Source organism: Streptomyces shenzhenensis, assembly GCF_003688995.1.
Lineage (GTDB): Bacteria > Actinomycetota > Actinomycetes > Streptomycetales > Streptomycetaceae > Streptomyces > Streptomyces shenzhenensis_A.
On record NZ_PENI01000016.1, the window covers coordinates 1 to 115,343 of the forward strand.

The 115,343-nt window shown below is 69.9% G+C and carries 89 protein-coding genes, 5 pseudogenes and 1 riboswitch; of the genes and pseudogenes, 27 read left to right on the forward strand and 67 right to left on the reverse strand.

Annotation, left to right across the window (positions count from 1 at the left end; all coding sequences use genetic code 11):
- The 5 genes and pseudogenes from CTZ28_RS23800 to CTZ28_RS23820 all read left to right on the forward strand — a co-directional run.
- Positions 1-379 (forward strand): annotated as a pseudogene (locus CTZ28_RS23800) (flavodoxin-dependent (E)-4-hydroxy-3-methylbut-2-enyl-diphosphate synthase); the annotation flags it as partial.
- 28 nt (positions 380-407) lie between these two features.
- Entirely contained in the window at positions 408-2,312 is a 1,905-nt protein-coding gene (gene dxs, locus CTZ28_RS23805; RefSeq protein ID WP_121891719.1) for a 1-deoxy-D-xylulose-5-phosphate synthase, read from the forward strand.
- On the forward strand, positions 2,309-3,694 hold the full coding sequence (locus CTZ28_RS23810; protein ID WP_121891720.1) for an aspartate aminotransferase family protein: 1,386 nt from the start codon (positions 2,309-2,311) through the stop codon (positions 3,692-3,694). The genes dxs and CTZ28_RS23810 overlap by 4 nt, the downstream gene beginning before the upstream one ends.
- 71 nt (positions 3,695-3,765) lie before the next feature.
- Entirely contained in the window at positions 3,766-4,365 is a 600-nt protein-coding gene (locus CTZ28_RS23815) for a helix-turn-helix domain-containing protein (protein WP_121891721.1), read from the forward strand.
- Positions 4,362-4,484: a DUF6126 family protein gene (locus CTZ28_RS23820; RefSeq protein ID WP_121891722.1), complete on the forward strand. Its 123-nt coding sequence runs from the start codon at positions 4,362-4,364 to the stop codon at positions 4,482-4,484. Before CTZ28_RS23815 ends, CTZ28_RS23820 begins: the two co-directional genes overlap by 4 nt.
- Positions 4,485-4,531: 47 nt before the next feature.
- Here the strand turns inward: CTZ28_RS23820 and CTZ28_RS23825 are convergent, their stop codons facing one another.
- Positions 4,532-5,329 carry a tyrosine-protein phosphatase gene (locus CTZ28_RS23825; RefSeq protein WP_121891723.1) on the reverse strand — a complete coding sequence of 266 codons (798 nt, stop codon included), beginning with the start codon at positions 5,327-5,329 and terminating at the stop codon, positions 4,532-4,534.
- 171 nt (positions 5,330-5,500) lie between these two features.
- Between CTZ28_RS23825 and CTZ28_RS23830 the strand changes: the two genes are divergently transcribed.
- From CTZ28_RS23830 to CTZ28_RS23840, 3 genes are all read left to right on the forward strand, one after another.
- On the forward strand, positions 5,501-7,573 hold the full coding sequence (locus CTZ28_RS23830; protein ID WP_121891724.1) for an alpha-galactosidase: 2,073 nt from the start codon (positions 5,501-5,503) through the stop codon (positions 7,571-7,573).
- A 280-nt stretch (positions 7,574-7,853) separates the two neighbouring features.
- A riboswitch (cyclic di-AMP (ydaO/yuaA leader) is annotated at positions 7,854-8,011 on the forward strand.
- Between the two features lie 4 nt (positions 8,012-8,015).
- The gene (locus CTZ28_RS23835; protein ID WP_121891725.1) at positions 8,016-8,981 is read left to right on the forward strand and encodes a M23 family metallopeptidase; all 966 of its coding nucleotides are present in this window, start codon (positions 8,016-8,018) and stop codon (positions 8,979-8,981) included.
- 251 nt (positions 8,982-9,232) lie between these two features.
- Positions 9,233-10,018: an SGNH/GDSL hydrolase family protein gene (locus tag CTZ28_RS23840; RefSeq protein WP_121891726.1), complete on the forward strand. Its 786-nt coding sequence runs from the start codon at positions 9,233-9,235 to the stop codon at positions 10,016-10,018.
- Here CTZ28_RS23840 and CTZ28_RS47170 read toward each other — a convergent pair.
- A complete protein-coding gene (locus CTZ28_RS47170; protein ID WP_183154550.1) occupies positions 10,002-10,160 on the reverse strand; it encodes a hypothetical protein in 159 nt (52 codons plus the stop codon). The two genes, CTZ28_RS23840 and CTZ28_RS47170, sit on opposite strands and share 17 nt — an antisense overlap.
- A gap of 184 nt (positions 10,161-10,344) precedes the next feature.
- Between CTZ28_RS47170 and CTZ28_RS23845 the strand changes: the two genes are divergently transcribed.
- Positions 10,345-11,529: an MBL fold metallo-hydrolase gene (locus tag CTZ28_RS23845; RefSeq protein ID WP_121891727.1), complete on the forward strand. Its 1,185-nt coding sequence runs from the start codon at positions 10,345-10,347 to the stop codon at positions 11,527-11,529.
- Between the two features lie 181 nt (positions 11,530-11,710).
- Here CTZ28_RS23845 and CTZ28_RS23850 read toward each other — a convergent pair whose 3' ends face one another.
- Together CTZ28_RS23850 and CTZ28_RS48560 are read right to left on the reverse strand one after the other, a co-directional pair.
- Complete coding sequence (locus CTZ28_RS23850; protein WP_121891728.1) at positions 11,711-12,142, reverse strand: hypothetical protein; 432 nt, start codon at positions 12,140-12,142, stop codon at positions 11,711-11,713.
- A gap of 359 nt (positions 12,143-12,501) precedes the next feature.
- Positions 12,502-13,272, reverse strand: coding sequence for a TetR/AcrR family transcriptional regulator (locus CTZ28_RS48560; protein WP_121891853.1), 771 nt, complete (start codon positions 13,270-13,272; stop codon positions 12,502-12,504).
- Positions 13,273-13,367: 95 nt separating this feature from the next.
- Between CTZ28_RS48560 and CTZ28_RS23860 the strand changes: the two genes are divergently transcribed.
- A complete protein-coding gene (locus CTZ28_RS23860; protein ID WP_121891729.1) occupies positions 13,368-13,847 on the forward strand; it encodes an SRPBCC family protein in 480 nt (159 codons plus the stop codon).
- Positions 13,848-14,136: 289 nt separating this feature from the next.
- Here the strand turns inward: CTZ28_RS23860 and CTZ28_RS23865 are convergent, their stop codons facing one another.
- The 10 genes from CTZ28_RS23865 to CTZ28_RS23915 form a co-directional block, all read right to left on the reverse strand.
- Positions 14,137-15,198: a LacI family DNA-binding transcriptional regulator gene (locus CTZ28_RS23865; protein ID WP_121891730.1), complete on the reverse strand. Its 1,062-nt coding sequence runs from the start codon at positions 15,196-15,198 to the stop codon at positions 14,137-14,139.
- A gap of 44 nt (positions 15,199-15,242) precedes the next feature.
- The gene (locus CTZ28_RS23870) at positions 15,243-16,019 is read right to left on the reverse strand and encodes a glycerophosphodiester phosphodiesterase (protein WP_121891731.1); all 777 of its coding nucleotides are present in this window, start codon (positions 16,017-16,019) and stop codon (positions 15,243-15,245) included.
- 55 nt (positions 16,020-16,074) lie between these two features.
- Positions 16,075-16,869, reverse strand: a complete 795-nt coding sequence (locus CTZ28_RS23875) for an inositol monophosphatase family protein (RefSeq protein ID WP_220795392.1) — start codon at positions 16,867-16,869, stop codon at positions 16,075-16,077.
- Positions 16,870-16,948: 79 nt separating this feature from the next.
- Positions 16,949-17,770 (reverse strand): carbohydrate ABC transporter permease, encoded by an 822-nt coding sequence (locus CTZ28_RS23880; RefSeq protein ID WP_121891732.1) that lies wholly within the window; start codon positions 17,768-17,770, stop codon positions 16,949-16,951.
- Entirely contained in the window at positions 17,770-18,738 is a 969-nt protein-coding gene (locus CTZ28_RS23885) for a carbohydrate ABC transporter permease (protein ID WP_121891733.1), read from the reverse strand. The genes CTZ28_RS23880 and CTZ28_RS23885 overlap by 1 nt, the downstream gene beginning before the upstream one ends.
- Positions 18,735-20,021 carry an ABC transporter substrate-binding protein gene (locus CTZ28_RS23890; protein WP_183154551.1) on the reverse strand — a complete coding sequence of 429 codons (1,287 nt, stop codon included), beginning with the start codon at positions 20,019-20,021 and terminating at the stop codon, positions 18,735-18,737. The genes CTZ28_RS23885 and CTZ28_RS23890 overlap by 4 nt, the downstream gene beginning before the upstream one ends.
- A 625-nt stretch (positions 20,022-20,646) precedes the next feature.
- Positions 20,647-21,867, reverse strand: coding sequence for a metallophosphoesterase (locus tag CTZ28_RS23895; RefSeq protein ID WP_121891735.1), 1,221 nt, complete (start codon positions 21,865-21,867; stop codon positions 20,647-20,649).
- A gap of 138 nt (positions 21,868-22,005) precedes the next feature.
- The gene (locus CTZ28_RS23900; protein ID WP_121891736.1) at positions 22,006-22,923 is read right to left on the reverse strand and encodes an endo-beta-N-acetylglucosaminidase H; all 918 of its coding nucleotides are present in this window, start codon (positions 22,921-22,923) and stop codon (positions 22,006-22,008) included.
- 269 nt (positions 22,924-23,192) lie between these two features.
- Positions 23,193-23,708, reverse strand: coding sequence for a hypothetical protein (locus CTZ28_RS23905; RefSeq protein WP_147481191.1), 516 nt, complete (start codon positions 23,706-23,708; stop codon positions 23,193-23,195).
- 133 nt (positions 23,709-23,841) lie between these two features.
- Positions 23,842-25,380, reverse strand: a complete 1,539-nt coding sequence (locus CTZ28_RS23915; RefSeq protein ID WP_220795393.1) for an acyltransferase family protein — start codon at positions 25,378-25,380, stop codon at positions 23,842-23,844.
- A 241-nt stretch (positions 25,381-25,621) separates the two neighbouring features.
- Between CTZ28_RS23915 and CTZ28_RS23920 the strand changes: the two genes are divergently transcribed.
- Positions 25,622-28,594: an AMP-binding protein gene (locus tag CTZ28_RS23920; protein ID WP_220795394.1), complete on the forward strand. Its 2,973-nt coding sequence runs from the start codon at positions 25,622-25,624 to the stop codon at positions 28,592-28,594.
- A 285-nt stretch (positions 28,595-28,879) separates the two neighbouring features.
- Here the strand turns inward: CTZ28_RS23920 and CTZ28_RS23925 are convergent, their stop codons facing one another.
- The 5 genes from CTZ28_RS23925 to CTZ28_RS23945 all read right to left on the reverse strand — a co-directional run bounded on the left by CTZ28_RS23925 (position 28,880) and on the right by CTZ28_RS23945 (position 33,908).
- The gene (locus tag CTZ28_RS23925; protein ID WP_183154552.1) at positions 28,880-29,662 is read right to left on the reverse strand and encodes an SDR family NAD(P)-dependent oxidoreductase; all 783 of its coding nucleotides are present in this window, start codon (positions 29,660-29,662) and stop codon (positions 28,880-28,882) included.
- A gap of 61 nt (positions 29,663-29,723) precedes the next feature.
- Complete coding sequence (locus tag CTZ28_RS23930) at positions 29,724-30,800, reverse strand: hypothetical protein (protein ID WP_121891739.1); 1,077 nt, start codon at positions 30,798-30,800, stop codon at positions 29,724-29,726.
- 268 nt (positions 30,801-31,068) lie between these two features.
- Positions 31,069-31,563 (reverse strand): VOC family protein, encoded by a 495-nt coding sequence (locus CTZ28_RS23935; RefSeq protein ID WP_121891740.1) that lies wholly within the window; start codon positions 31,561-31,563, stop codon positions 31,069-31,071.
- A 28-nt stretch (positions 31,564-31,591) separates the two neighbouring features.
- Positions 31,592-32,362 (reverse strand): GntR family transcriptional regulator, encoded by a 771-nt coding sequence (locus tag CTZ28_RS23940; RefSeq protein WP_310887622.1) that lies wholly within the window; start codon positions 32,360-32,362, stop codon positions 31,592-31,594.
- A 412-nt stretch (positions 32,363-32,774) separates the two neighbouring features.
- Positions 32,775-33,908, reverse strand: a complete 1,134-nt coding sequence (locus CTZ28_RS23945) for a hypothetical protein (protein ID WP_220795395.1) — start codon at positions 33,906-33,908, stop codon at positions 32,775-32,777.
- A 709-nt stretch (positions 33,909-34,617) separates the two neighbouring features.
- Here CTZ28_RS23945 and CTZ28_RS23950 point away from each other — a divergent pair.
- Complete coding sequence (locus CTZ28_RS23950) at positions 34,618-36,681, forward strand: glycoside hydrolase family 2 protein (RefSeq protein WP_147481193.1); 2,064 nt, start codon at positions 34,618-34,620, stop codon at positions 36,679-36,681.
- A gap of 165 nt (positions 36,682-36,846) precedes the next feature.
- On the opposite strand, the gene CTZ28_RS23955 is transcribed toward CTZ28_RS23950, so the two are convergent.
- The 23 genes and pseudogenes from CTZ28_RS23955 to CTZ28_RS24060 all read right to left on the reverse strand — a co-directional run.
- On the reverse strand, positions 36,847-37,914 hold the full coding sequence (locus tag CTZ28_RS23955) for an alpha/beta hydrolase fold domain-containing protein (protein ID WP_121891743.1): 1,068 nt from the start codon (positions 37,912-37,914) through the stop codon (positions 36,847-36,849).
- On the reverse strand, positions 37,911-38,981 hold the full coding sequence (locus CTZ28_RS23960) for a hypothetical protein (protein ID WP_121891744.1): 1,071 nt from the start codon (positions 38,979-38,981) through the stop codon (positions 37,911-37,913). The genes CTZ28_RS23955 and CTZ28_RS23960 overlap by 4 nt, the downstream gene beginning before the upstream one ends.
- Before the next feature lie 61 nt (positions 38,982-39,042).
- Complete coding sequence (locus CTZ28_RS23965; RefSeq protein ID WP_147481194.1) at positions 39,043-39,930, reverse strand: SMP-30/gluconolactonase/LRE family protein; 888 nt, start codon at positions 39,928-39,930, stop codon at positions 39,043-39,045.
- Positions 39,931-39,935: 5 nt separating this feature from the next.
- A complete protein-coding gene (locus tag CTZ28_RS23970; RefSeq protein WP_183154553.1) occupies positions 39,936-40,715 on the reverse strand; it encodes an SDR family NAD(P)-dependent oxidoreductase in 780 nt (259 codons plus the stop codon).
- Positions 40,716-40,875: 160 nt separating this feature from the next.
- A complete protein-coding gene (locus CTZ28_RS23975) occupies positions 40,876-42,387 on the reverse strand; it encodes an ABC transporter substrate-binding protein (protein WP_121891747.1) in 1,512 nt (503 codons plus the stop codon).
- Positions 42,388-42,504: 117 nt separating this feature from the next.
- Positions 42,505-43,350: an ATP-binding cassette domain-containing protein gene (locus CTZ28_RS23980; RefSeq protein ID WP_121891748.1), complete on the reverse strand. Its 846-nt coding sequence runs from the start codon at positions 43,348-43,350 to the stop codon at positions 42,505-42,507.
- Positions 43,347-45,146 (reverse strand): dipeptide/oligopeptide/nickel ABC transporter permease/ATP-binding protein, encoded by a 1,800-nt coding sequence (locus CTZ28_RS23985; RefSeq protein ID WP_121891749.1) that lies wholly within the window; start codon positions 45,144-45,146, stop codon positions 43,347-43,349. Before CTZ28_RS23985 ends, CTZ28_RS23980 begins: the two co-directional genes overlap by 4 nt.
- Complete coding sequence (locus CTZ28_RS23990; protein ID WP_121891750.1) at positions 45,146-46,084, reverse strand: ABC transporter permease; 939 nt, start codon at positions 46,082-46,084, stop codon at positions 45,146-45,148. The genes CTZ28_RS23985 and CTZ28_RS23990 overlap by 1 nt, the downstream gene beginning before the upstream one ends.
- A gap of 316 nt (positions 46,085-46,400) precedes the next feature.
- On the reverse strand, positions 46,401-47,741 hold the full coding sequence (locus CTZ28_RS23995; protein ID WP_183154554.1) for an MFS transporter: 1,341 nt from the start codon (positions 47,739-47,741) through the stop codon (positions 46,401-46,403).
- Positions 47,742-47,969: 228 nt separating this feature from the next.
- Positions 47,970-48,488 (reverse strand): VOC family protein, encoded by a 519-nt coding sequence (locus tag CTZ28_RS24000; protein WP_121891752.1) that lies wholly within the window; start codon positions 48,486-48,488, stop codon positions 47,970-47,972.
- On the reverse strand, positions 48,485-49,276 hold the full coding sequence (locus CTZ28_RS24005) for an SDR family NAD(P)-dependent oxidoreductase (RefSeq protein ID WP_147481195.1): 792 nt from the start codon (positions 49,274-49,276) through the stop codon (positions 48,485-48,487). The genes CTZ28_RS24000 and CTZ28_RS24005 overlap by 4 nt, the downstream gene beginning before the upstream one ends.
- A gap of 50 nt (positions 49,277-49,326) precedes the next feature.
- Positions 49,327-50,295 carry a muconolactone Delta-isomerase family protein gene (locus CTZ28_RS24010; protein WP_259471772.1) on the reverse strand — a complete coding sequence of 323 codons (969 nt, stop codon included), beginning with the start codon at positions 50,293-50,295 and terminating at the stop codon, positions 49,327-49,329.
- Positions 50,292-52,244 carry an alpha-ketoacid dehydrogenase subunit alpha/beta gene (locus CTZ28_RS24015; protein WP_220795396.1) on the reverse strand — a complete coding sequence of 651 codons (1,953 nt, stop codon included), beginning with the start codon at positions 52,242-52,244 and terminating at the stop codon, positions 50,292-50,294. Before CTZ28_RS24015 ends, CTZ28_RS24010 begins: the two co-directional genes overlap by 4 nt.
- Before the next feature lie 231 nt (positions 52,245-52,475).
- On the reverse strand, positions 52,476-54,686 hold the full coding sequence (locus CTZ28_RS24020; protein ID WP_121891754.1) for a glycoside hydrolase family 2 TIM barrel-domain containing protein: 2,211 nt from the start codon (positions 54,684-54,686) through the stop codon (positions 52,476-52,478).
- Entirely contained in the window at positions 54,643-54,876 is a 234-nt protein-coding gene (locus CTZ28_RS46630; RefSeq protein ID WP_147481196.1) for a hypothetical protein, read from the reverse strand. The genes CTZ28_RS24020 and CTZ28_RS46630 overlap by 44 nt, the downstream gene beginning before the upstream one ends.
- 288 nt (positions 54,877-55,164) lie before the next feature.
- Entirely contained in the window at positions 55,165-55,929 is a 765-nt protein-coding gene (locus tag CTZ28_RS24025; protein ID WP_121891755.1) for an IclR family transcriptional regulator, read from the reverse strand.
- A 102-nt stretch (positions 55,930-56,031) separates the two neighbouring features.
- Entirely contained in the window at positions 56,032-56,487 is a 456-nt protein-coding gene (locus tag CTZ28_RS24030; RefSeq protein WP_121891756.1) for a VOC family protein, read from the reverse strand.
- 22 nt (positions 56,488-56,509) lie between these two features.
- Complete coding sequence (locus tag CTZ28_RS24035) at positions 56,510-57,661, reverse strand: mandelate racemase/muconate lactonizing enzyme family protein (protein ID WP_121891757.1); 1,152 nt, start codon at positions 57,659-57,661, stop codon at positions 56,510-56,512.
- Between the two features lie 164 nt (positions 57,662-57,825).
- Positions 57,826-58,896: a hypothetical protein gene (locus tag CTZ28_RS24040; RefSeq protein ID WP_121891758.1), complete on the reverse strand. Its 1,071-nt coding sequence runs from the start codon at positions 58,894-58,896 to the stop codon at positions 57,826-57,828.
- Positions 58,897-58,927: 31 nt separating this feature from the next.
- On the reverse strand, positions 58,928-59,737 hold the full coding sequence (locus CTZ28_RS24045; protein WP_121891759.1) for an SDR family NAD(P)-dependent oxidoreductase: 810 nt from the start codon (positions 59,735-59,737) through the stop codon (positions 58,928-58,930).
- A gap of 47 nt (positions 59,738-59,784) precedes the next feature.
- Positions 59,785-60,642, reverse strand: a complete 858-nt coding sequence (locus CTZ28_RS24050) for an SMP-30/gluconolactonase/LRE family protein (RefSeq protein WP_183154555.1) — start codon at positions 60,640-60,642, stop codon at positions 59,785-59,787.
- A 282-nt stretch (positions 60,643-60,924) separates the two neighbouring features.
- Positions 60,925-61,785 (reverse strand): fumarylacetoacetate hydrolase family protein, encoded by an 861-nt coding sequence (locus tag CTZ28_RS24055; protein ID WP_121891761.1) that lies wholly within the window; start codon positions 61,783-61,785, stop codon positions 60,925-60,927.
- A gap of 203 nt (positions 61,786-61,988) precedes the next feature.
- Positions 61,989-62,804, reverse strand: a pseudogene (locus CTZ28_RS24060) (IclR family transcriptional regulator); the annotation flags it as partial.
- 614 nt (positions 62,805-63,418) lie between these two features.
- On the opposite strand from CTZ28_RS24060, the gene CTZ28_RS24065 reads away from it, so the two are divergent.
- Entirely contained in the window at positions 63,419-64,099 is a 681-nt protein-coding gene (locus CTZ28_RS24065) for an SDR family NAD(P)-dependent oxidoreductase (RefSeq protein ID WP_121891762.1), read from the forward strand.
- Positions 64,100-64,453: 354 nt separating this feature from the next.
- On the opposite strand, the gene CTZ28_RS24070 is transcribed toward CTZ28_RS24065, so the two are convergent.
- Entirely contained in the window at positions 64,454-65,185 is a 732-nt protein-coding gene (locus CTZ28_RS24070; protein WP_121891763.1) for a FadR/GntR family transcriptional regulator, read from the reverse strand.
- A 345-nt stretch (positions 65,186-65,530) separates the two neighbouring features.
- Between CTZ28_RS24070 and dgoD the strand changes: the two genes are divergently transcribed.
- The 4 genes and pseudogenes from dgoD to CTZ28_RS24085 all read left to right on the forward strand — a co-directional run bounded on the left by dgoD (position 65,531) and on the right by CTZ28_RS24085 (position 70,103).
- Entirely contained in the window at positions 65,531-66,697 is a 1,167-nt protein-coding gene (dgoD, locus tag CTZ28_RS24075; protein WP_220795397.1) for a galactonate dehydratase, read from the forward strand.
- A gap of 222 nt (positions 66,698-66,919) precedes the next feature.
- Positions 66,920-67,273 (forward strand): annotated as a pseudogene (locus CTZ28_RS49615) (SDR family NAD(P)-dependent oxidoreductase); the annotation flags it as partial.
- A complete protein-coding gene (locus CTZ28_RS48575) occupies positions 67,243-67,551 on the forward strand; it encodes an SDR family oxidoreductase (RefSeq protein ID WP_259471773.1) in 309 nt (102 codons plus the stop codon). The pseudogene CTZ28_RS49615 and the gene CTZ28_RS48575, both read left to right, overlap by 31 nt.
- A gap of 140 nt (positions 67,552-67,691) precedes the next feature.
- Positions 67,692-70,103: a glycoside hydrolase family 2 protein gene (locus CTZ28_RS24085; RefSeq protein ID WP_121891764.1), complete on the forward strand. Its 2,412-nt coding sequence runs from the start codon at positions 67,692-67,694 to the stop codon at positions 70,101-70,103.
- A gap of 111 nt (positions 70,104-70,214) precedes the next feature.
- Here CTZ28_RS24085 and CTZ28_RS24090 read toward each other — a convergent pair whose 3' ends face one another.
- The 5 genes from CTZ28_RS24090 to CTZ28_RS24110 all read right to left on the reverse strand — a co-directional run bounded on the left by CTZ28_RS24090 (position 70,215) and on the right by CTZ28_RS24110 (position 74,647).
- Positions 70,215-71,147 carry an AraC family transcriptional regulator gene (locus CTZ28_RS24090; protein WP_121891765.1) on the reverse strand — a complete coding sequence of 311 codons (933 nt, stop codon included), beginning with the start codon at positions 71,145-71,147 and terminating at the stop codon, positions 70,215-70,217.
- 165 nt (positions 71,148-71,312) lie between these two features.
- Positions 71,313-71,759, reverse strand: a complete 447-nt coding sequence (locus CTZ28_RS24095) for an acyl-CoA thioesterase (protein ID WP_121891766.1) — start codon at positions 71,757-71,759, stop codon at positions 71,313-71,315.
- Positions 71,760-71,944: 185 nt separating this feature from the next.
- A complete protein-coding gene (locus CTZ28_RS24100; protein ID WP_121891767.1) occupies positions 71,945-72,853 on the reverse strand; it encodes an LLM class flavin-dependent oxidoreductase in 909 nt (302 codons plus the stop codon).
- A complete protein-coding gene (locus CTZ28_RS24105) occupies positions 72,850-73,536 on the reverse strand; it encodes a hemerythrin domain-containing protein (protein ID WP_121891768.1) in 687 nt (228 codons plus the stop codon). Before CTZ28_RS24105 ends, CTZ28_RS24100 begins: the two co-directional genes overlap by 4 nt.
- A 166-nt stretch (positions 73,537-73,702) precedes the next feature.
- Complete coding sequence (locus tag CTZ28_RS24110) at positions 73,703-74,647, reverse strand: AraC family transcriptional regulator (RefSeq protein WP_121891769.1); 945 nt, start codon at positions 74,645-74,647, stop codon at positions 73,703-73,705.
- A gap of 174 nt (positions 74,648-74,821) precedes the next feature.
- Here CTZ28_RS24110 and CTZ28_RS24115 point away from each other — a divergent pair, with 174 nt between their 5' ends.
- The 3 genes and pseudogenes from CTZ28_RS24115 to CTZ28_RS47175 all read left to right on the forward strand — a co-directional run.
- A complete protein-coding gene (locus tag CTZ28_RS24115; protein ID WP_121891770.1) occupies positions 74,822-75,667 on the forward strand; it encodes an SDR family oxidoreductase in 846 nt (281 codons plus the stop codon).
- 496 nt (positions 75,668-76,163) lie between these two features.
- Positions 76,164-76,316 (forward strand): annotated as a pseudogene (locus tag CTZ28_RS49620) (transposase family protein); the annotation flags it as partial.
- Positions 76,310-76,573 (forward strand): annotated as a pseudogene (locus CTZ28_RS47175) (transposase family protein); the annotation flags it as partial. The pseudogenes CTZ28_RS49620 and CTZ28_RS47175, both read left to right, overlap by 7 nt.
- Positions 76,574-76,694: 121 nt before the next feature.
- On the opposite strand, the gene CTZ28_RS24125 reads toward CTZ28_RS47175, so the two are convergent.
- The gene (locus tag CTZ28_RS24125) at positions 76,695-77,804 is read right to left on the reverse strand and encodes an FAD-dependent monooxygenase (protein WP_121891771.1); all 1,110 of its coding nucleotides are present in this window, start codon (positions 77,802-77,804) and stop codon (positions 76,695-76,697) included.
- 65 nt (positions 77,805-77,869) lie between these two features.
- Here CTZ28_RS24125 and CTZ28_RS24130 point away from each other — a divergent pair, with 65 nt between their 5' ends.
- Positions 77,870-78,454, forward strand: a complete 585-nt coding sequence (locus CTZ28_RS24130; protein ID WP_121891772.1) for a TetR/AcrR family transcriptional regulator — start codon at positions 77,870-77,872, stop codon at positions 78,452-78,454.
- 381 nt (positions 78,455-78,835) lie between these two features.
- Positions 78,836-80,113 (forward strand): methyltransferase domain-containing protein, encoded by a 1,278-nt coding sequence (locus CTZ28_RS24140; RefSeq protein WP_121891774.1) that lies wholly within the window; start codon positions 78,836-78,838, stop codon positions 80,111-80,113.
- Positions 80,114-80,609: 496 nt separating this feature from the next.
- Here the strand turns inward: CTZ28_RS24140 and CTZ28_RS24145 are convergent, their stop codons facing one another.
- Positions 80,610-81,134 carry a hypothetical protein gene (locus tag CTZ28_RS24145; protein ID WP_259471774.1) on the reverse strand — a complete coding sequence of 175 codons (525 nt, stop codon included), beginning with the start codon at positions 81,132-81,134 and terminating at the stop codon, positions 80,610-80,612.
- Between the two features lie 256 nt (positions 81,135-81,390).
- Positions 81,391-82,365, reverse strand: a complete 975-nt coding sequence (locus CTZ28_RS24150) for a DMT family transporter (RefSeq protein WP_121891775.1) — start codon at positions 82,363-82,365, stop codon at positions 81,391-81,393.
- A gap of 34 nt (positions 82,366-82,399) precedes the next feature.
- On the opposite strand from CTZ28_RS24150, the gene CTZ28_RS24155 reads away from it, so the two are divergent.
- Positions 82,400-82,975 (forward strand): CGNR zinc finger domain-containing protein, encoded by a 576-nt coding sequence (locus CTZ28_RS24155; RefSeq protein WP_259471775.1) that lies wholly within the window; start codon positions 82,400-82,402, stop codon positions 82,973-82,975.
- Here the strand turns inward: CTZ28_RS24155 and CTZ28_RS24160 are convergent.
- From CTZ28_RS24160 to CTZ28_RS24205, 10 genes are all read right to left on the reverse strand, one after another.
- Positions 82,966-83,562: a flavin reductase family protein gene (locus CTZ28_RS24160; protein ID WP_121891777.1), complete on the reverse strand. Its 597-nt coding sequence runs from the start codon at positions 83,560-83,562 to the stop codon at positions 82,966-82,968. The two genes, CTZ28_RS24155 and CTZ28_RS24160, sit on opposite strands and share 10 nt — an antisense overlap.
- A 31-nt stretch (positions 83,563-83,593) precedes the next feature.
- Positions 83,594-85,126 (reverse strand): AMP-binding protein, encoded by a 1,533-nt coding sequence (locus CTZ28_RS24165; protein WP_121891778.1) that lies wholly within the window; start codon positions 85,124-85,126, stop codon positions 83,594-83,596.
- Positions 85,123-85,797 (reverse strand): 4'-phosphopantetheinyl transferase family protein, encoded by a 675-nt coding sequence (locus CTZ28_RS24170; protein WP_259471776.1) that lies wholly within the window; start codon positions 85,795-85,797, stop codon positions 85,123-85,125. The genes CTZ28_RS24165 and CTZ28_RS24170 overlap by 4 nt, the downstream gene beginning before the upstream one ends.
- Positions 85,794-87,002, reverse strand: a complete 1,209-nt coding sequence (locus tag CTZ28_RS24175; protein WP_220795399.1) for an acyl-CoA dehydrogenase family protein — start codon at positions 87,000-87,002, stop codon at positions 85,794-85,796. Before CTZ28_RS24175 ends, CTZ28_RS24170 begins: the two co-directional genes overlap by 4 nt.
- Positions 86,995-88,167, reverse strand: coding sequence for an acyl-CoA dehydrogenase family protein (locus tag CTZ28_RS24180; RefSeq protein ID WP_220795400.1), 1,173 nt, complete (start codon positions 88,165-88,167; stop codon positions 86,995-86,997). Before CTZ28_RS24180 ends, CTZ28_RS24175 begins: the two co-directional genes overlap by 8 nt.
- Complete coding sequence (locus tag CTZ28_RS24185; protein WP_121891780.1) at positions 88,164-88,436, reverse strand: acyl carrier protein; 273 nt, start codon at positions 88,434-88,436, stop codon at positions 88,164-88,166. Before CTZ28_RS24185 ends, CTZ28_RS24180 begins: the two co-directional genes overlap by 4 nt.
- Before the next feature lie 58 nt (positions 88,437-88,494).
- Positions 88,495-89,772, reverse strand: coding sequence for a type III PLP-dependent enzyme domain-containing protein (locus CTZ28_RS24190; protein WP_121891781.1), 1,278 nt, complete (start codon positions 89,770-89,772; stop codon positions 88,495-88,497).
- Positions 89,759-91,282 (reverse strand): class I adenylate-forming enzyme family protein, encoded by a 1,524-nt coding sequence (locus CTZ28_RS24195; RefSeq protein WP_121891782.1) that lies wholly within the window; start codon positions 91,280-91,282, stop codon positions 89,759-89,761. Before CTZ28_RS24195 ends, CTZ28_RS24190 begins: the two co-directional genes overlap by 14 nt.
- Entirely contained in the window at positions 91,282-92,454 is a 1,173-nt protein-coding gene (locus tag CTZ28_RS24200; protein WP_121891783.1) for an acyl carrier protein, read from the reverse strand. Before CTZ28_RS24200 ends, CTZ28_RS24195 begins: the two co-directional genes overlap by 1 nt.
- 75 nt (positions 92,455-92,529) lie before the next feature.
- Positions 92,530-93,282 carry a thioesterase domain-containing protein gene (locus tag CTZ28_RS24205; RefSeq protein ID WP_121891784.1) on the reverse strand — a complete coding sequence of 251 codons (753 nt, stop codon included), beginning with the start codon at positions 93,280-93,282 and terminating at the stop codon, positions 92,530-92,532.
- A gap of 562 nt (positions 93,283-93,844) precedes the next feature.
- On the opposite strand from CTZ28_RS24205, the gene CTZ28_RS24210 reads away from it, so the two are divergent.
- Positions 93,845-94,594, forward strand: coding sequence for a thioesterase II family protein (locus tag CTZ28_RS24210; RefSeq protein WP_121891785.1), 750 nt, complete (start codon positions 93,845-93,847; stop codon positions 94,592-94,594).
- 27 nt (positions 94,595-94,621) lie between these two features.
- Here CTZ28_RS24210 and CTZ28_RS24215 read toward each other — a convergent pair whose 3' ends face one another.
- From CTZ28_RS24215 to CTZ28_RS24225, 3 genes are read right to left on the reverse strand one after another with little or no spacing between them, the layout of a single operon-like run.
- The gene (locus CTZ28_RS24215) at positions 94,622-95,539 is read right to left on the reverse strand and encodes an RICIN domain-containing protein (RefSeq protein ID WP_121891786.1); all 918 of its coding nucleotides are present in this window, start codon (positions 95,537-95,539) and stop codon (positions 94,622-94,624) included.
- A gap of 29 nt (positions 95,540-95,568) precedes the next feature.
- Positions 95,569-98,175, reverse strand: coding sequence for a right-handed parallel beta-helix repeat-containing protein (locus tag CTZ28_RS24220; protein ID WP_121891787.1), 2,607 nt, complete (start codon positions 98,173-98,175; stop codon positions 95,569-95,571).
- Positions 98,172-106,481, reverse strand: a complete 8,310-nt coding sequence (locus CTZ28_RS24225; protein ID WP_121891788.1) for a hypothetical protein — start codon at positions 106,479-106,481, stop codon at positions 98,172-98,174. The genes CTZ28_RS24220 and CTZ28_RS24225 overlap by 4 nt, the downstream gene beginning before the upstream one ends.
- Positions 106,482-106,695: 214 nt before the next feature.
- On the opposite strand from CTZ28_RS24225, the gene CTZ28_RS24230 reads away from it, so the two are divergent.
- From CTZ28_RS24230 to CTZ28_RS24240, 3 genes are read left to right on the forward strand one after another with little or no spacing between them, the layout of a single operon-like run.
- Positions 106,696-107,625, forward strand: a complete 930-nt coding sequence (locus tag CTZ28_RS24230) for a serine/arginine repetitive matrix protein 2 (RefSeq protein WP_121891789.1) — start codon at positions 106,696-106,698, stop codon at positions 107,623-107,625.
- Between the two features lie 38 nt (positions 107,626-107,663).
- A complete protein-coding gene (locus CTZ28_RS24235; RefSeq protein WP_121891790.1) occupies positions 107,664-107,975 on the forward strand; it encodes a hypothetical protein in 312 nt (103 codons plus the stop codon).
- Positions 107,976-108,022: 47 nt separating this feature from the next.
- Positions 108,023-108,349, forward strand: a complete 327-nt coding sequence (locus tag CTZ28_RS24240) for a WXG100 family type VII secretion target (RefSeq protein WP_259471777.1) — start codon at positions 108,023-108,025, stop codon at positions 108,347-108,349.
- 514 nt (positions 108,350-108,863) lie between these two features.
- Here the strand turns inward: CTZ28_RS24240 and CTZ28_RS24245 are convergent.
- The 3 genes from CTZ28_RS24245 to CTZ28_RS24255 are packed head-to-tail and all read right to left on the reverse strand — an operon-like array spanning position 108,864 to position 115,148.
- The gene (locus CTZ28_RS24245; protein WP_121891791.1) at positions 108,864-113,447 is read right to left on the reverse strand and encodes an FtsK/SpoIIIE domain-containing protein; all 4,584 of its coding nucleotides are present in this window, start codon (positions 113,445-113,447) and stop codon (positions 108,864-108,866) included.
- A complete protein-coding gene (locus CTZ28_RS24250; RefSeq protein WP_121891792.1) occupies positions 113,444-114,616 on the reverse strand; it encodes a hypothetical protein in 1,173 nt (390 codons plus the stop codon). Before CTZ28_RS24250 ends, CTZ28_RS24245 begins: the two co-directional genes overlap by 4 nt.
- Before the next feature lie 16 nt (positions 114,617-114,632).
- Positions 114,633-115,148 carry a sigma-70 family RNA polymerase sigma factor gene (locus CTZ28_RS24255; protein WP_121891793.1) on the reverse strand — a complete coding sequence of 172 codons (516 nt, stop codon included), beginning with the start codon at positions 115,146-115,148 and terminating at the stop codon, positions 114,633-114,635.
- Positions 115,149-115,343: the final 195 nt, after the last annotated feature.

A 115,343-nucleotide genomic window follows, 5' to 3' on the forward strand; every position in this document is an offset into this window, starting at 1 on the left:
GGAGTCGCTGAACCTGCGCCAGCGCCGTCTGGAGATCGTCTCGTGCCCGTCGTGCGGGCGCGCCCAGGTCGATGTGTACAAGCTGGCGGACGAGGTCACGGCCGGCCTGGAGGGCATGGAAGTGCCGCTCCGGGTCGCCGTCATGGGCTGTGTGGTCAATGGTCCCGGTGAGGCCCGGGAGGCCGATCTCGGTGTCGCCTCGGGCAATGGCAAGGGGCAGATCTTCGTGAAGGGTGAGGTCATCAAGACCGTTCCCGAGTCGAAGATCGTCGAGACGCTCATCGAGGAGGCCATGAAGATCGCCGAGCAGATGGAGGCGGACGGCGCCGCATCGGGTGCCCCGGCCGTCACGGGGACACCTGCAGTGACAGTGAGTTGACCAAGCGCGAACCGAGAGGGGGCCGAGCGTGCCGATTCTGGAGAGCATCCGGGGACCACGCGACCTGAAGGGGCTGTCCGAGGCGGAACTCGGTGAACTGTCCGCAGAAATACGCGAGTTCCTGGTGACCGCGGTGGCCAGGACCGGCGGTCATCTGGGGCCCAACCTGGGCGTGGTGGAGCTCACCGTCGCGCTGCACCGGGTCTTCGAGTCACCGGTCGACCGCATCCTGTGGGACACCGGCCACCAGAGTTATGTGCACAAGCTGTTGACGGGGCGTCAGGACTTCTCGAAGCTGCGCGGCAAGGGCGGCCTGTCCGGCTATCCCTCCCGCGAGGAGTCCGCGCACGACGTCATCGAGAACAGCCACGCCTCCACCGCGCTCGGCTGGGCCGACGGGCTCGCCAAGGCCCGTCAGGTGCAGGGCGAGAAGGGCCATGTGGTCGCGGTCATCGGCGACGGTGCCCTCACCGGCGGCATGGCCTGGGAGGCGCTGAACAACATCGCCGCCGCGAAGGACCGCCCGCTGATCATCGTGGTCAACGACAACGAGCGGTCGTACGCCCCGACCATCGGCGGACTCGCCAACCACCTGGCCACCCTGCGCACGACCGACTCCTACGAGAAGGTCCTCGCCTGGGGCAAGGACGTCCTGCTGCGCACCCCGGTCGTCGGCGGCACCCTCTACGAGTCGCTGCACGGCGCGAAGAAGGGCTTCAAGGACGCCTTCGCCCCGCAGGGCATGTTCGAGGACCTGGGCCTGAAGTACGTCGGCCCGATCGACGGCCACGACATCAAGGCCGTCGAGTCCGCGCTGCGCCGCGCGAAACGCTTCCACGGGCCGGTCCTCGTGCACTGCCTCACCGAGAAGGGGCGCGGCTACGAACCCGCCCTGGCCCACGAGGAGGACCACTTCCACACCGTCGGCGTGATGGACCCGCTCACCTGCGAGCCGCTCGCGCCGTCGGGCGGGCCGTCCTGGACGTCCGTGTTCGGCGACGAGATCGTCCGTATCGGCCAGGAGCGGGACGATGTCGTGGCCATCACGGCGGCCATGCTGCACCCGGTGGGCCTCGGCGCGTTCGCCGAGCGCTTCCCCGACCGGGTCTGGGACGTCGGCATCGCCGAGCAGCACGCGGCCGTGTCGGCGGCGGGCCTCGCGACCGGCGGGCTGCACCCCGTCGTCGCCGTCTACGCCACCTTCCTCAACCGTGCCTTCGACCAGCTCCTGATGGACGTCGCGCTGCACCGCTGCGGTGTGACCTTCGTCCTCGACCGGGCCGGCGTCACCGGCGTCGACGGGGCCTCCCACAACGGCATGTGGGACATGTCGGTCCTCCAGGTCGTGCCCGGCCTCAGAATCGCCGCGCCGCGCGACGCCGACCAGTTGCGCGCCCAGCTGCGGGAGGCGGTCGCCGTCGACGACGCGCCCACGCTGGTCCGCTTCCCGAAAGAGTCGGTGGGGCCGCGGATCCCGGCGGTCGACCGCGTCGGCGGCATGGACGTACTGCACCGGGCCGAGCGGCCCGAGGCGCTGCTGGTGGCCGTCGGCGTCATGGCACCGGTGTGTCTGCAGGCCGCCGAGCTGCTGGAGGCGCGCGGCATCGGCTGCACGGTGGTCGACCCGCGCTGGGTCAAGCCCGTCGACCCGGATCTGCCCGGACTCGCCGCCGGCCACCGGCTGGTGGCCGTCGTGGAGGACAACAGCCGGGCCGGCGGGGTGGGTTCCGCCGTGGCGCTGGCGCTCGGCGACGCGGACGTCGACGTGCCGGTGCGCCGGTTCGGCATCCCGGAGCAGTTCCTCGCGCACGCCAAGCGCGGGGAGGTGCTGGCCGACATCGGTCTCACCCCCGTCGAGATCGCCGGACGGATCGGCGCGAGCCTCGCCGTCAGGGAGCACGACGACGGCACAGTCAAGGAGAAGGCTGAATGACCAAGGAGTTCGACCTCGGCGCCCTCCTGGCCGAGCGCGGAGCCGAGCGGTACGAGCTGCACACCAAGTACCTGAACCACCAGCTGCCGCGCATGCTGCACACCATCGGCTTCGACAAGGTCTACGAGCGGGCCGAGGGCGCCTACTTCTGGGACGCGGACGGCAACGACTACCTGGACATGCTGGCCGGGTTCGGGGTGATGGGCCTGGGGCGCCACCACCCCGTCGTCCGCAAGGCGCTGCACGACGTCCTCGACGCCCAGCTCGCCGACCTGACCCGGTTCGACTGCCAGCCGCTGCCCGGACTGCTGGCCGAGAAGCTCCTCGCGCACAGCCCGCACCTGGACCGGGTGTTCTTCGGCAACAGCGGCACGGAGGCGGTGGAGACCGCGCTGAAGTTCGCCCGGTTCGCCACCGGCAGGCCGCGGATCCTCTACTGCGACCACGCGTTCCACGGCCTGACCACCGGATCCCTGTCGGTCAACGGTGAGAAGGGCTTCCGGGACGGCTTCGCCCCGCTGCTGCCCGACACGGCCGTACCCCTCGGCGATCTCGACGCCCTGGCCCGGGAGCTGGCGAAGGGCGATGTCGCCGCGCTGGTCGTCGAGCCGATCCAGGGCAAGGGCGTGCACGAGGCCCCGCCCGGCTATCTGCGCGCGGCGCAGGACCTGCTGCACCGGCACAAGGCCCTGCTCATCGCCGACGAGGTGCAGACGGGACTCGGCAGGACCGGGGACTTCTACGCGTACCAGCACGAGGACGGCGTCGAGCCGGACCTGGTGTGTGTGGCCAAGGCGCTGTCCGGCGGCTATGTGCCGGTCGGCGCCACCCTCGGCCGGGACTGGATCTTCAAGAAGGTCTACTCGTCCATGGACCGTGTGCTCGTGCACTCGGCGAGCTTCGGCTCGAACGCGCAGGCGATGGCCGCCGGGCTGGCCGTGCTGTCGGTGATGGAGAACGAGCAGACCGTCGCCAACGCCCGGGCGACGGGAGACCAGCTGCGGTCCCGGCTGGCCGCACTCGTCGACAAGTACGAACTGCTCGCCGACGTCCGCGGCCGGGGCCTGATGATCGGCATCGAGTTCGGCAGGCCCAGCTCGCTCAAGCTGCGCAGCCGCTGGACCATGCTGCAGACCGCGCGCAAGGGCCTGTTCGCGCAGATGGTGGTGGTCCCGCTGCTCCAGCGGCACCGGATCCTGACCCAGGTCTCCGGCGACCACCTGGAAGTGATCAAGCTGATCCCGCCGCTGGTCATCGGCGAGGCCGAGGTGGACCGGTTCGTGGACGCCTTCACCGCCGTGATGGACGACGCGCACAGCGGCGGCGGTCTGATGTGGGACTTCGGCAAGACACTGATCAAGCAGGCGGTGGCCAACCGGTGACGGCCCCGCCGGGGGTTTGCCTCTGAGGCAAGAAATTTGCCCCAGGGGCAAACCTGCGGCTCAATGGAGGCATGAGCTCCTCCGAAGCCGAGCTGCCCGCGGTGGCACCCCAGCTCCGCTCGTTGCGCCGCCGGGCCGGCCTCACGCTGGAGGCGGCGGCGCGCTCCGCCGGGCTGTCGCCCGCCCATCTCTCCCGGCTGGAGACCGGGCGACGCCAGCCCTCCCTGCCGATGCTGCTCGCACTGGCCCGTATCTACGGTACGACCGTCTCCGAGCTGCTCGGGGAGACCGTCACCGACCCGGATGCGATCGTACGCGCCGCCGACATGGAACCGACCGGTGCGGGCGGCTGGACCTACTGGCAGGCCGGTGCGCCCGGCGGCGGTATGCAGGCGCTGCGCGTCCGCGTGCCGTACGGCTCGCAGGGCGACATCGTGCGCGTGCACCCCGGCGAGGAGTGGCTGTACGTCCTCAAGGGGCGGCTCGGACTGCGCCTCGGGGACACCGCCCACGTCCTCGCGCCCGGCGACAGCGCGCACTTCGACTCGCTGACCCCGCACCGCCTCGCCGCCGAGGACCAGGACGGGGTGGAGCTCCTGTTCGTCCACACCCTGCTGCAGAGTCCCACGGCCGCACTGTGCCTGGGCCCCATCACTGGAGAGCTGCCATGAGCGACATGGAGGAGAAGTTCCCTCGTGCCCTGTGGATCCGACTGATCATCTACATCGCCGTCGGCCATATCGTGGCCGGCTTCATCTATCTGCTGTTCGAGGTGGGTGCCAAGGGGTGAGCGGCGACGGGACGACGGCGAGGTGAGCGGCCCCGGGTGAGCGTCCGTCAGTCCAGCAGCCGCTCGCGCAGCCGCTCCCGGGTCCCCGGCGCCAGCCCAAGCCCCTGTTCCAGATAGGCGTCGGTATCGCCCCAGGTCTGCTCGACGGTCTCCACGGCGGCCGCCAGATACTCGGCGCGGGCGTCGAAGAGCGGGCTGAGCAGTTCCATGACCTCGGGCGTGTACGCGGTGTCCGCGCTGCCGCTGCGGTGCACCCGGTAGCGGCGGTGCTTGGCGTTCGACTCCAGATAGTCGGCCAGGATCGCGTCGCGCTCCACACCCAGGGCCAGCAGCGTCACGGCGATGGACAGGCCCGCGCGGTCCTTGCCCGCCGCGCAGTGCAGCAGGGCCGGGACGCTGTCCTCGGCCAGCGCGTGCAGCACCCGGGAGTGCTCTGTGGTGCGCTCGGTGATGATCGAGCGGTACGAGACGATCATCCGGTTCGCGGCCTTGCCGTCGCCGAGGAGCTGCCGCAGCTGGCCGATGTCGCCGTCGCGGACCATCGTCCAGAACTCGGCGCCGTCCGCCGGGTCGGTCAGCGGCAGGTTGACGTTCCGCACGCCGGGCAGTGCGACGTCAGGACCCTCCAGCTTCTGGTCGGCCGCGTTGCGGAAATCGAAGACCGTGTGCAGGCCCAGGGAGGAGAGGAACGCGGCGTCGGTCTCGGTCGCGTGGGCCAGATGACCGCTGCGGAACAGCACTCCGCGGCGCACGCGCCGGCCGTCCGCGGTCGGCAGTCCGCCCACGTCACGGAAGTTGCGCACACCGGCCAGTTCGGGTTCGGTCGACGGGACCTGCTGTGTCACGGAGGCTCCTTGGCGTCGGACCCCGCGACGCGGTTCGCCGGCGGGCACGCTGTCGACCATACGACATGGTTTTCCCCCGGCGACGAGTTGTCCACAGGCGTTGCACCGAGGCCCGCCGCCGCTTGATGATGTTGCGGCGTGAGCGGATCCGCGGGCACTTGTGAGGTCTTGATGACGGACATCGCCGAGGACGGTCGTACCTGGCTGCTGAGCGGGCCGGGCAGCAGTTACGCGCTGCACCTCACGGACGCCGGTGAACTGCTCCATCTGCACTGGGGTCCCCGTATCGCGCTCGCCGACGCCGAGGCGCTCGCCGTACGTCCGCTGCCCGGCCACCGGGCCTTCGAGTCGCCGCTCGACGGGCGCGAGGAGTACCCGGTCGAGGGCGGCCCCCGCTTCGTCCGGCCCGCGCTGTCGGTCCGCACCCCCGAACGCCGCGGCACCGAGTGGGCCTTCGAGGCGTACGACACCGAGGGCGCGGAGCTGCGGCTGCGCTTCCGGGACGCCGGGCTGGTCATCACCCTCCACTACCGGATGCGCGGCGACGTGGTGGAGCGCTGGGTGCGCCTCGACAACCGGGGCGAGGCGCATGTGGAACTGCTCCGCGCCGACGCGGCCACCTGGACGCTGCCCGACCGGGAGGGCTGGCGGCTCTCCCAGCTGCACGGCCGGTGGGCCGCCGAGTCCCGGCTGACGAGCGCTCCGCTCACCTACGGCGACAAGGTCATCGGCAGCCGCCGCGGCCACACCGGGCACCAGCACCTGCCCTGGGTGGCGCTGGACTCCGACGCCACCGAGGAGCGCGGCGAGGTGTACGGCTGCGCGCTCGGCTGGTCGGGGTCCTGGCGCATCGCGGTCGCCCAACTCCCGGACGCGCGCGTGCAGATCACCGGCGGGGCCGGGTACGACGACTCGGGCCTGCTGATGCTGGCGCCGGGGGAGTCGTACACCAGCCCCGTCTTCGCGGGGCTGTGGAACGACGGCGGTTTCGGCGGTGCAAGCCGTGCCTGGCACGCCTACCAGCGGGCGTACGTCATCCCGGACGCGGACCGCGACCGGCCGGTGCTCTTCAACTCCTGGGAGGCCACGCACTTCGACATCGCGCAGGAGCGGCAGACCGCGCTCGCCCGGCGGGCTGCGGCGATCGGCGTGGAGCTGTTCGTGGTCGACGACGGCTGGTTCGGCGCCCGCACCAGCGACCGGGCCGGACTCGGCGACTGGACGCCCAACCCCGACCGCTTCCCGCAGGGACTTAAGCCGCTCGCCGACCAGGTGCACGCCCTCGGCATGCAGTTCGGCATCTGGGTCGAGCCCGAGATGGTCAACCCCGACAGCGAGCTGTACCGCGCGCATCCCGACTGGGTGCAGTACCAGACGGGACGAAAGCGGACAGAAATGCGTCATCAGCTCGTTCTCAACCTCGCCCGCGAGGACGTCCAGGAGTATCTGTGGGAGCGGCTCGACGCGCTGCTCGCCGGCGCGCCCATCGACTATGTGAAGTGGGACTTCAACCGCTGCTTCACGGATGCGGGCTGGCCCGGCGAACCGTACCCGCAGCGGCTGTGGGTCGACCACGTCCGCGCCCTGTACGCCCTGGTGGACCGGTTGCGGGCGGCCCATCCGGGCGTGGCCTTCGAGTCCTGCTCGGGCGGCGGCGGCCGGATCGACCTCGGGATCGTGAGCCGCACCGACCAGGTGTGGACCTCCGACAACACCGACCCGCTCGACCGGCTCGCCATCCAGCACGGCTTCAGCCAGATCCATCCGGCGCGGATCATGGCCGCCTGGGTCACCGACAGTCCGAACACTCAGCTCAACGGGCGGGCCACCAGCCTGCGCTTCCGCTTCGTCAGCTCCATGGCGGGCGTCCTCGGGGTCGGCGGCGATCTGACCGAGTGGAGCGAGGAGGAACTCGCCGAGGCCCGGCGCTGGGTGGACCTGTACAAGGAGATCCGGCCCGTGGTGCAGCACGGCGAGCTGTACCGGCTGCGGCCCCCCGAGGGCGGGTTGAGTGCCGTGCAGTATCTGCGCGGGGACGAGACCGTCGTCCTCGCCTGGCTCCAGGCCCAGCGGTTCGGCGAGCCCGTTCCCGCGCTGCGGCTGCGCGGGCTCGACCCGTCGGCATCGTACGAATGCCGCGAAACGGGCGAAATCCATCGCGGTGCCGTGCTGTTGCACCACGGACTGCATGCCGGACTCCGCGGCGACCTGGACGCGACGGTCCTTCGGCTGCGTCGCATCTGAACCTTCTGTCGGAATTGCTTACTTATGTGGCGAGGGGGGTGAGGAGCGTCATAGCCGTGACGGTGCGTTGCCCGTCATGTTCACGTAATGCCCGTTCTCCGCGCGGGAATTGAGAAAGCGCACCGCGTCGGAATGCACGGACGGTGACCGGGAATCCTCGCAGCGGATCAAGCGAAACGCGCACCGGGTGAACCCGCTCCTTGTCCGTTTGCGTCCTGCTCGCTTACGTTCGCCACCAATCCGGACGGAACGCCGAATCCTGCCGCCGCCCGGATCCCCGACACACCACTCACCCGTGTACGGCAGGAGCGGGGGACCCACCAGGCACGACCGCCTGTCCCGGTCTCCGGGACGGCTAGGGGTGAAGCCGCGCCACGCGCGGCCGGGCAGCTCCAGCCCGAACCCGACAGCTCACCTCGCAGGCGCCGGAGAGGAATTCGTCATGCCCGCGAAGGGTAAGCACCGCCGCCCCAGGTCTCAGCGCCTCGCCCGCTCCATCGCCGCCGCCGGAACCGGCGGCGCCGCGCTGGCCCTGCCGCTCATCGGCGCCGCCGGGGCGCACGCCGCCACCCCCGAGACGGCGCCCCGCGCCGTCGCGCAGCAGACCGTCCAGTCCGCCGCCGGTGGCTCCGAGAAGAAGACGGCCGCCGAGGGCTCCGGCACCCGGACGTACTCGGTGCGATCGGGTGACTGGCTTGCCAAGATCGCCGAGGAACAGGACATCAGCGGCGGCTGGCAGCGGATCTATCAGGACAACCGCGCGGCCATCGGCGGCAACCCGTCGCTGATCCACCCGGGCCTGAAGCTCACGCTCGGCAAGCAGGCCGCGGCGGGGACCGACTCCTCGGCCACCGAGCGCTCCTCCAGCGAGCACTCGTCCGCGAAGTCCTCGTCCGCCGAGTCCGCGCGGCCTTCGACGCAGTCGTCGCCGTCGTCGTCGGACACGTCGATCGAGAGCGCCCCGGTCGCCCAGGACACCGGTACCACCGAGACCGCCACCACCGGTTATAGCCTGCCGGTCGACGGCGCCCGGATCGGGACCAGCTACCGCGCGTCGGGCAGCATGTGGTCCAGCGGCTACCACACCGGTGTCGACTTCGTCGCCCCGACCGGCACCTCGCTCAAGGCGGTCGGCGCGGGCACGGTCGTCTCCGCGGGCTGGGGCGGCGCGTACGGCAACCAGGTGGTCGTCAAGCTCGCCGACGGCCACTACGCGCAGTACGCCCACCTGTCGCAGCTGTCCGTCTCGGCCGGCCAGACCGTGGCCGCGGGCCAGCAGGTCGGCCTGTCCGGCGCGACCGGCAATGTGACGGGCCCGCACCTGCACTTCGAGATCCGCACCACGCCGAACTACGGCTCGGACGTGGACCCGCTCGCCTACCTCCGCTCGCACGGCGTCACCGTCTGACGACGGCGGCACCCCGCACACCCCGAAGGCCGGACCCCGATCCCCGGGTCCGGCCTTCGGCGTCCCCGCCCGGCGGGCACGGTGATCCACTGCGCAACACCCCCGTTCTCCGGACTATTCCCGCGTTGGGAAACTCTTGGCGAGTGTCATATCTCACCGTTCGTCAACCCCTTCCTACGATCGCGTAGGTCACATCGGAAGGGGAATCATGGGCCGACGTGGCAGACGATTCGAAGAGTGACAACACAGCTGTGATCGGGTCGTACGTGGCGGTGGGGGACAGCTTCACCGAGGGCGTGGGCGACCCCGGCCCCGACGGGGCGTTCGTCGGCTGGGCCGACCGGTTCGCGGTCCTGCTCGCGGACCGCAGGCCCGAGGGCGACTTCCGATACACCAATCTCGCCGTGCGCGGGCGGCTGCTCGACCAGATCGTGGCCGAGCAGATCCCGCGGGCGGCCGAACTCGCGCCGGACCTCGTCTCCGTCTGTGCGGGCGGCAACGACATCCTGCGTCCCGGCACGGACCCGGACGAGGTGGCCGAGCGCCTCGAACGGGCCGTGGCCCAACTCGCCGCGGCGGCCGGCACCGTGATGGTGACGACCGGCTTCGACACCCGTGGCGTGCCGCTGTTCAAGCATCTGCGCGGCAGGATCGCCACCTACAACGGGCATGTCCGGGCCATCGCCGACCGGTACGGCTGTCCCGTGCTCGACCTGTGGTCCCTGAAGGCTGTGCAGGACCGCAGGGCCTGGGACGACGACCGGCTCCACCTCTCACCCGAGGGGCACACCCGCGTCGCGCTGCGGGCCGGCCAGGCCCTCGGCGTCGAGGTCCCGGCCGACCCGGAACAGCCCTGGCCCCCGGCCCCGCCGCGCGGCACCCTCGAAGTGCGCCGCGACGACGTCCACTGGGCCCGTGAGTATCTGGTTCCGTGGATCGGCCGCCGGCTGCGCGGCGAGTCCTCGGGCGACCATGTGACGGCGAAGGGCGCGCTGTCCCCCGACGACATCAGGACGCGCATCACCTCCGTGGCCTGAACCGCCGGGGCGGGGCCGCACCGGGTTCCGCCCCGGCACACCGGCCGCTCGCCGCCAGCGCCTCCCGGTCCAGGCCCAGTTCACGGGTGAGCGCCGCGGTGAGGTGATCGGTACGGGCGAGCTGCCGCAGAGGAGCGGTCATGGGGTCTCCTCGCGGCGGTTTCCGCCTCATCAGTGACTGAATCACCGGCCGGTGCCGGCCGGTGCCCGTCGGTGTCTGCCGTTGTCGGCCCGCCGGTGTCGGCCGGTATCGGCCGGTGTCGGTCCCGGACTGTCGGAGGGGCCGACCATAATGGAGGACTCCACCCACTCCACCAGGAGGTACCGTGTCCGGTTCGCGTTCCCTGAGCTCCGGGCTCCGCGCGCTGCAGCCCGCGGCCTTCGGCGCTGACCCGGGCGGTGCCCGCCTGGCGCGCATCCGCAGCTCGCCCCACTTCAAGGACGGGGTCTTCCAGAACCCCGGAGGCCCCGCTCGGACCCGGCCCTCCGGGTCGATGCTGGACTTCGCGAAGGTCTTCCTCGACCGCGACCAGCGGCCCCGCCGCGCCCCGCGGGGCACGGTCCCGGTGCACGCCACCACCCTCGCCGACCTGTCCCGGCCGCCCGCCACCGGGCTCCGGCTCACCTGGATGGGCCACTCCAGCGTGCTCGCGGAGATCGACGGGCACCGGGTGCTCTTCGATCCCGTCTGGGGCGAGCGCTGCTCCCCGTTCGCGTTCGCCGGGCCCAAGCGGCTGCACCCGGTGCCGCTGCCGCTCGCCGCGCTCGGCCCCGTGGACGTCGTGGTCATCTCGCACGACCACTACGACCACCTGGACCTGCCCACGATCAAGGCGCTGGCCGGCACGGACACCCTGTTCGCGGTGCCCCTCGGCGTCGGCGCCCACCTCGAACACTGGGGCGTGTCCGCGGACCGGCTGCGGGAGCTGGACTGGCACGAGTCGACGCGGGTCGGCGGACTCACACTCACCGCCACCCCCGCCCGGCACTTCTGCGGCCGCGGCCTGCGCAACACCCAGCACACCCTCTGGGCTTCCTGGGCCGTCACCGGCGACGAGCACCGGATCTACCACAGCGGCGACACCGGCTACTTCGACGGCTTCAAGGACATAGGGGCCGAGCACGGCCCGTTCGACGCCACAATGATCCAGATCGGTGCCTACAGCGAGTTCTGGCCCGACATCCACATGACCCCCGAGGAGGGTGTGCGCGCCCATCTCGACCTTCAGGGCGGCCGGGCGCACGGCGCGCTGCTGCCGATCCACTGGGGCACCTTCAACCTGGCCACCCACGCGTGGGCCGAGCCGGGGGAGTGGACGCTGGCCGCGGCCGAGGCGGTCGGACAGGGCGTCGCCGTCCCCGTTCCGGGCCAGCCCTTCGAGCCCACCGGAGACCTTCCTACCCGTCCTTGGTGGCAGGACGTGTCCCTACCGCTGAACCGCAAGTGGCCCGTCCCGGAGATCACCCCGGAGACGTCCCGCGACGGCCTCGACCTCGTGGGCGAGGGCTGAGCGAGGTTGAGCTGCCGGCGTGACCGTGAATGGCGCGCAGCGCCGCGGCAGAGACAATCGTGCCGCGTCAGGCCGGCCACTCTCTCGACTGGCTGCGTTCGCTCTTAGCAGCGGCGTTTGTCCGGCACTTTGGGCAGCAGATGGCGGTCGGCGGGGACCACGCCCCCGACCGGCAGCCCCCTCATGGTGGCCGACACGCCGCCTCGAAGGGCCCGTCACTCGTCGGCCGCCAGCCGGGGCGTCCGGCGAGCCCTTCGTCGAGGAGCGCCCATTCGTCGGGCATGCCGTAGCCGATGCACAGGGTTTCGGCGAAGCGGGTGTAGTGGGTGGGGTCGACGCTCCCGAAACGGAGATCGGTGGAGGGCGGCGGGGCCGGCTCGGCGCCACGTCGCAAGATGATCCATTCGCCCTGGGGCTCCAGTCCCTCCTCGCCCAGCCAGTTCGGGAGTTCGGTACGGGCGGCCACCTCGGGCACGTGCACCATGAATCGCGTCTCGGCATCGCGGAAGAAGCCCGCGACGTCGTGCACGAGGGAGCGGCTTGGCTGCTGAAGCAGCGCGGTGATCTCGTTGGCATCGGTTTCCCGCGCCTGGACGCGCAGTGTCTCGTTCATAGCTGACCGCCCTTCCGGGAAGGGGCTGGGCCTGGGCGTGGCAGACGTCGTATCGAGGACTCGTGCGTCGTTCCCGCGATCGTTCGCCGAACGGATTCGGCGAACTCGCAGAGTTCCGGGGCCTTCAGCAACTGCCGAAGCGTAGTAACCCTCCAGGTACGTCTGCGCCGTTGGGCCGGTGTGCGCGACGACGGCTCCGGCCGAGATGCCGGGATGGCTCAGCAGGGCGGCGGAGGGCCGCCACCTGCGGACTGAAGCCGGAGAACGTCCGCAGGCGCTTCAAGCCCTCGGCGGAGGCCATAAACGAGGTGACCACGTCAGGGCGGGGAGGGCGGTGGGGTAGGCGAGGTCGTCTTCGGTCAGCCGGGCGGGCAGCGCACCGGTGGGGGAGCGGTCGCGCCGCCGGCCGCCGCGGGCGACGAAGTGCGGGTCGGGGCGGCGTCTTTGAACGAGGTCAGGCCGGTGTCGATGAGCTTGGCTGCGCGGCGGACGTCGGCAGTCACTGCCTCATGGATCTGTGTCGGTGTGCGGGTGCCGTCCAGGTGTTTCCCAAGGCTTTGGAACTGGATCGACCACAGTCCGAGCAGGGCGGTTGCCGCGATCTGCGGTTCCGGGTCGTCCGGGCTTGTGCGGGTGCGCCGGGCCAGCGCCTCGGCTGCGACGGTGATGAGCCGGTCGGTCATGTCCCGGTGGTAGGCCCTCAGCGAGGGCGCGGACCTGGTCAGCGCGCCGAAGCGCCTGATCATGGCGGTGGCGTGGCTGGGGTCGTCCTGCGCGGCGATCCAGGAGGTCAGGGCGCGCAACTCGGCGGAGAGGATCCGTAGCGCCGCCTCGACCGGAGAGTGGTCTGCGTCGGCCAAGCCGGTGCGCAGGGCGGCCATCGTGGTCTCGCCTTGGTCCAGGATGAGCGATTCCTTGGTGGGGAAGTGGTTGAAGACCGTCTTCTCCGAGACTCCGCATGCCTGGGCGATCTCTGATACGCGGACGGCGTCGAAGCCGCGCTCCAGGAACATCTCGGTGGCGATGTCGGACAGGCGTTGCCGCAATCGGCGCTTCTTCTGCTCCCGCAGCCCTTCCGCTCCGGGCTCCGCGGCCTGCGCACGCCATGCCGTCCAGTCCACCGTGTTCATGGCGACAGGGTAGTACAGCAGCAGCATAATTACTGCTACTGTAAATTTTCAGTGACTGTACTTTCTGTCGTTCGTCCGATCGCTTCGGGAGTCCCATGAGCGCCATCCACATCGTCCGCGACTACCCGCACTCTCCCGCCAAGGTCTGGCATGCCGTCACCGACCCCGGGCTCATACCGCTGTGGACCGCGACCGGGGCCGGGGCACGCCCGGAAGGGTTCACCACCACCGTCGGCGCCCGGTTCCAGTTCATCGCCAAGCCCAAGCCCGGCTGGAGCGGCATCGTCGACTGCGTCGTACTGGAGGTCGACAAGCCCCGGCTGCTGCGCTATTCGTGGACCGACCATGGCGGCGGCGAGACCACCGAGGTCGCCTACCGCATCGAACCTCACGGCACAGGAACGCGCTTCACCTACGACCACACGGGCTTCACGGGTGCGGGCGGGCTCCTGATGACCCAGATCCTGGGTCACGTCCGGAGGAAGATGCTGCGCGTCGGCCTGCCCGCCGTGCTGAACGATCTGGACGAGGCAGGCAAACTCCGCTCCGAAAGCACTCTCAGTCCCAAGACCTGACTCTCTCGTCGAGCCCAGGGTCCATGCCCAAAGCCGCGATCCGCGCTGGAAGAGCGCGGAGTCGGCTACGCGCCCGCCGTCGCCTGCTCCCCTGAAGTCACTATCGATGCCGGGGAGTTCCGCGCGGACGCCCCGGCCATGAAGGTGCCGAAGCGGACCTGGGCCGTCATCGGCCTGGCCGAACTCCGCCCCGGCAGCGAGCAGGCCCCCTTCTACCGGCAGGAACGTGCCGGACGATCCGTTGCAGGAAGTGGGTGTCGCTGGAGGTCGTTCCGGGGACGGTGGCCGGTCAGGAGGCGTCGGTTGTGTCCGGCCCGGCCGGGGGTGGGCCAACGGTCCGGCCGGAGATCAGCTCTCCGCGCAGCAGGATGCCGCCGGCGTCGACATGGTTGTCGTGGACCAGGTCGTCGATGAGTTTGACGGCGGCCTCCGCCATGGCCTCGACCGGGATGCGGTACGTCGTCAGACCGAAGACCTCGTGGTCGAACGGCGGGACACCGTCGTAGCCGGCGATCGACAGGTCGCCCGGGACGGAGAGGCCCTGGCGGGCTGCGGCGGCGAGGGCGTCGAAGGCGACCGAGTCGTGGGGACACAGGATCGCGGTGGCACCCGCCCGGTGGAGTTCGCCGACCACGTCCGTGAGGTCCTGGTCGGGCTCGATCCGCTTCAAGCCGGCGAGCAGGCCCCGGTGTTCGAGTTCGTCCCGCATCCAGGAGATCCGCGCCCACTGCGTCGGGGACTGTTCGGGCGAGAAGGACAGCAGCGCGATCGAGCGGTGCCCGAGGCCGGCGACGTGGTCGATGAGCGTGCCGCCCTCGCGCGGATCCGGGGCGACGTACGGCACGCCCGGGTTGGACGGCTGGCCCATCTGGCTGACGAGCACCAGGGGAATTCGTGACGCGACCTGGCGGATCGTGCGCGGGTCGACGTTCGGCGCCGCGACGACGATCCCGGCGGTGCGCATGTCGGCCATGAGCATCAGCGAGCGGTAGTTGGCGTCGTCGGGCTGATCGCCGGAGGCCAGGGACATGACCTCGTATCCCTCGACAGCCGCATGTTCCTCGAACGCGCTGGCGAGGTGGGCGTAGAACGGGGAGCGGGTGTGGCGCAGGAACAGGCCGAGCACGGCCGAGGAGCTGGCGTTGAGGCTGCGCGCGATCTGGTTGGGGACGTAGTCGAGCTGCTCGACCGCGCGCCGGACCTTCTCCATGTTCTCGGGACTGACGCCGCCCTGGCCCATGATGGCCCGGGACGCTGTCGATTTCGAGACACCGGCCAGGGTGGCGACGTCCCGGATGGTGCTGGGCCGGCGGCTTCGCCGGTTGTCCGGGCCGGGTGGCTCATGGGTCATGCTGCTGCCCCTCTTGTCTGCGGTGCGGAGACCTGCATCATGCTCTACACCGTCTTCGCGAGGTCCGCCGGGAACGAGGGGAACCGTGCGACGAATTCCTCGTTGGACTCCAGGAGTTGCCGGGCGTAGGCCGGAGAGTTGGAGGCGGTGGCGTCCACGTTCGTCTCGACGATCCGCCGGACGTCGTCGGGGCCTTCGATCAGCGAGGCCGCGACGCGTCGCCCGCTGTCGTGCTGCTCCGCGACGAGGGCGGGGGTGAGCTGCGGCACGGGGATGTAGACCGTCGAGAGCTCGAGCCGGTCCGCGTGATCGCGCCAGTTGTCGGTGACGTCCGGGATGTGCAGTGCGAGCCCCCGGGCCCCTCCGGTCCACTCGTCCCGGAAGTCCGCCAGGGAGAGCGGGTCGAAGCTCGTGATCAGGCACCTGTCCCGGTCCGCCGCGGGGCGCTGCTCAAGGAACCGGGCCAGTGGGCGGGCCGCGTTCGGTGCCTTGATCTCGACCTGAAGGAGGACGCTGGTCGATTCGAGGGTCTCCGCGAAGGTCGGGATCTGCTGGCCGGTTCCCATGTCGATGCCGCGTACCTGTGCGAAGGTGAGCCGCTCGATCGGCACGTCGAGGAACGGTGTCCGCACGGCTGCCGTGCGCCGCACGGTGCGGTCGTGCAGGATCACCAACTCGCCGTCGACGGTCGTGCGCACGTCCAGCTCGATCTCGTCGACGCCGACGCCCTCGGCGCTGGCAAAGCCCGACAGCGTGTTCTCCGGGGCGTCGGCCATGTTTCCGCGGTGTCCGCAGAGGATGAAGGAGCGGGGGGTGGTCATCAGGGTCCTTTGTGGTGGGTCAGTGGGAGTGGGAGAACAGCCGCGCGGTCGGCAGTCACACCAGGTGTGGTTCGAGGGTGTCCGCGAGGTCCTTGCCGGCGACGATGAGCAGCGGGGAGGAAGGTGCACCGCCGCCGAGCCCACGGACGTCGGCGCCTGCTTGGGCGGCGATCAGGGTGGCCGCGGCGTAGTCCCAGACCGGCAGTCCGCGCTGGAAGCAGCCGTCGATGCGGCCCTCCGCCACTGCGCAGATGTCGAGTGCCGCCGCCCCGCCGATGCGGAAGTCGCGGATGCGTGACGAGAGGGCGGTGATGTCCTTGAGGACGCGGGGCCGCGTAGCCAGGTCGTACATGAATCCGGTGGAGAGGAGTGCCTTGTCCTGGGGCACGTTGTCGTTGACTCGCAGCCGCGTCCCGTTGCGGTGTGCCGGGTGGCCGGCGGCCGCGGTGAACTCGGCGCCGAGCGCTGGTGCGTAGACGCAGGCGGCGACCGAGATCCTGGTGCCGTCGGGTCCTGGTGCGGTCGCGGCGAGGGAGACGGCCCAGTACGGGGAGCCGTAGAGGTAGTTCACCGTCCCGTCGATCGGGTCGACGGCCCAGACGATGCCGCTGCTGCCGCCGGCTTCGCCGCTTTCCTCGCCGAAGAATCCGTCATCGGGGCGCAGTTCGTGAAGGCGGCCGCGGATGCGGGCTTCGACCGCGGTGTCGGCCTGTGTGACGATGTCGAGCCGGCCGGACTTCGTGGACACCACGCCGATGCCGTCGTCGCGCATGGCTGCGGCCGGCGTTCCGGCTTCGGCGGCGATCGTGCGGGCGATGCCCAGCAGCGCGAGCGGGTCGGTGTCGGTCAACGTGGTGCTGTCCTTGTCGTTGTGCGCGCGGTTCCCCGAAGGCACGGGGCGGCGGGGTGTGGGCGGTGGGGCCGGTCGGCTACTTCAGTCCGGTCCGCGCGACGCTGGCGATGAACTGCTTCTGCAGCAGCAGGAAGATGATCACCATCGGGAGCACGGCGAGGACGCCGGCCGACATCAGGACGTTGTAGTCCGTGGTGTAGGTGCCCTGGAGCAGCGCGAGCCCTGGTCCGAGGGGGAGCTTGTCGACCGACCGGTTGATGACGAGCGGCCAGAGCAGATCCTTCCACTCCGACAGCACGGTCAGCAGGGCCACGGTGACGATGCCGCTGCGGGCGATGGGCAGCACGATCATCACGAGGATGCGCAGGTGGGACAGGCCGTCGATGCGTGCTGCCTCGATGAGTTCGCGGGGGATGGCGCGGAAGAACTGGTACATCAGGAACACCGCGAACACGTCGAAGATGTTCGGCAGGAACAGCGCGACGATCGTGTTGGTGAGGTGGAGCGAGGAGATGATGGCGTAGTTCGGGATGATGAAGATGTCGCCGGGGACCATGATCAGCGTCAGGATGGTGACAAGGATGATCCGTGCGCCGGGGACCTTGATCACGGCCAGGGCGTAGGCCGCGAGCATCGCGATGACGAGCGTTCCGACGACGCGTCCCGCCGAGGCGAGCACGGTGTTCAGCAATAGGGTGCCGAAGGGGAGACGCTCGAAGACCTCCCTGGTCCCCTGCAGCGTCGCGGGGGACGGCAGGAGGTTCGGCGGGATCTGCAGGGTCTGACCGGTGCTCCTGAGCGCCGTGGAGATCATCCAGGCGAACGGGGCGAGGACCAGGAGTCCGACCATCGCGATCAGGAGGTAGGTCCACCAGCGGGGACGGTTCAGGGTCGGCATCAGCTGTCCTCTCCGTAGTGCACGAAGCGTCGCTGCAGGCGGAAGAGAACAAGTGACACCGCGAGGATGATCACGAACAGCAGGATGGACACCGCGGACGCGTAACCACGCTGTCCGACGCCGTAGAAGGCGAGTTGGTAGTAGTAGTACACGGCGGTGATTCCGTACTTCGCCGCGGCGGGCTGATCCGGTGGCAGCAGGAGGTAGACGACGTCGAAAAGCTTGAGAGTGCTGATGATGGTGGTGAGGACGACGAAGAACAGCGACGGGCTCAACAGCGGCAGCGTGATCGAGAAGAATCGGCGGACCGGGCCCGCGCCGTCGAGGGAGGCGGCCTCGTAGACATCCTGGGGGATGTCCTGCATGCCGGCGTAGAGAACGATCGTCGGGACGCTGAAGGACAGGAAGACGACGACCACCGTCACGACGACCGTGACGCCGGTCGCGCTCCCGAACCAGCTGACCGGGGACCCCCCGGCCGCCTTGATGGCGGCGTTGGCGATTCCGTACTGGGTCTGGAAGATCCAGCCGAAGAGGAACACCATGGCCGTCGGAAGTGCGACAGCGGGCAGGAAGATCACGGCACGGAACACGGACTGCCCGGGGAACCGGTAGGTCATGAGCGTCGCGCACAGCAGCGACACCACCACCACACCGGGCACGATGAAGGCGCAGTACTTGAACGTGTTGACCAGAGCGACACCGAGCAGTTCGTCGGTGAACATCTCCCTGAAGTTGTCCAGCCCGATCCACCGCGGCGGACCGAACGCACCGGCCTTGGTGAACGACAGCCAGACGTTGTAGCCGAACGCGTAGAACCGGAAGACGAGGAGACCGGCGAACAGCGGCAGCAGGAACAGCAGCCCGAGGCCGGTGTCCCGCCGACCGAGCCGGCGCCGCCGCACAGAGCGGCTGCGCGGGCTCGGCTCGGCGGCCACGGGAGACCGCGAGAGTATGGCGCGGTTCACTTGAGCGCGTCCGTGAGGATCGAGTCGATCTTCTTCTCGACGGCGGACGCGGAGATCCTGCCGGCGTAGTAGTCACCCACGGCGCTCTCGATCCGGGGGAAGTTCGGGCGCGTCGCCGGGTACTGCGTCGTGGTGCGCAGGTAGTTGTCCTTGAGCATCGGCTGGTACGCCTCCTTCAGGCCGGCGATCGTGTCGTTCGCCTTGTAGTAGGCGTCCTTCACCTCGCTGGAGGTGTTGGCGGCAAAGCCCGACCCGCCCTCGACATGGGCCTTGGCGCCCTCGGTCGAGGTGAGGTACTGGATGAGCTCGAAGGCGGCGTCCTTGTGCGAGGAGTTCGCGTTCATGGTGTACGAGAGCCCGTTGGTGTCCTTGGCGTGCGAGCCGTTGATCGAGGGCACCGGGACCGCGTGCAGCGTGCCGTTGGGCACGTCGGCCTTTGTCAGGTCCGACAGGAAGTACGAGGGGAACTCCGTCATGGCGATGGTGCCGGAGATCAGCGCCGAGGAAGTCTGGAAGTCGGTGGAGTCCGCGACCGGCGGGATCAACTTGTCGTCCTGGAGCTCCTTGATCCGCTCCAGCGCCTCGGTGACCTCGGACGACGACGCCGTTCCCTTGCCGTCCTTGACGACGGTGCCGCCGAGTTGGTGCGCGATGCCCGCCACGCCGCCGTTGAACGTGGTCATCTTGAACATCGGGTAGTCGGAGCCGGAGGTCTGCTTCGCCCGGAGCTCCTTGGCGATCCGGACCATGTCGTCCCAGGTCCAGTCGGCCGTCGGAACGTCCGTCACGCCCAGCTTCTTGAACACCTCGGTGTTGTAGACGAAGCTCCAGACGTCTTCGTCCTTCGGGATGCCGTACTGCTTCCCGTCGAACTTGTACAGGTCGACAAGCTTGGACGGGTAGTCCGACAGGTTCAGCCCGGACTCCTTGATGTACTTGTCGAGCGGCTCCAGCGCACCGCCCTCGACGTACTGCGACGCGAGCGAGCTCTGCCACATCACGTCAGGGCCCTCACCGGCGCCGAGGGAGGCGTCGAGCTTCGTGTAGTACTGCGCCTCCGGAACCTGCTCGACCTCAACGGTGATCCCCGGGTTGGCCTTCTCGAAGTCGTCGACAGCCTTCTGAACACCTGCCTGCTGCTCCGGGTCCCACATGGCGAGGGTGAGCTTGACGGAACCGTCGGACTGCGACGAAGAGGTGGAGCAGCCGGTGACCGCGACGGTCAAGGCGATCGCGGCGGCTGTCCCGCCGGCGACGCGCCTGAAGCGGAGAGGGGAACGCATGGTGCGACCTTTCGGATGAACCAAGGAAGGGACCGGTCCCGTCATGTGGCGACTCACATGGGACTACCGTCCTTGGGACCGGTCCCACTGTACGAATCGTCACGGCAATTGTTGGGGTCAGAAGGTGAAATCCATCTGTCGCTTCGAGTAACGGGACCGGTCCCAGTCGGTGTTGCGATGCGCGACGCCGCCGCGCCGAGCCGGGGGAGTGGACGCTGGTCGCGGCCGAGGTGGTGGGACAGGGCGTCGCCGTCCCCGTCCCGGGCCAGTCATTCGAGCCTGCCGGGAACCTTCCTACGCGTCCGTGGTGGCGGGACGTGTCCCTGTCGCTGAACCGCAAGTGGCCCGTTCCGGAGATCACCCCGGAGACGTCTCGCGACGGCCTCGACCTTGTGGGCGAGAGCAGATGCTGCGGCTTATCGATGGGCCGGCGTGAACAGGCGTTGGAGTTCCCGGTGTTGCCTCCGCCTGTCGTAGGGGCGCGAGGGTGCGCGTGACCGCGGATGGCGCGTAGCGCCGGGACATGCCCGGGTCTTGTCCTCGGCGAGACGGGCCCGGTTATGTGCCGACGCCGCACCCCTCACCTCACGGACACCTCCGGGCGGATGTGTCGGCCCGCCCAGTGCTACGGCGAGGTGGGCAGGTGCGGGCTGCGGAGCACCAGCAGGGTGATCTCGCTGGGGGCGAAGACGCGGAACGGCGGGCCCCAGAAGCCGGTGCCGCGGCTGGTGTAGAGGAGGGTGCGGGGGCCGTGACGGCTGAGGCCGGCGAGGGCGGGCTGGTCGATGCGGACGAGGTGGTGGAAGGGCCAGATCTGGCCGCCGTGGGTGTGGCCGGAGAGCTGGAGGTCGATGCCGTCGGCTGCCGCCCGGTCGATGAACTTGGGCTGGTGTGCCAGGAGCAGGACGGGTAGGTCGGGGTCGGCGCCGTTCAGGGCTCCGGCGAGGTTGGCGCGGTGGCCTGCCAGGCCGGAGGACTCGGCGGTGACGTCATCCACGCCGGCGACCACGAGGGTGTCGCCTCCGCGTTCGAGCAGCACATGGCGGTTGCGCAGCGGCTCCCAGCCCAGCTCGTCCATCAGGTCGACCCAGCCCTGGGCCTCGCTGTAGTACTCGTGGTTGCCGGTGACGTACACACGGGCCCGGGTGGCCCGCACGGTACCGAGTGGGGCGGCCTGGGCGCGACGGCGTTCGGCCGTGCCGTCCGCGATGTCGCCGGTGTGGCAGACCACGTCGGCTTCCAGAGCGTTCACGCTCTCGCACACCCGTGCCGACCAGCGCGCGCGATCGAGTGGGCCGTAGTGGGTGTCGGTGATGAGGACGACACGGAGGCCGTCCAACCCGGCACCCAGCCGCGGGAGTTGCACGTCGAGTCGGCGCACGCGTGGCACGCGGCGGGCCTCGGCGTACCCCCAGGCGAGCAGTACGGCGGATACGCCGAGGACGGCCCACGTGACGATTCGGGCGCGGTCCTGACTCTCGCTGACGCCGGCCACGGTCAGGGCGAGCCGCAAGAGGACGCCCAGCAGAACGGACCAGGTGAACAGGACCCAGCTGGTGCCCAGCAGGGTGTCACCGACGATCGCCGCCCGGTCCTGCTGGCGCCGGCCGTGGCCGCGTGCCATCGCGAGCGGCATACATATGAGGCCGAGGGCGAACAGGGCGGTGCCGACCAGCGTGACGGGCAGCGGCCAGTGCTGGCCGGCGTACAGGAGCACCCAGCAGGGCACGGCCCACAGCAGGAAGGGGGCGATCAGCGGGATGTAGCGCACCAGGCGGTGCAGTCGGCTCCGCCGCGGCGCTTGCGCTTCACCCTCGGCGGGCCGGGTGTTGCTGGTGTCGGTCACGCTTCCCCTCTCCGGCCAGGCTGTCGTCTCGCGCACTGTATCCGGTCGTCCTCGGGCCGGTATTCAAGTGCCGGCGGACCGCCCGAGGGTGACCGCGCCGCTGACATCGTTGTCGACGGCGCGGTCCGTGCGGGGGCCTTACGGGGTGCGGACGGCGGCACTGCCGTACAGCTCCCTGGTGAACGCGGAGATGTCGGCGCTGCGATCGGCGCCGTCGAGGTTGTACGTCAGATAGACGCCGTATCCCTCGCTGACGGTGCGACGGGCGAGACTGGCGGCCGTGCTCTGTGAGGTCCGGCCGATCTCGACGGCCGCCGGTGACAGCTTCGACTTGGGCAGTGCGATGCCGGGGACCTGCCAGGTGCCGTAGTACGGGTTCCAGGCGTAGTCGAACTTGGTGGAGACGTCGACGCCGCCGTAGGACAGGCGGGAGGCGGCCGGGCCGATGTTGTAGAGGCTGATGATCTTGTCCGGCATGTTCGCGCGCAGTGCCGTCACCAGGTGCACGAACGAGCTGTCGTTGGGCTGGGTGGTGCCGTTGTTGCCGTACTCGGCGTATTCGTCGTCGAAGTCGATGCCGTCGAGACCGTACTTGTCCACGGCGTCCGACATCTGCTTCGCGAATGCCGAAGCCGCCTGCTGAGACGTGAAGTTGGCGAATCCCGCGCCCTGGTGGTTGCCGAGGACCGAGAGCACGACCTTGATGCCCTGCTGCTGCAACGGCCGTATCTGTGTGGCGGCGTTGTCGAGGACGCGCTGCACGTTCTCGTTGAAGTACAGATACGCCGCCTTCGTGCTCGTGTCGTAGTTGATGTTCGCCGCGAAGATCACGGCGACGTCGAAGACGTTGCCGCCACCGTCCGCAAGGGTGTACTGGCCGGCGTTGAGCATGCTGTTGCTGTTCACCTCGATGTAGACCACCGAGGTCGGCCCCTGCTTGGCGAGAGCGGGGGCCGCCACCGCGCCGGTCGTGGCAGTCGTGCCGAGGGCGAGGGCCGCGACGGCCGAGAGCGCGAGCGCGGCGGTCCGCACTCTGCTCCGTACCAGAGTGAACATCGTTGGTCGTCTCCCATCGTATGGCTGGCGCCCGACTTGTTCGGAAGCGCCGAGTGAGCTCTCCGAGTTTTCCGCCGCCGCGACCGAATACCGAGAAGCGTGGGCGAACTCTTCACGACTTCCCCACGCGGCTCATCGCCACTCCGGGTCGTCGCAACTCCGTGTCATTGCATACGAGTTGAGGCATGTGGATCGACGGTCGGTGGCCCCTTTGCCGAGGACGTCGCGCAGGACACCGTGGACACACGTCCGACGGCGCGTCGAGCGGTTCATTGCTCGTCGTCGAGGCCCTCGACGTCGACAGGCCGCGTTCCGTCGAACGTCACGAGGATTCCGTAAGGGTCCGCCAGTCGGAGCCTGCTCTCCGCGAAGCGGATGGCCCAGGTTCGGTCGGCCCATACGGTTGCGTCGGGAACGGCCAGCGGTAGCTCCGGAAGGTCCAGCCAGCTCAGTTCCTCGGGTGTGAGTCCGAAGTGCGATTCCCGGAGCCGGGTGCGGCAGTACTCCAGAGCTTGGTCGACGAGGACATCGAAACGGCTCACGACCTCGTGGGCGAAATGGAGGGTGGCCTCTTCCGGCGGGGCGGCCGGCTCGGTCACCAGACTCATCCCGGTCTCGACCGCGCCTGCCGGCTCCGGGAAGCAGCCGGTCCAACAGGCCAGCGAGGGAGGACTCTCCACCCTTCTCAACACAACCTTGCCGATACTCACGGTCGCGGGCAGTTCCGCGTCAACGTCAGGCTCTTCAGCGTCCGAGCCGTTCGGTGGTGCGCCGTTGTCGGACATCGGCTCAGCGTAGGGCAAGCCTGGCGCGATGCTGACCGACAGCCGAGGCACATGGCCATCAGCGTGGCCACTTGTGCTTGTCGCCGTTCAGGACGTCAGCAGGTCGACCGGTGTTCGTCGCGGCCGGACTCTGTCACTCGTGGCGCCTAGGGCCTCTCGTTTGGATCATGCCGGGCTCGCGGGCCCTGGCACCGCGCCTCGCGGCGTTGTCGTCGGTTGTCAGGGCTCCGCCCTGCCGCCCTCCTCCGCCTTGCGATCCACGGCACCAGACCCCGCTCCCTGATCCGGCCTGATCCAAACAAAAGACCCTAGCGGCGTCGGGCGCAGGGAGCGATGTCCGTACGCGGCGCGCCGCCCAGAATGCGACCAGCCCCGTCAGGTAGATCATCAGGGCCGTCAGGGGGACACCCGCGGGCCCCGCGTCCTGGAAGCCGCCGACGGTGAGCCGGATGATGCCGGCGCTGGTCGCGGCCGTGCCGACCAGCACCAGGACGACGGCGAGCCGCCTCGCAGCTCTGCCGGCGCCGAGGACCGCCCGGGCGGCGGAACGGGTGGCCGGCGACTCCCTGCGACGCGGACGTTCGAAACGTGCGAACACCGCTACGAGGACCCCGAGCACCAGTGCGCAGATCGCCACCCACACCGGCCGCCAGGCGAACCAGCTCGCCGATCCGATCTCCGGTCGGGGCATGATGCCGGTCGGGTAGAGCGCCAGCGCGGCCACGAGCACAGGGACCATGTGCCACAGGAACAGCGTCATGATCCCCCCGTTGACGGCGATCACCGCCATCCAGACCCGCTGTCGACGCAGCCAGGCGCGCAATGGCCCGGCGAGCAGCAGGGCCAGACCGGTCTGGGCCACGGACAGGGAGAGCAGCGCGACCGTCGGCGGCGAGGTGTTCTGCACCTCGGCCCCGGGCACGCCGACCATACTGACCGGATACGGCCCGATCGTCGTCAGCGCGACCAGCGCGGCCGACCCGCCGAGGAACAGCAGCCAGGGGCGGGCCGGAGGACGGGTCAGGGTGCCGTCGCGCCAGGCGAAGCCGAGTTGGGGAAGGATCAGCCAGACGACCAGGAAGTTGGCGGCACCGAGGTAGTCGATGCCCGTACTCAGCCGTAGGGCATCGAAGCCGGCCGCGGCCACCGTGAGGGCCGCCGGGACGGCCAGGCCCCAGCGTCGGTGGGCGTCCAGCATCGCGGGGGTCAGGGCGACGACCACCGGATAGACGGCGAGGAACCACAGCGAGATGGCCACCACCCAGGCGGCCAGCCGCACCAATCCCGGATCAACGCCTGCCAGCCGGGCAGTCGCGGCGACCGCAACCCCGACCACGATGAATACCGTCGTCGGCCGCAGCAGCCGGTCCGCACGCGACCCCAGCCAGTCGGCGTAACTGTCCCCGCGGCCACGGGCCGAGGTCCAGGATGCGGAGTTGGCGTAGCCGCCGACCAGGAAGAAGATCCCCATCACCTGGAACAGCCAGGTGAGCCAGTGCGTCCACGGCAGAACAGCGAGCACGTGCTCCCCGCCCAGCCGACCGTCCCGAAATGTGATCATCACGGCCAGCCAGTGACCGAGCACCACCATGACGATGGCGAACGCCCGCAGGAAGTCGACATAGCGGTCACGGCGCGCGGGGGTGGCGTCGGCGAGGTCCCGAACCCGCACCCGGTGCTCCTTCCTCGCGCGTCCTGTGAGCCCGCCCCCTCGGGCCTCTGCGCCGAACCTGAAGGACAGGTCGGACTGACTGTCCTCGAAAAGCGAATGTATCGTGATGTCTCGTCGCAATCCGGAAATGCGTCCTGGCGCACACCGTGAACGCGTGTCGGCGTTCTCAAGGGGCGAGAAGGCCGTGCGTATTCGGCTGTACCGAATGGTGCACGTTCCGATATGCGCAGAAACTGGGGCTGTGCGCGAGTACGAGAGCCCGTCCGCGATCCGGATTCCGCCGCAGGACCAGCTGGCCGACGCGGTGTTCCGAGGCGACCGGCCCGGGCTTGTCCTGTTCGACCGGCCGACGGGACGTGGCTGGGAGCACGTCACCGCCGCGCGGTTCGCGAGCGATGTGCACGCCCTCGCGGCGGGCTTCCTCGCTGCCGGGATCCAGCCCGGGGACCGGGTCGCTCTGCTGGGCGCGACCAGCTACGAGTGGACTCTGACCGACTACGCCCTGTGGACGATCGGTGCGGTGTCGGTGCCGATCTACGACACCTCCTCGGCCGAGCAGATCCGGTGGGTGCTGCAGGACTCCGAGGCCGTCGCGACGGTGGTCGAGACGTCGGATCACCGCCACCGGCTTGAGGACATCCAGGTGGACCTTCCCAGGCTGGAGCAGGTCTGGCAGATCGACGCCGGTGACCTCTCCCGGTTGCGGCAGGAGGGTGCCGAAGTACCCGACTCCCAGGTCGACGAGCGCCGCGGCGCGGTCCGCGCGGACGACATCGCCACCATCATCTATACCTCCGGCACCACCGGCCGGCCCAAGGGGTGCGTACTCACCCATGCCAACCTGCTCCATGACGCCCGAGCCGCGATCGCGGCACTACGGGAGATCTTCGGCCACGACGCCTCGACGGTGCTGTTCCTGCCGTTGGCGCACGTGTTCGCCCGGGTGATTCAGGTGGCCTGTGTCGAACACGGCGTTCGGCTGGCCCACACCGCCGACCTCGCCCGCCTGCCCGACCACCTGGCCGCGCTGCGGCCGACGTTCATCCTGGCGGTGCCCAGGGTGTTCGAGAAGATTCACGCCCGAGCGCGGCAGCGCGCCGCGGCGCGGCACCGCGGCGCCCTCTTCGAGCGCGCTGAGCGGGTCGCTGTCCGCTACAGCCAGGCAGGGGAACAAGGGACCCCCGGCCGGCGGCTCACCCTGGCCCACCGCCTGTTCGACAGACTGGTCTACCGCAAGCTGCGGGCGGCTCTCGGCGGGCGGGTCACCTACGCCATCAGCGGCGGCGCTCCGCTCGGCACCCGTCTCGGCCACTTCTACCGAGGCATCGGCGTGACCGTGCTCGAGGGCTACGGGCTGACCGAGACCAGCGCCGCCGCCACCGTCAACACGCCCTCCGCGGTCAAGATCGGTTCAGTCGGGCAGCCGTTGCCCGGCGTCACGGTCCGGATCGCCGACGACGGTGAGATCCTGCTCCGAGGCCCCGTGGTGTTCCCGGGCTACTGGCGAAACGAACCGGTCACGAAGGAGACGCTGAGCGCCGATGGCTGGCTGTACACCGGAGATGTCGGCACCCTGGACGACGACGGATTCCTGACCGTCTCGGGCCGCAAGAAGGAGATCATCGTCACTGTCGGCGGGAAGAACGTCCTCCCCGCGGAGCTGGAGGACCGGCTGCGCACCCACCCTCTGATCAGCCAGGTGGTGGCCGTCGGCGATCAGCGCCCGTTCATCGCTGGCCTGATCACTCTCGACGAGGAGGGGCTGGCGGCCTGGAAGAGGAACGCCGGCAAGCCGGCGGCCGCCACCCCCGCGCAGCTCCGCGACGACCCCGACCTGCTTGCCCGGCTGCAGACGGCGATCGACGAGGTCAATGCGACCGTCAGCCGGGCCGAGCGGATGCGCAGGTTCAGCGTCCTGCCCGGCGACCTCACCGAGGCTCACGGCTATCTCACGCCGACCCTGAAAGTACGGCGCAGTCGGGTGCTGCGGGACTTCGCGGCGGATGTCGACGCGCTGTACCGGACGTGCCCCCCCCGCCGGCGCCGGTGGTCTCGTGCCCCCGGGACCCCTGGGGCGTTGGACCGGTTGGTGAGCGCCACACCGGAGACCCGGGACCGTGTCGTCGACGCCGCCCGAGCGCTCAGCATCGTGGTCGTCACCCTGTGGCACTGGACGCTGCCGGTCACCCATCGCACCGCTGCCGGCGACCTCGCCATGCCCAACCCGATCGATGCTGTTCCCGGCGGGTGGCTGGCCACCTGGGTACTGCAGATCATGCCGGTGTTCTTTCTGGTCGGCGGCTACGCGAACTGGGCCGGCTGGCAACGCACACAGGCGAACAAGGATCCCGCCGGACGGTTCGTCGCCGACCGGCTCCGCAGGCTGTCGGTGCCCACCGCCGTATGGGTGGGGGTGTGGCTGGCCGGCGAGCTGATCGCCGCGACCCTGCCAGGACCCCACCGCTGGATGTGGCAGTGGTTCCCCGGTTACCTGACGCCCTTGTGGTTCCTCGCGGTGTACAGCCTGTTGATCGTCACCGTGCCGGTGACCGCGACCCTGCATGCCCGCCATGGCGCCGGCACCCTCGCCGTGCTCGCAGGGCTGATCGCCGCGGGCAGCGTGCTCGGCCGCGGCGTCGGGCTGGCCTGGGCCGCATGGGCGACCCTCGCGCTGGTGTGGCTGTTCTGCCACCAGCTCGGCTACGCCTGGCGCACCTGGCAGCTCGGCCGACGGCCGTCGGCCCAGCGGCTGGCGGTCACCGGGGCCGGCCTGCTGACCCTGGTCGTGCTGACGGTGTTCGCCGGTTACCCCCGTTCAATGGTCGGGACGGTCGGCGACGCCGAGTCGAACATCTTCCCCACCAACGCGGCCATCGCGGTGCTCGCCGTCTTCCAGCTCGGGCTGCTGGCGCTGATCACGCCGACCGCGGCGCGCCTCCTGCACCGCCCCCGTGTGTGGAAGCCTGTGGTGGCACTGAACGTGGTGGCGATCACGGTGTTCCTGTGGCACATGACCGCCTACCTCATCGCGTTGTGGATCTACGAACGTCTGGGCCATACGCTCCTGGCCGAGCCGACCGCCCATTGGTGGGCGCAACGCTGGTTCTGGCTGCTGGTCCCCATGGTCGTCCTCCTCGTATTGGTCGCGGTGTTCGCCCGGGTCGAGATCATGGTCCGCCGGCCCCGCCGAAGAGGCGCCACGGTCGGTGAATGACGATCACCGTTGACGCCTACCTCACCGACGGCCTGTCGCTGCGAACGCCACCCATGTCAACGCCACGGCGGCCCGCCTCCAGGAGGGCCTGAAGGCGAAACCCGAGGTCGGGGATGTCGATCAACTCCTTGAGGCCGTCGGCCGACACGCGGCGTGAATGCCCGACGGCCTTCCCCGACCGGCCGACTCCGCCGTCACCGACGCACCGCTGCCCAAGCCCGGGCCCGGGGAAGTGCGACACCCTGTTCGGCGCGGCCGTGGGCGAGGTGGCCGCCAGGTGCACTCCTATGTGGACTCAAGGACGGACTGCGCACCCGTGACCTCCAGGGCGTATCGTCCGGCTGTCCAACCCCCGTCGACGGTGATCTCCGTCCCGGTGATGTAGGACGCGCGATCCGAGGCGGCGAACGCGATGGCGTCCGCGACCTCGGAGGCTTGGCCGATGCGTCCGAGGGCGAGGACGCGGTGGAAGGGGTCGTCCGCCGTGTCCGGGCCGCTCATGGGTGTGGCGATCGTGCCGGGGCGGATGACGCACACGCGGACGCCCTTCGGACCCAGTTCCATCGCGGCGGCCTTCGTCAAGGCAGCGATGCCGCCCTTGGTCGCGGCGTAAACGCCGAGTGTTTCCACCGGTGTCGTCGCCACGACCGAGCCGACGTTGACGATGACCCCGCCACCGGTGGCGGTCATCTCGCGTCCTGCCGTGCGAATACCGAGAAACGGTCCGCGGAAGTTCACGCTGATGAGACGGTCGAACTGTTCATCGGTTGTGTCGACGACCGAAGCCGTCTCCATCACACCGGCGTTGTTGACCAGGACGTCCACCGGGCCGAAGGCGCCGCGCGCGGCTGCGAAGGCGCCCTTCCACTGCGGTTCCTTCGACACGTCGAGGCTCACCGCGATCGCCGCATCGCCGATCTCCGAGGCGACTGTGGCGGCCTCCTCGAAGAGCACGTCGGCGCAGACGACCATTGCGCCCAGCTCGGCCATCCGGCGCGCAGTGGCTGCACCGATGCCTCTTGCCGCACCGGTGATGAGTGCGACCCTGCCTTCCAGCTCACCGTCCACGACTATCGCTCTCTTTCCCTGATCTGCTTCTCGAAGGCCGCCCGGTGGGCCGTCGGCGTGGTCACCGGTCCGATGTATCGGCTGCGGCATGACGCCGGTAGAACTCGGCGACACGGTGGAACGCCTCCTTGGGCTCCCAGGGCGGCATCGCCGTCGACCTCGGGTCTTCGTGCCCGAAGGTCTTGACGAGCGAGAAGCAAGCCATGTCGAGGTCCTTGGCTCCCTCGCCCGTCCGCATGGCGGGAAAGGAGAAGACAAAGACGAAAACGGCGAGCACGTCAGCGTCGGAGAGGATCTCGAGTTGCTCTCCGACATAGTCGGCCTGTTCCCGCTCGCTTCGGTTCGGGACGACGCCGTCCTGCCAAATGCCAGTGCCGTCGGGGTTCGTGCCCTGCAGCACCATGAAGCCGCCGTCGCCGAGGGCGGCCGCCCCCTCGTAGGCACAGCATCCGACCTCCATCACGGCGAGTGGCTTGCCGTGGCGGTGCGTCTCCAGGCCGGCGCGGTACTCCTCTTCGCTCTCGCCGCGGCGGTAGTGGTCGATGCCGACGACATCGAAGATGCTCCAGTCGACGTCCTCCCACATCCCCGCGGAGTACGTCAGAGGCCCGTTGAAGGTTTCACGGACCGTCTGTGCAAAGGACCTGAGCGCCTTGTTGAGTGTCGCTGCCTTCTCGGGCAGGGGGTCGGGAAGGTCCGACGGCTGACTGGACAGGCGCATGCCGCCCAGCTGGGTGCCGAGCCACATCCCTCGCTCGGCGTACGACGCCCCGGGGTAGATCCCCTCGCTGAAGATGGTGTACTCGCAGCCGGTGACGAAGACGATGTCGACGCCCTCGCTTCTGAGCTGCTCGGCGGCCGCTGCGGCCTCGGCCAGGTAGCTCCGCGTCTCATCGCTGTCGGCGTTCATCTTCCACGGGTTGAAGAAGACGGTGAGGCCGTTCGCATGGGCGGCACGCGAGGCCGTGAGGAGTCGCGCTATCTCTTCTCCCTCGATGCGCACGGCGTTGGCGTGCAGTCCGTCGGCGATCACACGCATGTCGTGATCCACCAGCGCAGGGTCGAAAGGATCGACCGAGAACGCTTCATCCTTCGTGAACTTCAATCCGACGTCGTAGACGACTCCGCGATACTTCATGACTCACTCCTTCACTCAACGGGAACCGGACCGGGCTACGCCCTGAAGAGCCTGAACCGGCTTCGCACTCGGGGGCGTTGCGTCAGAGCGGGACGTTGTGCCTCGTCAGGTCGGACATCTCCGGGAGACCCTTTCCATCCACGCGCGCGGGCCTGGCCGGTATGTGGCGCAGTGTGCCGAGTCCGGCCGCGAAAATGTGGTTGGGCTAGGGCGTGAGCCGGCCCGGTACCTCTTACGCCCGCCACCGGCGCTTGGTCCAGGAACTCCGTCACGCCTCACCCCGCAGAGCGGCGGCTCGCTCGGCTCCGTATTCCATGAGTTCGAGGGTGTGTCCGTCCGGATCGTGCAGGTAGCAGGCACGACCGCCGCGGTTGATACCGGCTGTCACCGTCACAGGCGGGTTCCGCAAAGCCGCACCGGATGAGATGACACGCGCGCAGACGGCCTCGATGTCGTCGACGACGAAGGCGAGGTGACTGGCGCCGACATCGTTGGGGGGTGATGCGATGTGGCCGCCTGGCTCGCGGATGTATTCGATGAGTTCGACAGTGTGGCTGGAGGGCCAGACGGGCCCTTGTCCAGGCAGCGCCAGTTGGGCCACACGCAGTGCCGCGCCAGGCACACCTACCAATGTGCGGGTGTAGTCGTTGTCGCCCGTCTGCCGGTGCACTTCCTTCAGGCCGAGCACGCGGCAGTACCAATCGACCGCCCGGTCCAGGTCGGAAACCGTGAGACCGACATGCAACATGCCGAGCACTGCCATCGCTTACCGCTCCATGAGACGTAGGGGTTCAGACGAAGACCGACGTGCGGCCGTCGGTCTGGAGGTGCGGAAGCCGGAAGCGCCCCCGGCCCGATTCGATCGCAGCGGTCAACTGGTCCCCGCGGTGGGTCACATGAGCCACCACGGCGCTCGCGGCCCGCTCCCCGTCGCGCGTGCGGAGGATGTTCAGCAGCAGCCGACGATCGCGGTACGAGTCCGCGATCTCGCGCTCATTGGGGTATGTGCCGGCCAACTGCACCTGATTGAGCAACGCCCAGGTCTTGAGCCACACGTGTACCAGGAAGGCGTGCAATTGTGGCATCTGCGCCGCCTCTGCGACGATCTCGTGAAAGCGAAAGTCGGGCGCGGCGTCGTACTCCCCGGGGTCCGGTGCGCCGAGCCGCAGCCGGCTCTCCAGATCGGTCTGCACCTGCTCCAGGTCGGCGAGCTGCTGATCCGTGATCAGAGCACACGCCGCGCGGAAACTCACCGCCTCAAGCGCCGCACGGATCGTGTAGAGCTCCGTGATGTGGCGCTGCTCGAACACCACAACGGCCCGAGCACCATTCCCCGCCGCCTCTTCGATGAGGCCATCGGCCTCAAGCTGTCGCATGGCTTCCCGGGTCGGCTGCCGGCTGACCCCGAGCCGCTCGGCCAGCTCGGTCTCCGACAGCGGCACTCCCGGCTCCAGTTCACCGTTGAAGATCCACTCGTACAGTCGGCGCAACACCCAGTCCCGTGTCGCGCGCCGGTCGCGCGGCGCTGAGGAACTGGTACCAACCTGCCGGAGCAGGTTCACTGCGACTGACATCATGCTCCTGTGGATAAGTCTGGATCCGGGATCCGGATGTTCGGGTAAGCGTGTATATGTTTCCGGCGGAAGTCAAGGGTCCGCACGCGCATTGCGCATCCGTCTCGCGAGGGGGAGGGCGATCGGACGCGGTGCCGACTCGGAATCCTTCACGAGGCGCCGGCTCGGCGTCGCAGACAGGGGCCGTGGCGTACGAGGCGAGCCGGGCCGTTGCATACGATTGCCTCGGCGGTCGGCCGGTCGGACAGGTTCTCCGCGTGCTGCGGCGCCGACACCATCAGCCGGGAGGGCCGGCGACAGGACCCGCCGCCCGGCGGACGGGTGCCCGTCGGCGAAGTCCTGACGGCGAGATCACCCGCCCCGACCCCGAACTCCCGAAAGTGAGACAGGGTCGCCAGCTTTACAGGCCTCCGCCGGCGAACCCGGCGAAGATCTCGGATACGCGCCAGAATCCCTCCGTCCGCTTCCACGGCGGCATCTGCCGGGACCGCGGGTCCTCGGTGGGGAAGGTGCTCACGATCGCGAAGGAGGCCATGTCCAGGTCCTTCGCTCCTTCGCCGGTCGGCAAGGCCGGCTTCGAGAACTCGAACACAAAGAGAGCGTCGACTCCAGCGGCCGTCATCAGGCCGGCCTGTGTGTCGATGTAATCGGCCTGCTCTGTTTCACTGCGCGTCGGGACAACGCCGCCTTCCCAGATGCCCGTGCCGTCTGGGTTGGCGCCCTGCAGGACAGCGAATCCGCCCCCGCCGAGCGCGCCGGCACCTTCGTACTTGCACGCACCGAATTCCGTGGCGGCGACCGGCTTACCGCGCACGTGATGACGCTCGAAGATCTCGATGTACTCTTCTTCGGTCTGGCGGTCACGATAGGCGTCGAGTCCGACAACGTCGAAGGCGCTCCAGTCGACGTCCTCCCAAAGCCCAGATGCGTACGTCACGAGGCCGCCGAAGTGCGCCCGGACGGTCTCGACGTAGCAGCGCAGCGTCTCGTTCAGGAGCTCGGCCTTCTCCGCCAGGAGCTTCAACGCCTCGGGTGACCCGGGCGGGGTGTGCGCGAGTCGCAACTGCTCCGCGAGCCATGTCCCCCGCTCCATGTACGAAGAACCGGGGTAGATGCCGTCGGTGAAGATCGTGAGCTCGCACCCGATGACGAAGACGATGTCCACGCCCTCGAGCCGTAGTCCCTCGGCGACTTGCGCCGCCTGCGCGACGTACTGCCTGGTCCTATTGATGCTCGCATTCATCTTCCACGGGCTGAAGTAGACGGTCAGCCCGGCCGCGTGGGCCAGTCTCGTTGTGACCGAGAGTCGATCGATCACCTCACCCTCGATACGGACCGCGTTGGCATGGAGCTCGTTCGCGATCGTGTTGATGTCGTACTCGGCGATCGCCGCGTCGAAGGGGTCGACGGACAGGCTCTCCGGGCTGAATCTCAGGCCGACGTCGTAGACGACGCCGTAGTGCCTTGGGACTCGCGGAGTCGGCGGGGACGCGTCGGCATCACCACGCTCCTCGGCGTCGAAGGAGCCGGGCACGGTGCGTGTAAGGGCAAGGCCTCCGACGGCCGAGTACCGCAGGAGGTCCCGTCGATCAATCTGGTGTGAAGTCATCATTGTCTCCGCTTCTGACTGCGCGGGCGATGCGCGGAGTCCTGAAGCCGCGCGACCAGCCGCCGGCGCCAGCATTCCAAGCCGACGTGGATAGCGCAAGATGATGCAATGTTATTTCAAATAATGGCATCTACTTCGGCAGAACTCGTCCGAGGGGGTCGGAGCGGCGGCCAGGCAACCGCCATGACCATGTCGCGGCGACGTACCGGGGGGCGCGCCCCGGTGGCTCAGGCGACGGGTACGTGTGCGTCGAGACATCCCAGGCGTCACGATCGATACTCGGCACGGCGTGATCCCGGGGGCTTCAGAACCGTAATCGCGGCACGGACAGCCACGTCGTTCGGCCTTGCCGCTCCCGAAGTTCGGGTCGGGACCCCCGACGTGCCGATGTCGGCATCGCCCATGAGCGGGCCCCTCGCGCGCGGCGGCCCGCCTGAGTTACGGATCGTACAGAGGACAAAACGGAAAGAGCGACAGGGAGGCACACGTGAGCGAGCTTCGACGAGTCGTATCGCTCGATGGCTTGTGGGACGTCGCTGAGGGCAGTTTCAAAGACCGGCCCGAGGGATTCTCGAGTACAGTCCCTGTTCCGGGAGTGCTCGACCTGGCAACCCCCGCCTTCGATGAGGTGGGTGTGCAGAGTGAGCGTCGCGAGGCGTTCTGGTACCGCAGGACGTTCACCGTGGACGGTGATGTGCCGGAGGTCGCCGTCCTGCGCATCGGCAAGGCCATGCACGGGTCCAAGGTGTTCCTCAACGGACGCGAGATCGGGGAGCACCAGCCGAACTTCACGGCGGGTCACTTCGATCTCGCCGGCCATGTTCGTGCCGAGGGGGCTCCGAACGAACTGGTCGTCCGCGTCGGAGCGTGGCGCGACGCGACGCCCCCGTCCGTCGCCAACGGATTCGACTTGGAGCGCTACCGGTCGATCCCCGGCATCTACGACTCAGTCGAGCTGACCCTCACGGCCTATCCGTACATCCAGCTTGTACGGACCAGGCCGAACTTGGCCGAAGGCGGTGTGACGGTGTTCGCCACGATCGCCAACGGTGCCGATCCGGTGACGACGGCCGTCGAGTGCGCGGTGACCGAGGCGGAATCGGGCCGCGGCCGAGGACACGGTGCCATCAAGCTGCTTGAACTGCGCCCCTTCGAGGTCCGCGAAGTCGAGGTGACGGTGGGCATCGACGACGTCCGGCTGTGGTCACCGGACAATCCGTTCCTCTACCGGCTCGTCGTGCGCACGAGCGGCGACGAGACGAGCGTACGGTTCGGCATGCGCTCGTTCACGTTCGACCGGGACCTCGGCAAGGCGATACTCAACGGCGAGCCGTACCCCTTGCGCGGTAGCAACAGCGCCTTCTTCCGCTTCCTCGAGGATCCCACTCGATCGGATCACCCGTGGCGGGAGGAGTGGGTGCGCAAGCTTCACCGCCAGTTCAAGGCCATGCACTGGAACATGATTCGCTACTCGATCGGTTTCCCACCCGAGCTGTGGTACAAGATCGCCGACGAGGAAGGACTGCTCATCCTCGACGAGTTCCCCTTGTTCTACCCGTTGCCCGAGTCGGCCGTGACTCCGCAGCAGGACGCGCCCGCGCTCGACACACCCGAACTCATGGCGGAGCTCAACGCCAGTTCCCCGGAATGGGCCTCGGCCATCGCGACCGGAACCCCGTGGCCGAAGGAGCTGACCGCCGAGCGACTTGAGGTGGAGTACCGGGAGTGGGTGGAGGAACGGGCCAACCACGCCTGCGTGGTGGCCTGGAGCGCGCAGTGCGAGTGCGCCACGGACGCGACCGGCAAGGCGGTTACCGCGGTCCGCGACCGCGACCCGCAGCAGCGCCCCTGGGGCAACGGGTGGGGCGGTGTACTCAAGCCTGATGACTACTTCGACGCGCACTGGTACCCGGAGCCCTCCTGGCACATGCGAGGGGCTCCGCTCGGCACCGCGGGACTTGCCATGACGTTCAAGACCCCGCTCGGGTTCTCGCACAACGACATGACGGCACTCGCGGACCCCAGGTCGGTGATGTCGGTCAACGACCACCCCAACACCGAGGGGCACGCGATCCTCACGGCGGAGTACGGCTGGAGCTGGCTCAACAGGGACGGATCGCCCACTATTCTCTCGGCGCCGATCTACCGCCGCCTCACTGACGCCGGGTGGCCGACGAAGACAGCCGAAGACCGCCGTTACACCCGCGCCCGCATCCTCGCCGCGCAGACAGAGTTCCTGCGGGCCAACCGGACCGTCGCCGGGGTCATGCACTTCTGCGGTCTGGCCTCCTCCCACCCGCGCGCGTTCACCTCGGACAACTTCGTCGATCTCGAATCGCTGGAGTTCGAGCCGAACTATGCGCGCTACGTGCGCGACGCGTTCAGCCCGCTGGGGGTGATGGTCGACTTCGCGAACACCGAAGTGCCGGCCGGCAGCACTCAGGAGGTGCCGGTCACCGTCATCAACGACACAGCCGAAGTGTGGCGGGGCCGGGTGCACGCCCGGCTCCTGCGCGGAGACCGGACCGTGTGGACGTCGACCAAGGCTGTGCGGCTCGGGGCCGTCGGCCAGGACCGCGTCTACTTCTACGTGGCCATCCCGAGGACCGAAGAGACGTACCAGATCGAGGCCGAGCTGACGGACGAGTCAGGTCGCGTGGTTCGCAGCCTGCGGGACTTCCGCACCCGCGCAGAGTGACGGGAGCCAGCGTGTCCGAGCCGATGGCCTTCGACGCGCCCGCAGACTCACCCTGCTGGACGTCTCGCCCCGAGACGGACGCGAATACCCGACCGCCGCCGAAGGCCGTGGCGACTTCCTTCACCGTCGAGCTCACGCCCGCTCGTTGTGGCTGGATCCAGGGTGTCAGCGAGCCGTCGAGAAGCTCGGGCGGAGGGCGCGTTCGAGATAGTCGGTCCGCACCCCCAGCGCCTGCTTCGCGATGCTGCTCTGCGGGTTGACGAGTTCGAAAGCGTGCAGACCACCGGCCCAGACATGGACCTCGGTCGGCACGCCCGACTCGCCGAGCCGCGCGGCGTAGTCGAGCGTCTCGTCCCGGAATACGTCGGCCGACCCGACCTCCAGGTAGGACGCCGGCAGGCCCGCCAGCTCGGTAGCACGGCCCGCGGCGGCGTATGCGCTCACGTCCGGCCCACCTGCCGCTTCACCCAGAATCGCCCGCCAGCCCGTCCGGTTGGACCGCCGATCCCAGAGCACCCCCTCGAACCGACTCGAGACATGGCGCTCACGATCGTCGAGCATGGGGTAGATGAGCAGCTGGTGGCGCGCGGCCGGCCCACCGTGATCGCGGCTGTAGAGCGCGGTCGCGGCTGCTACCCCACCTCCACCACTCTTGCCGTAGAGCACCAGGCGGTCGAGATCGAGACCGAGTTCGACGGCGCGCTCAGCCATCCATGTCAGTCCGGCGTAGCTGTCCTCGACCTGAGCAGGATGCGGGTGCTCCGGGCCTGCCCGACCGGAGACGATGAACATGGCAACCTTGAGGCGTTCCACCCAGTCCAACTCAGTGCCGCTCATCCCGACCGCGACCGACTGGATGACCTTGCCGCCGTTCGCCGTGGCGAATATCACCGGCAGCGGCCCGTCGGTGCCCGCCGGCCGAAGCAGCACCGCGGGGGCGGTGCCGGCTGCGACGGGGACGTCGAACTCGACGGCCTCGATCCTTCCGCCCCGACGCATGTCGTCGATCGACGGCAGTGTCGCGAGGTACGAGGTACGCAGCTCACGGATGGCCTCGAACTCCGCGCCCGTGGTCACCGGCGTGGCGACCGGGCGTTCGGCCTCCGCCTGCCGGATCGCGAAGCGCAAGTCAGGATCGATCCACGGCAGCCCCGAACCAGTATCGGGAGTCCGAGGCCGGGCATGCACATCGCGCGGTGACGGCATCAGCCCTGCCGCATCCTGATCCGTCATTTCGCCGTCTCGCGCAGCTCGCGGAATAGCTTCGCCGCGCGGTGGTAGACCTTCTTCGGCTCCCACGGCGGCGTCTGCCGCCACCTGGCGTCGCCGTGCGGCGGGAACTTCACCATGCCGTACGAACCGAGGTCGGCGTCACGTGCGCCCTCGTCGTGCACGTAGCCGGGGGCGTTGTACTGGAAAATGAACGCGGCCTCGACGCCCTGGTCCTGGAAGAACCGGAGCTGGCGCTCGGCATAGTCCGCCTGCTCGGTCTCCGACCGCACCGGCACGTCGTCGTTCTGCCACTTGACGGACCCGTCGGGAAACTTCTCCTGGAGCAGGCGCCAGCCGCGTGCTCCACGATCGGCGGCGCCGGCATACGTGCAGCAGCCGAACTCCGGGATCGCGATCGGCTTGCCGAAGGTGCGGAAGTACTCGAATCCGGCCGCGTACTCCTCGTCGCTCTGGGTCTCGCGGTAGTAGTTCGGACCGGCGTAGTCGAACAGCGTCCAGTCCACATCTTCGAAGATGGCGGCCGAGTAGGTCACAGGCCCTGAAAAGTGCCCCCGCACGGTGTCCCGGAACGACTTGAGGTACTGATTGAGGATCTCCGCCTTCTGCGGGAGCGGATCGGGTAGACCCGCCGGAACGTTCGGCCAGTCGATCGCCCCGAAGTGCTGCTTCACCCACGCGCTGCGCTCGAAGATGTTGTTCCCCGGGTACACGCCGTCGGAGAAGATGCTGTACTCGCACGACACGATGAAAACGACGTCACCGCCGTCCCGTACCAGACGTTCCGCGATCTTCGCCGCCTCGACCAGGTATTCCGTCGTGGCATCGAAGCCGACGTTCATCTTCCACGGCGAGAACCAGATCGCGAGTCCCGCGTCGAGCGCGGCGCGACTGGCGATCTCGAGTCGCGCCAGGTCTTCGCCCTCGATCCGCACCGCGTTCGCCTGCAGGTCGTCCGCGATGACGTTCATGTCGTAGCGCACGAGGTCGGGGTCGAACGGCTCGACCGACGAGCCGCCTTCACCGAACACCCGGTAGCCGATGTCGTAGACGACGCCGAAGTACTTCATGTTGCCGATGTTCCTCTCTGTGTTCGCGCCGAGACGACGCACGTATTGCGGGAGTGCGGTCTCATGCCCCCGGCACGTCGACGCGACACGCGGCGAGGCTGCCGGCCCTTGCGGCATCCGGGTCGTCGCTGCCCATCACGGGACCGATGCACAGGAACAGGGTGTCGCCCGCGTCACCGCCGAGCGCGACGGCGAACACCGCACGCCCTTCCGGCGCGGGGACCCGGTCGAGGATCTCGCCGCCCTGTTTCACCCGTACCGCGTCCTGGCCGCCGGCGTCGGCGATCCACAGTGCCCCGTCCCGGTCGATGCAGATGCCGTCCGGAAGGATCGAACCGCTGCCGAGCGCTTCCGCGAGGTCGTGCTCGGTCTGCATCTCATGAAATACAGCCCAGTCGCGACGATTGCCGAGCGTGCCGTCATCCGCGATGTCGAACGCGAGGATCCGGCAGTTGAAGGTCTCGGCGACCAGGAGCGTCGCGCCGCCGTCGGTGACCACCGATCCGTTGGGGAACATGATCGGGTCTCCTACCTGAGCGGCGTCACCGTCGGCGCTCACATGCACCAGGCGCGTCGGGGCCATCACCCCGTCAGGTGATTCGGAATCGAACCCGAAGTTGCCCACGTAGACGCCGCCGCGGCCGTCGCCGGTCATGTCGTTGACCGGACCGGGGCACAGCTCCCGCAGGTCGGCAAACGTCTCTGGCTCACCGTCGCGGAAACGGACGATCCGCCGGTCCAGCATCGACGAGACGAGCAGGTCGCCGTTCGCGGCCCGGGCGAGGCCGGAGGGCCGTTCGGGCACGGTGCCCACCGACTCCACGCCGAGGCCATCTCGATACCGGAACACTTCCCGCCCGTACATGTCCGAGAGGTACAGGTAGCCGTCGTACCAGCGCGGGCCTTCCGGGAAGGCCAGGCCGGTCATGATCACTGTGAGCTCACGCATGCCGGTCACGCCAGATTCGCGAGCATGCCCGCGTCCACGCCGTAGCACGATCCCGTGACCGCGCTCGCTTCATCGCTGAGCAGGAAGGCCACGACCCGCGCGACCTCCTCGGCCTCGATGATCCGACGCATGGGATGCCCTTGCCCGAAGGAGTCGACGACGGCGTCGATGTTGTCGGGGGCGCCCTGCATCTGCGCCAGCTCACGTGCCATGGGTGTGCGCACCGTGCCGGGAGCGAAGCAGTTGACCCGGATGTTCTCGGTGGCCAACTCGACCGCGAGCGAGTTGGTCATCGCGACGATCGCACCCTTCGATGCCGAGTACAGCGCGGCTTCCGGGTTACTCGCGAAGGCCATCGCCGAGCCGGCGAGCACGATCGAGCCGCTGCCGGCCGCACGCAGGTGCGGCACGACCGCTCGGACGAACTGGAACGGTCCCAGCACGTTGGTCTCGACGACGTCGCGCCACTGGGAGTCGGGAACCTCCGCGATCGGTGCGAGACGCAGCACACCTGCGATGGCCGCGAGTCCGTTGATCTGCCCGTACTTCCTGACGACCGCCGCGACCGCGGACCGCACCGCCGTGTCGTCACGCGCATCGCCCTGGAGGGCGAGCGCACGACCGCCGGCGGCGAGGATCTGGGCCACCTTCTCGGTCGCCGCATCGCCGTCGATGTCGAACACGGCGACGGTGCCGCCGCCCGCCGCGACCTCGTCGGCCACGGCGGCGCCGATGCCCTTGCCGCCACCGGTGATCAGATAGGTCCTGCCGTCGAACCGGCCCATAGCACGTCCTCGTTTCTCTGTTTGTCTCTTGCAGGGGTGGAGCGGACCGTTGGTCCGCCCCGACGGGGTGCGCGGCCCACACGCCGGGGGGGCTTCGCACCGGGCCCTTCTGCCGCCGCCCTCTCGGCGGCGGCAGAGCGGTGCCATCTATGACTGATCGTCAGTCTTCTGCCACGGTCCACGGCAGCACCGAGTAGCCCCAGAGCGCCGGTGGCGTGTAGTCGACCGACTTGCTGTGCGCCCAGAGGAACGTGTTCGCCATCACGGGTGCGAACCACGCCTCCTCGGTGAAGTACCGGTTCAGGCCGGCGAATGCGTTCGGCTCACCGGATGCGTTCGCCGCGTCGAGCAGTTTGGTCTCCTCCGGAGTGGAGGTCCCGAACGGGTTGAACACGGGCCCGAGCGCCGACTCGGTATCGAGCGCGTCCGAGCCCGAGTACGTGCTCGGGAAGTAGAACATCGCGAACTTCTTCGACGAGAGGTTGGCCACGATGTCCTGCAGCGAGGTGGTCTCCCATTTCACGGTGATACCGATCTCGGCGAGCGACTGGGTGATGAACGGCTCGAATTCGGTCGAGGCGATCGTGCTGGGCATGGTCACCGAGAATCCGTCGGAGTAGCCCGCCTCGGCCGTCAGTTCACGTGCGGCTTCGACGTCATGCGGGTAGTGCCCCTTGAGCTTGGGCAGGTAGGCCCCGCCGTTGGCGCTGAAGATCTGGTCGACACCGTGGCGCTGCCCGGGGGCGAGCTTCTTGAGGGCGGAACGGTCCAGCGCCATATTGATGGCCCGGCGCACACGGACGTCGGCGAGCGCGGGCACCAGTTCACCCTCTCGGTCGGCGATCCAGATGTTGCCCCAGGTGGTCGGGTTGTCGACTCCGGTGACGAACTGGCCCTTCAGAGTCTTGGATTGGTCGAGGCTGACTCCGACCACATGGTCGAGCTGACCGCTCTGCAGGCCGTTGACCGCCGCGGTGATGTCGGGGATCACGGAGATCTCGATGCGGTCGAACGGGTAGTCGTCCGCCCGCCAGTGGTCCTTGACCTTGTCGAGCACGTACTTCTCGCCGATCTGGGTCTCGGCGAGGTTCAGGGTGTACGGACCGGAGCCGACCGGCCGGGTGGCCTCAGCCTTGGTCCCGATCGTCGACGGTGCCTCGACGAAGCCGCCGACGCCGGCCAGGTTCGGTACGAGCGAGGCGTTGGGTTCCGACAGGGTGACCACGACCGTGTGCTTGTCGGTCGCTTTGATCGTCTTGACGTCCACGAGGCCGGCGGTGCCTTGCGCCTTCTTGGCGGCCGTGAGGTTGTCGACCACCGCTTGGGCGTCGACGGCCTCGCCGTTGGAGAACGTGGCGTCGTCCCGGATGGCCAGCGTGAGGATCGTGCGGTCCTTGTTGTACTCGAACTTCTTCGCCAGGTTCGGAACGATCTTCCCGTCCTGGTCGAAGGCGAGGACCGTGTCGAAGATCGAGGTCTGGATCATGATCTCGCCGCCGCCGTAGGCGCCGATGGCGAAGCTCGCCGGTGCCTGGCGGGCGGAGAGACTGAGGACGTGTTGGTTCTCGTTGTCCGGGGATGCGTAGCCCGAGCAACCGCTCAGAGAGAGTGTGGCGATGGCAGCGACGGCGGCAACCAGGCCGATCCCGCGATGCCGAAGTGAATCGCGCACGTGTGACCCCTTTGTCTTGTGCAGGCATGCCGTCGCGACATCAAATGATGTCAGCGACGTTCGTTCATTTGAAAGTCAAGAAACCGCTACGGTCGTGAGGACCATCCGGTCGAGGACTCAGGAGGCCGTTGGAACCTCGGCCCGGCCGCGAAGCGCCTGCCGGGCGGCCCGGCGCTCGGCCTGCGCGTCCGGGTCAGCGGTGGGAGCCGCAAGCAGCAAACGCTTGGTGTAGTCGTTCTGGGGATGCCTGGTGACCGTGGCCGCAGGGCCCGTCTCCACGATCTCGCCTTGATACATCACCGCCACCCGATGGCTGATATGGCGCACGACGGCCAGGTCGTGTGTGATGAAGAGGTAGGCGACGCCGGTGTTGCGCTGCAGCTCGATCAGCAGATCCAGAACACGCGCCTGCGTCGTCAGGTCGAGCGCCGAGACCGGCTCGTCGCACACGATGAGTCGAGGTTCGAGCGCGAGGGCTCGGGCGATCGCGATGCGCTGGCGCTGGCCCCCGGAGAACTCCCGCGCGAACCGGTCTGCGCTGTCCTTCGGCAGTCCGACGCGATCCAGCAGCGACGACACCCGCCGCTCCGCGTCGGACCGCGCGATTCCCTGTGCGATCAGAGGCTCGGAGAGGATGCCGCGCACCTGCAGCGCCGGGGTGAGCGAGGTGTAGGGGTCCTGGAAGACCACCTGGATCTCTCGCGCGTCTCCCCGGTTCCGGCCGGCCGGCAGGTGGGTGATGTCCTGCCCTTCGAAGGTGATCGTCCCTCCCGTCGCCTGTGCGAGACCCAGTACGGCGCGGCCGACGGTCGTTTTCCCCGACCCCGATTCCCCTACCAGGCCGAGGGTCTCACCGGCTTCAATGTGCAGGGACACACCCTTGAGCACCTCGGGCAGCCGGCGGCGGAACCCGCCACCGGGATAGCGCAGCCGCAGGTCGTCGATCTGCAGGAGGGGGTTCATCTCGCACCTTCCTTCGCCTTGGACACCGGCGCGTCGGTGCGGAGGGTTTCCTCGTCGAGGATCGAGTCGATCAACGACTTCGTGTACTCGTGCGCGGGACGGCTGAAGATCTGCCGCACTTCCCCGGTCTCCACGTCGCGGCCGTCCCGCATCACCACCACCCGGTCGCACAGGTCGGCGACGACGCCGAAGTTGTGCGTGACCAGGAGTACGGCCATCTTCAGCTCGCGCTGCAACTCGCGGAGCAGGTCGAGGATCTCGGCCTGGACCGTCACGTCGAGCGCGGTGGTCGGCTCGTCGGCGATGAGCACCTTCGGATGCGTGGCGACGGCTCCGGCGATCAGCACCCGCTGTGCCATGCCGCCCGAGATCTGGTGCGGATACGAATCGAACGTGCGCTCGGGGTCGGGGATGCCCACGCGCGCCAGCAATTCGAGCACCCGCTGCCTGGCCTGCACGCGCGGCATCGTGCGCCGCAGCGCCTCGACGAGCTGGCTGCCGACGGTGAACGAAGGATCGAGGTTCGACATCGGCTCCTGGGGGATGTATGCCACGCCGGGACCGCGCAGCTTGCGGAGCTCTGCCGGAGTCATCGCGAGCAGAGGCCGGCCGTCGAGTGACGCCTCCTTCGCGGTGACGACCGCCTCGTGGGGAAGCAGACCCAGGATCGCGAATGCTGTCTGGGTCTTGCCGGAGCCCGACTCGCCGACAAGGCCGACGACTTCGCCGCTGTCAACGGTCAGCGAGACCTTGTGCACGACCTCGTTGAGCGACCCGTCGGGACGCGGATAGGCGATGCTGAGATCCTGCACGGTCAGCAACGCCTTCCCGGTCGGCTTCTCCGCCGCGGGAGCTGCCTCGTCCGCGTGCCTGGTCACATCCGCGATCGCACGACGGCTTCGCCGCCGCGCGGCAGTGGTCGTGCCGGCGAGGGCATCCCGGTAGGCGTTCGCGAACAGGATCAGGGAACCGGTGAGCGCGACCAGTCCGAGTGTCGGCCACAGCAGCTGGACCGGATGCCCGTACAAGTTCGTGAACGCCTGGGAGATCATCGAACCGAAGCTCGGCGTATTCGCGCCGACGCCGAGAAACGCGAGGCCGGCCTGTACGTTGATGCAGATTGTGGCGATGAACGCGGCCTGGATGACGATCGGGCCGCGCACGACGAAGAAGACGTGGCGTGTCAGGATCCGCCAGGTCGACAGCCCCGCCACCTTCGCGGCGTCGATGTACAGCTCGCGCCGGACGCCGATCACCATGTTCCGCACGAGGCGGTAGACGCCGGGCGAGAGCATGACACCGAGCAGCAGCATCGTCAGCTGATACGACCCACGGGTCACGGGCAGCAGCACGATGAGGATGAGCAGGGTGGGCAGCGCCAGGACGAGGTTGAACACCCACGACGCGATCGAGTCGATGGCGCGGCCGACGTAACCGGCGATGAGGCCGAAGACGACACCGATGACGATCGAGACCCCGGTACCGATGAGTGCCGCCGTCAGAGAGACGCCGATCGAGGCGAGCAGGCGGGACCACATGTCGCGGCCCTGGGCGTCGCCGCCGAGCCACCATCCCTCCGTGCCGGTCGGCGCATTGACGTGTTCGACCGAGCTGTACATGGGATCGTGGCTGGTGATGACCGGTGCCAGCAGGCACAGCAGCGTCATGGCGGCCAGGGTGACAACCGACCCGACTGCCATCGGGTTGCGCAGGAGCGCACGCGTGACGCGCCGCTTCCGCTTTGCCGGCGCGGCGGCTGTCCGATCGGGCCCAGGGGGTGCGAGCTGCTGGGACATCAGGTTCTCACTTTCGGGTTCAGCCAACCCTGCGCGACATCCACGATCAGGTTCACGGTGACGACGAGCACGACGCTCACGAGCGTGACCCCCAGCAGCACCGGGAAGTCGCCCTGCACGGTGGCGTTCATCGCGTAGGCGCCGTAGCCGGGCAGTGCGAAGATCCGCTCGATGAACAGTGAGGCCCCGAAGATGCCGATGAATTGGAGCGAGAAGACGGTGAGGGCCGGTCCGGCGGCGTTGCGCAGGGCGTGCTTGCCCAGGATCGCTCGCTCGGAGACGCCGCGGCTGCGGAGCGTGCGGATGTAGTCGAGCCCGAGTTCGTCGACGAGCGAGCCGCGGATCTGCGCGGCGAGACCGGCGATACCACCGACGGCCAGAGTGACGGAGGGCAGGATGATCGACGCCAGCCAGTGGCCGGGTGAGCGAGTGATCGGTACGAACCCGATCGAAGGTACCCATCGCAGCACGATGGCGAACAGGTAGACCAGGCCGATCGCGATGATGATGACCGGGAAGACGTACGAAATGGTGCCGATCGACTGCAGCACGCGGTCGACGACGCCGCCCCGCGCGGCGGCCGTGATGCCCAGTGCGAGGCTCGCGATCAGAGTGATCAGCACCGCGACGATCACCATCGAGAACGTGACCGGGAGGCGGTTGGACAGAGCCGCAGCGACGGGCTCGGAGGTGAAGTACGACACGCCCAGGTCGCCATGGACCGCGCTCGTGATCCAGTCGAAGTATTGCTCGAACAGCGGTCGGTCCAGCCCGAGATTCTCGTTGAGGATCGCGACCTGCTCGTCGGACGCGGAGGGCCCGAGGATGTTGCGGGCGATCTGGATGCTCGTGCCGTAGGTCAGGAAGAACACAAGAGACGTGACGACGACGATCACGATGATCCCGCTCACGAGTCTGCGTAGGAGAAAGAGGATCATGCGCTGACCTCGCGGCGCGCGGAGGCCTCGTTGGGGGCGCTCGGTATGGGCATCGACAACTCCACGTCATTGTGTCGCTGACGGATGTGTCAGCAGTTCAGCTATGTGATGCGGCACGTAATGATGTGCAGGCGGGTTGTGCGCGAGCGGGAATTGGCCGCTCAGGAAGACGGCGGTAACGCGATCCCCCGGCGTTGCGCTCGTTGCGGAGCGAACTGCATGAGTTCGAGCACGAGCAGTTGGCTGCACTTGGTGTGGATGTCGGCCACGACGAAGCCGAGATTCTCACCATTCCTTCGGGTGAGCTGATGTGGCATCAGTCGGCTCGGCCGGTTGCTGTCGTTCTAGCCCGGGCCGCATGCTCTGCTGGCCGGCTTCCTCCGCGAAGCTCGTCGATGGTGAGCGCTTCGAGCTTGCGCCCCCGTGTCTCGGGGCCGAGCGCCAGGACCACACCACCGAAGACGCACGCAGCCACAACATATACCGAGAGCAGCCAGGGCTTGCCATCGCCGGCGGCGACGAGCGCTGCCGCAATCAGCGGCGTGAGCCCTCCAGCGGTAGCACCGGCGACCTCCCTGCTGAAAGCCAACGAAGCGTACCTTGCGCGCGCGGTGAACAGCTCCGAGAAGAACGCCGCCTGCGGGCCCGAGATCGCAGAAACACCTATCGCGAAAATCGCGACCAGAGCGACCGTGATCCAGAGCGGAGAACGCGTACCGTCCACGATCCAGAAGAACGGATATATGGAGAGAGCGCAAAAAGCGACGCCTCCGAGAACTACCGGTCTGCGGCCGATCCTGTCCGACAGAGCACCGAACAGAGGCAGGGTCACGATGGTGGCGGCGGACGCGACGACACCCGCGGTAGGAGCCACGGACGGCGCCAGATTGACCGTCCCCGTCAGGTAGGCGGGCAAGAAGACGTTCAGGTACACGACCGTATTCGAAGCGACCATGGTGCCGAAGAGGACGAACATCCCCTTCTTCTCGTGCCGGAACGCGCTCGACAACGGTGCGACGGTGCGCTTCTGCTGGTCGGGCTTCGCCTCCACGAACGCCGGTGACTCCGGGATCCGAAGACGGATCCACAGCGCGAAAGCGATGATCAACGCACTGGCCGCGAACGGGATCCGCCAGCCCCAGGACAGGAACTGTTCCTCCGGAAGGCTGGCGACCAATGCGAACGCACCCGATCCCATGACGCCGCCCAGAAAAATGCCCACCATCGGCCACGAACCCCACATGCCGCGACGGCGAGCGGCCGCATGCTCCACCGACATGATCGCCGCGCCACCGAATTCGGCGCCCGCACCGATACTCTGAACGACGCGAAGAAGTACCAGGATCACCGGGGACCAGATGCCCGCTTGTGCATAGGTCGGCACGAATGCCATCAGCGTGGTGGAGATGCCCATGACGAGCAAGGTGACGACGAGGATCTTCCTGCGCCCCATGATGTCACCGAGCCGCCCGAAGATCAGCCCGCCCAATGGACGAATGAAATACGCCACACCGAACGTGGCGAAGGCGAGAAGTGTCGCGACGGTTGGGTCGCTGTTGACGAAGATGACTTTGTTGAATACCAGTCCTGCGGCCAGGCCGTACAAACCGAAGTCGTACCACTCGAGTGCGGAACCGACCAGGGCAGCCGCTGCCACCCTGAACGTTCCTTGCTGTGCGTCCTCTGTTGAAGACATCATCGTCCTCTGCGAGTTCGTATCGTGCGGGAGTGAAAGGATTTGCGGGACAAATGCCGACGCGATGTTCCTCGGTCGACCGGGCGAGGAACGTGATCTGTCCGCTGAAGACGGTGATCACGATGATCCCGCTCACGAGTCTGCGCAGCAGGAAGCAGATTATGCTGGGTGCCGGACTGGATCGGCAGTTCAGGAAGACGGCGGTAACGCGATCCCCAGGCGTTGCGCTCGTTGCGGAGCGAACTGCATGAGTTCGAGCACGATGCCGTCGGGGTCGCGGAAGTAGCACGCGTAGCCGCCGGCGTTCGCACCCTCGGTCACCAGCACGGGCAGGTTCACGAAGTCGACTCCCTCCGCGAGCAGTTGGCTGCACTTGGTGTGGATGTCGGCGACGACGAAGCCGAGGTGGGCGGCGCCCGCCTGGTTCACCCCGAGCCCCACAGCATGCTCGCCCTGGCCCTCGACGTACTGGATCAGCTCCAGGACATGCGTGGAGAAGCGCGGGGGCGATCCGGGCAGGGCGAACTGCGCGACCTCGAGCACGGCGTCCGAAACGCCGACGAGGGCGCGGATGTAGGCGTTGTCGCTGTGCTGGCGATGGATCAGCTCAAGGCCGAGCACCCGTCCGTACCAGTCGACCGAACGCTCGATGTCGGTGACCGTGAAGCCGACGTGGAGCACATCGGCGAACATCCCGTTGGCGTTCATCTGCGCAGCCACCCGCCGTCGACGTCGAGGGTGACACCAGTGATGAAGCTTGCCGCGTCAGAGAGCAGGAACATGGATGCGCGGGCGATCTCGACGGGGTCGGCGGTGCGGCGCAGGGGAACGCTCGTGTTGATCAGGTCGTCGACCTCTTTGCTCCGCACACCGCCGCGCACCATGGGCGTCTCGACGAGCCCCGGGGCGACCGCGTTGACCCGGATACCGTGCGAACCGAACGTCTTCGCGAACCCCTTGGTCATCGACGAGACGCCGGCTTTCGTGGACGCGTACACCCACGAACCGGACATGAGCCCGAGGTGTCCGGAGATGGACGACACGAGCACGACGGAGCCGGCGCGGTCGCGGGCGATCAGTTGCCGGCAGAACCCGCGCGTCAAGAACCAGGATGCGCGCTGGTTGACCGAAACCTGGAGGTCCCAGTCGTCGAGGGTGACGTCGTTGATGTCGTCGCGGCGGATGATCAGCCCGGCGGCGTGGAACAGATGGTCGGGTTCGTACTGCGCGAGCTTCGCGATCGCCGATTCGACCGCGGCGTGATCGGCCAGATCGGCGACGAGTTCACCGATGGGCGCCGCTCCACCGGCCTGTTCGATCAACCCGCGGGTCTCCTTGAGACCCTCCGCGTTCCGATCGACGGTGACGACCTGGGCTCCGGCCAGCGCGCACTCCTCGGCGGTGGCGCGGCCGATGCCTGATGCGGCGCCGGTGACGACGATCACCTGGTCAGTGAGACTGGTGGCCGAGTTCCACGACGGGTGCTGCCGTCTCATGGGGTTCTCCTCTTCGCTGAGCGGTATGTGCGGTGGGTGTTCCGTGGGTGTCACGCGGGCGCCGACGGCCGCCGAACGCTGGCTGCCCACCCGTCGATTCGTGATCTCATGTCGCGCAGGAACGACGCGATCTGGTCCCCGGACAGCCGCGCTGTCCGGGCGGTCGCGTCGATCGTGACGAGGCGACGGATCTGCATGACGTCGTCGCCACCGTCGAAAGCCCTGGCGACGACGCGTGGGGTGAGCGGGCCGATATGGATGTCGAGGTCGTGGTCGGCGTGCTCGTGGCGGATCTCGACGCCGTCGACGCCCTCCGAGTGCCACAAGCCGATCACGATCGCCGCGTCAGCCGACGCGACTGGGACCGGGGCCGGACCGGTACTGCCGGTGAGACCGGAGTATTCGATGCGGGCCTTGGGCAGGGCACGGGCCGCGGCCTCGATACTTCGCGCGATCGCCGAGACGGCGTCCGCAGAATCGGCCGCCAGCGTGACGTCCACGTCGACGCGGGCGGAGATCCGATCGGCCGTGTCGGTGTGGTGGCGGGACGCAGCCACCGCCGACGCGTCCGGCTGCCGATCGCTCCGCCTGCGGATCGTCACTCCGGGCAGCTCCGGCAGTTCGATGACGCCGCGCCGCACGCCGGTGGCGCGTTCCCGCGTCCTCAGCGGCGGCAGCGGGTCGAGTGTGATCCGGCTGCGCGGGTTTCTCGCCGGTGCGTCGCAGCGCGCGAGCCGGGGATCGCTCGGATGCTCGGTGAGCCGGGCCCACTCGATCCGCATGTACGGCCGTAGCGGGAGGCTGTCGAGGATTCCCCGCAGTGCCTCCTCACCGGGAGCGCGCCAGATGCCCGCGTTCGCCCACCGTCCCTCGACCCGCCACAGGGCGACGACGCTGCCGTCGGCCGCAAGTTCGCGGGCCCGCCGGGCCTCCGCGGCGCGGAGCCGGTCCACAGCGGCGGCATCGAGGCCGCCGGTGTCGATCTCGATGTTGACGAGGAACTCGACGAGATCGCTCACTGTTTCACGGCTTCCCGAACGGCCGCTGCGATCGAGTCGGCGCTGGGCAGGAGGAGCTCTTGCAGGGCGGGGGCGGACGGCATCCGCACATCCGGCGTGCCCACCCGCACCACCGGGTGCCGCAGTTGATCGAAGTGGCTTTCCGTGATCACAGCGGAGACCTCGGCGCCGAACCCACCGTGGAGGAAAGCCTCGTGCGCCACCACGACCCGGCCACCGGACTGCGCCACGGCGCGGGCGATCGCCGCCTCGTCGAGCGGACGCACCCAGCGTAGATCGAGGACCGTCGCGCTCACACCCTCCGCCTGCAACCGGTCGGCGGCCTGGAGCGCCGGCGCCACCATCGAGCCCCAGGTGATGATGGCGACGTCACCGCCGTCGCGGTGGAACTTCGCGCCCGCAGCGATCTCCGACGGGCCCTCGAACCGTACGAGTCCGGCGTCCTGGTACATCGAGCGGTGCTCGATGAGCACGACCGGGTCCGGATCCTCGATCGCCGCCAGCGTCATCGCGTACGCGTCCTGCGGCGTGGCCGGGAGGCCGACCTTGATGCCGGGCACATGAGCGAGGACCGCCTCGATGCTCTGGGAATGCTGAGCACACGAACCGGAGGTGACGCCCTGCTGCATCCGGATCACCAACGGCGCCGACACCTTGCCGCGGTTGATGTACCGCACGTTCGATGCCTGGTTCACGATCTGGTCGAGCGCGACGAACACGAAGTCCGCCCACATGATCTCGACCACCGGGCGCATCCCCTCCATCGCGGCGCCCACCGCAGAGCCGAGGATCGCTGCCTCGGAGATCGGCGTGTCGAAGACCCGCTCAGAGCCGAACTCCTTCTGCAACGTGCGGGTCACGCCGAAGATACCGCCGGCGAAACCGACGTCCTCGCCGTAGACCAGAACCTCGGGGCGGCGGGTCATCGCGTCCTTCAACGCCTCGTTGACCGCACGGAAGTACGGGACTTCCTTGGGCTCGACCGACGCGGCCACGGTGGGCGCCGGGAGGTCGGGCGCGTAGAGGTGGTCGAGGACGCCCTCGCTCGACGGTGCCGGCGCCTGCCGGGTGCGCTCGGCGAGCGCGGCGATCTGCTGGGCCACCTCGGCGTCGACCCGCGCGACCTCGGCCTCCGGGAGCCCTTCGAGCTCGCGGAACCGCGTCAGCGGGTCGACCGCCTGTGCCGCCTCGATGTCCTGGGCGGGACGGTAGTGCTGAATGTCCTTGTTGTAGTGACCGGACAGTCGCGCCGTCTTGAACTCGATGAACACCGGGCCGCGTCCCTCGCGGCACGTCTGCGCGGCCTCGCCCACGACCTCATACACGGCGACCGGGTCGTTGCCGTCGACGACGTGGGCCTCGATGCCAAGTCCCTGAGCCCGGACCGCGAGGTGCTCGCCGCGCGTCGTGGCCGTGATCGGAGTCATCTCCGACCATCCGTTGTTCTCACAGACGAAGATCACCGGGAGGTTCTTCGCCGCCGCGAACACCATCGCCTCGGTGGTCCCACCCTGGTTCATGGCTCCGTCGCCGAACGACGCGAGCACGGCTCTGCCGTCGCCGCGGAACTGGGAGGCCATCGCCACACCGTCGGCTATGGGCAGGCCGGCGCCGATGATGGAGTTCTCGCCGAGGAACCCGACCTCGGGCGCGCTGAGCAGCGGCGAACCCGAGCGACCGCCGTTGGTGCCCTCCGCCCGCTGAGCGATCTCGGCCATGACCGCGAACGGGTCGGCGCCCGCCGCAAGCGCCCAGCCGTGTCCACGGTAGGTCGACAGCACACGGTCACCCGGCCGCAGCGCCGCCATGGCGCCGACCGGGATCGCCTCCTGTCCCAGGCACAGGTGGATGGATCCGGCGACATGGCCTTCCCGTCCCAGTTCGAGGACCTGCTCCTCGAATCCCCGGATGAAGGCCATACGCCGATACATCTCAAGCCGTTCGATCACCGTTGCTCCCTTTCCTCACTCGCCCGTGACCGTGCTGGGCCGGCGCACACGGCACACCTGGATTTCAACACTATGAATGACGATTTCATTCTGTTCAAGTCTTGTGATCTCGATGCGCAGTGTCACCGGCCCGGGACCGGGGACACAACGGCGCAGTGACCAGACGGCGTTGGGCACAACCAGGTCCATCCGCTCGGACGGCTCCCGCAGTCGGGCGTCGAGTGACCCGGATCAGCCCGACACGACCCGGACATCGCGCAGGCTGCGCACCGAGTAGCCGTCGCCGTCGGTGAGTTCAGCGACGATCTGGTGCTCGCCGTCGGGTATCACGGTTGTCAGGCCGAAGTACACGCGCTCCTGGCCGAGCGCCGGGATGCGGATGGCGCGCCGTTGCTCGCTGATCACCGTGCCCGTGCCGGCATCTCGCACGCGCACGGCCAGCTCACCGCTCCAGTCGTCGGGCAGGTCGTTGATGGCGGTGACCGGGACCTCGTGGAACACACCGCCGGCCAGTTCGCGATTCCAGACGTCGACCATCAGGGCGACCGGGGCGAACGCGTCGCGCACGTACTCCAGGAAGTGCGGCTCGTAGTCCAGTGAGTCGAGATCGGTGAAGGCGTCCGCGGTCGAGACCCGATCATGGGAACTCGTCAGCGCACAGAAGAGCAGCAGCCCCGCCAGCGTGCGGTTGCACCGGAAGAACTCGGTCTCCGCGGCTGTCAGGCGTGCGCGTGTGTAGCGCCGCTGGTCGGCGGTTGCCACCGGCCAGCCCTCCAGGGACTCGTAGACCGGCTCGGTGAGCCGTGTGGGCTTGCCGTCGCGGGTGAGCCACAGCCAGCCGTACTCTTCGAGGAACACGGCGTTGCCACCGGTGTTGACCGGCACGCCGTCGAAGTCCTTGTTCGGGGTGCGCAGATGCGGCAGCAACTCCTCCGGTGCACCGCCGAGCGGATAGCCGATCGCGCTCTTACGCATCCCGGACAACATCCCGAGTCCCGTGGGCTCCCCGCGCATCGCCGCGTTCCACTGGAGGTACCAGTGCGCCACGTACGGGTCGGAGTCGGTCGGGGGAGGGTTCCAGCCGTCGCCCCACGGCCGGCGCTGCGGGTCGAGCTTCCGGATCCGTTCGACGAGCACCCCGGTCTCGGGCGACCGCCCCTCGCAGTTGCTGCTCCACATCACCACCGACGGATGGTTGCAGTGCCCCTCGACCCACTCGGAGAACTCGGTTTCCAGCGCGTCGGCCGTCAGCGCGGCCGGCCATTCCGTCCTCGCCGGTTCGGTCGTGCGCGCCTGTCCGGCGGTGATGCTGCGCAGGCCGTAGCTGCGCACGCTCGGGTCGAGCGCGAGCGCGGCTTCGACGGCGGGGGCGTCGTCGGCGAGGTAGATGTAGAAGAGGGGGAACTCGTCGATGACGAGCAGGCCCTCCTCGTCGGCGATGTCGTACCAGAAGGCGGGCGGGAACCCGATGGCGTAGCGGATGGTGTTCCAGTGCATCGCCTTGAACCGGCGATGCAGTTTGCGCACCCACGCGGGATCCCACGGGCGGTCTCCCCGGTCGGGATCTTCGAAGAACCGGAAGATCGCCGACGCCGAGCCGCGCATGGGATACCGCCGTCCGTTCAGCAGGGCATGTCCCGATGCCTTGTCGAAGGTGAACGAGCGCATGCCGAACCTGACGGTCCGCGAATCGGCGGGGGTGTCGAGCCGCAGCACGTAGAGGAAAGGATCCTCCGGGCTCCATGGCCGAGGTGACCCCAGCGTCACCTCGAACTCGACCTCCCGGGTCTCGTGCGGGGCGAGGGCGAGCTGACCGCTGCTCGCGGTGCCGCGCTCAACACCGGAGGACACTTCGCTGACCACCGCGTCCAGCGTGAACACGGCCGGTTCCGCCCCCGCGCGGAGCCGGGCGGACACACGCACCGACCCGGCGTCCAGATCGGGCGCGGTCTTGACCACGTCGATGTACGGATAGTCGGCGAGCACCAACTCGACCGAGTCGTAGATCCCGGGCACGGCGAGGTAGCTCTCGATGTCGCGCCCGTCGGGCACCGAAGTCGGTTCGTCGTCGCGCCACGGTCCGAGTCGCACAAGCAGCTCGTTGCGACCACGCCTGAGCGCACCGCCGAGGTCGAACTCGCCCACGGTGTGATTGGGACGGTGCTCGCCGATCTCCACACCGTTGAGGATCACCTTCGTGCCGTAGCGAGCCTTGCCGATCCGCAGGAGGCTCAGTGGCGCGGGCTCGCGATCGAGATCGAACTCACGGCGCACCCAGAATGCCTCGCGCAGCGTGCTCTGCAGTCCGATCTCCGCGAAGGCGGGCGACGCCATGTCGAGCAGGCCTGGCACCGGCACACTGTGGGCGAAGTCCGAAGGAACCTCCTTGAGGGTTCCTTCAGCCGCATTCCAGACGCCGTCGAGATTGATGATGCTGCGCATGTCTCACGCGTTCCTTCCTGCCGCGCCTGCGGCGGAAGTCACATGTGAACGCCAGTTTGACACCACTCAACACCGCCTCATCGCGCATGGTCACTTTCAGCGTCGGCAGCATAACCCCGGCAGGCAAGATGGTGATAGCCCTTTTCAGATAAATAAAGTATGCAGGGTTGTCAGTGTCGATGGGCAGCATGCAGACATGTCACCGCCCCATCGAGGGTTGGTGATCGTGATGGATGGAGGTTGCCCGAGTGCGGAGTACGGGCAGGCGCCGGCAAGGTTGTGGTGAGCGTTGGCCGGCGAAACGTGTGTCTGTGCCTGGCGAGTCGACGGCTGCGTCGGCCGCCCGGCCGGGCCACTGCACGGCGGCGGGGCGGCTCACACGGGCTCGCGTCGCCGGGGTACGGGATCCGGCGGACGGCGAGCCCGGTCAGGTGTTCGGTGGCGGCGGTGTCCCCGGCCGCGCCGTGGCCATGGCCCGCTACAGGGCGGAGACGGCTTCCCGCATCGCTGCGATCACGGCCTCCTCAGTGGCGTCGAACCGCTGACTCGGCGCTGACACGGTGATGCATGCGGCGACCTCGCCCGCGCGCCACAACGGGATGCTGACGCACGTGACCCCGATCTGGAACTCCTCGCGGTCGTACGCGAGACCCGTCTCGCGGATGGTCGCGAACTCCGCGAGCAGGTCGGCCTTCTTCGTGATCGTGTGTGCGGTCACCGGCCGGAGGCGGGACCGGTTGAGCACCGCGGTGCGGAGTTCTTCCGGCGCGTACGCGAGCAGAAGCTTGCCGCTCGCGCGGGCATGCACGTCTTCGGTGAACCCGACGTCCAGTCCGACGACGCGTACGGCATGGGCGCCCTCGACCTTGTCGACCACCTGCACCCCGCCGTTGCGCCAGACGCCCAGGTACACGGTCTCACCGGTCTTGCGTGCCACCGCGTGCAGCGCTGTGCGGTACTCGGCCGGCACCCAGGCGAGCCGCTGGTAGGTGTCGGCGATGACCATGGCCTTGGGGCCGAGGCGGAACACACGTGCCTCGTCCTTGGTCAGCATGCCGTCGGCCCACAGCGTCGTCAGGAGGTGATGGGTCGTGGCCAGTGACAGGCCGGCCCGGTCGGCGAGCCGCTTGGCCGTCTCGCCGTCGGGGCTCTCGGCGACCGCCAACAACAGCCCGATCGCCCGGCTGACGGACTGGATCCGGGTCTGACTCCGAGGCTCCTCGAGCGGTCCTTGTTTGTGCATACTCTCAAATGTAGCGTTCATCATTTGACGCCGTAGGCGATTTCCGGCCCGACTGAATCGGATCGCGTGACGGCGGCCGCATCTTCCCCGGGACGAGCCGACTCAGCCCATGCGAGCGGGTGGCTGCACAAGCTCGACGATGTGCTCATCGGGGTCACGGAGATAGACCACGAGGGCGCCGGCGTTGATGCCGCGATCGAGTGCGACAGGGTCGGCGAACCGCCGGCCGCCGGCCGCTTCGAGCCGTGCGAGCAGCATCGGCAGGTCGTCGCAGGTCACCGCCACATGTCCGCCGCCCGGGTCGCGCGGCAGCACTCTCCTGGGCTCGCCCTGCGGGGCGACGTACTGCAGCAGCTCGATGAAGTCGTCGCTGCCGGGGAACCGCAGATGTGCCTGATGCACGTGCGCGCCGGGTTCCTGCGTGATGACCTCGATGTAACCGCGCTCCTGTGACTGCCGGGCGACGAGTTCGAGCCCGAGAGCGTCGTGCCAGAACTCGAGCGACCGGTCGATGTCGGACACGGTGAGCCCGCAGTGACGGAAAGCCGGTGAACTCATGACGCTGTTCCCCCTTCGCGGCTCATGCCGCGTCGATTCGGACGACGGCGACGGCGTCGCGACGCAGTCGCTCCCAGTCCAGATGGATGCCGACACCGGGCCTGCGGTCCACGATCACCTCGCCGGCTTCGATCGTGAGCTCGCCGTCGAAGTAGCGGTCGATCGGGTCGGATCCGCTCGCCGCCGGGATGTGCTCGACGCTCGTGACGGCCGGGAAGGCGCCGGCCAGCTGTGCGGCGATGGCGGTGAACACGTGCGGGATGACGCCGACACCGCGATGGCCCGCCGCCTCGATCCCGCTGAGCGCCGCGCGGATACCGCCGCATGTCGTCGGGTCGACCCGGAGCACCGAGACGCTCTCCAAGAGGTCGAGGTACTGCACCGGATCGACGACATCCTCACCGGCGGCCAACTCGATCCGCGCTTCCCGGCGCAGTTCGCGGAGCTTGCGCCACTCCGTGGGCAGGAACGGATCCTCAAGCAGGTCGACCCCGGCATCTTCAAGCGTCCGGGCGGCGCGGACGGCCTCGGGCACGGTCGTAAAGGAGTAGTGGGCATCCACCGCCAGCCGGGTCTCCGGCGCGAGGGCGTCACGGGCCCGGCCGAGGAACGCGAGCGCCTGCGGGGAGCCCACGGCGCCGACCATGAGCTTGATCCGGCGGTGGCCGCGCCGCTCCAAGTCCGTGATCTCCGCGATGACGGCGTCGTCCCCGCGGACATCGCGGAAGTATCCGGCGACCGGCATCACGGGCACACGGTCGCGTGCTGCACCGAGCAGGTCGGCGAGCGGGGCTCCGGCGCACTTCGCGGCGAGATCCCAGAGCGCGATGTCAGCGAGACTCGCCGCGCGGATGAGCAGTGGCCGCACCGCCGGACTCGCCGACAGGATCCGCTGGACCGTTCCCGCCCGGGCGCCGACCCTCGTCGCGACCACGGAACGCAGGATCGACTCGAGAGTGGCCGCGAGGGGCGTGCCCCGCGAGTATCCGAACGCGAAACCCTCGATGCCCGCGTCGTCGACGAGTCGCACGGCGACGTAGTCGCGGGTGGGATAGAACGCGTCACCGAGCCGCACGGGTGCCGGGAGTTCGAGCGAACAGACCGCGATCTCGGCGAACATCACGCGGTGATCCCTGCACTGACCGGCATGCCCCATGTCGCTACTGTCAGTCATGAGCCCAGCTCACCAAATATGTCACGGGTGGAGCCTATCAGCAGATCCTGCAAATAGTCGATCATCATTTCAAATGGTGGCCGTCGATGCTGTCATTCGTGACGCCGAAGGTGGACCGGAATTGATGAGCCTGGTCCACCTTCCGCGAGTCCGCAGCGGGTGCGTCAGCCGCTCGCGGTGCCCAGCTTCTGGAACACCTCGGCCACCCGGTGGAAGGACTCCTTGCGCTCCCACGGCTGGATCTCCCTCGACCGCGGATCCTCGGGCGGATGGAACCGCACGAGCGAGTACGCACCCAGGTCGAGATCCCGCGGCCCTTCGCCGCCGGGCCGGGTGATCTGCGAGAAGATGAACACGAACGCCGCATGGACGTCGTGTTTCTCGAAGAAGGTGAGCTGGCGCTCAAGATAGTCGGCCTGTTCGCGCTCGCTGCGCGCCGGCACCGTGTCGTCCACCCACACACCGGTGCCGTCGGGAAGCACGTCCTTCACGACCCGCCAGCCTCGGGCGCCCAGATCCGCCGCGCCGAGGTAGGTGCAGCACCCGAACTCCGGCACGATCACCGGATTGCCGAACGAGCGGTAGTACTCGAGCCCGGCGAGATACTCCTCGTCGTTCTGGCGCTCACGGTAGAAGTTCGGGCCGGTGAGATCGAAGAGGGACCAGTCGACGTCCTCGAACGAGGCGGCGGAGTAGGTGACCGGGCCCTGGAAGGATTCCCGCACAGTGCGGGCGAGTTCGCCGAGTGCTTCGTTCAGCCGCCGGTGCGGGGCGTCGAGATCGGCGTGCAGTCCCTCCGGTGTCAGCGGCAGTGCCCCGCCCTCGAAGTAGTTCTTCGCCCAGGCGCTGCGCTCGAAGATGTTCGAGCCGGGGTACACACCGTCGCAGAAGATCGAGTACTCGCAGTTGGTGATGAACACGATGTCCGCACCGTCCTGGCGCAGTTGCTCAGCCGCCATGGCCGCCTCGGCGATGTACTGCTTGGAGGTCACGAGGTCGGCGTTCATCTTCCACGGCGAGAAGAAGATCGCGAGTCCCGCGTCCAGCGCGGCCCGGCTCGCGATCAGCAGCCGCTCCAGGCTCTCACCCTCGATGCGCACCGCATTGGCGTGCAACTCTTCGGCGATGACACGCATGTCGTTGCGGACCACCTCCGGCACGAAGGGTTCGACCGACGACGGATCTTCTCCGAACACGCGATAGCCGACGTCGTAGACGACTCCGTAGTACTTCATCGTTGCTGCCTTCCTCGGGTGGATGCTCTGATCAGTTCTCGCGGCGGCGGACGGGTGGTGGCACGACGCCTTGCGGCCACGGCCCGCGCACGGTGAGTGCTCCGTCCACGAGGAGCGTGGTACCGCTCACATAGCTGGCGGCGGGCGAGGCCAGGAAGGCGATCGCCCCTGCGATCTCCACAGGCTCGGCAAGCCGCTCGAACGGGCTCAGCGCTTCCAGCGTGCCGGCGTCGAGGCGGCCCTCGTCGATCGCCTGGGTGATCATCGGTGTCTTGACCCATCCCGGGGCGACCGCGTTGATCCGGATTCCGTGAGGAGCCCACTCCACCGCCAGCGTGCGCACGACCGCCTCGATGCCGCCCTTGGCCGCCGTGTACGAGAGGCGGTGCGGTGTGCCGATGTGGGCCGCCACCGAGGAGATGGCGACGATCGCCGGCTCGGCCGCCTCGCACAGATAGGGGAAAGCCGCCCGCACACAGCGGATGGTCCCGACGAGGTGGATGTCGAGCATCCGCAGCAGTGAGGCGTCCTCAAGTGTGTCGGACGGCGATGGGTCGATGACGCCGGCGCACGGGATCACTGCATCCAGCCGGCCCCAGCGTTCTGCGGCGTCGCGCGTCGCGGCCACCACCGACGAGGTGTCGGTGACGTCTGCCGTGACCGCATGGGCCGCACCTCCCGATGCGGTGATCCGGGAAGCGACACGCTCGGCACCCTCGGCGTCGCGGTCGGCCACGACCACCCGCCATCCCCGCCGCACCAACTCGTCAACGGTCGCCTCACCGATCCCGCTCGCACCGCCCACCACCAGGGCGACGCGTCCTTCACCGACTCCGACCATGGAACTTCGTCCTTTCCGGTACGTTCCGCTGTACGTGTGCAGGGGGATCAGGAGATGTCCGCGACCCGCAGTTCGCTGCTGCGCAGCTTGCTCCAGTCGACCGTGTGGTTCCGCGGAGAGCAGCACAGGTACAGGCGTTGGCCGACGGCAAGGGCCGCGAAAACACTCAGGTCGTCGGTGTCGACGTACTCCTGGACCGCGCCGCCCTTCGTGACCCGCGCGATGCCGTGTCCGTTGGCGTCGGCCACCCAGAGCGTGCCGTCCCGCCCGAGCGAGAGGCCGTCGGGCTCGACATCGAGCACCGCGTGCGCCCGCTTGACATCGAAATAGTCGATCTCGGGACCCCAGTGCGCCCACACGCTGCTGGCGACCGGCACGCCGTGATCGTCCAGACGCAGCTCGCGCACCGTGCCCGCGTACGTCTCGGCCACGAGCAGACTGCCGGCATCCGGCTTGACGATTCCGTTGGGGAAGTTGAGGTCCCCGATCGTCTCGTGCACCTCGCCGTCGGGCTGCACCACGAGCAGCGAGGTGGGGCCGAAGTCGCTCTCGTCACCGGTGGAATGGCCTACGCCGCCGATGTAGCAGCGTCCTTCGGCGTCGACGAGCATGTCGTTGAGATTGCCCGGCACGCGACCGCTGAGGTCGGCGTACGGCACGAGGCCGGACGGGGTGTTGCGATAGACGGTCTGGTCGTCCATCGACACGATGAGCAAGTCGCCGTCGGGGAGGAACCCGAGACCGGAGGGTATGCCGGGGACCGTCGCCACGATCTCCGGTTCGCCCTCGCCGCCCGGGAAGCGCAGCACCTGGTTGACGAAGAAGTCGGAGACGTACAGGTCCCCGTTGTGCCAGCGCGGGCTCTCCAGGAAGGTGTGCCCGGTCGAGATCGTGCGAACTGCCACGTCGTCAGCTCCTGTTGTCCGGTACCGACGGACGTCGCCGGTACGTCTTGGTGCGGCGGAAGGGCGTGGACGTGAGCGGCCACTCCCGGCCGACCGGAATGACGGCAGCGCTCGCAGCGGCGTCGGTGGAGACCCGACACCGTCGCCCGGAGCCCGGAACTGGCTCCGGACGGACTTGCACTGCACGAAGACCTTACCCATGAACACTCATATTATGAAAGTGCTCGAACACATAATGAAAGGAGAGGGGTGGGTCGGTCGAGGTGCGCGTTGAGGTGTGGTTCAGCGTGGCCCGAGGACGTTCTGGCGCTGGCTGCCGAGGTGGTGGATGCCAAGCTCCATGACGTCGCCGGGCTCCAGCCACACCGGCGGGTTGAAGCCCATGCCGACACCCGGCGGGGTGCCGGTGTTGATCAGATCACCGGGCTCCAGGACGAGGAACTGGCTGAGGTGGTGGACGATGAAGTACGGGTCGAAGATCATCGTCTTCGTGTTGCCGTCCTGCCGTCGGGTGCCGTTGACGTCGAGCCACATGCCGAGGTCGAGAACGTCGTCGATCTCGTCGGTCGTGGCGAGCCAGGGACCGGCGGGGTTGAAGGTCTCGGCGGACTTGCCCTTGGCCCACTGGCCGCCGCGTTCCATCTGGAAGGCGCGTTCGCTGACGTCGTTGACGACCAGGTAGCCGGCGATGGCGCCACGTGCTTCGTCCACGGAGTCCAGGTAGCTGGTGCGCCGTCCGATGACGATACCCAGTTCGACTTCCCAGTCGGGCTTGGTGGCTCCACGCGGGATGCGCACGTCGTCGTTGGGCCCGACCAGTGTGTTGGGGGACTTGGTGAACAGGATCGGCTCGTCGGGGACGGCCTGCCCGGTCTCAGCAGCGTGGTCGCTGTAGTTGAGCCCGATGCAGAGGATCTGGTGGGGACGGGCGATCGGGGCGCCGATGCGCTCGCCGGCGAAGCGGGACACCCGGCCGGTGGCGGCGCGTTCGGCGACCAGCGGGCGGATGCGGTCGACGCCGCCGGAGCCGAAGAATGTCTCGTCGAAGTCGGAGACGGTGTCCGAGAGGTCGACATAGGTGTCGTCATCGATGCGGGCGACGGGCTTTTCGGCGCCTGTGGCACCGATGCGCATGAGATACATGGTCGAGTCTCCTGAGATGTGCAGGCTGGTCGCCAGGCGGGGGTGGAGTCCGGGAGACACCCGGATGTCGAGGACGTCGGCGAGGGCTGCCGGGATCTGCACGACGACGGAGCAGCCGTGGACGGTCTCCAGGAGCGCCTTCCGCAGTGACTCCCGTCGAGCCGGTGCGTCCGGCGGTCGCGGCGTCGTGGGCCTTGCTGCTGCGGCCTTCCGAGGGGGCCGAGCGCATCGCGGATCTCGTCGACCGTGTCGATGAGCACGGTGAGTGGTGTGCGGTAGGTCAGCGCGCTGACGCTCAGCGCGCCGGAGGGTGCGGAGGGCGCGAGGGCGTAGACGGGCAGAGCGACGCAGCTGACACCGACCTCGCTCTCCTCGTCGTCCACCGCGTAACCGCGTTCCCTGGTCGCCTCAAAGGCTTGGTGCAGTTCCTCGGCCGTACAGAGACTCCGAGGGGTTCGACGCACCAGGGGCTTGTCGCCGACCCGCTGCTGCACTGCTTCCAGCGTGGGCAACTCCTGGGCGAGCAGCAGCTTTCCCACTCCCGTGAGGTGGGCCGGGTTGCGGCCTCCGACAGTTGACGTGAGGCGGACGGATCCAGCGGGCGGGTCGACCTTGGCTCGGTAGACGACCTCGCTGCCGTCGAGGACCGCGCAGTGGGCGGTCTCGCCGAATCGGGCGGCCAATGTCTGAAGCACCGGGTTCAGTCGGACATGCTCCGGCCGCTCCTCATGGTGAGCGAAGGCCATGCGCAGGAACTCGTCCCCGAGAAGGTAGTGCCCTCGCGTGTCCTGATCGGCCAGACCTGCCCGGCGCAGCGCGCCGAGCGCCCGGTGCACGGTGGGCTTCGGGCTGCCGATCACACGGGTCAGTTCTTCCAGGCCCACGCCTTCGGGGTAGCGGGCCAGTTCTTTCAGTACGGCGAGTACACGGTCGGAGCCGACGAGGCGGCCGGTGCCGTCGCCTTCGGATTCTTCGCCGCCGGGTGTTCTCGAACCGTCGTGTGTGTGCGTATGCTCCATCGTGAACTTAGACCGTCGTACCGATAATTGGAAGAGGGTCGAGTTGTTCCACCCATCGCAATGGCATGCGGACCTGTGCGAGGGCCACGGCCACGCCGATCGGATCCAACGGCTCGGGGGTAAGTCATGGATCCCGCTGACCGGCGTCAATGACCGGCCGCCCACCGTCACGGCGGCCCTCTACCAGCGGCGGACGAACTGCTGCTTGCGCAACTGGAACAGGCCGAGCCAGGCGGGGCCGCTGCTCGTGCCACCGACCGGCTGTCTTCCGCCCACGACGCCTCGCACTATCTGCTAGTTCCCCGGGCCGCGTTCGCCCCGTGCGGCACGGAGCAGAGACCTGACGCGGTGGCTGCGCGCTCAGCAGATCCGGCCGATCGAGCAGAAAGCGTGGGCCTTGGCCGCCCGGCACGTGGACGGCGCCACTCGCTCGGCCTCCCGTGCACTGACCCCCGCCCGTGCCACCCCGGCCGTCGTGTCCGGCGCCGGCACTGCCACCGGGCGAGCCCTCCTCGGCGCCGACCGGACCATCCTGCCCGGCCCACCTCTGGCCCGGCACATCTCTTCCCTGGCCTGCGGCACCACTGTTCACCCCTCCCATGACAGGAGAAACAATGACGCACACCAAGGCAGCCCTCGTCACCGGCGGTGCGAGCGGACTCGGCGCGGCCACCGCCCGACGTCTGCGAGACGAGGGTCTGGAGGTGACCACCCTCGACCTTCAGGGCGCCGACGTCTGCGCGGACGTCAGCGACGAGAAGGCCCTGCTGCGCGCGGCCGAGGACATCGGTCCTGTCGATGTCCTGATCAACTCCGCCGGAGTCGTGGGTCCCAACCAGCCCCTGCTGGAGACCACAGCCGAGCAATGGCGCCGGATCCTGGACGTCAACGTCGTCGGCACGGTCAATACCATGCGCACCTTCGTACCCGGCATGTGCGAGCGCGGCTGGGGGCGTGTCGTCAACTTCGCGAGCATGGCCGGCAAGGACGGGAACCCCAACCTTGCCGCGTACTCCGCCTCCAAGGGGGCCGTGATCGCCCTGACGAAGTCCGTGGGCAAGGAACTGGCCACCTCCGGTGTGCTGGTCAATGTCATCGCGCCCGCTGTCTTCGACACCGCCATGAACGCCACCACGACAGTCGACGTACTCGCCCACATCACCAGCCTCATCCCCATGCAGCGCACAGGCCGGCCCGAAGAGGTGGCGGAACTCGTCGCGTTCCTCTCCTCCGACCGGGTCAGCTTCTCCACCGGCGCGGTCTACGACATCAGCGGCGGCAGGGCCACCTACTGACCGCCCGGCCCAGGACCGGAACAACGTCGGTTTCGCCAAGCTCCAGATGAGCCACGAGGCGGGCCTGACCGCCACTGCCTACGGCTTCGGGGAGGGGATCTTCTTCATCGCATGCTTCCTCTTCGAACTGCCCAGCAACGCCGGCACGTACCGGTTCGGCGTCCGGATCTTGCACCTTCCTCGCCGGCGCCGTTTCAGGTCTGGCCGCGGCCGACTTCCTGGGCAGCCTGGCCGAATCTGGTACGGACGGCGCGGCCACGTGGGCCGGGGGAGCGGTGACCAAGCGGTGGCTGCCAAGACGGTCTCCGCAGCCGGCCGCCCGGGGCTTCTCGGTCCCGCCGGGAGCCGGCCTGTCTACCCGCGGTCGACGACACGTTTCTCCCCGCTCGCTTCGAGCAGCCGCTCGGCGTCTTCCGTCGCCTTGGCCAGCAGAGCACGGGCCGCGTTCGCTGCGGCCTCGGCGTCACCTGCACGGACGGCGTCGACGACGCGGGCATGGCTGGGTACGGGATCCTCGTGACGTCCGTGCTGGTGGACGAGGCCGTCGCGCAGGCGGAGTGCCGGCTCGATGAACACATCCATCCGGGCGAACATCTCGTTATGGGTGGCTCGGAGCAGCGTGCGATGGAAGCGAAGGTCTGCTGCCACGGCCTCCGGCGCTTCGCGGCCCACCGCCTCGCGCATCGCGTCGAGCGCCGCATCGAGTTCGGTGAGTTCGGCTTCGGTGCGGCGCAGCGCGGCCAGTGACGCGGCTTCGGGCTCGATCGCTGCCCGAACTTCGGCGAGGTCGCGCAGCACCTCCAGGGTCTCCCCGGCCTCGTTCCGCCAGCGGATGACATCGGCGTCGAGCAGGTTCCACCGCTCGCGGGGCAGCACCAGCGTTCCGCGCCGCTGCCGTGCCTCAAGCAGGCCCTTCGCGGCCAGCACCTTGAGTGCCTCGCGCAGGGCGGTCATGCTCAAGTCAAGGTCCTCGCCCAGGGCCTGCAGATCGATGGGCTGGCCCTGGGGCAGCGCTCCCGACACGATCCACATGCCGAGCTCGGTCACCGTGTGGCCGTGCACGCCCCGCCCGTTGTAGCCGTTCACCGTGGTCTTCCCCTGAGTCGTCACGTCGCTGGTGGCCCGCAAGCGGACCAGGTGTCAGCGGATGCGCTTGTCAGTGTGACTTTACTCGTAATTTATGAAAAGTGCCGACCGGGTGGAGGCGGGGGAGGGGTGCCTCCCCGTGCGAGACACCTTGTTTCTCCATACTTATTAATTTATTATTCCTGCCGACGGTGAGGTGCCTGATCACGGCACCCCGTCAGGCGGCGGTGCCCGGACGCGCACTCCGGCCGCCATGAAAAGGAGCGTTATGGCCCAGACCATGCATTCAGCCGTCTCCCGAACCGAGAGCCCACCCTGGAACGCGTTCTTGCCGGGAGGCGCCCGATGATCCGCATCACGGCTGTCGAGACCCACGTGGTCCATGCCGGGCTCCGTAACTGGGTCTTCGTCAAAGTCGTCACCGACGAGCCTGGCCTCGTCGGCTGGGGCGAGGCGACCTTGGAGTGGAAGACCCGCGCCGTCGTGGGGGCCGTCGGGGACCTCAGTGGCCTGCTGATCGGCCGGGACGCTCTCGCCATCGAGCGACTGTGGCAGACCATGCACCGCGGCCAGTTCTTCCAGGGCGGCGCGGTGACGATGAGCGCGATATCCGGCATCGACCAGGCCCTGTGGGACATCAAGGCCCGACACCTGGGCGTACCTTGCTGGCAGCTCCTCGGCGGGCTGGTCCGCGACAGGGTCCCCATGTACGACCATCTCGGTGGTGGTGACTCCTCAGTGGTCTACGGCGCCGCAGACGGGAAGAACTTCGCCGAGGCCGCGCTCCGGAGCGTGGCGGAGGGTTTCACCGCCCTGAAGATCCTCGCTGTCCCCATGGGACCCGCGCTGCCTGGTGCCGCCGCTGTCCGCCGCGCCGCCGAGGTCATGGGCGCGGTCCGGGACGCCGTCGGGCCCGATGTCGCGATCATGGTGGACCTGCACGGCCGCACGACGGCCGCAGGGGCCCTGATGTACGGACGGGCGCTGGCCGAGTTCGATCCGTGGTTCTTCGAGGAGCCCTGCCAGCCCGGCAACCCGGAGGTGCTGGCCGAAGTCGCGCGGGCGCTGCCCTTCCCGGTGGCGACCGGGGAGCGACTGATTTCCCTCCAAGACTTCCGCGACCACCTCGCCGCACACGCCTGCGCCGTTCTGCAACCGGACGTCTGCCACGTCGGCGGTCCCACCGCGCTACGCAAGATCGCCGCCATGGCCGAGACATGGAACGTTCCTCTGGCTCCGCACAACCCGTTGGGCCCGATCGCCACCGTCGTCAACCAGCACCTCGGCTTCGGCACCCCGAACTTCCTCGTCCAGGAGGTCATGCGCGCCGACGTCCCGTGGCGTGACGAGGTCGTGCAGGGCGGCCTGCCCATCGTGGACGGGCACGTCCACCCTCCCACGGCACCCGGCTGGGGCCTCGACATCGACGAGCGGGCCGCTGCCGCACACCCCTACAAGGCCGAGCCCCTGCTTGAGCTGGAGGGGTCCGACGGAGCACTTCTCGACTGGTGAAGCCACATGTCACCCATGAACGGACGTCACGATGACTGAAAAACCGGGGGATTGCCTGGGCCCGACGAAGCCGGCCGTGAACCCCCGTGTCACCCATACGCGCGTCGGCGTCCGCAGCACGACTGCCCGTGCAGGCGCCCCAGCTGTGTCGCGGGCAGGCACGGCACCCGAGACCGACCTCGAAGTACCGGAACGCACCGCGACCGCTCCCCGGAGCGTCCGATGACGACCGACGGGCGGCTCGCCGGAGAAGTCGTCCTTGTCACCGGTGCGGCGCGCGGCATCGGCGCGGCAATAGCCGCGGTGGCCGCCAGGGAGAACGCCGCCGTCGCGATACTCGACATCGACCCGGCGGGCCAGGCAGTCGCCGACACGCTGTCCGCCACGGGCGCGCGAGCGGTCTTTGTCCGGGCGGACGTCACAGACCCACGCGAGGTGGAAGCCGCGGTCCCGGCTGTCTCCGAACGCATCTGCGCGCCGACGGTGCTGGTCAACAATGCGGGCAGGAACTCGTACGCAGACCCCGTCGCCATGACCGTTCCTGAGTGGGACGCGGTGTTCGCGCTGGACCTCAAGAGCGCCTGGCTGCTCAGCCGGGCGGTGCTGCCAGAAATTCGGTCAGCCCGGGCTGGATCCGCACGCGGCTGGTCGACGAGTGGCTGGCCGACAACCCGGATCCCGCGATGGCACACACCGTGGCCGACGCACATCCTCTGGGCCGCATCGGCACACCGGAGGAGGTGGCCGAGGTGGTGTGCTTCCTGGCCTCGCCGGCAGCGTCTTTCGTCACCGGTGCGGATTGGCTGGTGGACGGCGGCCTCACAGCGCGCTACGCCGTACCCCCCGTGTCCTGAGCAACGGGCCGAGCCGCTCAGTCGGCCGGCCAGGCACGCACCGGCAGCAGATCGAACAGCCCCGCCACTCACCGCGAGGAGAATCCCTCTTGATCCGAGAACCATTCAACGACGGGTGGAACATCTCAGCCCGCCGGTCCATGTTCGACAAACTGAACGCGCCTGAACCGACTCCGGTGACGCTGCCCCACGACGCCTTGCTGGCTGCCGGAAGGTCAGCGGATGCCGGCAGTGCTCGCCTCGGATACTTCCGACAGGGTTCGTGGCGGTACTCGAAGAGCTTCGACGTCCACGCGGACTGGTCGTCGCGCCGCGTGACTCTGGAGTTCGAAGGCGCCTACCGGGACGCCATGATCTACGTCAACGGCACCTTCGCAGCTCAATGGGCCAACGGGTACTCCACCTTCCACGTGCCGCTCGACCCCTTCCTCCAGTACGGGCAGACGAATACGGTCCAGGTCGAAGTACAAGTCCACGACGACTCACGGTGGTACAGCGGCGCCGGCCTGTACCGTCCCGTCCACCTGCTCCTCGGCGACCTTGTCCACGTCACATCCACCGGGCTCAAGGTGACAACCCCCGAGGTGGACGGAGACATCGCGGTCATCGCGGTCGCGACGGAGGTGGCCAACGAGGACATCACCACACGCACCGTCCAAGCGCTGCTGGAGGTACGCGACCAGGCAGGCAAGGTCGTGGCCGTCGATCAAGCGCCGCTCACCTTGCTGGCGGGCGAGCGACTGACCGTGCGGCACCGCGGTTACGTGCGTCGGCCTGCACTGTGGAGCGTCGATACGCCGAACCTCTACACGGCAACCGTGCGGCTGAGTGACAACGGTCGTCAGCTCGACGAGGCGACCACCACCTTCGGTATCCGCACCCTGTCGCTGGACCCCGTCCGTGGCCTGCGTATCAACGGGCAGCCGGTCAAGCTGCGCGGCGCCAGCCTGCACCACGACAACGGCGTTCTGGGTGCCGCCGAATTCGCTCGCGCGGCAGAGCGACGGGTGGCAGTGCTCAAGGCAGCGGGTTTCAACGCCATCCGCTCGGCGGCCAAACCCGCCAGTGCCGACCTTCTCGACGCGTGCGACCGCCTCGGCATGCTCGTGCTCGACGAGACGTTCGACGTATGGGCGCACTCCAAGACCGACGACGACTACGCACGTCGCTTCGCCGGCTGGTGGGAACGCGACATCGACGCGCTGGTCTCCAAAGACTTCAACCACCCGAGCGTGATCTTGTACACCATCGGCAACGAGATCATCGAAATAGGCAGTCCACACGGTGCGCGGCAGGGACGCCTCATCGCGGAACGCGTCCGTGCCCTGGACCCGACGCGTTATGTCACCAACGCGATCAACGGGATGATGGTCCTCGCGAGCGGGCAGCCTGACTCGGCGGAGACAGCCGAGCTGGGCGAGCTGGGCTTCGACTATAACCAGGGCGACTTCAACAGCGTGCTCGCACAGATCTTCGAAGAAGTCATGGCGGTGCCCAAGGTGGGCGAGCGCATTGCCGAGTCGGCGTCTGTTCTGGACGTCGCCGGCTACAACTACGGCGATGTCCGCTACGAGATCGACAAGGTCGATCACCCGAACCGCGTCCTGCTGGGGACGGAGACCTTCCCGAGCCGGATCGCGCTCCTGTGGCAGTCGGTCCTCGCCAACGACCACGTCATCGGCGACTTCACCTGGGCCGGTTGGGACTACCTCGGCGAGCCGGGTGTCGGCCGCCCGTTGTACCCCGGCGAGCCGACGTCGTTCACGGCGCCCTACCCCTGGCTCACCGGCAGTTGCGCCGACATCGACCTGATCGGCCGGCGGCTTCCGGTCTCTTTCTACCGAGAGATTGTTTTCGGCTTGAGGAAGGAACCGTATCTGGCTGTCCAGCGCCCTGAGTATCACGACCATCCCGTAAGGCCGGTCGCCTGGACATGGTCGGACTCCGTCGCGAGCTGGACCTGGGCCGTGCCGGAGGGGACACCGGTGACCGTGGAGGCATACGCGGACGCCGACGAGATCGCTTTCGTCGTCAATGGCACCGAAGCCGCGAGGGCCTCGGTCGGAAGCCCTCTCCCGTTCGTCGCCACAGCGGACGTGCCGTACTCACCCGGTGTCATCGAGGCGGTCGCCTACACCAAGGGAGTCGCGACAGGGCGATTCGCTGTTCGGACCGCGGCACCCGCGACCCGCATCGAGCTGACGACCGATCGCGATTTTCTGCACTGCGACAGCCAGGACATCGCCTTCGTCGACATCACCCTGGTCGATGAGGACGGCACGACTCAGCCATTGGCCGAGGAGGAGATCACCGTGGAGGTCGAGGGCCCGGCCGTCCTCCAAGGGCTCGGGACCGCACGCCCGGCAACCGAGGAGTCTTTCCTCGCCACGAGCTGCACGACCTATCAAGGGCGGGCGCTGGCTGTTCTGCGCTATGCGCCTGTGGAGCACGGAGCGGGGGCCGGGAGCGACTCGGTGAGGGTCATGGTGAGTGCTCGGAAGCTGGCTCCTGCGGCCGTCACACTGGAGGTACGGCCTGAGCAAGCCACGTGACAGGTGGTACCGGGATTGCGAGCGGTTGACCAGCGAAATCGCTCGTGATCGCATCGCCGTCTGCCGGCTCCCTTCCTGCTCGCCTGAGCACAATCTCAGTAGTGTGTGACCTCATTCACGGATGAGCGTTCTGAGTGGTGTCTCCCCGTACATGGACCGGTAGGAAGCGGCAAACCGTCCCAGGTGGGCGAAACCCCAGCGCTTGGCTATATCCGCGACGGTGGTGGTGAAACGATTGGAGGCGCGTAGGTCCTCGTGGGCCCTGCGAAGTCTTACGGTGCGCAGGTACGTCATGGGACTCGCGTCGAGATGTTTGCGGAAGGCCTCCTGGAGGCTGCGTACACTCGCCCCGCTGTGTTCGGCAAGACTTGAGACGGTCCACGGTCTGCCGGGTTCACTTTCCATGATGTCCATGGCGGCGCGTACGATGTTCGGTCGGGCTGGGCCGGTCGACTTGTTCAGTGAATCGGATAGTTCATGTCGGGCCGCAAACAGAAAACCATTGACGATACTCTCCGCGAGGGGACGGTATATTAAGGGATTGCTTAACATTTCGGGCGCTGGTTTGAGTTTCTCTATCGATGAGATCAGGCCGACCCAGGCTCGACTTTTGGGGTGGCTCATGGGAAGGGTCAGCTCCGTGCGGAGGGCTTCGTACGGCACGTGACTACCCGTAATTTCCTGGGCGGCTTCATGAACGATATCCGCACTGAGCCTCACGCAGAGTACTCGGCTCCCGGCCTTCCAGTGGCCGAGGAAGGCTCCGCTCATCGGGCGATAGACGCCTGCGACTTCCGGGGTGAGCGTCACCGCGGCACCGCTGTAGCTGGAGTACATGGCGCCTCTGAGGGGCAGATGAACGTAATAGTGAGATCCAACGTCATCAGATTTGATCGCGGAGTCGGAGAGGAATGTGTAGGCCCCCAGCGTGACGCGATCATCCCCTAGGGCCACATAGCGCTGGTTGCTGCTGAGGTGGACTGCTGCGCTTCCGGTCTCCTCCAGGGTGGAGGTATGGACAAACCTTTCCCCAGCCTCTGGCACGGCTTCAATCTCCCTTGAAAGGGTATCTATTGGGCGCCAATGAACACATTGGCGCCCATCGCCGCTTCACGCCGGGTGGAGGTGTTCGTGCCGGTGGGGCGGCGGATCATCATGGACCGGGCGCCGGTGCGGTAGGTGACCGTCATCGGCATTGCACTGGGACCTTCAGGACCGGGTGCCGATGACCTCGCAATCATCCGATCGAGCGGCCTCAAGAGCAGCCCGGAGTCCAGGCGGCGGTGCGCTGATTTTCCGGGCGCGAACGTCAATCCACGCGCCGAGGGAACGTACGACAGCGGCTTCGTCCCCGTTCTCCCGGGACACCGAGTGTTGGATTCGCCACCGCGCACTGTCCGTACTCAACCCGACGACTTGGCATGACACGCTGACCCGCTCTGCAAGGAAAACCTCACGCAGGTAATCGACTTCCTCTCTGAGCAGGACAGCAGCAAGGCCCTCCTTCTGCAGCGCGCGGATGTCCCACCCCGCCTCCGTGAGGAAGCTCAGGCGGGCGGTGCTCGCGTACTCCGAGTACCTCGTGCTGCGTAGATGACCGTTGAGGTCGACGTCGTCCCAGCGGACCTCGAAAGACTTCCTGAAGATCTTGGACATGTCAGAAGAGTGAACCCCATGGAATCAAGGTGGTTGAGAGCCTCCGCGCGGAGCCGCCACGTGGCCGAGATATGGGCCGGTATCCGCGCAAGCAGGACCCGCCACTGCGGCGTAATCGACGGCAGCGGCCGTCGGCTGCTGTTGCAGCGAGGGGGAAACGCGGTCATCCAGCACGCCGGGGCAGTTCACATGCTTGGAGCGGCCCGTGAGCGCTCGATCGCCACCATGTCGCGGACCGCAGGGGCGACTTCGGCGGCGAACCGACGGATGGTGTCGGCGTCCGCCGCCCGGTAAAGGATGAATGTACTGATTCCCTGATCGAGGACGAGTTCGGTCAGTTGCTCGGCCCATACCTTCGCAGGGCCCTCCAGGAAGCCTGAGCCGGAAGAGAACTGCCCTTCAATGTTGTATCCCCGCCGCACAGCGCTCGGCGACCGTCCGGCTCCCTCTGCGGCAGCATCGATGAGACTGTTGGCTGTCGGGAGATATTCGGGGGGCATAAAGGGAGAACTCGGCACCCAGCCGTCGGCTCGTCGACCCACCACTCGAAGCATCCGGGGCTGATAGGCGCCCAACCAGATGCCCATCTTGTGGACGGGGGCGGGACCAGGTGTGACGCCCTCGACATGGTAGTGCGTTCCGGCGAAGCTCACTGGCGTCTGTGACGTCCAGAGCGCGCGAATGATCTGGACCGCCTCTTCGAGTGCCTCAACGGACTGGCCGGCATTCCTGCGCGGGCCGCCATCACCCTCGATCTGGTCCCACATCTGTTGCGCACCCGTTGCGAGGCCCAGCTCGAAACGCCCGCCGCCGAGGATGTCCAGTGTCGCCGCAGTGCGCGCGAGAGTGGTCGGGGGACGCAGCGGAAGATTCGCCATGTTGGACATGACCGTGACCCGGGACGTCCTGACCGTCATGGCGGACAGAAGCGCCAGAGTGTCGAGCCGGTCGGGCCAGTACGGGTGGTCGGCGAGCGACACCACGTCCAGCCCCACGTGTTCCGCCAGTTCGGCAAGTGCCACGGCGTCCTGTGCTCTGTCGACGGGCGGTTCCAGGAGCACCCCGAATGCCACATCATGGCCGTAGTCACTCACAGGCGTGCCCCGATCCGCTTCGGGGTGGGCGTTCCGTGGACCCGTTCCGCGTACCGGGCGAAGGCTTGGGCGGCCATGCCGCCGATGACCTCCCGGATCTCGGCAGGCATCTTCTCGATCACCTCGGCCACGGTCTCGAGAGGGGCTTCGTACGCCATCATTCCAAAGGTCAGCGGCATTTTGTCCGGCGGAGTACCTGCTCCACTTCTGGTGAGCATCTGCCCCCACTCTGCGGCGGTGATGTGCTTCTCGATCAGCGGGAGGGCCAGATCTTCTTCGACTCCGAGGTGCTCGGTGAGCACTGGCAGCAGCCGCTCCAGGGCGGCAGCGAGTTCATCGCCCTGACGCGGATCGGTGCCGGTCCTCCACTCCAGCAAAGAAGTCCGCACGTCGGACAGGCACTTGCCGATGGCTTCGTGCTGCTCGTCCATGACGCGCACGGCTGCGGCGGCTTCCGCGCCACCCCGGTCAACCAGCCGGGGCCACAGATGTACGTCCTCACCTTCGTGATGGTGGTGAAGCATGGTGCCTACAAGCTCGATGTGTTCCGAGACCACCTTCACGCTCTCCGCGTCACCGGGCTTGACGCTCCGCACGAGATCTGCGGCGAGCCCGAACTCCCGACGGAACACAGTGTGGGCCATGTGCATGTCGCGCACGTCAGCACGAGGTTCGATTGTCATGGGTCGCTTCCGACTGATCGGTTCGTTTCTTTCCTTGGCTGGAAGGTAGTGACTCCTGATCTTTCGGGCATGGAACTATCCGCAGAACGAAGCCTGCTGGCCATGTGACGTAGGCGTGCTGTCCGTTCGCGGACCGGGTCCGCGCCCCTACGCCGCAACGCGGTGATCAGCTTGTTCTGCCACGCGCGAGGCGGGCCTGGTGGGCGCGGCGGTGGGCACCGGGTGACTGGCCGAGGGCACGGCGGAAGGCCTTGCTGAAGGCGTATTCGGAACCGTATCCGACCCGGGTGGCGACGGAAGCGAGAGGGAGGTCGCTCTCGCGCAGGAGTCGCCCGGCGAGGGTCATGCGCCATCGGGTCAGGTACGTCAGCGGTGGTTCACCGACCAGGTCGGCGAATCGGCGCGCGAAGGCAGTGCGGGACAACCCGACTTCGGCCGCCAGGCGGGCCACCGTCCAGGGCGAGGCCGGTGTGTTGTGCATGTGGCGGAGAGCGGCGCTGACGGACGGGTCATGCAAGGCCCGCGCCCATCCCGAGGCTCCCTGCGCGGCCTGTCGGTCGAACCAGGCGCGCAGGCTGTGGATCAGCAGCAGGTCCAGTAGGGCAGGCACTGCCGCGCTGATTCCCAGCCGGTCGTGGTCCAGTTCCGTTCCCAGCAAGTCCACGACGGAGCGCAGCGGGTCACCGGTCACCGCGCGAGCGGGGAGATGGATGACCGGGGGCAGATGGGCGATGAGAGGGTGGGGCCGTGCACGGTCCAGGGCCCACATGCCGCACATCATGACCGTGGCGGGCTCGGCTCCCGGCGGAGGGGCGGGCAGCGGCCAGGTCTCCTCCGGGTCGGTGACGCAGACGTTCGACAGCGGAGTTCCGGACCGGTCTGCCAGGGCGTAACCATCGCCGTTGGCGGCGAAGACGACATCCCCCACGCCCAGTTCCACCTGGTTGCCGCCGTGCGACCCCGCCAACCAGGCTGTGCCTTGAAGAACCACATGGAACCCGGCTCCGGGATCGCCGATGAACCGCAGGCCCCACGGAGCGTAAAGAGCGGCCCGTCGTGCGATCGGTGTGCCCGTCCGCATGGACATGATGACGTCGCCCACGATGTCCACCGCGTCAGCCTAGTGCAGCGGTACTCGCCCTTTTGCGTGACTGTCCCCCGTCACCGCCGCCACCTCCGCCGCCCGGACGATCGGACAACTTTCTGGGTGGTCCGGATATTCACTGTCTCGATGCTCCCCGCGATGGTCATGGAGAGAGACCTTTCCAGACCTGGGAGCAGTGCAATGACCGCGGTGATCTCTTCGAACGACCGGACAGCCGGCGAGTCCCTTGACGGCAGGCGTGTCCTGGTCACTGGCGGAACCCAGGGGCTGGGCGCGCACATCGTCGCGCGACTGGCCCGGGCCGGCGCCACGGTGATGACCACGGCGCGGACCGAGCCGGACGAGCTCCGGAACCCTGAACTGTTCGTCGCCGCCGACCTGTCCACCGCGGCCGGTATCGAGACGGTCGTGTCCCACGTGGTTGAGCACCTCGGTGGCGTGGACGTGCTGATCAACAACGTGGGCGCGGGCCTGACCGAGGGCGGGTTCGCCGACATCGACGACAGTCAGTGGGCCCGAACCCTGGACACCGCCCTGCTGGCGGCCGTGCGTCTGGACCGCGCCCTGGTGCCGGGCATGATCGCGGCAGGCCGCGGTGTGGTCGTGCACGTGACGACGATCCAGCGCCGTATGCCGCTGACGAACGTACGCCTGGGGGGTCTGGACGACAGTCCACAGAACAGCATCGCCCTGACCGCGGCGAAGGCCGCCCTGACCGCCTACAGCAAGGGGCTGGCCACCGAAGTCGCTCCTAGGGGCGTACGGGTCAACACCGTGGCTCCGGGTTTTATCCAGAAGCCCGCGATCGAGCAGGTCGCCGATCAGGTGGCTGCCGCCACCGACTCCGATCGGACCACCGTGCTCCGGCAGTTCGCGCACGCCCTGGTGCCGGGCGGTATTCCCCTGGGCCGGCCGGTGACCACGGAGGAGATCGCCGAACTCATAGCCTTTCTCGTCTCGGACCGGGCGCCTTCCATCATCGGCTCCGAGTACGTGATCGACGGCGGGACCCTCCCGGTCATCTGATCGTGTGCCGGCTGCGATGGGCCGGCGTCGTGGGCGCCCAGGGCCCTGGCACGATGAAGAGGAAGTTGCCCGACTTCCACATGACTCCCGAGGAGGGCACATCTCGACTTTCAGGGCGGCCGTGCGCATGGGGCGCTGCTGCCGATCCGCTGGGGGCACAGGGCGTCGCAGTTCTCATCTCGGGCCGGAGACCTCCTTACGCGTTCCTGGTGGCAGGACGTGTCCCTGCGGCTGACCCGCAAGTGGGAAGCAGATCCTGCGGCTCGTCGATGGGTCGCGGCGCCGGCAGAACCGGGGACGGGCACCGGAGTGCCGGCAGTTGCCGTCCGCTTTCCGTAGGGGCGTGAGTGTGTGCGTGACAGTGAATGGCGCGCTGCGCCGCGTCGATGGGCGCGACAGGTTTCGAGCAGGCGTGCACTGAGCCATTTTCATCGTGACGATGCAGGTCGCGGCCGGGGCAGGAAGCCGGTGTCAATAGAGGAACTCGCAGCCTGAACACCTCGCCGGCCTCATCCGGGCCCACCGCGCCCGGCGCCGGTCCCGGTGGCGGCGCCTCGCCCCCGGCCAGCAAGCCGTACTTGCCCTCGCCCACCTGCGCAACGGCGACACCCTCTCCCGCCTGGCCTGCGATTTCACCATCGGCAACGCCAGGGTGTCCCCGTCCTCGCAGACATGGCCTACATCGGCGTGGGCGAGTGGGTCACCACCCCCAGACGTCGGCCGCCCCAGGGCGAACTCACCCCGACCGAGCGGACGGTCAACCGGGCCTTGTCCGCCGCCCGCGCACCCGTCGAACGAGGAATCGCCCGCCTGAAATCCTGGCGAATCTTCCGTCACGCCCGCTGCAGCCCGAACCGCATGACGTCATTCACCAAGGCCGTCCTCACTCTGGAGCGGCACCGCTGACTGGCCGTCACCGTCAGCGGGCGCCGGGGGTCTTGCCCGGCATGGCATCGACGACCGCGACAAGCTGGTCCGACGATGATCTCGCCGCTCTGCTTGGCGAGCCGTGGACGGGCAGGCCGGCTCAGCCTCTGGTCATTGCACGAAGTCGTTCGTTACGGGCGTCCAGCGCCTGCTGGGTAGCGGGCATGATGAGGTCGCCGCCGGGTCCGGCGCTGTCCTGGGCGCGCGTGGCGTACGGACGCTGGTTGGTCTCGTACTCGTCGAAGGCCGTTTCAAGGTCTCCTTGGTGCTTGTGCAGCGCCTGGGCCAGTAGCCAGGTGCCGGTGATGGCCAGGGATGCGCCGCGGCCGGACAGGTTGGAGGCGCAGTGCGCGGCGTCGCCGACCAGCACGACCCGGCCCTTGTGCCAGGTCGGCAGGTGAATCTGGCTGACGGAGTCGAAATACAGTTCTGGATCATTGCGTACGGCGTCGAGGATCTCGGGAACCCGCCATTCGTCGTGGCCGGCGAACGCGTCGAGCAGGATCCGCCGTTGGGCGTCGAGGTCGCGGTAGTCGTAGTCGATCCAGTCGGAGCGGAAGTTCAGCACGCCGAGCGCGGTGTCGTGGTAACGGGCGATGCCGATCAGGTGACCGGGCCAGTTCAGGAACGAGCTCTCCCGGTCGCCGCCGCGCTGCGCGGGCAGGTCGGTGAGGGCGACGTAGAAGCCGAGGTGTTTGAGGTAGTCGCCCTCGGGCCCGAACGTGAGCCGGCGGGTCAGCGAGTGCATTCCGTCGGCCCCGACGACCAGGTCGAAGCGGTCCTGCCGGCCGGAGGCGAACGCGACGTCGACGCCGGCACCGTCGTCGTGGAGGTGGGCAATGGATTCCCCGAAGACCAGCGAGGTCGTGGGGGTCAGCGCCCCGTGCAGGACGTGCGCGAGGTCCTCGCGGGGAATCTCGATGTCGTCTTCGGAGTCGCTTATCTCGCTGACGGGAAGTTCGGCGACCACGGTGCCGTCGGCGTCGATGAATTGGGACCGCTCGGTCATGGTGACCCGGCGGGCATGGATCTGGTCGAGGACGTTCATCGAGCGGGCGGCGTCGAGGGCGTCGCCACGCACGTCGACGGGTGAGCCGTTGACCCGCAGATGGTCGGCGCGTTCGACGATGGTGACGTCGTTGCCGGTGACGCCGAGGTTGATACCGGCGGCGAGGCCGGCCATGCCGGCTCCGGAGACGAGAATGCGCATGTCCTACTCCAATAAGAAACGAGAAGTATCGTGTCTGTGAGGCAGCATGATGCGGAGGGTTTGTCATGGAGACCACGACGGGGAGGCGTCGGCGTGGGGCCGCGCTCGAAGGTGCGCTGCTCGACGCGGCCTGGGACGAGCTGACCGAACGCGGCTACGAGCTGCTCAGCCTGGAGACCGTCGCCGAGCGGGCGAATACCAGCAAGCCCGTCCTCTACCGTCGCTGGCCGAACAAAGCCGATTTGGTACGGGCGGCGCTGCGGCATGTCGTCGAGCGGGACCCGATCGCCGTGCCCGACACCGGCAAGCTGCGCGACGACGTCATCGCACTGCTGCGGCAGGTCAACGAGCGTCGCGTCGGGCTCGCCTCCGCCCTGGTCGCCCAGCTCGCCGACCTCTACCGGGCGACGGGCACGAGCATCGATGATCTGCGTGCGACCCTGGCGGCAGGCCAACGGTCCGCAATGGAGGAGATCGTCGAGCGAGCCGTCGAGCGCGGCGAGATCGACCCGGCGAGACTCACCCCGCGCGTCATCCGGCTTCCGGAGGATCTCTTCCGGCACGAACTGCTCATGACCTCACGGGCCGTACCCGACGCGGACGTCGTCGAGATCGTCGACACCATCTTCCTCCCCTTGGTCACCCGCTGACGCCTAAGAAACCATCCGTATCTAAAGCCACGGTAGCGGGCGTCCTTAAGATACGCAACGTTTCTTAGTTGCCTGCCGTCATCGCAACGCTGCGTAACACCGTGATCGGCTGGCGCGGCGCCACCGGCGCGACCGGCATCGCCCGCGCCCCCCGACAGGCCAACCGCCGCGGCAAGATCGAGACGGCTGTTCAAATCAGCAGCGTGTTGGCATGCAGCAGAGCGGGTTCGTGTCCGCATCCCGCCATGCGTTGGCGTGTGCGCAGTTGCAGGGCTCTGTGCGGAATGTGTTGGCAGATGCGGCACAGGTGGGGATACCTGTCTTGTATTTGCGTTTGGTGGTGGCTGCTGGCCGGGTACGGTCCTGCGGGAGGTGGTGCCCGTGATCCAGATCGTGGAGCATGCACCGCAGGAAGAGCCGTACGCCATCCGGACCGCGCTGGAGGCGGCCGGGCTGTCGGTGCGTGTCTGTCGCACCTGGGCCGGTGACCGGGTGCCGGACACGGCGGATGACCTGGTGGGCCTGGTGGTGATGGGTGGGCCGATGGCCGCCTACGAGGACTTCACGAGCCGTACGGCGGAGCTCGCGCTGCTGCGGGCCGCGCTGGAGGCCGAGGTGCCGGTGCTCGGCGTGTGCCTGGGCGCACAGCTGCTGGCGGTCGCGGCGGGCGGCGTCGCCCGGCCCGGCACCGGGGCGCAGATCGGCTGGGGCGACGTACGGATGGCAGCGGCCGCGCCCGCCGACCCGCTGTTCGCCGCCGCCCCCGACCGGCTGCGGGTATTGCACTGGCACCACGACACGATGGACCTGCCGGCCGAGGCGACGCTTCTCGCTTCCTGCGACCGCTACCCGGTGCAGGCGTTCCGGGTCGGCGGCTCGGCGTGGGGCCTCCAGTTCCACCTGGAGGTGGACGAGGCGGCGGTCACCGCCTTTGCCGCGGCCTTTCCTGAGGACGCGGCCACCGCGCCCGGGCTGCCGGAGTCCGCGCCCGTCGAACTGGCCGCCCTTGCCCGCTGCCGTGACGACGTCTTCGAACGCTTTGCCGCCTTCGTCGCGGGACGGGCCGAACAGACCAGGACCCGGGCCTTCTTCACCCGGCGGGCGGCCACTTGGGAGGAGCGCTTCGCCGACGACGGTCCCCGCTACGCGGTGGCGGTCGACCGGATGGGGCTGCGTCCCGGGCACCGCGTCCTCGACCTGGGCTGCGGCACCGGCAGGGCGCTCCCCGCACTGCGCGCTCAGGTCGGTGCCGAGGGCGTGGTCGCCGGCGTCGACCTCACACCCGCGATGCTGACGGCCGGGGTCCGCGAAGGCCGCGACAAGGACGGGCAGTTGCTGCTGGCCGACGCCTGCCGGCTGCCGTTGCCGGCCGGGGCGGTGGACGGTGTCTTCAGCGCCGGTCTGATCAACCACGTCCCCGACCCCGCGACGGCCCTGCGGGAATGGGCCAGAGTGACCGCCTCCGAAGGCGTCCTCCTCCTCTTCCACCCCTCGGGCCGCGCCGAACGCGCCGCCCGCCACGGCCGCCCCCTCGACCCGGACGACCCGATGGCCGAGGAGCACCTCCGCCCCGTACTGCGGGCCGCCGGATGGGAACTGGACTGCTACGAGGACGCCTCGCACCACTTCCTGGCACGCGCGGTCCGCGTCGACGGATGAGCCGGGAAGGATCCCCGGGGATACGCTGCCGCTGACCCCGCCGCCCCGGCGTGGCTGGTCATGTGGGTCGGCCGGCTCGAGCGAGGTGGCCATCAGCGCGAGCGAGGCGATCCGTTCCGGGTGGCGCGGGGCCGGTTCCGTACCGATCACGCCACCGCCCAGGACGTCGGCCGTAGCGCCCCAGGCCCGTGTTCCGGAACACGGGCCTGGGGAGACGGTGGTGGCGCACGGCGCTCGGTTCGCGCCGTGGGCATCTGATTCGGGTGTGCCGGGGCATGCCGGTGGCCGTGGTGGGGGACAGGCACCAACGGGCGGCGCCTCGGCGGGAGTCGGCCGCCGGGTGGGCCGTAAGGGGAGGGGGCCGCCCGGCGGGGTGCGCGCGACGAGCGCGTTGTCACAGAATGATGCTGCCCGGAGGGGAGCCCCGGCCCGATTCCAGCGGGCCGGGGGTTCCCGTCGTGCAGCCGGTTCAGTCTGTTCAGCCGGTTCAGTCGGTTCAGTACTTGAACTCGTGGTGCTTGATGACCCGGAAGCTGGCCAGCACTCCCTTCTTGACGTGGACGCCTTCGGTGTGGTGCGGCTTCACACCGTTGCTGGAGCTGTGCGGTCCGACGGTGGCGATGGGGGCGCCGTTGTCGCAGACGGCCCCGCGGAAGACCTCGACGGTCCGGCGGCTGTCGTTGCGGATGTTCAGGCTCTCGGCGCCGAGGCCGCTGACCACGGTGATGCAGCCGTCCGGGTGGGAGGAGTACGTCCGCTCGTTGATGTGGATCCGGCCCTCTTCGAACCTCTTGCCCTTGCCCTTGCCCCCCTTCTCGCCCTTCTCTTCGTTCTCCTCGTTGTTGCCCTTGCCGACGTTGCCGCCGAAGGGTTCCTGGGCAGGGGCGGGCGCCGCCTGCAGGGCCACCGGGGCCGCCTGGACCGGGGCGGAGGAGGCCGAGGCGTAGGTGATGCCGGTCGCGGTCAAGGCCGCGGCGGCCGCGATACCGGCGGTGACCGCCGTGGAGCGGGTCATCAACATGCAACTTCTCCTGTCTGCGAGAGACCGGCTGAGCAGCCGGCGCATGACGAACGTACAAACAGCTCCCGTGACTTTCATCTCGAGCGTCTCCAGAGGCCGAAGTCAGGGAGCCGAACGGGGGACCCGTCACACCCGTACGCCACTTCGCCGACAGGCGGCGGCTTGTCAAATGCCTTGGAAAACAAGGAGATTGACAGCGAGTTAGCCCCTTGAGGTGATTGTCTGACCGACGGTCACCCCATCGACCGTGGGGGTCTCACCGTCGTGTCGTCAGCACCGTGCTCAGGGCGACCGGCAGCACCGCCAGCGCCTCCAGGGCCGTGACCGGCTCTCCCAGCAGCGCGGCGCTCAGCGCGATGCTGAACAGCGGGGGCATGAACTGGGCGATGCTGGCCCGGCTCGGGCCGACCCGGCGGATCAGCAGCAGCCACAGCGTCATCCCGAGAATCGAGGCGCCCAGCGCCAGGTACAGCAGCAGGCCGATCAGCCGCGCGCCCAGGCCGGCCGGCACCGACTGGCCGGTGAACGCGGTGACCAGCAGCAGCGGGACGGCGCCGGTGAGGGACTGCCAGCCGGTCGCGAGGAACAGGTCCGTGCCCGGCCGCACCAGATACGGCGTCAGGAACGTGCCCACGGCCAGGCAGCAGACCGCGCAGCAGCCGAGGACGATGCCGCCGACGGTGACCACGCCCATGTTCAGCCGGTCCACGGCCGACATCACGATGCCGAGGACGCCCAGCACCAGTCCCGCCGCGTGCACCGGACGCAGCCGGTCCCGGCCGCTCGCCGCGCTCAGCGTCACGACCAGCAGGGGCGTGCCGGAGGACAGCACCGCCGCCATCCCGGCCGACAGATGAGGCAGGGCGAACCCGATGACGCCGAGGTAGCCGGTGGTGGTGAGCAGCCCCGCGAGGGTGAGGCGGCCGAGTTCGCCACGGGCGGCAGGCAAATGGCGCATGCGCAGCGCGACCAGGACGGCGCCGGCCAGGAGACAGCGCACCCCGACCACCCAGCCGGGCGCGGCGTCCTGGAGCGCGAGCTTCGTGGTGATGAAGGCGAGGGCCCAGAGCAGGGCCCACAGCACGGCCAGGCCGACGGTCGTGAGAGTGCCGACGGCGGCGGGTTCACGGGCGGCGAGGGCCGGTCCCGCGGGCGGGCGCGCCGAAGCCGCCGCCGAGGTGCCGGAGCCGGGGCGGTGGTGGGGGACATCGTTCCGGTCGTCCATCGTCATCGGTTAAGGGTATGACGGTCCGAGGTGGCGCACCATGCGGAAAACGGCCGAGACTGGAGGCGTGGACTTCGACTTCGTCAGCGATCACCTCGCCCTCGACTTCGCCGGAACGCTGTCCTGGCGCACCACCGACCGGGTGGACCTCCTGACGGCTCCGGCCGACCTGGCACGGTGGGTGCACCGATCGGGGCTGTCGGAGGAACCGCCGAAGGTCACCGCCGCCATGTTCCGCACCGCCGTGGAGCTGCGCGAGGCCGTCTACCGGGCCGCGGCGAGCGTGCCGGACGGGACCCGCGCCGACCCCGCCGACCTCGCGCTGATCCGGCGCACCGCGCAGCATCCCGGCGTGGTGCCGCAGCTGTGGGCGATCGGCGAGGTCCGCCGCAGCGGTGACCTGACACAGGTACTGGCGAGCCTGGCCGTCGCCGCGAGCGATCTGCTGGGCACCGCCGAACGCCACCACATCCGGGTGTGCGCCCGCCCGAACTGCACCCGGCTCTTCCTCGACCGCTCCCGGGCCGCAAGCCGCCGCTGGTGCGACAAGCTCCGCTGCGGCAGCTCCGCCAACTCCGCCGCGTACCGGCGCCGTCGGCAGACCCGTCAGCCCTGACCCGGCGGGCCCTCGGCGACGGCGGGCCCGGACACGCGCGCACCGCCGTCGGCCGGGCCGTGCGCGGGACGGGGCACAAGCGCGTGGTGGGCACGCCGGTAGAGCACGGCGGGGTCGGACGTGCCCGTCCCGGTCCAGGTCGCCACGCCCGCCACCAGGGTGTGGTCGAAGAGTTCCACGCTCTCCCGCACCTCGCACACCACACCCGCCGTGCACCGGTCCAGGACCGGCGCTCCGTTGATCTGCCGGACGTCCACCCCGGCGAAGCGGGTGTCTGCGGGGGCGGTGGCGAACTGGTGGGCCAGGGCGTGGTCCTGCCAGGACAGGACGTTGACGGCGAAGCAGCGCGCCGTCAGCAGACCGGCCAGGGTCCGGCTCCGGGAGGCGAGCGACACCAGCAGGCTGGGCGGATCGAGGGACAGCGACAGCACCGCGGTCACCGTGCAGCCGACCGGGCCGTCCGGGCCATGGGCGGTGACCACCGCAAGGCCGGTGGGCAGGTGGGAGATGGCGGCGCGGTAGGTGGCGGCCGGCACGGCCGGATGACGGGGGCGGGGAGTCATGGGCGAGGAGACCCGTGCGTTCATGAGGCAGGTCCAATGCTGGTGGGGACGATGGTCAGGGCCGCAGGTCCGCGACGATCCCCGCGACGGCCGTGCGGTCCAGCTTTCCGTTGGCGTTGAGCGGCAGCCGGTCCAGGACGGTGACGCTGCGCGGCACCATGTACGAGGGCAGGCGGGTGCGCAGCTCGGCGAGCAGCGCGTCGGCGTCGGCGGCGACCGCCGAGCAGGCCGCGCGCAGCACGGTGTCCCCGCCGGGCTGGGACAGGGCCACGACGACGGCGTCGGTGACTCCGGGCCGGGCCCGTAACGCGGCCTCGACCTCGCCGAGTTCGACCCGGTAGCCGTTGACCTTCACCTGCTGGTCGAGGCGTCCGAGGTGGACCAGCCGCCCGTCCTCGCGGGTGACCCGGTCACCGGTGCGGTACCAGTGCCCCTCGGTCAGGTCCGGGCCGCCCGCCCCGCCGACGGCACCGTCCGCCGGGTCCGGCGCCACGAACCGGCCGGAGTTCTCGGCCCGGTCCAGATAGCCGGCGAACCGCTGGGCCCCCCTGACCACCAGCTCGCCGGTCGTGGCCGGCCGCCCCCGTTCGTCCAGGACCAGATGTTCGAGGCCGGGGTGCAGTTCGCCGATGGGTACCGTGTCGTTGCCGGTCAGGGGCCACAGTCCGGGGTCCGCGGGCAGCACGTACGCGGTGCAGCTGATGGTCAGTTCGGTGGGCCCGTACAGGTTGGCCAAGGTGCTCGCCGGCGCGGCCCGGGCCCACCACTCGGCCTGCTGCCGGGTCAGCGGCTCCCCGCAGAACAGGCTCCAGCGCAGCGTCGGCAGCCGGCCCGGCCGCAGCTCCCGCATCCGGTGCGCGAGGGAGACCACGGACGGCACGGAGAACCAGTGGGTGAGGTCCCGCCCGGCCGCCCAGCGCACCGGCGTCAGCAGATCACGCGCGGCCGGCACCACCAGCGCCGCCCCGCTGCCCCAGGCGGTGAACATGTCGAACACCGACAGGTCGAAGGTGAGGTCGAAGGTCCCGGACAGCCGGCTGTCCGGGCCGGTGCCGAACGCGCCGGTCACATGGCCGAGGTAGGCCGACACGTTGCGATGCGAGACCGGCACCCCCTTGGGTACTCCGGTCGAACCGGACGTGAACAGGAGGTACGCGGGGTCGTCAGGGCCGCCGGCCGGCTCCTTCGGCAGCGCGGTCACCGGGCCGCCGCCCGGCGCGGGCACATGCCACGGCACCCCCGCGACCTCCGCCGGCCCGGGCGGCCCGACCACGACGTCAAGGCCGGCCGTCTCGGCGATCCGCCGGTTGCGCTCGGACGGCGCGCCCGGCGACAGCGGGACGACCGTGCTGCCGAGCCGTTGCAGCGCCAGATAGGAGGCGTAGGCGAGGACGCCCCGACCGGTCATGAGCCCGGCCCGGCGCGGCACCGCTCCCAGGTCGGCGAGGAGCCCCGCGGCGATGCCCTCGCACAGCGCGCGCAGCTCCGTGTACGTGAGGTGCTCCGCGCCCGTTTCCAGCGCGCGGCGGTCGCCGAAGCGGGCCGCGGAGTCGGCGAACCAGGTGTACAGGTGCTGACTGCTCGTCATCCTCGTTTCTCCCGCCTGCTGTCCACGGCGCTCAGGCCGTCGGTCGGATCGTGGAAGGCACAGCTCAGGGGGACGGCGGACCGGTCGCGCAGGGAGACCCAGCGCAGGTCCCGCCACCGTCCGCCGGTCGCGTGCGGTGGCACCGCGATGGTCCAGGGCCGGCCGCGCAGCCCCGTCCCCGCCGCCTTCACACAGGCTTCCTGGGCCGTCCACACCCAGGCCAGTTCGCGGCGCCGCTCCTCCCGCGGCCAGCGTGCCGCCTCGGCGGCCCAGGGCCCCAGACAGCGGCGGAGCAGCCGGTCGTGGTCGCGGTCCGGCACCTGCTGGACGTCCACCCCGACCGGTCCGTCCAGTGCGACGGCTGCCGCGACCGCGTCCCCGTCGTGCGAGACGCTGACGGCCATGCCGGGCGCGCCCGTCAGCCGGGGCGGCCGGCCGGGGGCGGCGACGACCTCGGCGTCCGCGAGCTGGGGGCGGACCCGCGCCAGCAGCTCGCGCAGCGCCGCCCGGCCCGCCAGCCGCTCGGCCGCCCGCCACGGGGGCAGCCCCGCGGCGGCGGCCAGATCGCGCGGATCAGGCGCGGCCCGCGGCCACCGCCGGCGCGGCCCGCTGATCACCCAGACCCGCTCGGCCACCTGCCCGCACAGCACGGGTGTGCTCCCAGCCGTCACGGGTGTGCTCCCAGTACGTCGAGGAATGTCTCGGCGCGGTCCGCGACCTGGGCGAGCATGAGGTCGGTGGCGCCGCCGCCGATGCCGAGGACCGCCGCCTCGGCCCGGATCCGATGGGCGCCGTCCGCCGCCATGCCGTCCGCGCCCTGAAGCTCGGCGCACCGGCTGAGGACGGCGTCCGCCTCCAGCCCGACGGCCGCCTTCAGCAGCCCCGCCCAGGCGAGATCCCGGTCGGCCGTGACCCGCCGCGTCACGGTGTCGAGCAGCGCCCGCAGTTGTGTCACCCGTACCAGACAGGCCGCGAAGTCCCGGCGGACCACCGGGTTCTGCCACAGCGGCCGGCCGTCCGCCACACGGTGTGCCAGCCGGTCCTGGGTGGCGCGCAGCACGCGCGAGGTCAGTGCGACCGCCCAGTACGCCCCGGCGATCCGCTCCGTCGCCATGTGCCGGGCGAAGTCGGCCAGGGCGCGGCCGGGACGGCCGACCATGTGGTCCGGGGTCAGCCGCACCCCGTCGAACCGGAGGTGACCGGTGCCGGACCGGGCGAGCAGGGAGGTGTCGGCCGGGGTGACCGTCACGCCGGGGGTGTCGGCGGGCACCAGCACCCAGCTGAAGCCGGTGAAGTGCCGGCCGGGGCGCTGCCGGGCCAGCACCAGCAGATACCCGGCGCCGAGGGCGTTGGTGATCCAGCGTTTGCCGCCGTCCAGGGCGAGTTGGCCGCCGCGGACCGCCACCCGGGTGGTCAGCGCGGTGAGATCGGAGCCGGGGGCACCCTCGTCCGTCGCCGCCAGCGCCACCCGCGCATCGCCGGCGAGCACGCGTGCGCGGGCGGTGGCGCACCGCTCGCCGGGCGCGTTCGCCAGCAGCGGCAGCGCGCTGGCCGTCTGGACGAGCACGCTGAGAGTGACGCCGTTGTCGCCGCGGGCGTCCAGCGCGGCCAGCAGGGCGCCGAGCCGGTCCAGCTCGACCGGACCGGCCGGGTGCCCGGACGCGTACAGCGCGGCGGTGATGCCGCCGCGGCCGAGGGCCCGCCACACGTCGGCCGCGCCGGCGTCGTCGGGCAGCGGTTCCAGGGCCCGCCGCAGCCGCCCGGCGAAACCGGTGCCGGGGGCGTCCGGCGCGTCGGGTACGGGCGTGGTGTTCGCGTCGCCGGGGCGGGCCTGTGTGTCGGGCCCGGGCGGTGGGGCGTACCGGGTGTCAGACAAAGTGCACCTCGGGATCGAGCAGGGCCAGTTTCCCGTCGACCAGGTGCAACCGGTCGTTGCTGTAGTTCAGCGAGGCCGAGCGCAGGTCGCGCAGGGCCCGCTCCAGACCGGTCGGCGAGTCCTTGAGATAGCCGTGGCGCATGCCGACGGCGTCGACCAGGTCGTCGACGGCGCGATGGCACTCCTCGGCGGCGGTGATCTTCAGTGCGTTGATCTGCAGCTGGAGCGGTGGGCGGCTGAGGTCGTCGGCCGTGGTGACCGTCTCCAGGGTGCGGGCCAGCAGCGCGTGCACCACGTCCAGGCGCTGCCGGGCCCGGGACAGCCGGGTCAGCAGCAGTTCCGATGAGGTCCGGGTCCGCTCCCGGCCGGGGGCGCGCAGCATCGCCAGCACCCGGGCGAGCGCTCCGGTGGCCGTGCCCAGCCAGGCCGCGGACCAGCCCAGGTGCGCGGCCGGTCCGAAGGTGCGGGTGACGATGGCACGGAAGTCGCCGTCCTGCCCGATGATCTGGGCGCGCGGGATCCGACCGCTCAGCCGCAGCGGTGGGCTGTGACTGGCGCGCATCCCCATGGGCCGCCACGCACCGGCGGCCTCCACGGTCAGCTGGTCGCGGTCGGCGAACAGCAGGCTGACCGCGGTCGGCGACTCCGCGTCGGCCGCTCGGACGGTCATCAGGAAGCCGTCGGCGTGCAGCCCGCCGGTGACGACCGGCGCGAAGCGCTCCACCATCAGGTGGTCGCCGTCCCTGCGCACCCCGGTCTCCGAGGTCAGCAGGTGTCCGCCGGTCGACTCCCCGGTGGTGACGGACGCCAGGTAGCGGCCCTCGGCGACCCAGGGGAGGAGCCGCTCGCGCAGGTCCGGGCCGGCGTGCCGGGCGATGGCCCACACCTGCTGGCAGTGCATCGCGAAGATCATCGCCAGCGACATGTCGGTGCGTCCGAGCCGCAGCGTGACCCGCACCATGTCCGCCAGGCCGCCGTCCAGTCCGCCGTGACGCCCCTCGACGAGCAGCGCGAGCAGCCCGGTACGGCGCAGCTCCGCCAGCGCCTCGGTGGGGAACACCGCCGTCTCGTCCGCGTGGTCCGCATGGCGGGCGGCGACCGCGCACACCTGATCCGCCAGCGCCTCCAGGGTCCGCTCCGGCCCCGTCGTGACCGGCGCGCTCACGCGGCACCCGTTCCCGGGGCGGCGGCACCGGGCTGCCCGGTCAGGACCGCGCTGACTTCCTTCCACAGGTTGCCCGCGGTCGCGAACGTCGTGTCGTTCATCGCCTCGTCCGGCAGGGAGATGCCGTAGGCGTCCTCGATCGCGAACAGCAGGTCGATCGCCTGCATCGAGTCGAGACCGAGGCCGCGCAGATCGGACTCCGGTTCGAGGGGACCGTCGGTGTGGAACTTCAGGAACGGCAGCAGTACGGCGGTGAATCGTTCGTCCATGGGGAGGTCCTGCCTTTCGCTCTGGGGGACGGGCAACGGGGGACGGAACGGATACGGGTCAGTGGCCGGGTTCGGGGACCCGGGCGAGGGTGAGGCGGGAGACCTCCGGGGCGCGCCGGGGATCGGCGCTGTCGAACACGATCTCGGCGGGCAGCGCATGTCCCAGGAAGGCGACGAGACTCGCGTACAGGCCGTAGGCGCCGGTGTTGGGCACCGCCACCAGGTCGCCCGGTCGTACGGCGGGCAGGGCGGTGCGCTGGGCCCAGGTGTCCAGGGGCGTGCACAGCGGGCCGGTGACCATGGCCTCGGTCAGGGCGGGCGTGCCGGTCCGGTCCGGGGTCAGCAGGTGCGGGACGAGCGGGGGCAGCCGGCGCAGCCCCGACATGCCGCCGAGGTGATGGATGCCGGACTGGAGGACCACGACGTCCCGGCCGTGGGACCGTTTCGTGTCCAGCACCCGGGTGACGAGCGTGCCGGCGGTCCCGACCAGATACCGCCCGGACTCGAAGCACACGTCGGGGGAGCCGGTACGCCATCCCGGCGCCGCCGAGTCCAGCAGTTCCTCCAGCGGACCCCGCAGCCCGCTCAGGCCGGCCCGTTCGCCCGCCGCGGCGAACGGTGCGGGAAAGCCGCCGCCGAGGTCCCAGACGTCGGCGCGTACCCCGTGTTCGGCCAGTGCCGCGGACACCCGCCGGGCGGTGGCCAGCGAACGCGCGAACTGCGCCAGCAGATCCCCGGCGCTGCCCAGGTTGGTCCCCATGTACAGATGAAGTCCGCCGATCCGGGCGTGCGCGCGGTCCCCGAACTCCGCGGGCCGGGCCAGGACCGCGCTCGTGTCGACGCCGAAGGGGGAGGCCACTCCGGTCATCGCCAGTCCCTGGCCGGGTGCGGGCCGGTCGTCGTTGATCCGCAGCAGACACCGTACGGCCGTCCCGGTCCTGCCCGCGGCCCGGTCCAGCTGGGCCAGCGCGTACGCCGAGTCGACGGAGAAGTGCCGCACCCCGTGCTCCAGCGCGTGCCGCAGTTCCTCGTCGGACTTTCCGGGGCCGGTGTACAGCAGCTCGCCGGCCGGCCAGCCCGCGTCGACTGCGGCGAGCAGTTCGCCGGTCGAGCACACCTCGGCCCGGGCACCGCAGGCCCGGAGCGCACGCAGCAGCGCCGGATGCGGGTTGGCCTTCAGGGAGTAGTAGAGCCCGGTCCGCGCGGGCAGTGCTCCGGTGAGCGCCGCATGCGCGGCCCGCACCTCCGCCAGGTCGTACACATAGGCGGGCACCGGGAGTCCCGTCAGGTCCGGAAGGCGCAGTCCGGCGTCGTGCACCTGGTCAGTGACGGGCATCGGGTACCTCCGCGGCCAGGGCGCCGAGCGCCTTGCGGTCGACCTTTCCGTTGCCGGTCAACGGCAGTTCCGCCAGCACCAGGCAGCGCGGTGGGATCTTGAACTCCTCGATCTGCTCCCGCATGCCCTCCAGGACCTGGCGTCCCCCGACGTCCCCGGTGACGAACAGCAGGGCGGGGCGCTCCTCGTGCGGCGGCAGGACGGCCGCCGACTGCACGCCGGGCACCCGCCGGGCGGCGGCCTCCACCTCGGCGGCGCCCACCCGGAACCCGCCCGCCTTGTACAGGTCGTCGCGGCGCCCGCTGACATAGAGGTAGCCCTCCTCGTCCAGCCAGCCGTAGTCCCCGGTGCGCAGTTGCGGGAAGAGTCCCTCTTCGCGTACGTACCGCTCGGCCGTCAGCGCGGGCCGCCGCCAGTACCCCGCCATGACGTGCGGGCCGCGCACCGTGATCTCCCCGACGGCGCCGTGCGGCAGGCGCCGTCCCGCGTCGTCGACGACGAACACATCGGTGCCGGGGAGGGGCAGCCCGCTGGAGCCGGGCCGCACCAGGTCGCCGTCGGCGGGCATGACGGTGGCCCGTTTGCACTCCGTCAGCCCGTACATCAGCTGCACCCGGAGCCGGGGGCAGGCGGCGCGCAGCGCGTCCAGGGTCTCCTTCGGCATCGCCGCGCCGGTGTTGGTGAGCAGCCGCAGGTGAGGCAGTACGGTGCCGGAGCGCTGCAGCAGCCGGGCGAGGGCGCCGGCCACCGAGGGCACGGCGGGCAGCACCGTCGCCCCGGAGTCGCGCAGCAGGGCCGGCAGCCCGGGCCCGGTTTCGGACGGCTGCCCCAGCCGGACCAGGGCTCCGCTCAGACCGCCCAGGAACAGCTGGTAGAGGCCGTAGTCGAAGGAGAGCGGCAGGGGGCTGTGGACGACGTCCTCGGCGCGGTAGCCCAGCACCTGCTGGATGGCCCGCACGGCGAACAGGACCTGCCCGTGGGTGCTGACGACGGCCTTGGGCAGGGCGGTGGTGCCCGAGGTGTAGATGAGGCAGACCGGGTCGACGGCGAGCCGGGGCGGCCCTTCGGGGGCGGGGCCGGCCGGCAGCGGACCGCTGTCGTCGAAGGCGTGGGCGGCGATGTCGGCGCATCCGGTGACCCGCACCCCACGGCGCTCGGCGGCGGCCCGCTGCTGGGGGCGGTCGCTGATCACCAGCGCGGGTTCGCAGTCGTCCAGGATGTGCTCGAACTGCGGGCCGCCCACCTGCTCGTGCAGCAGCGAGAAGACGGCGCCGGCCTGGGAGGAGGCGTAGACCAGGGCCGCGAGCAGAACGGAGGAGGGCGCGCTGATGACGATCCGCTCGCCGGGGCGGACGCCGAGCCGGACGAGCTGCGCCGCCGCGCGCCGGCTCGCGGCGGCCAACTCGGCGTGGCGGAGCGTCTGTCCGTCGGCGCTGACGGCGGGTCGGCCGGGCAGCCGCTCGGCCGTCGCGTACAGCAGGTCGTGCAGCAGGGTGGGCTCGGCGCGCATCACGCCTCCTCCCGGGCCGCCGCGTCGGCCTGCGCGCCGAGCCGGGCGGGCCACCGGGCGATACGGCAGACGGCGTCCACGTCCTGGAAGTTCTCCGGGGTGAGGTCGTCGCCGTCGAACTCGATGCCCAGTTCGTCCTCCAGCCGGTCGATGAGCTCCGCCAGACGGAAGGACGAGAAGCCCGGTACGTCCGGCAGCCGGGTGCCGGACAGCAGGGCGGCCGGATCGGTGCCGAGGACGCCCGCGACCGTCGCGGCGACCGCTCGGCGGTCGGCCTCGGCGCCGTGCCCGGTGGGCGTCGCGGCCGGCTCTGGTCCGGCCGACGGGCCGCCGAACACGTCGGTGTCGGCGCGCAGCAGCCGGGCCAGCCGGTCGGTGAGGCCGCCCGGCTCGGGCCGCCCGCGGGCGACGCGGCGGGAGGCGAGGAACGCCTGCTCGGCCAGCGCACGCCAGGCGGCCACCTGGTCCGCCACCCGCGGCTCGGCCCGCCCGCGGCGGGCCAGGTACGCGGCGTGCAGCCCCCGCGAACGGGCCAGTAGCCAGGTCTCCAGGGTCAGTTGGCGCAGCGCGGTCGCCCGGTCCGGATGCTCGGCGTAGGCCCGTGCGTACGTCTGCGGATCCGCGGCCCGCTCCAGCCGCGGGCCCGGGTCCTTCGGCAGTGTGCCGGGTGACAGCTGCACCGCCAGGGTGCAGTCGGGCAGGCCGGGCAGCAGGTCGCGGCTCAGCCGCCAGGTGCCGGGACGGGCGCTGCCCCATGGCGTCTCGTTGTCGTAGTGGTCCTCGACGGTGAACGTCTCGGTGTCCCGCGCCACCAGCAGAAAGCTGTGCTCGATGTGCTGCCTGCCGTGGTAGGGCACCCAGGGCAGGTGGTGGGCGTCCGCCAGTACGAAGCAGCCCTCGCCCGGTGTCAGAGCCTCGATGCGGACATGGCGGGCCGGCCGCACGACGAGCCCCAGGGCCCGTTCGGCGAGCTCGAACTGCACGGACGGGCTGCTCTCCACGGTGGGCAGGCCGTCGGGACCGGGGGACGGGGCGAAGCGCAGCAGGGCTCCGAGCCGTGAACCGGTTCCCGGGCCGTGCCACCGCTCGGCCACGGCGGCCAGGTTGACCTGGACGCAGTCGAAGAGGTGTGTGTCGAAAGCGGGTTGTGCGAGAGCGGGGTGCGCGGTCACAGAGCGACTCCCGGGGATGATGGACAACGATGTCGGCGGCGTGCCGCACCGGGCGGCAAGGGGGATGGGGAACTGCTATGGGTGGGCGGGTACATGCGCGGTGAGGAAGTCGTCGACGTGCCGCAGCAACAGGGGCGACCGGGGCGCGTCGAACACCTCGAAGTGCGCGCAGGGCAGGGCCCGTACGTCGAGGGAGGGATCCCGGCGCAACCAGTCGTCCTTCTGTGCGGCCTGCTCCTCGCTCGCGCAGGCCAGCAGCAGGGCCGGGCCCGGACGGCCGGTGGTGGCGTGGTGCGCGGCGGACGCCGTCAGATGGGCGTCGGCGGTGCGTGCCGCGCGGGCCCGCTCCTCGGCGGCGGTGGTGGCGGGCAGTCCGCCGAGGATGCGCTCGCGCAGCTCTCCGCGAGCGGTGTGGCAGGCGGACCAGGGCTCCGCGAAGCTGTCCACCATCACGACCGCGGGACGCGGCCCGTCGGCCGGCAGCCGGTGCGCCACCTCCCAGGCCAGCAGGCCGCCCAGCGACCAGCCGGCCAACAGGCCGGGCGGCTCGGGGAGTTCGCTCAGCAGCCCGGCGTACAGGTCGGCCATCGCGCGCACGTCGTCGTGCGGGGACTCTCCCGGGTGCAGGCCGCGTCCGCGCACTCCGCTGACCGGACCGCGCCGGGACAGATGGCCGACCAGTCCCAGGTACGGTCCGAGCCGGCCGCCCGACGGATGAAACAGGACGGTGGAAAGGGAATCGGCCGGAGTGGGGCCTTTACCCCGCCCGCCGAATGAAATGAGGAGCGACTGTGTATTTGTTGTCGCGGACCGGTCGGCAGCGAACATCCCATGCTCCGCATTCTTGGTGAGCAGGCTGGTGAGAAATCCCAAAAAGGGGAGGAGTCGGGCGCGTCTCGGCGTATGACCCAGGCGGAAGCCGACTTATCACTTCACCGCCGCCGCATTACTCGAATGCCGCGGCGTGACCCGTACGAGAGTCACACCGAGGGTCACACGGTGTCAACCGGATCTCGATGAACGCAGTATTGCGCGCGCAGTTGGCTCATTCCGAAGGGCCGGGACGCCTTGACGGAAAAACCTCTGGCGTCCGGCCCGCATTCATTCGCCCGCGGATTGTCCAGACGCCGATCCGGTCATATTCCGGGGCCGCTGTCGCTGCCGAAAAAAACCGACATGTGCAGCGGTGTCGTGCGGTCGATGTCCGGGCAGTGTCCTTGTGCTCCTGGCTATGCGTTCGTGATATTGGCCGGGGTGCGCACCGGATTTTCAGCCGTGCCGCCGCCTTCGAGGGGTTTCGCTGTGCCCGGCGCCGCTGTCGCCTCCTGCGGCGTGACATGCTGCGGGGGTCGTGAACGACGGGGAAAGACGGGGAAAGAGGAGGCAGTCGGTGGGGGAGTCCGCGAACAGCGATGCGTGGATCCGGTGTTACCGCCCGGCCGGACCGGGGGCGCCCCGCCTGGTGTGCTTCCCGCACGCCGGAGGCTCGGCCGGCTTCTACCAGCCGACGGCTGCCGCGCTGAGCCCGGACGTCGAGGTGCTCGCCGTGCAGTACCCGGGCCGGCTGGACCGCTGGGACGAGCCGCCGGTCCCGGACGTCCGCCGGCTCGCGGACCATGTGGTCGCGGCGCTGGCACCCTGGGCCGACGCGCCCCTGCACCTGTTCGGACACAGCATGGGCGCGATGATCGCCTACGAGGTGGCCCTACGCCTCCAGGAATCCGGCCGCCACGGCCCGGCGGCCCTGTACGTCTCGGGCCGCCGCGCCCCGTCGGTCCGCCGCACCGAGACGATCCACCCGCGCGACGACGAGGCGCTGGTGCGCGAACTGCGGTCGCTCGGCGGAACCGACGCCGGCCTGCTGGCCGACGACGACATACTCGCCGTGATCCTGCCCGCCCTGCGCGCCGACTACCGGGCCGTCGAGACCTACGAACCCCGCCCCGAGCCGCCGCTGTCCTGCCCCGTGACCGTGCTGGTCGGCGACGCCGACCCCAAGGTCACGCCCGCCGAGGCCGAGGCATGGCGGGGGCACGCCGCAGGCGACTTCGACCTGCGCGTGTTCACCGGCGGCCACTTCTACCTCACCGCCCACCGGGCGGACATCCTCACCCTGCTCCGCGCACGGCTCACCGCCTGAGCCGCGCACGGTTCGCCGCCGGACGCGTCAGGGCACGTTCCACTTCTGCGCCGCGTTGCCCGAGCACCAGGCGATCTGCAGCGGCGTTCCGGCGGCGGTGGAGGCGTTCGCGACGTCCAGGCACTTGTCGGCGGCGACGTTGACGATGTCGTTGCCCGGCGAGTAGCGCCACTGGGTGGTGTTCGTCGTGTCGCAGGCCGCCATGACCACGCGCGTCCCGTCGCCGGTGGAGCGCCCGGCCAGCGAGAGACAGCGCCCGTCCTTGCGCAGCGTGCCGTTCGCGGCGAACTGCCAGTTCTGGTCCGCGCCGCCGTCGCACGGGTACAACTGCAGTGCGGTGCCCACGAGTTGGATGCAGCGGCCGACGAACGCGTCGTACCGGCCGACGATCGGTCCGAGCGGGCGGGAGAAGTCCTGCGCCGGTGCCTTCACCGTCGTGCTCTTCTCCGCCGTGCTCTTCTCCGTCGAGCCCTTCTCCGCGGCGGACTTCTCACCGGACGACTTCGTCGAACCCGACGACCTGCCGCCGCCCGACGCGGGCGCCTGCTGCGTCACGGTGACGGGAGCGGCCGGCCGTACCACCCTGTGCTGGTCGCTCTTCACATGGCTCTCGGTCTTGTTCGACTCGGACGCGCTCGGCTCCGGCGACTCCGGGCTCGGTGACGGCGTGCCCGGCGCGGACGCCGTCGGCGTGGGCACCGTCCGGTCCGCCGAGGCGGTGGTGATCTCGTCCGCGTCGTGTCGCCCCGTGCCGGCGGCGACCACGGCGGACACGGTGACGGTGGCCGAGACGGCGGCGGCCCAGCCCAGCGTGACCCACACCCGGCGGCCGGGCACCAGCCCGTGGGGCGCGCGGGCGGGCCGCTGCCGGAAGGCCTCGGCGAAGGGACGCTCGGCCCCGGCCTCCGTCGGGGCCTTCGGGGACGGTGAGTCGGGTGCGGGCATGATGTCGGCGCTCCTGTGGGGGACGGGGGTCACAACAGGTCCTGCTCGTCCAGCTGCATCAGCTGTGCGGGCGCGGGATCGGTCAGCTCGGACATGCGCAACGCCTGGCGTTCCGTCATGGCCTGGAAGAGCTGCCGGGCGGTGCGGCCGTTGCCGAACTGCGCACCGCGCGGGATGTTCTCGACGTACGTCGTCAGCGACCGGCGGGCGGCGTCGGTGAGTTCGTAGCGGTGGCGCTGGGCGTGGTGCTCCACGATGCTGACCAGCTCGGCCGAGGTGTAGTCCGCGAACAGCAGCGTGCGGCTGAACCGCGACGACAGACCCGGGTTCGAGGCGACGAACCGGTCCATGTCACCGGGGTAGCCGGCCGCGATCACGACCACCTCGTCGCGGTGGTCCTCCATCAGCTTCACCAGCGTGGCGATCGACTCCGTCCCGAAGTCGTTGGCCGCACCGGCGGGCACCAGCGCGTACGCCTCGTCGATGAACAGCACACCGCCGCGCGCCCGGTGGAACGCCTCCGTGGTCTTCGGACCGGTGTGCCCGACGTACTCGCCCACCAGGGCGCTGCGGTCGACCTCGACCAGATGGCCGCGCGCCAGCAGCCCCAGCGCCCGCAGCAGTCGGCCGTACAGCCGGGCCACCGTGGTCTTGCCGGTGCCCGGGTTGCCGGCGAACACCAGATGGCGGCTGAGCGGCGGCGCGGGCAGGCCCGCCTGCTCCCGCAGCCGTACCGTCTGCATGAGCTTGACCATGCCGTTCACATCGCGCTTGACGCCGTCCAGGCCGACCAGTTCGTCCAGCTCGGCCAGCAGGTCCTCCAGCGTCTCGGGCTCCGGCTCGGGTTCGCCCTGCTGCCACAGGCCGTCCGTCCCCGGCTCGCTCCCCCGGGCCCGCGGGCCCTCCGGCTGCTCCGGGTCGCCGGGGAACGACACCGGCGCGGACGGCCCGGGACGGTCCGCCAGGGCGGTCAGCACGGGCGTGCGCACCCGGACCGCCGCGCAGTCCTCGAACACCGGCTCCGCGCCGTCCGCGAGCCCCACGTCCTGGCCGCAGTCGAAGAACCGGCAGCCGCGGAAACGCACCTCGGCACCCTTGCCCACGTGCACTGCGGGAAAGGCCGACCCGGACAGGTCGCAGTGGTCGAAGGAGCCGCTGACCGCCTCCCCGATCAGGATGCCGTTCTTGCCGCTGTCCGCCACCCTGAGATCGCGCACCTCCACCGACGCGGCGCGCTCCAGGACCAGGCCGCTGCCCGCCGCCCCGGACACCGCGCCGCCGGAGAGCCGCAGCCGCCCGCCGCCGTCCACGGCCACACCCGCGCCACCGACCTCGGCGACCCGGACGTCCTCCAGGACGGCCGCCGCGTCCGGCCCGATCTCCACCCCGCTGCGCCGCTGCCCGCCCACGGCACAGCCGCGCACCTCGCAGGGTTCCGCGGCCACGGACCGCAGGCGCACCCCGGTGTCGCCGCCGTGCAGCCGCACCCCGGTCAGCGTCAGCCGGGCCTCGTCCTGGACGTCGACCCCGCAACTCGCCGGATCCGTCACGGAGGTGTCCACGACCTCGGCCGTGGCCGAGCCGGCCGCGGCGATGCCGTGGTCCCCGCCGCCGCGCACCCGGCAGCCGGTCAGCACCGCTGTCGACCGGTCCACGAGCTGTACGGCGGTGGCACCCGCGCCGTCGACCAGCGTGCCCGCACAGACCGCGAAGGCGGCGGAGGCCAGCAGCAGGCCGTGCCCCCGCGGCGCTTCCAGACGGCAGTCGCGCACCTCGACACGGGCCTGGTCGGCCGCCGTCACGGCGTGGTCGAGCGCACCGCTGATCCGGCAGTCCACGAGCGTCGTACGGGCCGTGTGCGAGGTGCGCACGCCCGTCCGGGCCGGGTCGACGACGCGGCAGTCGGCCAGTTCCGCCAGCGCCTCGTCCTGCACCAGCACCCCGTGCCGGCCCGCGCCGAGGACCGAGCAGTCCCGGGCGAGCAGCCGCGACGCCCCCTTGGCCCGCAGCGCCGAACCCGATGTGCCGCTCACCCGCAGCCGCTCCGCGATCAGCACCGACCGCCCGGACAGCACCACGCCGATCCCGTCGACCTCGTCGACCACCGAGTCCACGGCCCGGGCCCGGGCGTCCCCGGTCAGATGCAGGGCGGTGCCCAGCGCGCCGCTCAGCCGCGCCTCGCACAGCAGCAGTACGCCGCCGCCGTCCACCGGGTCGGTCAGCTCCGCGGCCAGGGTGTGGTCCGGCCCGAGCACCGCGTTCGCCGGCGCGGACCTCCCGTCCGCGGAGCCGAGCACCTCGATCCGCCCGCCGGTCAGTTCGCACCGGTCCACCGTCAGCCCCGCCGCGTCCTCGACCCGGACCAGCGGCTGCGCCGGATCGGCGCCCGTCAGGTGCAGTCCGCGCAGCACACAGCCCGGAGCGGTCACCGTGACCGCCGCACCCTCCGGGGAACGCAGCACGACCGAACCGGGGCCGGCCTCCGCCTCCAGCACCACCCTGCGGGTGAGCGTCACGGACTCGGCGTACAGGCCCGGCGCCACCGTCACGACGGCGCCCACGGGGGCGGCGGCGAGCGCGGCGGCGAGGGTCCGATGGGTGCCCCGGCCCCTGGGCGCGACCTTGACGGCCGTCATCGCGGCCCCCCGTTCTGGTTGTCCTCGCCCGAACCCTGGTACCAGCCCGGGTTGATCGACTCGCGCAGCGTGCCTGCCAGGTACATGTTCGCGAAGATCTTGTCGATGAGCTTGCCGAGCCCGGCGACCGCGAAGATGTCGAAGAAGCCCTGCCGGTGGTACCAGCGGCCGGCCAGGTTCTGGGTGAGCGCGGTGCGCGCCATGCCCAGGCTGACCGCGCCGGCCACGCCGCCCGCCACGCCGTACAGGCCGGCCAGCAGCGCGTCACCGCCCTGCAGATGGACGGTGTTGCCGTCCTTGTCCTTGATACCGAAGATCGCCGCGGTCGCGGCCCCGCTGATGAACCCGGACACCGACCCGCTGACCAGGCCCATGCCGAAGTCGTAGGTGCCCGAACGCCAGCGTGTCACCCTCTCGTTGCCGGCGAACTCGGACGCCCACGTGTCGTCGTTGGGGCGGCGCGAATAGGGGGTGCCCATGTCGATCTGGCTCAGGCCCGTCTTCCACGGGCCACCGCGGTGGACGGCGAAGTGCCCGGCCGCGAAGCCGCCCTTGACGCCGGCGGCGACGGTGGCACCGAACGCCGCCTTGCCGACGTCCGACCAGCCGAACGGGGTGCCGGTGGCCGCCGCGACGATGCCGTACACGGCGAGGTTCACGCCGAAGTCGAGCAGCCACTCCTGGACCATGTCGACGACGACCGCCTGGGCGGCCTTGTCGACGAACGGGGTGTACGTGGACACGCCGTTGTGGGTGTGGCCCCACTCCCACCGGTTGGGCTCGCGCCACATCCGGCTGAAGCCCCGGTACTCGTTGAACACGCCGGTGAAGTTGGTCTCCCGGCCGATGAGTGTGTGCCGGCCGAGGAAGTCGGTCCGCCAGACGTATCCGGAGATGGTGCGTTCCTCGATGAGCGTGACACCGTCCTTGCCGAACCGGCGCCACTGCTTGTGCCAGTCCTCGCTCTCCAGGAAGGTGCCGTCCGGGAGTTCGACCTTGCGGCCCAGCTCGATGCCGTTCTCGTACTCCTTCCAGGCGTGCGCCTTGAACGCGTCGCCGGGCGAGGGCACGTACTCCCGGATCCGGTGCGGGGAGTCCGCGAGGTGCGGGGTGCCGGCGGGCCGGGCCGGGATCTCCTGGACGACCCGGTGGTCGAGGCTGGTGACCGAGTCCTCGAAGCGTGCCCCCGCCTGCCAGTCGGCGAGCGGGTTGCCGTGCCCGTCGAACCACTGGCGGACCCGGTCCGCGGTGCCGGTGCCGAAGTTCTTCACCGCGCCGTCCGCGCCGGCCTTGTTCCAGTGCCAGCCGCTGTTCGGGGCCGGCCCGCGCCAGGCGTCCACGACCGTGCCGTCGGCGAGCAGCCGGTGGTCGCGCACGAGCGCGCCGGTGGCGTCGAAGTCCTGGAACGACTCGCGGTCCCAGCCCCAGCGGGTGACGTCCCCGCGGTCGAAGTTGACCTTGCGGACGCCGTTGTTGCCCAGGTTGTCCGTCCAGCGGACGTTGCCGTCCAGCATCCCGGTCGAGGTGACCTCCACCGGCCGGCCGCCGCCGGGCGCCGGCCAGGTGTCCTTGCGGGCCACGACCAGACCGTGGTGGTCGTAGCGGGTCCAGTCACCGCCCCCGAGGTGCCCGATGCGGTCCGGGCGGCCGGGCGTGGGACGGAAGTCGACGACCGTGCCGTCGGCCAGGCCGACCCGTACGACCCTCCACTCCTTCGCCGCGTCGGGGGAGTACCAGTCGAAGTCGCGCAGGTCCGTGGTGATCTTCTCCTGCCAGCGCACGGGCGGCAGGTTGTTGCCGAGCCGGGCCGGCAGCGGGTCGAAGTCCGGCTGGTGGTAGGTCCGGTGGCCGCGCGGCTTGCCCTCGCCCTGGGAGAAGGGCAGATAGCCGTCCCGCCGTGCGACCCCGTCCGGCAGCTGCACATCGCCGGTCTTCACGGTGTCGCCGCCGAGCAGCTTGCGGGTCTCGCGCACCACCTCGCCGCCGCGGGTCACGTCGGTGACGGTCCCGTTCATGCTGATGAAGCGGATGCCGTGCGTGCTGGTGCCGTCGGCCGCGGTCTGGCTCCAATGGTGCAGCTGGAGCTTGCTGTCGCCGCGCAGCCAGGGCACGGCGTGCAGGTTTGCGGCCCGGTAGTCGCCGCTCATCGTCCAGCGGAAGGCCACCGGCGGGCGCTGCTCGGCGAACCGGCGGCTCTCCAGGAAGTCGCCGTTCTCCAGGGTCAGTCCGCGGCCGTTCTCCTTGCCGTGCGCCGACCACGACGTGTAGTCCTTCTGCGGTACGCCGTCCGCGCCCAGCTCCGTCTGCTGGTAGCGCCGCACGTCGTGCGGGGACCACTGGAACCGCCCCCACTTCTCCTGCATCACGACCCGCTCACCCGTGACCGGGTGGGGCATCGAGTCGGTGAAGCCGCGCCCCGGACCCCAGCTCCGGGTGCCCTCGGCGACCTGCTTGAACTCGCCGTCGAACCGGGTCCACCGGGTCGGTCCGGCGAAGCCCTGCGTGAACGGGCGGTTGTCGAGCTCGGCGAGCACATGGCCGCCGTCCGGGTTCTCCTGGAAGTGCCGCACGCGCGGGCTGCCGCTGCCCGAACCGGTCACGTCGAACCAGCTGCGCCCGCTCTCGCCCCAGTGCCGCGTCCCGGCCCGGACGACCGTGCCGTCCGCGGCGAACTCCGTCCACACGCCCCGCTGGTTGAGCCGGCCGAAGGTGCCGACGCCGGCCCGGGAGTGGTAGGCGTCCACGGTGTGCCCGCCGGGCAGTGTGCGGCGCTCCATGACGGGGACCCCGGAGTGGCTGGTCAGGCCCACCCGGCCGGTGCCCAGCCCCTTGCCGTCGATCGTGCCCGCGTCGTACCAGCGCTGGGTGGACGGGGCCCGCACGGGCACGCCGGTGGCGTCCAGCCGGACCCGCACCCAGCTGGGCCCGGTGGCCCCGTCCGCGGCGTGGTCCAGGCGCAGATACTCGTTCGGCTTGACCGTGCCCCGGTCGATGACGTTGATCCGCTGCCCGGTGAGCCGGCCGTCGCCGTCGTAGACCTTGTACTCCCCGTGGTGCGGGCCGGGTCCCGGGTGGTCGATGCGGTAACCGCCGTCCGGGGTGCGGCTGAACGTGCCGTGCGGGGTGCCGGGGACGGCGTTCAGATCGCCGTCGAGCAGGGTGTGGGTGTCCGTGCGCACGAAGCGCGCGCCCACCCCGTCCGAGAGCTGTACGGCGTCGAAGGCGTGGGCGCCGTGGCCGTCGTCGACGCGGACGACATGGCCGCCGTCGGCGGGCGGGGTGCGGGTGTGCGTGTGGGTGCCGGCGCCGTCGAAGAGCCGTACCGTGCCGTCGGCCCCGGTGAGGTGGTGCCCGCCGTGCGGCCGTACGGTCACCGTGGTGCCGTCGACCCCCGTCAGGTGCGTGTCCAGCAACTCCCGTGCCCCGCCCGGACGGACCCGGATCGACTCGCCCGTGGCCAGCCGGGTCGCGGTGAACTCCGTCCGGCCGTCGGGCGTGTGCAGCCGCGTGGTGGCGCCGTCGACGACGACCAGCCGGCCGTCCGGCCGGCTGGTCACCGAACCGTGCGGGACGTTCGCGCCGTCGCCGGCCCTCAGCGCGGCGGGGCCGCCGCCGTGCGGCAGATGCGCGAAGTGCGGGGTGCCCGCCAGCGCCACCACGTCGTGGGTGAACGTGCCGTCCGGTGCCACGACGATGCCCCGGCTGTCCTGCTGGATGCGCCAGGCCCCGCCGGGCTGGGCGTGCACCGTGGCACCCGGGAGGGTGGCCGTGCCGTCCGGGGCGATGCGCACCTGCTGACCCGCGTGCGGACCGCCCTGGAGGGTGAGCAGGTCGTGGGTGTGATCGCCGTTGAGGGCGTGGAAGCGGGTGCGGTTGGCGATGCCGGCGGGGAAGTGGAATTCGTTGTGGTGGAGGGTGATGGGGCCGCGGTCGGTGCCGTGTGTGTCGACGCGGGTGGGGGTGTTGGTGTGGGTGTCTTGGAGGGCGTATTCGTCGGTGCCGTGGAGGTGTGTGGCGTTGTGGGTGTGGGTGCCGTTGGGGGTGAGGATGATGTGGTGGTTGTTGTGGTGGAGGCGGAAGCTGCCGTTGGTTTGGGGGGTGATGTGGGTGTTGGGGGGTGGTGGGGTGGGGTTGTTGTGGGCGTCGGTGAAGTGGAGGGTGTGGCCGTCGCGGCTGGGGACGACGTGCACGTTGCCGCCCGCGTCGTCGGTGAGGTGTGTTCCGGTGCGGGTCGGGTGGCCGTTGTCGGCGTCGTAGAGCTGGAAGCCTCGGTCGGTGGGGATGTGGAATTCGTTGTGGTGGAGGGTGATGGGGCCGCGGTCGGTGCCGTGTGTGTCGACGCGGGTGTGGGTGTTGGTGTGGGTGTCTTGGAGGGCGTATTCGTCGGTGCCGTGGAGGTGTGTGGCGTTGTGGGTGTGGGTGCCGTTGGGGGTGAGGATGATGTGGTGGTGGTTGTGTTGGAGGCGGAAGCTGCCGTTGGTTTGGGGGGTGATGTGGGTGTTGGGGGGTGGTGGGGTGGGGTTGTTGTGGGCGTCGGTGAAGTGGAGGGTGTGGCCGTCGCGGCTGGGGACGACGTGCACGTTGCCGCCCGCGTCGTCGGTGAGGTGTGTTCCGGTGCGGGTCGGGTGGCCGTTGTCGGCGTCGTAGAGCTGGAAGCCTCGGTCGGTGGGGATGTGGAATTCGTTGTGGTGGAGGGTGATGGGGCCGCGGTCGGTGCCGTGTGTGTCGACGCGGGTGTGGGTGTTGGTGTGGGTGTCTTGGAGGGCGTATTCGTCGGTGCCGTGGAGGTGTGTGGCGTTGTGGGTGTGGGTGCCGTTGGGGCTGAGGATGATGTGGTGGTTGTTGTGGTGGAGGCGGAAGCTGCCGTTGGTTTGGGGGGTGATGTGGGTGTTGGGGGGTGGTGGGGTGGGGTTGTTGTCGGCGTCGGTGAAGTGGAGGGTGTGGCCGTCGCGGCTGGGGACGACGTGCACGTTGCCGCCCGCGCCGTCGGCGAGCCGCGTTCCCGTCCGGGTCGGCAGGCCGTTGCCGGGGTCGAACAGCTGGAAGCCCCGGCCGGTGGGCAGCAACAGCTCACTGCCGTCCCAGCCGACCCGCCCCACGGGCGCCGGGGTGTCCGCGCGCGGCACATGACGGGCGGTGTCGCCGTTGAGGACGTCGATGGCGACCTTCGTACCGCGGAAGTCACCACCGGCCAGGGTGATCAGCCGCTCGTCGGAGACCGGACGCAGCCCGTCCCCGTCCCGGACCAGCTCGATGCTGCGCATCTCCACCGCGCTGACCTGCCGCTCGACGCGCACCAGATCGGTGCCGCCCGGCCGCGGGACGCGCTGGACCGTCAACGGCGGCAGCCCGTGCACCCCGTCCGTGACCGCCCTGACCTCCGAGACACCGCCGGAGGGGCCGTCGAACCGCAGCTCGATGCGGGCCCCCTGGAGCCCCGGCACATCCAGGACGCGCGGGGCGGGCGCGGCGGGCACCGGGACCGCGCCGGCCGGCGCGGATGTGTGCGACGAACCCGTCACCGGCATCAGCTCGATGTGCGAGGTCTGCGCGCCCGCCGGGATGATCTGCATGTCGCCGATGCGGCCGTAGTCGGGCGCCTGGAGCGCGTAGCTCCAGCGGTGGGTGGTGCCGTCCGGGAGGACATGCTCGATCCGCAGAACGTCCTGCCCGTTCGCGTCGATGTGCCGCGCCGACAGGCCCTGCACATGGTCCGGGTTGGCCAGGGTGACCTGGGCGCGTTCGGCGCCGGTGCCCGGCCGGACGTCCACCCGGACACCCGGCAGGGAGACGTCGATGTCGCTGAACGTGTGCTGGAGGTTGAGCTGGATGCCGCGCATCATCCGCACCTCGACGGTGCGCTGCGCCAGCGCCGACAGGTCCACCCGGCCCAGCTTCGGCAGGTCCACGAACACCGCGCCGTTGCCCGGATGACCGAGCCCCCCGGAAGCGGCCGGCGACGGCGCCGGCGTCGGGCTCACCCGGGACACCTCGACGGCGGCCGGCGGCACCGCGGTGGCGTGCGGGCCCGGCGCGACCTGTCCGACGGGCGGTGTGCGCACCCCGTCGACCGGGACGGTCTGCGCCGGGGCCGCCAGGTGCCCGGTCCGGACGGCGGGCGTCTCCGCGTGCGGGGCGGGCACGGAGGGCACGGCCCCATGCCCGACGTCCACCGCACCGGGCTCGCCACCGGACGGCGTCGCCACGTCCGTGTGGCCGGCCCGGCCCGGCACCGCCACGTCGACCTGCGCGATCGACGGCGTGGAGACGTCCACGGACCGGCCGATCGCGGGCACCTCGACCCGCGCCACGGACGGCGCGGCCACATCCACGCTCCGGGCGATCGACGGCAGACCGACCTGTGACACGGACGGGACGTCCACCCGGCCCGCACCGTTCACGGCCGGCAGATCGCTCACCCGGGCGCCCACCGCCGGCGCGTCCGTCCTCGCCACGGCGGGCCCATGCGTCACCGACCCCAGGCTCGGCACGTTCACCTGCCCGACGGCCGGCGCGTTCACCTGACCCGGCGTCGGAACGTGTGCCTGGCCGGGCGTCGGCACACCGAGCTGGCCGAGGGACGGGGTGTGCACCGTGCCCAGCCCGCCCACCGCCGTCTGGTCGAGACGGCCGACCCCGCTGGTGCCGAGGTGCGGCAAAGCGATGTGCTGGACACCGACCGTGCCGACGCCCGCGCCGGCGGACGGCACGTGCACCCCGTTCATGCCCGGGGCCGACACCGAGGACACCGGGCCCAGCGTGGGCAGATGGACGCCCGCCACGCCCAGCGACCCGGTCGCCGGCACATCGACGAGCTTGGCGCCGATGCCGGGCACCGGAGTGTGGAACGACGACCCCAGCCCCTGGAACCCGCTGATGTTGATACGGCCGATCGAGTCGGACACCGACAGCGACGGCAGCCCGTGCAGGCCGGTGCCGAACGAGCCGCCACCGCTGGGGGCGAACTGGGCGGCGTTGATGTGCGGCAGCGAGCCCAGGTCGCCCACCGGGTGCATCAGGGACAGCCCGGACGCCACCCCGCCGCTGATCTTGCTGCCCGCCCCGAGGAACTGCCCGCCGGCGAAGGCACCGTAGCGGTACATGCCGAAGACGCCGCGGTCGATGACACCGATCTTCAGCGCGAAGACCAGCCCGTGGCCCAACTCGTCGGCGGCGACGGGCAGGAACAGCCGCAGCCCGTTCAGCCCCCGCACCCCGTTGACCAGACTGCTGCCCAACGAGGCACCGATGCCGCGGATGCCGTTGACCGCGCCGAGCAGCGACCGCAGCCCGAAGAACGTCTTGGCGCCCATGAGGTTGATGACGGTCAGGTCGACCGCGGCCGGCACGAAACGCACCCCGCCGGAGAAGGCGTGGCCGCCCAGGGTGAAACCCTTGGGGCCGGGCATGAACCGCACCCCGGCCGTGAACTTCAGGCCGTTGATGCCGTTCAGACCGCGCAGCCAGGCATTGCTCGCCCGGAACACGTCGTCGATGCCGAGGGTGAGGCGGCCGAACAGCCCGAACGCGTTGGGGCCGCCCATGAACAGGTTCCGGGCGCCGTTGAACGCACCGCTGCCGAGCCCCTTCAGACCCTTCCACAGATCGCCGAGGCGCATGCCCTTGGTGCTGGGCGCGATCACCCCGATGATTGACAGCACCAGATCGGTGATGCTCGCCTTGCCCTGCGAGAAGTCCACGGCCGTCTTGATCAGCAGGGCCACGTTCAGCGCGATGGTGAACAGGGCCAGCGGACCGCCGACGATCATCGCCGGGATCACCAGGATCAACGCCAGCCAGCCGAGCGCCTTCCAGAACTCCTCGCACTCGTCGATCGGCGAGGCGATGCTGTACGCCGCCTCGCGCAGCACCGACGCGGCCGTACCCGCCGCCGACTCCAGCCGGCTCGCGGCGTCCTCGGCGATCGACTTCTGCTCCTCCCGGCCGGCCTCGTCGTCCTCCGCGAGAGCGGCCGCCGCGGTCAGCGCCTCGTCCGCCCGCCGCTGCTGCTCCCGCATCACACCCACATAGGTGCGCAGCGCGCCCTGCGCGTCCTTGTGGGCCTGCCGGAACGTCGACACATAGTTGCGCAGATCCTCGTCGATCACCTTGCGCAGCGCGTCCGCGGTCTTGCCCACGAACACGCCGTCCGTGGTGTTCTTGATCGAGGTCAGGCCCTCGTCGATGGTGTCGGCCAGCGTGACCAGGGAGTCCTGGGAGGTGATCACCGAGTCGATCCGGTCCGGATCGCCCGGGGTGGGGTCGCCGCCCAGGCCGAGCGCGCTCCAGTCGGTGGGACGGGGCATGGAGGTGCGCTCTCCTTCCGCCGGCACCCGGGCGGGGGCCGCTCGCCGAGCGGGCACACAGGTGCCGCTGCGTCTACAACGCACCGGCACCGGCGAACGGTTCAACGAGCGGCGCAGATTTTTCCGGCCCGTTGAACCTTTCCGGGGCTCCGGTGCGTGGATCCCCCGACAGCGAACCGGGACGACCGGGTCAGGCGAGCGACCAGGAGGCGCGGTGCCCGACTTTTCCATCGACTACTCGGCGCTGCACACGGTGCAGCAGAAGATGCGCGATCTGGCCGACGCCGCCGACTCCGGCGGCGCCACCGGAGCGTTCAAGGAGGCGGGCGAGGCCGGCAGCTCCGAACGCAAGGCCATGTTCGGCAGCTCCGACCTGTCCTACGCCTTCAACCTCTTCTACTCGCATTCGACTTCGCGCACGAAGCAGGCCAAGGACGGGCTCGGCCAGCTCGCCGACACGTTCTCCGGAGTGGCCGACACCTTCTTCAACGCGGACGCCCAACTCGCCTCCGCGGCGGGCCTGATGAGCCAGAGTCTCGGCCTGGACGACTGGCGCGGCCAGAAGGAGGCGTACGACTCCTGGCAGGAGGACAAGACCGCCTGGGACGCCTACCTCGAACGGATCGGCGCCTCCGACTACTTCGAGCAGCACCCGGACGCCCAGATCGGCGAGGTGTGCCGGGCCGACGGCGCCCCCTCCTTCTGCGAGACCTGGATCAACGACAACGACGCGCCCGACGACCCCGGCCCGCCGCCGGAGAAGCCCGCCGACAACCCGCCGACCTCGTACCACTACGAGGACGAACAGGGGAAGGTCGACGTGACGGTCGAACTGGACGACGACTACAACGTGATGAAGGAGACCTCCACCATCACGACCCCGGACGGTCAGTCCTACACCTCCGTCACCACCTACCACTCCGCGCCGGAGATCGTCACCCCGGCGGACGGCGACAAGTTCGACGTGCGTGACTACACGATGGAGACGACCTACGCCGACGGCTCGAAGACCACCACCGAAGTGGTGATCGACGGTGACGGCTCCGGGACCATGACCACCACCGACCAGGACGGCAAGGTCACGGTCTCCACCCGTTCGGGACCGGACGAGGACTGGTCCGAGCCCGAGGAATCGGACGACTAGTCCGCCCCCGACCCCCGAAGAGAAAGGCCACCCGACCCGTGCCAGCCAACATCAGCCTGTCCTACGCCGAGATCGAGCGCGTCTCCAACCTGCTGGACACCAGCGTCGAGGAGACCCTGGTGCCCCGCATGGACGAGGCCAAGACCGAGGTCGACACCCTGCTCGACACGGCCCTCGTCCTCACCCAGGCCAGCCCCGCGCTGCAGACCCAGTACGAGAAGTTCACCACCTCGCTCAAGGACGCCACGGAGAGCATCAAGGGCTACGCGGAGCAGTTCCGCCAGATCATGAACTCCGTGAAGGACATGGACCAGGACATCGCCGACAAGGTCAACAGCAGCGGCCAGTAGCCCCGCCGCCCCGAGCAACCGGTACCAGCAGTCAGGAGACAACCACCGTGGCCACCAACCCCGATGTCCTGGTCGACTACGACGAGATCGCCCGGGTCGCCACCACCATGGGCAGCAAACTCACGGACATCTCCAACGAGTTGACCAACCTGGAGACCACCGTCAGCGGACTTCTCCAGGACGGCCTCGTCTTCGAGAAGGCCAGCCCCGCCCTGCAGAACGCGTACACCGACTTCAGCAACCAGATGAAGACCTCGGCGAAGAACATCCAGGAATACGCGAACACGTTCAACGACATCGCGAAGTCCCTGTCGGAATCCGACCAGACGATAGCCACAGACGTAACAAACGCAGCCAGCCAGAGCGGCAGCTGATCCCCCAGTTCCCCGCGCCCGAAAGGGCGAGCCATAATGCCGCCGCGGCCGGCTGGCGGCGGTGGTGTCGGTCCGTGCCCCCGAAGGGGCGCGGGGAACTGCGCGATCGGCCACGACGCTGCTGCGGTCGACCGACGTGCCGGTTACGGCGGCGCTGCGGTCGACTGGCGACGGTGGTGTCGGTCCGTGCCCCCGAAGGGGCGCGGGGAACTGCGCGATCGGCCACGACGCTGCTGCGGTCGACCGACGTGCCGGTTACGGCGGCGCCGCGGCCGGCTGGCGACGGTGGTGTCGGTCCGTGCCCCCGAAGGGGCGCGGGGAACTGCGCGATCGGCCACGACGCTGCTGCGGTCGACCGACGTGCCAGTTACGGCGGCGCTGCGGTCGGCTGACGGCGGTGGTGTCGGTCCGTGCCCCCGAAGGGGCGCGGGGAACTGCGCGATCGGCCACGATGCTGCCGCAGCCGACTGACGGCATGTCACGGTCACTCCAGACCAGTTACGACAGCGCCCCATCACGCCCCCGCCAGCGGAGCGCTCAGCACGGTCAGCGGCACCTGCACAGTGATCGCCGCACCAGACTCACTCGCCGTCCAGCCGCGGCCGGCAACCAGTGGAGTACGCACCTGCTCGGCAGAGATCCGCACCCCGATCAGATCGCCCTCGCCGATGCTCTTCGGACCCAGCAGAATGCCGCGCCGCGACCGCCGCGCCATGCCGACCCAGCCCAGCGAACTCATCGACTCCGGCAGACCGGCCAGCAGCAGCCCCTGCCCGTGGTCCCGGCCCGACGTGGCGACCTGCCGCAGCACCTTGTCCGCCCGGCAGCTCAGCAGCAGATCGGCGTCGTCCACGACCACCACCACCGGCCGCCCCGCCGTCGCCCGCAACGCCTCGGTCACCGACTCCGCCGAGGGATCCGGATCCGTGACCACCCGGGCCAGGTCGTGCGCCGCCAACTGCCGCAACTGCGAGTCACGGGGCGCCAGTACGACCAGGGAGGTGCCGCCGAGCAGCAGCGAGACACACATCGACGCGAGCGTGGTGCTGCGCCCGGTGCGCGGCGGACCGGCCACCATGAACGAGCCGCCGCTCGCCGCGAAGTCGTAGCCGAGCGGCTCACCGGCGTCGCCGCCCACCCCGATGAGCGCCCACAGCGGCCGGCGCGCGGCCTGCGGCACCAGGTCCATGGCCTCCTGGAACCCGATCATCGCCGGGAGTTCCTCGATGCGGAACGGACGCCGCGCATCGGCGACCGCCGCGTCCCGGGCGGTGGTGCGCCGGCCGATCTCACGCACCGCGTCCGCCTGATCGGCACCGTCCTCGGCGGGCAGCAACGCGATCTGCGCCTCGATCCGCTCCGGCGCCAGCCAGCCACGCCCCGACGGGATGTGCGCCGGAACCTTGGCGCGGGTCAGACCGGCGACGTTGTAGTCGCTGGGATCGGCCTGCCTGAGCAGCAGCCGGTGGTCGTTGTGCGCGGCGAGCCGGCCGGCCAGCAGCACCCGCTCGGACGTGGCGATCACATGGATACCGGCCGCCGCCCCCTCCCGGAGCAGCCGCACCACCTCGGCGTAGACCCGGCCGCCGTCGTAGTCGTCGAGCATCGCGCCGAGCGCGTCCCAGCCGTCGATGAGCAGCAGCAGCCGCGCGGGCCGGCGCTCCTTGGACAGTTTGGCCCGCAGATCGGCGAGATCGGCACAGCCGTGCTGCGAGATCAGCCGCTGACGGGCCGTCAACTCCAGGTTGAGACGGGCGATCAGCCGCTCCAGCCGCTCGGTGTCGTGCCGGGAGACCACCGCCCCGCAGTGCGGCAGGGACTCCAGCACGCTCAGCCCGCCGCCCGCCGCGTCGATGCCGTACACATGCAGATCCGCGGTGGAGATGGCGAGCGCCGCCGACCCCGCCACCGTGCGCAGCACCTGGGTGCGGCCCGAGCGGGGCGAGCCGATCACATACAGATGCCCGAAGGTGGCGAAGTCGACCGTGCCGAGCCGCCGCTCCTGGAGCTGCGGAACGTCCAGCAGGGCATACGGAACCGGCGGGAGGGCGCCCGGCGGAACCGGCGGCACCGGCGGCAGCTCCGCCGCGTCCACCCGGTCCGCCAGCGGCGGCAGCCAGGGACTGGGCTGCGGCACGAAGTCGTCGAGCAGCTCGGCCGCCTCCCGTATCGCCTCCACCAGGGCACGCAGATCGGTCAGCGGCTCCTGCGCGGACACCTCCACCAGCTGCTCCTCCTCGCCGGCGGTGAGTTCCGTCGGCCGGCCCAGCCGCTGCCACGTCACCTCCACCCCGCGCACCGGCCGCCCGGACGCGGTGCGCGGCACGGCCGCCCCGTCCCGCTCGGCCCCGGCCCAGGCCGTCTGGAACGGAGTCGGCGCGTCGGAGCCACGCCGCACCAGCGCCCGGCCCGGCAGACTGGGGGAGATGCTCACCGCGTCGGGGGCGTTGATGATGTCCTGGCTCTCCGCGCGGTCCGTGACCCGCAGCGCGATCCGCAGGTTGGTGTTGGCCCGGATCTCATGGCTGACCGAGCCACCGGGCCGCTGGGTCGCCAGAATCAGGTGCAGCCCCAGCGAACGCCCGCGCTGCGCCAGGCTGATCAGCCCCGGGACAAAGTCCGGCAGCTCGCGCACCAGAGTGGCGAACTCGTCGATCACGAGCAACAGCCTGGGCAGCGGCGGCAACTGCGGATCCCGCGCCCGCTTGGCCCGGTACTCGGCGTGGTCCTTCGCCTCCACACCGGCCAGCACCCGCTCCCGGCGCCGCAGCTCCGCGTCCAGCGAGGCCAGCGCGCGCTGCACGAGATGACCGTCCAGATCGGTGATCATGCCCAGGGTGTGCGGCAGTTCGGCGCACTCCCGGAAGGCGCTGCCGCCCTTGTAGTCGACCAGGACGAAGGTCAGCTCGTCCGGACGGTTGGCCGCGGCCAGCGAGGCGATCATGGTCTGCAGCAGTTCCGACTTGCCGGATCCGGTGGTGCCGCCGATCAGCCCGTGCGGGCCGTCGCGCACCAGGTCGAGACGGAGCGGCCCCTCGTACCCGGCACCCAGCACGAACGCCGTCGACGCGGGCCGGCGCGCCCACCGGGCCACCAACGCGGCCGGATCCGGCGGCTCCTGCTCGAGCAGCGGCAGCAGCCGCACGTCGGACGGCAGCCCCGAGTCGCTGTCGACGGTCACGTCCCGCACCGGCGCCAGGGCGCGCGCCACCTCCTCGCACCACCCCGGCTCGACCAGATCCGCCCGCACCTCCTGCACCACGGGCACCCCCGAGGTCCGTACCGTCAGCCGGTTGCCCCCGGTGGTGACGACCGCGGTGCACTCCTCCGGCAGCAGCCGCTGGTGCTCGTCCACGCACAGGCTGAACACCCGTACGCCCGGACCCTCCGTGAGCACCTGCACCATCCCGGGCACGTCCCGCAGCCGGCGCGCCCCGTCGAGCACCACCAGCACGTCCGGCTCACGCGACAGGCTGTGCCCGAGCGCGCTGTTGCCCCGGGCGGTGATACGGGCCTGGATGTCCGCCACCAGCTCGTTCACGCGATGCGCGGTGCTCTCCGGGTCGTTGCCGACCGCGACGAGGCTGCTGCCCGGCCGCCCGGAGCCGAGATGCGGCAGCCAGCGCACCCAGTTCCACTGCGCCGCGTGCTCCTCCGTGGTGAGCACGACGAACCGCAGGTCACGCGGGCTGTGCAGCACCGCCGCCTGCGCCACCGCCCAGCACGCCAGCGTGCGCGGCAGCCCGCCCGGCCCGGCCATGCCCGCCACACCCAGGTCGGCGAGTTCCAGACCGTAGGGCACATCGGCGAGCCGCCAGTGCACCTGCCGGTGGTTGGCCTCCCGGGCGTGATCGTCGATGCGTTTGAGGGACGGCCGGGTGACCGTGCCGAGCCGCAGCGTCAGATGGTCCGGGTCGCGGCGCCTGCGCTGCCACAGCAGGCCGCCCGGGCCGGTCGCGGTCAGCAGGACGGTCGCCGGGTCGGGAAAGGTCAGATTGCGCAGCTCGCGTTCGTCCAGGATGGCGTCCCGGACCTCCAGCTCCAGGGCCGCCCGGCGCAGCCGGTACAGCCGCAGCGCCTCCTGCTGCTGCTTGCGGCCCGAGCGGCGCCCGGTCAGCCAGTTCCCGATCGCCATCAGCGGGGTGAAGAAGATGAAGACGACGAAGTAGAAGGTGCGGAACAGGCTCATCATGACCAGACCCATGACGAGCGGCGTCATCATCATCACGAACGGGAAGGGCCGGTTCTTGCGTTCGCCGGGCGGGCCCTGCATCCGGATCGACTCGGTGTCCAGGTGCGGGGTGATGCGCGGCGGACGGTTGTACTCCACCGCGAACCCGTCCGCCGAGACGTTGACTGCCGCGTCCGGCTCGAACGGATCCGCCGGCCGCAGCAGATGGTCGCCGAGCGCGAGATCGGCGTACGGCGGCCACTCCTGCGAACCGTCGTCCGGCGGCGGCCGGTGGCCCGGCGCGGGCAGCGGCGGCGGGGTCGGCAGCCCGTCCCGGCCGGGCGGGGCCGGTTCCGGGGTGTGCCCGCCGGGGCCGCCGTCCACTGGTCCGGCGGGCTCCTCGGAGGTCAGCGGGGTGCCCGTCTCCGGGTCGACCGGCGGGGGCGGGGTGAGACTGCGCAGCCCGTGGCGTGCGGGATCGGCATCGCCGGGCAGCCGGACGGTGAGGGTGCCGTCCGTGCCCACGGTCACCCACACCCCACGCTCGGGAGCGTCGCCGCCGGCCAGCCGCAGCGCACAGCCGCGGTCGGTACCGATCTCATGGCTGCCAGGACCCAGCCGCCAGGTACGGCCCGCACCGGGGCCGCCCACATGGCGCACCTCCACCAGCGCCGGGTCACCGGGCGGCGGCTCCCAGACCCGGGCCGCGGTCTCGGCCGCCACCGGCGCGCCCAGGCCGAGGACGGCTCCGGCGCGGATGCCGCTGGCCCCGACCGCCGTGTCGGGACTGACCGGCCGGTCGCCGAGGTAGAGCCGCCGCGAGCCCAGCGCGGCGCCCAGTTCGCCGACCGTGGCACCCTCGGGCAGGTCGAGGAGGTGATCCGCGCGCCGCGCGGCGGAGTCGATCGTGGTGAGCGTCAGTTTCACGTGGCGGTCCGTTTCGCGGCCGGGGCCGGCTCCGTGGTGCGGGGGCTCGTACGGGTGGGTGCGGACTGCTCCGCGGCGCCGCCGGGCGCACGGCGGCCCGCGCCCGCGGCGGACGGCTGCTGCTCCCGGGCGGTGGCCCGCTCGTCCTCCGCCTCCTCCTCGAACAGGTCGCCCGCTTCGAGGAGACCGGCGGCCGCGTCCGTGGCCGTCGCGGGCACCGGCACGGGCGGCAGGGTGTCCAGCACCCGGGCCACGGCCCTGCCCAGCCCGTCGCAGCGGGGCAGCAGCGGGGTGCCCATGACGGCGACCCGGCCGTGCCGCTCGGTGACCAGCAGCCGTGCGTAGCCGCGGGCCTCGCCGAGCACGAGCACCCGCAGCGCGGGTTCGGCGCCGGGCGGCGCCGCCAGCTCCGGCGGCAGCGGGTCGGGCAGTGCGGTGGTGACCAGCACGGGTGCCAGGCCCAGCGGGTGCCGGGTGTCCCGGGCGGTCCGGTACGCGGTGCGCACCGGCTGCCCGGGGTGGCGGCGGTGGACGCCCTCCGCGACGACCACGAGGGAGCGCGGCAGCCGCGCGTCCAACTGCGCGGCGAGCGCCTGGAGAAGGGCCCGCGAGGCCTTCTCGTCACCGGCCGCGGACAGCACCGGCGGCCCCACCGACAGGTCGAGGAACGCGCACTGCTGCTCCCCGCCGCCGCGCTGGGTGCCGAGCGCGACCACGATCGGGCGGGCGCCGGCCGCCTGCGGGGTCACCGGCGGCAGCTCGGCGCGGGCGACGGTCCAGGGCTCGGGCGCCGCCCGGCCGGCCAGCAGCACCGTCACGGTGCGGGCGCCGACCAGCACCGCATAGGGCCGGCCCGGCAGGTCCCCGGCGCGCGCCGCGGCCAGGGCGCGCTCCGCGTCCTGCCAGGTCGTCGGCTCGCGCAGCCGCCGCGCCAGCAGCCGCAGGGCGCTGCGGTGCCGCAGCCAGGACCGCAGCGGGTCCGCGAACGCGGCCGCCGTCAGCGCCAGTTCACGGGCCAGCCGGGCCGCCCAGGCCCGCCAGCCGCCCCACCGCAGCGCCCAGTACCGCAGCAGGACGAAGCACAGGACGGCCAGTCCGATGAAGCCGAGCCAGCGGAACAACGCGTCGCTGTGCTCCCGGAACCAGACGAAGGGGTCGGTGTTTCTCATCGGTGGTCGGTCCCCTTCACCCGGTCCGGAACTCGCGGCGCAGGGCCTCTAGCGCGTAGTGGTTGCGCGACTTGACCGTGCCCGGCGGCACACCGAGCACACGGGCGGCCTCGGCACGGGTGCAGTCGTCGACGTGGACGTGGAACAGCACTTCACGGTGCTCGGGCGTCAGCCGCGCCATGGCTTTGTGCACCATGTGCCGGTCCACCACGAGGTCGGCTATGTCGCCGGTGGCATGGGCCGGGTGCGGGAGGTCGTCCGGGCTGATGCCGACGGGAATCGCCCGGTCCCGGCGATGGGCGTCGATCGCGAGGTTGCGGGCGACGCGGAACAACCAGGCCTGCAGGCGCTGGTCGCCGTGCTGGTCCAGTTCGTCGGTGGTGAGCCATGCGCGCAGCATGGTCTCCTGCACGATGTCCTCGGCGCGGTGCCGGTCGCCCGAGGCGTACCGCGTCACATAGCGCAGCAGGCGGGCTCGATGACGCTCGGCGACGGGGGCGGCGGGTCCGGCATCCGGTGGAACATGGGACATGCTCTGCTCCAAGACGCACTCGGGTGGGACAGCAGGTGGACGGGAAGGAGCGCTTGGGAAAACTGTATTGACGTCATATCACTTTCGCTTGGGTGCCCTTCTTCGGAAAGGCGGCAAATTGGGCAGGGAAACCTCAGACAAAGCTCTGAACTTTTCTGCAGCCCCGATCCGGTGCCCCGATCCGTCGCCCCGATC

Excerpts from the sequence above, each read along its gene's own strand:
- CTZ28_RS23990 (WP_121891750.1), bottom strand. The coding sequence starts at position 46,084 with ATGATCCTCTTTCTCCTACGCAGACTCGTGAGCGGGATCATCGTGATC.
- CTZ28_RS23900 (WP_121891736.1), bottom strand. The coding sequence starts at position 22,923 with ATGTTCACTCTGGTACGGAGCAGAGTGCGGACCGCCGCGCTCGCGCTC.
- CTZ28_RS24030 (WP_121891756.1), bottom strand. The coding sequence starts at position 56,487 with ATGAGTTCACCGGCTTTCCGTCACTGCGGGCTCACCGTGTCCGACATC.
- CTZ28_RS24155 (WP_259471775.1), top strand. The coding sequence starts at position 82,400 with ATGCGGAAAACGGCCGAGACTGGAGGCGTGGACTTCGACTTCGTCAGC.
- dgoD (WP_220795397.1), top strand. The coding sequence starts at position 65,531 with ATGATCCGCATCACGGCTGTCGAGACCCACGTGGTCCATGCCGGGCTC.
- CTZ28_RS24005 (WP_147481195.1), bottom strand. The coding sequence starts at position 49,276 with ATGAGACGGCAGCACCCGTCGTGGAACTCGGCCACCAGTCTCACTGAC.
- CTZ28_RS24095 (WP_121891766.1), bottom strand. The coding sequence starts at position 71,759 with ATGTCCAAGATCTTCAGGAAGTCTTTCGAGGTCCGCTGGGACGACGTC.
- CTZ28_RS23880 (WP_121891732.1), bottom strand. The coding sequence starts at position 17,770 with ATGCCGACCCTGAACCGTCCCCGCTGGTGGACCTACCTCCTGATCGCG.
- CTZ28_RS24250 (WP_121891792.1), bottom strand. The coding sequence starts at position 114,616 with ATGAGAAACACCGACCCCTTCGTCTGGTTCCGGGAGCACAGCGACGCG.
- CTZ28_RS23980 (WP_121891748.1), bottom strand. The coding sequence starts at position 43,350 with ATGAACCCCCTCCTGCAGATCGACGACCTGCGGCTGCGCTATCCCGGT.
- CTZ28_RS47170 (WP_183154550.1), bottom strand. The coding sequence starts at position 10,160 with ATGACCGCTCCTCTGCGGCAGCTCGCCCGTACCGATCACCTCACCGCG.
- CTZ28_RS24220 (WP_121891787.1), bottom strand. The coding sequence starts at position 98,175 with ATGACGGCCGTCAAGGTCGCGCCCAGGGGCCGGGGCACCCATCGGACC.
- CTZ28_RS24000 (WP_121891752.1), bottom strand. The coding sequence starts at position 48,488 with ATGAACGCCAACGGGATGTTCGCCGATGTGCTCCACGTCGGCTTCACG.
- CTZ28_RS48560 (WP_121891853.1), bottom strand. The coding sequence starts at position 13,272 with ATGAACACGGTGGACTGGACGGCATGGCGTGCGCAGGCCGCGGAGCCC.
- CTZ28_RS24145 (WP_259471774.1), bottom strand. The coding sequence starts at position 81,134 with ATGTTGATGACCCGCTCCACGGCGGTCACCGCCGGTATCGCGGCCGCC.
- CTZ28_RS24055 (WP_121891761.1), bottom strand. The coding sequence starts at position 61,785 with ATGTATCTCATGCGCATCGGTGCCACAGGCGCCGAAAAGCCCGTCGCC.
- CTZ28_RS24165 (WP_121891778.1), bottom strand. The coding sequence starts at position 85,126 with ATGACGAGCAGTCAGCACCTGTACACCTGGTTCGCCGACTCCGCGGCC.
- CTZ28_RS24035 (WP_121891757.1), bottom strand. The coding sequence starts at position 57,661 with ATGACTGACAGTAGCGACATGGGGCATGCCGGTCAGTGCAGGGATCAC.
- CTZ28_RS24040 (WP_121891758.1), bottom strand. The coding sequence starts at position 58,896 with ATGAAGTACTACGGAGTCGTCTACGACGTCGGCTATCGCGTGTTCGGA.
- CTZ28_RS24190 (WP_121891781.1), bottom strand. The coding sequence starts at position 89,772 with ATGCCCGTCACTGACCAGGTGCACGACGCCGGACTGCGCCTTCCGGAC.
- CTZ28_RS23850 (WP_121891728.1), bottom strand. The coding sequence starts at position 12,142 with ATGAACGAGACACTGCGCGTCCAGGCGCGGGAAACCGATGCCAACGAG.
- CTZ28_RS24205 (WP_121891784.1), bottom strand. The coding sequence starts at position 93,282 with ATGTTCGCTGCCGACCGGTCCGCGACAACAAATACACAGTCGCTCCTC.
- CTZ28_RS23965 (WP_147481194.1), bottom strand. The coding sequence starts at position 39,930 with ATGCGTGAGCTCACAGTGATCATGACCGGCCTGGCCTTCCCGGAAGGC.
- CTZ28_RS24125 (WP_121891771.1), bottom strand. The coding sequence starts at position 77,804 with ATGCGCATTCTCGTCTCCGGAGCCGGCATGGCCGGCCTCGCCGCCGGT.
- CTZ28_RS23810 (WP_121891720.1), top strand. The coding sequence starts at position 2,309 with ATGACCAAGGAGTTCGACCTCGGCGCCCTCCTGGCCGAGCGCGGAGCC.
- CTZ28_RS24160 (WP_121891777.1), bottom strand. The coding sequence starts at position 83,562 with ATGAACGCACGGGTCTCCTCGCCCATGACTCCCCGCCCCCGTCATCCG.
- CTZ28_RS24085 (WP_121891764.1), top strand. The coding sequence starts at position 67,692 with ATGTTCGACAAACTGAACGCGCCTGAACCGACTCCGGTGACGCTGCCC.
- CTZ28_RS23870 (WP_121891731.1), bottom strand. The coding sequence starts at position 16,019 with ATGACCACCCCCCGCTCCTTCATCCTCTGCGGACACCGCGGAAACATG.
- CTZ28_RS23970 (WP_183154553.1), bottom strand. The coding sequence starts at position 40,715 with ATGGGCCGGTTCGACGGCAGGACCTATCTGATCACCGGTGGCGGCAAG.
- CTZ28_RS24185 (WP_121891780.1), bottom strand. The coding sequence starts at position 88,436 with ATGGACGAACGATTCACCGCCGTACTGCTGCCGTTCCTGAAGTTCCAC.
- CTZ28_RS24255 (WP_121891793.1), bottom strand. The coding sequence starts at position 115,148 with ATGTCCCATGTTCCACCGGATGCCGGACCCGCCGCCCCCGTCGCCGAG.
- CTZ28_RS24020 (WP_121891754.1), bottom strand. The coding sequence starts at position 54,686 with ATGCGCAGCATCATCAATCTCGACGGCGTCTGGAATGCGGCTGAAGGA.
- CTZ28_RS24215 (WP_121891786.1), bottom strand. The coding sequence starts at position 95,539 with ATGCCCGCACCCGACTCACCGTCCCCGAAGGCCCCGACGGAGGCCGGG.
- CTZ28_RS24065 (WP_121891762.1), top strand. The coding sequence starts at position 63,419 with ATGACGCACACCAAGGCAGCCCTCGTCACCGGCGGTGCGAGCGGACTC.
- CTZ28_RS23905 (WP_147481191.1), bottom strand. The coding sequence starts at position 23,708 with ATGTCCGACAACGGCGCACCACCGAACGGCTCGGACGCTGAAGAGCCT.
- CTZ28_RS23890 (WP_183154551.1), bottom strand. The coding sequence starts at position 20,021 with ATGCGTTCCCCTCTCCGCTTCAGGCGCGTCGCCGGCGGGACAGCCGCC.
- CTZ28_RS23830 (WP_121891724.1), top strand. The coding sequence starts at position 5,501 with ATGACGGACATCGCCGAGGACGGTCGTACCTGGCTGCTGAGCGGGCCG.
- CTZ28_RS23985 (WP_121891749.1), bottom strand. The coding sequence starts at position 45,146 with ATGTCCCAGCAGCTCGCACCCCCTGGGCCCGATCGGACAGCCGCCGCG.
- CTZ28_RS23835 (WP_121891725.1), top strand. The coding sequence starts at position 8,016 with ATGCCCGCGAAGGGTAAGCACCGCCGCCCCAGGTCTCAGCGCCTCGCC.
- CTZ28_RS23930 (WP_121891739.1), bottom strand. The coding sequence starts at position 30,800 with ATGAAGTATCGCGGAGTCGTCTACGACGTCGGATTGAAGTTCACGAAG.
- CTZ28_RS24045 (WP_121891759.1), bottom strand. The coding sequence starts at position 59,737 with ATGGTCGGAGTCGGTGAAGGACGCGTCGCCCTGGTGGTGGGCGGTGCG.
- CTZ28_RS23935 (WP_121891740.1), bottom strand. The coding sequence starts at position 31,563 with ATGGCAGTGCTCGGCATGTTGCATGTCGGTCTCACGGTTTCCGACCTG.
- CTZ28_RS24025 (WP_121891755.1), bottom strand. The coding sequence starts at position 55,929 with ATGCACAAACAAGGACCGCTCGAGGAGCCTCGGAGTCAGACCCGGATC.
- CTZ28_RS23960 (WP_121891744.1), bottom strand. The coding sequence starts at position 38,981 with ATGAAGTACTTCGGCGTCGTCTACGACATCGGCTACCGGGTGTTCGGT.
- CTZ28_RS23955 (WP_121891743.1), bottom strand. The coding sequence starts at position 37,914 with ATGACGGATCAGGATGCGGCAGGGCTGATGCCGTCACCGCGCGATGTG.
- CTZ28_RS24225 (WP_121891788.1), bottom strand. The coding sequence starts at position 106,481 with ATGCCCCGTCCCACCGACTGGAGCGCGCTCGGCCTGGGCGGCGACCCC.
- CTZ28_RS23815 (WP_121891721.1), top strand. The coding sequence starts at position 3,766 with ATGAGCTCCTCCGAAGCCGAGCTGCCCGCGGTGGCACCCCAGCTCCGC.
- CTZ28_RS24105 (WP_121891768.1), bottom strand. The coding sequence starts at position 73,536 with ATGACAATCGAACCTCGTGCTGACGTGCGCGACATGCACATGGCCCAC.
- CTZ28_RS24130 (WP_121891772.1), top strand. The coding sequence starts at position 77,870 with ATGGAGACCACGACGGGGAGGCGTCGGCGTGGGGCCGCGCTCGAAGGT.
- CTZ28_RS24150 (WP_121891775.1), bottom strand. The coding sequence starts at position 82,365 with ATGACGATGGACGACCGGAACGATGTCCCCCACCACCGCCCCGGCTCC.
- CTZ28_RS24195 (WP_121891782.1), bottom strand. The coding sequence starts at position 91,282 with ATGCGCGCCGAGCCCACCCTGCTGCACGACCTGCTGTACGCGACGGCC.
- CTZ28_RS24115 (WP_121891770.1), top strand. The coding sequence starts at position 74,822 with ATGACCGCGGTGATCTCTTCGAACGACCGGACAGCCGGCGAGTCCCTT.
- CTZ28_RS23860 (WP_121891729.1), top strand. The coding sequence starts at position 13,368 with ATGAGCGCCATCCACATCGTCCGCGACTACCCGCACTCTCCCGCCAAG.
- CTZ28_RS23865 (WP_121891730.1), bottom strand. The coding sequence starts at position 15,198 with ATGACCCATGAGCCACCCGGCCCGGACAACCGGCGAAGCCGCCGGCCC.
- CTZ28_RS23820 (WP_121891722.1), top strand. The coding sequence starts at position 4,362 with ATGAGCGACATGGAGGAGAAGTTCCCTCGTGCCCTGTGGATCCGACTG.
- CTZ28_RS46630 (WP_147481196.1), bottom strand. The coding sequence starts at position 54,876 with ATGCTGCCCATCGACACTGACAACCCTGCATACTTTATTTATCTGAAA.